Annotated in this window: 104 protein-coding genes, 6 tRNA genes and 2 pseudogenes (2 of these 112 cut by a window edge); 40 read left to right on the plus strand and 72 right to left on the minus strand. The window is 42.0% G+C overall.

Annotation, left to right across the window (positions count from 1 at the left end; genetic code table 11):
- The 4 genes from MN200_RS10380 to MN200_RS10395 all read right to left on the minus strand — a co-directional run.
- A protein-coding gene (locus MN200_RS10380; RefSeq protein ID WP_242759350.1) for a nitrate reductase crosses the window boundary here: on the minus strand, positions 1-1,466 show its 5' portion. The gene continues 1,327 nt to the left of window position 1, outside the view; only the first 1,466 of its 2,793 coding nucleotides appear in the window; it begins with the start codon at positions 1,464-1,466; the stop codon falls past the left edge of the window.
- A 290-nt stretch (positions 1,467-1,756) separates the two neighbouring features.
- Positions 1,757-3,367 (minus strand): nitrite reductase small subunit NirD, encoded by a 1,611-nt coding sequence (gene nirD, locus MN200_RS10385; protein WP_058869913.1) that lies wholly within the window; start codon positions 3,365-3,367, stop codon positions 1,757-1,759.
- Between the two features lie 95 nt (positions 3,368-3,462).
- Positions 3,463-6,009, minus strand: coding sequence for a nitrite reductase large subunit NirB (gene nirB / locus MN200_RS10390; RefSeq protein ID WP_058869914.1), 2,547 nt, complete (start codon positions 6,007-6,009; stop codon positions 3,463-3,465).
- Positions 6,010-6,074: 65 nt separating this feature from the next.
- Positions 6,075-7,424 carry an MFS transporter gene (locus MN200_RS10395; RefSeq protein ID WP_058869915.1) on the minus strand — a complete coding sequence of 450 codons (1,350 nt, stop codon included), beginning with the start codon at positions 7,422-7,424 and terminating at the stop codon, positions 6,075-6,077.
- Positions 7,425-8,036: 612 nt separating this feature from the next.
- On the opposite strand from MN200_RS10395, the gene MN200_RS10400 reads away from it, so the two are divergent.
- The 3 genes from MN200_RS10400 to MN200_RS10410 all read left to right on the plus strand — a co-directional run bounded on the left by MN200_RS10400 (position 8,037) and on the right by MN200_RS10410 (position 10,172).
- A complete protein-coding gene (locus MN200_RS10400; RefSeq protein WP_004696311.1) occupies positions 8,037-8,624 on the plus strand; it encodes an ANTAR domain-containing protein in 588 nt (195 codons plus the stop codon).
- Between the two features lie 3 nt (positions 8,625-8,627).
- Positions 8,628-9,623, plus strand: a complete 996-nt coding sequence (locus tag MN200_RS10405; RefSeq protein ID WP_242759352.1) for an ABC transporter substrate-binding protein — start codon at positions 8,628-8,630, stop codon at positions 9,621-9,623.
- A gap of 270 nt (positions 9,624-9,893) precedes the next feature.
- The gene (locus MN200_RS10410; RefSeq protein ID WP_242759353.1) at positions 9,894-10,172 is read left to right on the plus strand and encodes a hypothetical protein; all 279 of its coding nucleotides are present in this window, start codon (positions 9,894-9,896) and stop codon (positions 10,170-10,172) included.
- Between the two features lie 23 nt (positions 10,173-10,195).
- Here MN200_RS10410 and MN200_RS10415 read toward each other — a convergent pair whose 3' ends face one another.
- Genes MN200_RS10415 through hrpA form a run of 3 tightly spaced genes read right to left on the minus strand, consistent with a single transcriptional unit; the run spans position 10,196 to position 16,057 of the window.
- A complete protein-coding gene (locus MN200_RS10415; protein ID WP_242759354.1) occupies positions 10,196-10,969 on the minus strand; it encodes a 1-acyl-sn-glycerol-3-phosphate acyltransferase in 774 nt (257 codons plus the stop codon).
- Between the two features lie 6 nt (positions 10,970-10,975).
- Positions 10,976-12,088 carry a beta-ketoacyl-ACP synthase III gene (locus tag MN200_RS10420; RefSeq protein WP_004696303.1) on the minus strand — a complete coding sequence of 371 codons (1,113 nt, stop codon included), beginning with the start codon at positions 12,086-12,088 and terminating at the stop codon, positions 10,976-10,978.
- A gap of 30 nt (positions 12,089-12,118) precedes the next feature.
- Positions 12,119-16,057, minus strand: a complete 3,939-nt coding sequence (gene hrpA / locus MN200_RS10425; RefSeq protein ID WP_242759356.1) for an ATP-dependent RNA helicase HrpA — start codon at positions 16,055-16,057, stop codon at positions 12,119-12,121.
- A gap of 344 nt (positions 16,058-16,401) precedes the next feature.
- On the opposite strand from hrpA, the gene ahpC reads away from it, so the two are divergent.
- From ahpC to MN200_RS10440, 3 genes are all read left to right on the plus strand, one after another.
- Positions 16,402-16,965 carry an alkyl hydroperoxide reductase subunit C gene (gene ahpC / locus MN200_RS10430; RefSeq protein WP_242759358.1) on the plus strand — a complete coding sequence of 188 codons (564 nt, stop codon included), beginning with the start codon at positions 16,402-16,404 and terminating at the stop codon, positions 16,963-16,965.
- A 205-nt stretch (positions 16,966-17,170) separates the two neighbouring features.
- On the plus strand, positions 17,171-17,902 hold the full coding sequence (gloB, locus tag MN200_RS10435) for a hydroxyacylglutathione hydrolase (protein WP_242759360.1): 732 nt from the start codon (positions 17,171-17,173) through the stop codon (positions 17,900-17,902).
- Positions 17,903-18,391: 489 nt separating this feature from the next.
- Positions 18,392-18,595 carry a hypothetical protein gene (locus MN200_RS10440; protein ID WP_004696295.1) on the plus strand — a complete coding sequence of 68 codons (204 nt, stop codon included), beginning with the start codon at positions 18,392-18,394 and terminating at the stop codon, positions 18,593-18,595.
- 130 nt (positions 18,596-18,725) lie between these two features.
- Here the strand turns inward: MN200_RS10440 and MN200_RS10445 are convergent.
- The 8 genes from MN200_RS10445 to MN200_RS10480 form a co-directional block, all read right to left on the minus strand.
- Positions 18,726-18,810 (minus strand) — tRNA-Leu (locus tag MN200_RS10445).
- Between the two features lie 33 nt (positions 18,811-18,843).
- A tRNA-Trp gene (locus MN200_RS10450) sits at positions 18,844-18,917 on the minus strand.
- Between the two features lie 35 nt (positions 18,918-18,952).
- Positions 18,953-19,037, minus strand: a tRNA-Leu gene (locus MN200_RS10455).
- 189 nt (positions 19,038-19,226) lie between these two features.
- Positions 19,227-19,311: transfer RNA gene (locus tag MN200_RS10460), tRNA-Leu, on the minus strand.
- Between the two features lie 33 nt (positions 19,312-19,344).
- Positions 19,345-19,418 (minus strand) — tRNA-Trp (locus MN200_RS10465).
- 35 nt (positions 19,419-19,453) lie between these two features.
- Positions 19,454-19,538, minus strand: a tRNA-Leu gene (locus MN200_RS10470).
- Positions 19,539-19,645: 107 nt separating this feature from the next.
- The gene (locus tag MN200_RS10475; RefSeq protein WP_242759362.1) at positions 19,646-20,470 is read right to left on the minus strand and encodes a protein kinase; all 825 of its coding nucleotides are present in this window, start codon (positions 20,468-20,470) and stop codon (positions 19,646-19,648) included.
- Positions 20,445-21,956 (minus strand): DUF3336 domain-containing protein, encoded by a 1,512-nt coding sequence (locus MN200_RS10480; RefSeq protein WP_242760524.1) that lies wholly within the window; start codon positions 21,954-21,956, stop codon positions 20,445-20,447. Before MN200_RS10480 ends, MN200_RS10475 begins: the two co-directional genes overlap by 26 nt.
- 204 nt (positions 21,957-22,160) lie before the next feature.
- On the opposite strand from MN200_RS10480, the gene MN200_RS10485 reads away from it, so the two are divergent.
- Positions 22,161-23,033, plus strand: a complete 873-nt coding sequence (locus MN200_RS10485) for an ATP-binding protein (protein ID WP_058869921.1) — start codon at positions 22,161-22,163, stop codon at positions 23,031-23,033.
- Positions 23,034-23,194: 161 nt separating this feature from the next.
- Here the strand turns inward: MN200_RS10485 and MN200_RS10490 are convergent.
- Both MN200_RS10490 and tsaD read right to left on the minus strand, forming a co-directional pair.
- Positions 23,195-23,862: pseudogene (locus tag MN200_RS10490) on the minus strand (isochorismatase family protein).
- A gap of 546 nt (positions 23,863-24,408) precedes the next feature.
- On the minus strand, positions 24,409-25,425 hold the full coding sequence (tsaD, locus tag MN200_RS10495; protein WP_005400624.1) for a tRNA (adenosine(37)-N6)-threonylcarbamoyltransferase complex transferase subunit TsaD: 1,017 nt from the start codon (positions 25,423-25,425) through the stop codon (positions 24,409-24,411).
- Positions 25,426-25,570: 145 nt separating this feature from the next.
- Here tsaD and rpsU point away from each other — a divergent pair, with 145 nt between their 5' ends.
- Positions 25,571-25,786 carry a 30S ribosomal protein S21 gene (gene rpsU / locus MN200_RS10500; protein ID WP_001136722.1) on the plus strand — a complete coding sequence of 72 codons (216 nt, stop codon included), beginning with the start codon at positions 25,571-25,573 and terminating at the stop codon, positions 25,784-25,786.
- Between the two features lie 33 nt (positions 25,787-25,819).
- Entirely contained in the window at positions 25,820-26,266 is a 447-nt protein-coding gene (locus MN200_RS10505; protein ID WP_058869922.1) for a GatB/YqeY domain-containing protein, read from the plus strand.
- A gap of 170 nt (positions 26,267-26,436) precedes the next feature.
- Here the strand turns inward: MN200_RS10505 and MN200_RS10510 are convergent, their stop codons facing one another.
- From MN200_RS10510 to MN200_RS10565, 12 genes are all read right to left on the minus strand, one after another.
- Complete coding sequence (locus MN200_RS10510; protein ID WP_058869923.1) at positions 26,437-27,876, minus strand: M48 family metalloprotease; 1,440 nt, start codon at positions 27,874-27,876, stop codon at positions 26,437-26,439.
- A gap of 84 nt (positions 27,877-27,960) precedes the next feature.
- Entirely contained in the window at positions 27,961-28,929 is a 969-nt protein-coding gene (locus MN200_RS10515) for a D-glycerate dehydrogenase (protein WP_114392854.1), read from the minus strand.
- Between the two features lie 2 nt (positions 28,930-28,931).
- The gene (locus tag MN200_RS10520) at positions 28,932-29,597 is read right to left on the minus strand and encodes a hypothetical protein (RefSeq protein WP_058869925.1); all 666 of its coding nucleotides are present in this window, start codon (positions 29,595-29,597) and stop codon (positions 28,932-28,934) included.
- Between the two features lie 132 nt (positions 29,598-29,729).
- Positions 29,730-31,616 carry a M48 family metalloprotease gene (locus MN200_RS10525; protein WP_201784306.1) on the minus strand — a complete coding sequence of 629 codons (1,887 nt, stop codon included), beginning with the start codon at positions 31,614-31,616 and terminating at the stop codon, positions 29,730-29,732.
- A gap of 87 nt (positions 31,617-31,703) precedes the next feature.
- A complete protein-coding gene (gene purF / locus MN200_RS10530; RefSeq protein WP_058869927.1) occupies positions 31,704-33,239 on the minus strand; it encodes an amidophosphoribosyltransferase in 1,536 nt (511 codons plus the stop codon).
- 24 nt (positions 33,240-33,263) lie between these two features.
- The gene (locus MN200_RS10535; protein WP_004696270.1) at positions 33,264-33,848 is read right to left on the minus strand and encodes a CvpA family protein; all 585 of its coding nucleotides are present in this window, start codon (positions 33,846-33,848) and stop codon (positions 33,264-33,266) included.
- Positions 33,845-34,855, minus strand: coding sequence for a quinone-dependent dihydroorotate dehydrogenase (locus MN200_RS10540; RefSeq protein ID WP_058869928.1), 1,011 nt, complete (start codon positions 34,853-34,855; stop codon positions 33,845-33,847). Before MN200_RS10540 ends, MN200_RS10535 begins: the two co-directional genes overlap by 4 nt.
- Before the next feature lie 90 nt (positions 34,856-34,945).
- Positions 34,946-35,425 (minus strand): type II secretion system protein GspM, encoded by a 480-nt coding sequence (gene gspM, locus MN200_RS10545; protein ID WP_058869929.1) that lies wholly within the window; start codon positions 35,423-35,425, stop codon positions 34,946-34,948.
- The gene (gene gspL / locus MN200_RS10550; RefSeq protein ID WP_058869930.1) at positions 35,425-36,564 is read right to left on the minus strand and encodes a type II secretion system protein GspL; all 1,140 of its coding nucleotides are present in this window, start codon (positions 36,562-36,564) and stop codon (positions 35,425-35,427) included. Before gspL ends, gspM begins: the two co-directional genes overlap by 1 nt.
- 30 nt (positions 36,565-36,594) lie before the next feature.
- Positions 36,595-37,050, minus strand: coding sequence for a phosphoglycerate mutase family protein (locus MN200_RS10555; protein ID WP_005400615.1), 456 nt, complete (start codon positions 37,048-37,050; stop codon positions 36,595-36,597).
- A gap of 102 nt (positions 37,051-37,152) precedes the next feature.
- Positions 37,153-38,226 carry an NAD(P)H-dependent glycerol-3-phosphate dehydrogenase gene (locus MN200_RS10560; protein ID WP_004696260.1) on the minus strand — a complete coding sequence of 358 codons (1,074 nt, stop codon included), beginning with the start codon at positions 38,224-38,226 and terminating at the stop codon, positions 37,153-37,155.
- Between the two features lie 23 nt (positions 38,227-38,249).
- Entirely contained in the window at positions 38,250-38,825 is a 576-nt protein-coding gene (locus MN200_RS10565; protein WP_242759366.1) for a nitroreductase, read from the minus strand.
- Positions 38,826-39,057: 232 nt separating this feature from the next.
- Between MN200_RS10565 and MN200_RS10570 the strand changes: the two genes are divergently transcribed.
- Entirely contained in the window at positions 39,058-39,438 is a 381-nt protein-coding gene (locus MN200_RS10570) for a hypothetical protein (protein WP_004982234.1), read from the plus strand.
- 60 nt (positions 39,439-39,498) lie between these two features.
- On the opposite strand, the gene rhlB is transcribed toward MN200_RS10570, so the two are convergent.
- On the minus strand, positions 39,499-40,650 hold the full coding sequence (rhlB, locus tag MN200_RS10575) for an ATP-dependent RNA helicase RhlB (protein ID WP_005400612.1): 1,152 nt from the start codon (positions 40,648-40,650) through the stop codon (positions 39,499-39,501).
- A gap of 97 nt (positions 40,651-40,747) precedes the next feature.
- Positions 40,748-40,960 (minus strand): cold-shock protein, encoded by a 213-nt coding sequence (locus MN200_RS10580; RefSeq protein ID WP_004648643.1) that lies wholly within the window; start codon positions 40,958-40,960, stop codon positions 40,748-40,750.
- Positions 40,961-41,351: 391 nt separating this feature from the next.
- Between MN200_RS10580 and MN200_RS10585 the strand changes: the two genes are divergently transcribed.
- The 6 genes from MN200_RS10585 (at position 41,352) to MN200_RS10610 (ending at position 45,009) form a co-directional block, all read left to right on the plus strand.
- A complete protein-coding gene (locus MN200_RS10585) occupies positions 41,352-41,585 on the plus strand; it encodes a sulfurtransferase TusA family protein (RefSeq protein ID WP_004696251.1) in 234 nt (77 codons plus the stop codon).
- A 138-nt stretch (positions 41,586-41,723) separates the two neighbouring features.
- Positions 41,724-42,593 (plus strand): RNA polymerase sigma factor RpoH, encoded by an 870-nt coding sequence (gene rpoH / locus MN200_RS10590; protein WP_058869932.1) that lies wholly within the window; start codon positions 41,724-41,726, stop codon positions 42,591-42,593.
- A gap of 129 nt (positions 42,594-42,722) precedes the next feature.
- Positions 42,723-43,088: a DUF423 domain-containing protein gene (locus MN200_RS10595; RefSeq protein ID WP_010327098.1), complete on the plus strand. Its 366-nt coding sequence runs from the start codon at positions 42,723-42,725 to the stop codon at positions 43,086-43,088.
- Positions 43,089-43,107: 19 nt separating this feature from the next.
- A complete protein-coding gene (gene thiS, locus MN200_RS10600; protein ID WP_005400611.1) occupies positions 43,108-43,305 on the plus strand; it encodes a sulfur carrier protein ThiS in 198 nt (65 codons plus the stop codon).
- A gap of 12 nt (positions 43,306-43,317) precedes the next feature.
- Positions 43,318-44,103 (plus strand): thiazole synthase, encoded by a 786-nt coding sequence (locus MN200_RS10605; protein WP_005400610.1) that lies wholly within the window; start codon positions 43,318-43,320, stop codon positions 44,101-44,103.
- A gap of 180 nt (positions 44,104-44,283) precedes the next feature.
- Positions 44,284-45,009 (plus strand): hypothetical protein, encoded by a 726-nt coding sequence (locus MN200_RS10610; RefSeq protein WP_058869984.1) that lies wholly within the window; start codon positions 44,284-44,286, stop codon positions 45,007-45,009.
- 40 nt (positions 45,010-45,049) lie between these two features.
- Here MN200_RS10610 and MN200_RS10615 read toward each other — a convergent pair whose 3' ends face one another.
- The 3 genes from MN200_RS10615 to MN200_RS10625 form a co-directional block, all read right to left on the minus strand.
- Positions 45,050-45,361, minus strand: a complete 312-nt coding sequence (locus MN200_RS10615) for an antibiotic biosynthesis monooxygenase (RefSeq protein WP_058869933.1) — start codon at positions 45,359-45,361, stop codon at positions 45,050-45,052.
- A 15-nt stretch (positions 45,362-45,376) separates the two neighbouring features.
- Positions 45,377-45,958: an NAD(P)H-dependent oxidoreductase gene (locus MN200_RS10620; RefSeq protein WP_168158918.1), complete on the minus strand. Its 582-nt coding sequence runs from the start codon at positions 45,956-45,958 to the stop codon at positions 45,377-45,379.
- Positions 45,959-46,114: 156 nt separating this feature from the next.
- Positions 46,115-46,726 carry a glutathione binding-like protein gene (locus MN200_RS10625; RefSeq protein ID WP_078388936.1) on the minus strand — a complete coding sequence of 204 codons (612 nt, stop codon included), beginning with the start codon at positions 46,724-46,726 and terminating at the stop codon, positions 46,115-46,117.
- Between the two features lie 219 nt (positions 46,727-46,945).
- Between MN200_RS10625 and MN200_RS10630 the strand changes: the two genes are divergently transcribed.
- Positions 46,946-48,388, plus strand: a complete 1,443-nt coding sequence (locus tag MN200_RS10630; protein WP_242759368.1) for a SulP family inorganic anion transporter — start codon at positions 46,946-46,948, stop codon at positions 48,386-48,388.
- Positions 48,389-48,448: 60 nt separating this feature from the next.
- Here the strand turns inward: MN200_RS10630 and MN200_RS10635 are convergent, their stop codons facing one another.
- A complete protein-coding gene (locus tag MN200_RS10635; RefSeq protein ID WP_242760526.1) occupies positions 48,449-50,902 on the minus strand; it encodes an ExeM/NucH family extracellular endonuclease in 2,454 nt (817 codons plus the stop codon).
- Positions 50,903-51,094: 192 nt separating this feature from the next.
- On the opposite strand from MN200_RS10635, the gene trmB reads away from it, so the two are divergent.
- Positions 51,095-51,811 carry a tRNA (guanosine(46)-N7)-methyltransferase TrmB gene (trmB, locus tag MN200_RS10640; RefSeq protein ID WP_005400603.1) on the plus strand — a complete coding sequence of 239 codons (717 nt, stop codon included), beginning with the start codon at positions 51,095-51,097 and terminating at the stop codon, positions 51,809-51,811.
- Between the two features lie 55 nt (positions 51,812-51,866).
- On the opposite strand, the gene MN200_RS10645 is transcribed toward trmB, so the two are convergent.
- The 7 genes from MN200_RS10645 to MN200_RS10675 all read right to left on the minus strand — a co-directional run bounded on the left by MN200_RS10645 (position 51,867) and on the right by MN200_RS10675 (position 58,722).
- The gene (locus MN200_RS10645) at positions 51,867-52,652 is read right to left on the minus strand and encodes a fatty acid desaturase (RefSeq protein ID WP_242759372.1); all 786 of its coding nucleotides are present in this window, start codon (positions 52,650-52,652) and stop codon (positions 51,867-51,869) included.
- Between the two features lie 127 nt (positions 52,653-52,779).
- A complete protein-coding gene (locus MN200_RS10650; protein ID WP_058869938.1) occupies positions 52,780-53,553 on the minus strand; it encodes a Rossmann-like and DUF2520 domain-containing protein in 774 nt (257 codons plus the stop codon).
- Between the two features lie 90 nt (positions 53,554-53,643).
- Positions 53,644-54,441 (minus strand): thioesterase family protein, encoded by a 798-nt coding sequence (locus tag MN200_RS10655; RefSeq protein WP_004696223.1) that lies wholly within the window; start codon positions 54,439-54,441, stop codon positions 53,644-53,646.
- A 53-nt stretch (positions 54,442-54,494) separates the two neighbouring features.
- Positions 54,495-55,169 carry a class I SAM-dependent methyltransferase gene (locus tag MN200_RS10660; protein ID WP_114392848.1) on the minus strand — a complete coding sequence of 225 codons (675 nt, stop codon included), beginning with the start codon at positions 55,167-55,169 and terminating at the stop codon, positions 54,495-54,497.
- A 70-nt stretch (positions 55,170-55,239) separates the two neighbouring features.
- Positions 55,240-56,232, minus strand: coding sequence for a biotin synthase BioB (gene bioB, locus MN200_RS10665; RefSeq protein ID WP_058869939.1), 993 nt, complete (start codon positions 56,230-56,232; stop codon positions 55,240-55,242).
- A 74-nt stretch (positions 56,233-56,306) separates the two neighbouring features.
- Positions 56,307-57,995 (minus strand): AMP-binding protein, encoded by a 1,689-nt coding sequence (locus tag MN200_RS10670; RefSeq protein ID WP_058869940.1) that lies wholly within the window; start codon positions 57,993-57,995, stop codon positions 56,307-56,309.
- A 100-nt stretch (positions 57,996-58,095) separates the two neighbouring features.
- Entirely contained in the window at positions 58,096-58,722 is a 627-nt protein-coding gene (locus tag MN200_RS10675) for a TetR/AcrR family transcriptional regulator (protein WP_058869941.1), read from the minus strand.
- A 148-nt stretch (positions 58,723-58,870) separates the two neighbouring features.
- Here MN200_RS10675 and MN200_RS10680 point away from each other — a divergent pair, with 148 nt between their 5' ends.
- The 8 genes from MN200_RS10680 to MN200_RS10715 all read left to right on the plus strand — a co-directional run bounded on the left by MN200_RS10680 (position 58,871) and on the right by MN200_RS10715 (position 68,304).
- Entirely contained in the window at positions 58,871-60,043 is a 1,173-nt protein-coding gene (locus MN200_RS10680; protein ID WP_058869942.1) for an isovaleryl-CoA dehydrogenase, read from the plus strand.
- A 36-nt stretch (positions 60,044-60,079) separates the two neighbouring features.
- Positions 60,080-61,681 carry a carboxyl transferase domain-containing protein gene (locus MN200_RS10685; protein ID WP_058869943.1) on the plus strand — a complete coding sequence of 534 codons (1,602 nt, stop codon included), beginning with the start codon at positions 60,080-60,082 and terminating at the stop codon, positions 61,679-61,681.
- A gap of 10 nt (positions 61,682-61,691) precedes the next feature.
- Positions 61,692-62,486, plus strand: a complete 795-nt coding sequence (locus tag MN200_RS10690; RefSeq protein ID WP_058869944.1) for an enoyl-CoA hydratase/isomerase family protein — start codon at positions 61,692-61,694, stop codon at positions 62,484-62,486.
- A gap of 20 nt (positions 62,487-62,506) precedes the next feature.
- Positions 62,507-64,498, plus strand: a complete 1,992-nt coding sequence (locus MN200_RS10695; RefSeq protein ID WP_242759374.1) for an acetyl/propionyl/methylcrotonyl-CoA carboxylase subunit alpha — start codon at positions 62,507-62,509, stop codon at positions 64,496-64,498.
- Positions 64,495-65,397 (plus strand): hydroxymethylglutaryl-CoA lyase, encoded by a 903-nt coding sequence (locus MN200_RS10700; protein WP_242759375.1) that lies wholly within the window; start codon positions 64,495-64,497, stop codon positions 65,395-65,397. Before MN200_RS10695 ends, MN200_RS10700 begins: the two co-directional genes overlap by 4 nt.
- A gap of 26 nt (positions 65,398-65,423) precedes the next feature.
- Positions 65,424-66,128, plus strand: a complete 705-nt coding sequence (locus MN200_RS10705; RefSeq protein ID WP_242759376.1) for a CoA transferase subunit A — start codon at positions 65,424-65,426, stop codon at positions 66,126-66,128.
- A 3-nt stretch (positions 66,129-66,131) separates the two neighbouring features.
- Entirely contained in the window at positions 66,132-66,761 is a 630-nt protein-coding gene (locus MN200_RS10710; protein ID WP_010327116.1) for a CoA transferase subunit B, read from the plus strand.
- 133 nt (positions 66,762-66,894) lie between these two features.
- Entirely contained in the window at positions 66,895-68,304 is a 1,410-nt protein-coding gene (locus tag MN200_RS10715; RefSeq protein ID WP_242759377.1) for a TIGR00366 family protein, read from the plus strand.
- 91 nt (positions 68,305-68,395) lie between these two features.
- Here MN200_RS10715 and MN200_RS10720 read toward each other — a convergent pair whose 3' ends face one another.
- The 5 genes from MN200_RS10720 to MN200_RS10740 form a co-directional block, all read right to left on the minus strand.
- A complete protein-coding gene (locus MN200_RS10720) occupies positions 68,396-69,418 on the minus strand; it encodes a hypothetical protein (protein ID WP_058869986.1) in 1,023 nt (340 codons plus the stop codon).
- A gap of 114 nt (positions 69,419-69,532) precedes the next feature.
- Entirely contained in the window at positions 69,533-70,990 is a 1,458-nt protein-coding gene (locus tag MN200_RS10725) for an OmpA family protein (protein WP_058869950.1), read from the minus strand.
- 160 nt (positions 70,991-71,150) lie between these two features.
- The gene (locus MN200_RS10730) at positions 71,151-72,386 is read right to left on the minus strand and encodes a dihydroorotase (RefSeq protein ID WP_058869951.1); all 1,236 of its coding nucleotides are present in this window, start codon (positions 72,384-72,386) and stop codon (positions 71,151-71,153) included.
- Between the two features lie 10 nt (positions 72,387-72,396).
- The gene (locus tag MN200_RS10735) at positions 72,397-73,413 is read right to left on the minus strand and encodes an aspartate carbamoyltransferase catalytic subunit (protein WP_058869952.1); all 1,017 of its coding nucleotides are present in this window, start codon (positions 73,411-73,413) and stop codon (positions 72,397-72,399) included.
- 286 nt (positions 73,414-73,699) lie between these two features.
- A complete protein-coding gene (locus MN200_RS10740; RefSeq protein ID WP_004696191.1) occupies positions 73,700-74,053 on the minus strand; it encodes a hypothetical protein in 354 nt (117 codons plus the stop codon).
- Positions 74,054-74,284: 231 nt separating this feature from the next.
- Between MN200_RS10740 and rlmKL the strand changes: the two genes are divergently transcribed.
- The gene (rlmKL, locus tag MN200_RS10745) at positions 74,285-76,489 is read left to right on the plus strand and encodes a bifunctional 23S rRNA (guanine(2069)-N(7))-methyltransferase RlmK/23S rRNA (guanine(2445)-N(2))-methyltransferase RlmL (RefSeq protein WP_058869953.1); all 2,205 of its coding nucleotides are present in this window, start codon (positions 74,285-74,287) and stop codon (positions 76,487-76,489) included.
- A gap of 123 nt (positions 76,490-76,612) precedes the next feature.
- Here rlmKL and MN200_RS10750 read toward each other — a convergent pair whose 3' ends face one another.
- The 3 genes from MN200_RS10750 to MN200_RS10760 form a co-directional block, all read right to left on the minus strand.
- Positions 76,613-77,899: a DUF945 family protein gene (locus tag MN200_RS10750; protein WP_058869954.1), complete on the minus strand. Its 1,287-nt coding sequence runs from the start codon at positions 77,897-77,899 to the stop codon at positions 76,613-76,615.
- A 228-nt stretch (positions 77,900-78,127) separates the two neighbouring features.
- Positions 78,128-80,707 (minus strand): ATP-dependent chaperone ClpB, encoded by a 2,580-nt coding sequence (gene clpB, locus MN200_RS10755; protein ID WP_058869955.1) that lies wholly within the window; start codon positions 80,705-80,707, stop codon positions 78,128-78,130.
- Between the two features lie 390 nt (positions 80,708-81,097).
- A complete protein-coding gene (locus MN200_RS10760; RefSeq protein ID WP_058869956.1) occupies positions 81,098-81,520 on the minus strand; it encodes an OsmC family protein in 423 nt (140 codons plus the stop codon).
- Between the two features lie 151 nt (positions 81,521-81,671).
- Between MN200_RS10760 and crp the strand changes: the two genes are divergently transcribed.
- Both crp and MN200_RS10770 read left to right on the plus strand, forming a co-directional pair.
- Positions 81,672-82,379 carry a cAMP-activated global transcriptional regulator CRP gene (crp, locus tag MN200_RS10765; protein WP_004696183.1) on the plus strand — a complete coding sequence of 236 codons (708 nt, stop codon included), beginning with the start codon at positions 81,672-81,674 and terminating at the stop codon, positions 82,377-82,379.
- A 186-nt stretch (positions 82,380-82,565) separates the two neighbouring features.
- Positions 82,566-83,615 (plus strand): NADP(H)-dependent aldo-keto reductase, encoded by a 1,050-nt coding sequence (locus tag MN200_RS10770; RefSeq protein WP_058869957.1) that lies wholly within the window; start codon positions 82,566-82,568, stop codon positions 83,613-83,615.
- 125 nt (positions 83,616-83,740) lie between these two features.
- Here MN200_RS10770 and MN200_RS10775 read toward each other — a convergent pair whose 3' ends face one another.
- The 4 genes from MN200_RS10775 to MN200_RS10790 all read right to left on the minus strand — a co-directional run bounded on the left by MN200_RS10775 (position 83,741) and on the right by MN200_RS10790 (position 87,762).
- The gene (locus MN200_RS10775) at positions 83,741-84,514 is read right to left on the minus strand and encodes a M48 family metallopeptidase (protein ID WP_004982314.1); all 774 of its coding nucleotides are present in this window, start codon (positions 84,512-84,514) and stop codon (positions 83,741-83,743) included.
- A gap of 186 nt (positions 84,515-84,700) precedes the next feature.
- Positions 84,701-85,006, minus strand: coding sequence for a hypothetical protein (locus tag MN200_RS10780; RefSeq protein WP_004696180.1), 306 nt, complete (start codon positions 85,004-85,006; stop codon positions 84,701-84,703).
- Positions 85,007-85,206: 200 nt separating this feature from the next.
- Complete coding sequence (locus MN200_RS10785) at positions 85,207-86,526, minus strand: adenylosuccinate synthase (protein ID WP_004696178.1); 1,320 nt, start codon at positions 86,524-86,526, stop codon at positions 85,207-85,209.
- A gap of 69 nt (positions 86,527-86,595) precedes the next feature.
- A complete protein-coding gene (locus MN200_RS10790; RefSeq protein ID WP_058869958.1) occupies positions 86,596-87,762 on the minus strand; it encodes an ATP phosphoribosyltransferase regulatory subunit in 1,167 nt (388 codons plus the stop codon).
- A gap of 429 nt (positions 87,763-88,191) precedes the next feature.
- Here MN200_RS10790 and MN200_RS10795 point away from each other — a divergent pair, with 429 nt between their 5' ends.
- A complete protein-coding gene (locus MN200_RS10795; protein ID WP_058869959.1) occupies positions 88,192-88,704 on the plus strand; it encodes a hypothetical protein in 513 nt (170 codons plus the stop codon).
- Positions 88,705-88,791: 87 nt separating this feature from the next.
- Here MN200_RS10795 and MN200_RS10800 read toward each other — a convergent pair whose 3' ends face one another.
- Positions 88,792-89,247, minus strand: a complete 456-nt coding sequence (locus MN200_RS10800) for an Lrp/AsnC family transcriptional regulator (RefSeq protein WP_005400579.1) — start codon at positions 89,245-89,247, stop codon at positions 88,792-88,794.
- 163 nt (positions 89,248-89,410) lie between these two features.
- Here MN200_RS10800 and MN200_RS10805 point away from each other — a divergent pair, with 163 nt between their 5' ends.
- Together MN200_RS10805 and MN200_RS10810 are read left to right on the plus strand one after the other, a co-directional pair.
- Complete coding sequence (locus MN200_RS10805) at positions 89,411-90,157, plus strand: AzlC family ABC transporter permease (RefSeq protein ID WP_029575069.1); 747 nt, start codon at positions 89,411-89,413, stop codon at positions 90,155-90,157.
- Entirely contained in the window at positions 90,154-90,453 is a 300-nt protein-coding gene (locus MN200_RS10810) for an AzlD family protein (protein ID WP_151836042.1), read from the plus strand. The genes MN200_RS10805 and MN200_RS10810 overlap by 4 nt, the downstream gene beginning before the upstream one ends.
- A 9-nt stretch (positions 90,454-90,462) precedes the next feature.
- On the opposite strand, the gene MN200_RS10815 is transcribed toward MN200_RS10810, so the two are convergent.
- Both MN200_RS10815 and MN200_RS10820 read right to left on the minus strand, forming a co-directional pair.
- A complete protein-coding gene (locus tag MN200_RS10815; protein ID WP_004696167.1) occupies positions 90,463-90,768 on the minus strand; it encodes a hypothetical protein in 306 nt (101 codons plus the stop codon).
- A 113-nt stretch (positions 90,769-90,881) separates the two neighbouring features.
- Complete coding sequence (locus MN200_RS10820) at positions 90,882-91,916, minus strand: type I glyceraldehyde-3-phosphate dehydrogenase (RefSeq protein ID WP_010327132.1); 1,035 nt, start codon at positions 91,914-91,916, stop codon at positions 90,882-90,884.
- A gap of 392 nt (positions 91,917-92,308) precedes the next feature.
- On the opposite strand from MN200_RS10820, the gene alaS reads away from it, so the two are divergent.
- The 3 genes from alaS (at position 92,309) to csrA (ending at position 96,877) form a co-directional block, all read left to right on the plus strand.
- Positions 92,309-95,002 (plus strand): alanine--tRNA ligase, encoded by a 2,694-nt coding sequence (gene alaS, locus MN200_RS10825; RefSeq protein WP_242759378.1) that lies wholly within the window; start codon positions 92,309-92,311, stop codon positions 95,000-95,002.
- Positions 95,003-95,068: 66 nt separating this feature from the next.
- Complete coding sequence (locus tag MN200_RS10830) at positions 95,069-96,349, plus strand: aspartate kinase (RefSeq protein WP_010327134.1); 1,281 nt, start codon at positions 95,069-95,071, stop codon at positions 96,347-96,349.
- Between the two features lie 273 nt (positions 96,350-96,622).
- Positions 96,623-96,877 carry a carbon storage regulator CsrA gene (gene csrA / locus MN200_RS10835; RefSeq protein ID WP_004982340.1) on the plus strand — a complete coding sequence of 85 codons (255 nt, stop codon included), beginning with the start codon at positions 96,623-96,625 and terminating at the stop codon, positions 96,875-96,877.
- A 48-nt stretch (positions 96,878-96,925) separates the two neighbouring features.
- On the opposite strand, the gene rnhB is transcribed toward csrA, so the two are convergent.
- The 3 genes from rnhB to MN200_RS10850 form a co-directional block, all read right to left on the minus strand.
- Positions 96,926-97,513 carry a ribonuclease HII gene (rnhB, locus tag MN200_RS10840; RefSeq protein WP_058869962.1) on the minus strand — a complete coding sequence of 196 codons (588 nt, stop codon included), beginning with the start codon at positions 97,511-97,513 and terminating at the stop codon, positions 96,926-96,928.
- Positions 97,514-97,576: 63 nt separating this feature from the next.
- Positions 97,577-97,939, minus strand: coding sequence for a hypothetical protein (locus MN200_RS10845; RefSeq protein WP_058869963.1), 363 nt, complete (start codon positions 97,937-97,939; stop codon positions 97,577-97,579).
- Between the two features lie 137 nt (positions 97,940-98,076).
- On the minus strand, positions 98,077-98,454 hold the full coding sequence (locus MN200_RS10850) for a hypothetical protein (protein WP_017396847.1): 378 nt from the start codon (positions 98,452-98,454) through the stop codon (positions 98,077-98,079).
- Between the two features lie 221 nt (positions 98,455-98,675).
- Between MN200_RS10850 and MN200_RS10855 the strand changes: the two are divergent.
- A pseudogene (locus tag MN200_RS10855) lies at positions 98,676-99,245 on the plus strand (cytochrome b).
- Positions 99,246-99,271: 26 nt separating this feature from the next.
- Here the strand turns inward: MN200_RS10855 and MN200_RS10860 are convergent.
- The 4 genes from MN200_RS10860 to MN200_RS10875 form a co-directional block, all read right to left on the minus strand.
- Positions 99,272-99,634, minus strand: a complete 363-nt coding sequence (locus MN200_RS10860) for a hypothetical protein (RefSeq protein ID WP_242759379.1) — start codon at positions 99,632-99,634, stop codon at positions 99,272-99,274.
- A gap of 54 nt (positions 99,635-99,688) precedes the next feature.
- Complete coding sequence (locus MN200_RS10865; RefSeq protein ID WP_242759380.1) at positions 99,689-100,690, minus strand: adenosine deaminase; 1,002 nt, start codon at positions 100,688-100,690, stop codon at positions 99,689-99,691.
- Positions 100,691-100,757: 67 nt separating this feature from the next.
- Positions 100,758-102,080, minus strand: coding sequence for an NCS2 family permease (locus tag MN200_RS10870; protein WP_004696144.1), 1,323 nt, complete (start codon positions 102,078-102,080; stop codon positions 100,758-100,760).
- Positions 102,081-102,449: 369 nt separating this feature from the next.
- Complete coding sequence (locus MN200_RS10875; RefSeq protein WP_228256428.1) at positions 102,450-102,689, minus strand: hypothetical protein; 240 nt, start codon at positions 102,687-102,689, stop codon at positions 102,450-102,452.
- Positions 102,690-102,917: 228 nt separating this feature from the next.
- Here MN200_RS10875 and MN200_RS10880 point away from each other — a divergent pair, with 228 nt between their 5' ends.
- Positions 102,918-104,345 carry a deoxyribodipyrimidine photo-lyase gene (locus tag MN200_RS10880; protein WP_242759382.1) on the plus strand — a complete coding sequence of 476 codons (1,428 nt, stop codon included), beginning with the start codon at positions 102,918-102,920 and terminating at the stop codon, positions 104,343-104,345.
- Here the strand turns inward: MN200_RS10880 and MN200_RS10885 are convergent.
- Both MN200_RS10885 and yaaA read right to left on the minus strand, forming a co-directional pair.
- Positions 104,342-104,968 (minus strand): metal-dependent hydrolase, encoded by a 627-nt coding sequence (locus MN200_RS10885; RefSeq protein ID WP_242759384.1) that lies wholly within the window; start codon positions 104,966-104,968, stop codon positions 104,342-104,344. The two genes, MN200_RS10880 and MN200_RS10885, sit on opposite strands and share 4 nt — an antisense overlap.
- Before the next feature lie 15 nt (positions 104,969-104,983).
- The gene (gene yaaA / locus MN200_RS10890; RefSeq protein WP_005400565.1) at positions 104,984-105,763 is read right to left on the minus strand and encodes a peroxide stress protein YaaA; all 780 of its coding nucleotides are present in this window, start codon (positions 105,761-105,763) and stop codon (positions 104,984-104,986) included.
- 126 nt (positions 105,764-105,889) lie between these two features.
- Between yaaA and MN200_RS10895 the strand changes: the two genes are divergently transcribed.
- A complete protein-coding gene (locus tag MN200_RS10895; protein ID WP_125273532.1) occupies positions 105,890-106,519 on the plus strand; it encodes a hydrolase in 630 nt (209 codons plus the stop codon).
- 394 nt (positions 106,520-106,913) lie between these two features.
- Positions 106,914-107,354: a DUF2147 domain-containing protein gene (locus tag MN200_RS10900; RefSeq protein ID WP_010327146.1), complete on the plus strand. Its 441-nt coding sequence runs from the start codon at positions 106,914-106,916 to the stop codon at positions 107,352-107,354.
- A gap of 113 nt (positions 107,355-107,467) precedes the next feature.
- Here the strand turns inward: MN200_RS10900 and MN200_RS10905 are convergent, their stop codons facing one another.
- The 4 genes from MN200_RS10905 to pheA form a co-directional block, all read right to left on the minus strand.
- A complete protein-coding gene (locus tag MN200_RS10905) occupies positions 107,468-107,833 on the minus strand; it encodes a hypothetical protein (RefSeq protein ID WP_058869966.1) in 366 nt (121 codons plus the stop codon).
- A gap of 108 nt (positions 107,834-107,941) precedes the next feature.
- On the minus strand, positions 107,942-110,191 hold the full coding sequence (locus MN200_RS10910) for a bifunctional prephenate dehydrogenase/3-phosphoshikimate 1-carboxyvinyltransferase (protein WP_058869967.1): 2,250 nt from the start codon (positions 110,189-110,191) through the stop codon (positions 107,942-107,944).
- A gap of 3 nt (positions 110,192-110,194) precedes the next feature.
- Entirely contained in the window at positions 110,195-111,286 is a 1,092-nt protein-coding gene (gene hisC, locus MN200_RS10915) for a histidinol-phosphate transaminase (protein ID WP_058869968.1), read from the minus strand.
- A gap of 67 nt (positions 111,287-111,353) precedes the next feature.
- A complete protein-coding gene (gene pheA, locus MN200_RS10920; RefSeq protein WP_004696123.1) occupies positions 111,354-112,463 on the minus strand; it encodes a prephenate dehydratase in 1,110 nt (369 codons plus the stop codon).
- Between the two features lie 450 nt (positions 112,464-112,913).
- Between pheA and MN200_RS10925 the strand changes: the two genes are divergently transcribed.
- Positions 112,914-113,432: a DJ-1/PfpI family protein gene (locus MN200_RS10925; RefSeq protein WP_058869969.1), complete on the plus strand. Its 519-nt coding sequence runs from the start codon at positions 112,914-112,916 to the stop codon at positions 113,430-113,432.
- Between the two features lie 52 nt (positions 113,433-113,484).
- Here the strand turns inward: MN200_RS10925 and MN200_RS10930 are convergent, their stop codons facing one another.
- Both MN200_RS10930 and MN200_RS10935 read right to left on the minus strand, forming a co-directional pair.
- A complete protein-coding gene (locus tag MN200_RS10930; RefSeq protein WP_058869970.1) occupies positions 113,485-114,627 on the minus strand; it encodes an acyl-CoA dehydrogenase family protein in 1,143 nt (380 codons plus the stop codon).
- A gap of 143 nt (positions 114,628-114,770) precedes the next feature.
- On the minus strand, positions 114,771-115,343 hold the 3' portion of the coding sequence (locus tag MN200_RS10935) for a dicarboxylate/amino acid:cation symporter (protein WP_058869971.1). The gene runs 771 nt beyond the window's last position; the window shows 573 of its 1,344 coding nt (coding positions 772-1,344); its start codon lies beyond the right edge, outside the window — the gene reads right to left on this strand; its stop codon occupies positions 114,771-114,773.

Here is a 115,343-nt window from a genome sequence, read left to right on the forward strand (position 1 = left end):
TCTGGAATGTCTAAAAAAGCACGCTGTCTGGAAATACGGCGTTCAGAATTGGTCACCGTGCCGTCTTTTTCACCCCAACCCAATGCAGGCAATAACACATCGGCATATTGCGTGGTATCTGTATCTAGACAAATGTCTGACACCACCACAAACTCACATTTTTCTAGCGCACGTTTTACCTGATCTGCATTTGGTAAACTCACGACAGGGTTGGTCGCCATAATCCAAATGGCTTTAATTTTCCCTGCCTCAACCGCTTCGAAAAGGTCGACAGCCTTTAAACCCACTTGCTTGGCAATCGTTGGACTGTGCCAAAACTGCTGTACGAGTTGCTGATGCTTGGGATTATCCAAATCCATATGGGCAGCCAACATATTGGCAAGGCCACCCACTTCACGCCCGCCCATTGCATTCGGTTGGCCCGTCATGGAAAAAGGCGCTGCGCCCAATTGCCCAATTTTGCCCGTTAACAAATGACAGTTGGTAATGCTATTGGCTTTGTCTACCCCACGTGAAGACTGATTCACACCCATTGAAAATAAACTCATCACTTTTTCTGTTTGTGCAAATTTTTCAAAAAAGAGTGCTAATTTTTCAACAGAAATCCCCGTCCGTTCGCTCACACTCACTATTGATGCTTCAGAAGCACTGCTTGCCAGCGCTTGTTCTAAGCCTTGAGTATGCTTTGCAATAAAATCGGTATCGGTATAATGATTGGTTGCTAAATACTGTAATAAACCATTGAACAGTGCGACATCCTGCCCCGGTAAAATTGGTAAGTGTAAATCAGCCGCCTCACAGGTTGCAGTAAAACGCGGGTCAATCACGACGACAAAAAGATCTCGCTCCTCTTTGGCTTTCATGATGCGTTGATACAGCACAGGATGACACCATGCAGTATTTGAACCCACCAAAACCACCATATCGGTATGTTCAAAATCACTATAACTGGCTGGGACTAAATCTTCCCCAAAAGCGCGTTTATGCGCAGCAACGGCCGAAGACATACACAACCGTGAATTGGTGTCGATATTGGCCGTACCCAAGTAGCCTTTAACAAATTTATTGACCACATAATAATCTTCAGTCAGCAGCTGACCTGAGACATAAAAAGCAATACTTTCAGGCCCATATTGATCGATATAATGTTGAAATTTGTTGGCGATTAAATCTGTTGCGGTATCCCATGAACTTACCTCACGTTGCGGTTTACGCCCTAACATGGGATGTAAGACACGTGTTTCTAAACCTACCGTGTCGGCTAAATTACTGCCTTTAATGCACAACTTTCCGAAATTAGATGGATGCTGAGCATCACCCACCACAGAGACTTTTTGCCCTAAAGCCGTTTCTTCAACAGTTGCTGTTACCCCACAACCCACCCCACAATATGGGCAGGTGGTTTGTGTAGTTGTAATCATTTTTTCTGTGGAGCTATGCAGTTCCATTACAGGGATACTATTCATTTCTGCTTCGCTCCTATTTGCCTTTCATTTATTTTGAATCACTCACAACGGCGTCTTTTCTTTTGTGTTTAGATTTAGGATTAACCTTCGGTTCGACCTACTTTTCTTTTGGGAAAAGTAGGCAAAACCATTGTCATTCACAAAACTCGTCCCATACCACCTTCATCCCAACTTACTCGCAGAAACATTAATTTTCATAAGTAACCCTGCCTCAAACAAGTTGTGAATGACGTTTCCGCGTATCAAATTAACTATTAGAAAATCTATCCCCCTCCTTTCAAGAGGAGGTTTTACCCTGCTTTTTTTAATGCAAAATCTTTACCAAATAACAGTTTATTTCGAATTGAGGAAATTGGGGTTTGATCTGAAATAAGTTCTGCATACCAAACACCATCTTCGGTATCCCCAAACAACACCGCACCAACGACCTTATCCTTTTGAATAATAATGCGTTTATAAATCTGACGTTTTTCATCATTTAAAATGATGTCTTCAAAGTCATCCTTCGGTTCAAAATTACCCGCTGAGAACACATCACAGCCACTTACCTTTAACTGTGTCGGAACAGTTGGTGCTTTGAACGTTAAGCTGCCATGCTCCGCCAAATGTGAGGCACAAATGAACGCCTGCCCCCAAAGTGGCTCAACCAAGCCAAAAGTCTGGCTACGATGTTCAATACACTCCCCCACGGCGTAAATACTTGGGTCAAAAGTCTGCATGGTGTCATTCACCAACACACCACGGTTACAGCGTAGTCCTGCACTTTGTGCAAGTGCCATGTTCGGACGAATACCAACTGCAAATACCACAAGATCCGCCTCTAAGACTGTACCGTCTTTCAAGCGAATTTGAGTGACATGACCATCCACACCCACCAATGCTTCAGTATTGGCCTCAGTGATAATGGAGATGCCCTTTTGTTCAATACTATGGCGTAACATTTGGCTAGCTTTACTGTCTAATTGGCGCTCCATAATGCGATCCATTAGATGTAAAACTGTGACATTCATGCCACGTTGTTTGAGGCCATATGCAGCTTCAAGTCCCAACAGTCCACCACCGATTACCACCGCGTTTTTCTTGGTCTTGCAGTAATCCAACATGGTGTTGATGTCATAGATATCTCGGAAACTAATGACACCTTTCAAATCCGCTCCAGCAATTGGAGGAATAAATGGTTTCGAACCTGTCGCTAAAATTAAACGATCATAATCAACCACTTCACCTTTTTCGGTATAGACCTGCTTACGAGGACGGTCTATACGTACCGCAGGGTCACCCGCAATGAAACGAATCCCTTTGTCGCTATACCATGCATGTGGATGCAACATGATGTCGTCAATGGTTTTATCTCCTGATAATACAGGCGATAACATAATACGGTTGTAGTTCCCCCAAGGCTCTTCACCAATCACTGTCACGTCATAACGTTCTGGTGCCATGTCGAGTAAATCTTCCAGACAACGCATCCCCGCTAGGCCATTGCCAACCAGCACCAACTTCATTTTTTCCTGAGATGTACCTGTGTTGGTGATGTAGGTTTTTTGTGGTGTCGGACTAATCCACACTCGCCCATTTTCAATTTTGCTTGGAAAAACCAACAGTTTCTGATCTTTATCTTCCAAACAACGTCCTGTCGCCAAGCTAAAATGCTGTTTGTAAATCGGGGATGCCACCACACGCTCACCTTGTAAATCACCAATAATGCCGCGCGACATCACAAAAGCTTGGCTAAATGGGTCTTGATTGCTCAAGGCATATACCCGCTTTTCAGCACCAACACGAAAAATAGCAATTTGCTGATGTTCAATAAGTGCTCCTACGCCAGTGTTTGGCGTTACATCATCTAGCGCACAGACATCAACCCAATCTAACTCATTCATTTCTTTTAAAATTGTCATCATCTCGATCCTTTTTAAACTTATTCATTCATTTATTCCCTCTATCTTTGCTTTTGAGGGAGTGCTGAAGAAAGAAGTTTGAATATCCTAATTTGTTAAGCTTCAACCACTGGAATACGGCTACGATCTCGTTCAGCCTCAGTTTTAGGACGAATCTGGCCACGAACTTCTGCAAACTGAATATGCGGATCTTGTTGTTGCTCAGCTTTGGCATTGATGAAAGTCACGAAGCGTTTACGTACTTCTGGGTCTTCAACAGCCGTACGCCATTCATCTTGATAAGTCCCCACCACATGGCTCATACGACGTTCTAGTTCAGCAGCTAGACCTAAAGAATCATGCACAACCACATCTTTGAGATAATCTAAACCACCTTCCATGTTGTCGCGCCATACTGAAGTTCGTTGTAAACGGTCTGCGGTTTGCACATAGAACATAAAGAATCGGTCGATGTATTTAATTAAAGTTTGGGTATCAAGATCCGAAGCCAATAACTCGGCATGGCGAGGCTTCATCCCTCCATTACCGCAGACATACAGGTTCCAGCCTTTTTCAGTGGCAATCACACCGACATCTTTACTTTGTGCTTCGGCACATTCACGGGTACAGCCTGAAACAGCCATTTTTAATTTGTGTGGTGAACGTAAGCCTTTGTAGCGGTTCTCTAAGAAAATAGCTAAACCAACCGAGTCATCCACACCGTAGCGACACCATGTACTGCCGACACAAGACTTCACTGTACGCAACGATTTCCCATAAGCATGGCCTGACTCAAAGCCCGCAGCGATGAGCTTTTCCCAGATTTCAGGAAGTTGGTGAATTTGCGCGCCAAACATATCGACACGTTGTCCACCAGTGAGTTTGGTATATAAGCCATATTCTTTAGCAATTTGCCCCACAGCAATTAAGCCATCAGGCGTCACTTCACCACCGGCCATGCGTGGGACTACAGAATAAGAACCATCTTTTTGAATATTTCCTAGGTAGTAATCATTACTGTCTTGTAGGCCTGCATGGCTTGGTTTCAAAACAAAGTCATTCCAACACGATGCTAAAATATTGGCTGCAGTTGGCTTACAAATATCGCAGCCTAAACCATGACCATGTTGTTGAATCAGGTCATCAAAAGTTTTGATTTCATTAACCCGTACCAAGTGATACAGCTCTTGACGTGAGTAAGCAAAGTGTTCACAAATATGGTTATTCACGGTTACGCCTTGGCGTTGTAATTCAGACTTCAGTACTTGAGTGACCAGCGGTGCACATCCACCACATGCTGTAGCTGCTTTGGTACATTTTTTTAGGGCACCTAGAGACGTTGAACCCTCGGCAATTGCACTACAAATATCGGCTTTAGAGACGTTATTACATGAGCAAATGGTTGCACTGTCTGGCAGTAAATCAACTCCACTACCGCCAGATTTACTTGAGGATTGTGCATAACCCGGCATGATTAAACTTTCAGGATTTTCTGGAAGCACTAAACCATTCAGCATCATTTGTAGTAAGTCGTTGTACTCTTTTGCACAGCCCACTAAAACTGCGCCAAGTAACTTGGTCTTTTCGCCGTTCACCACGATTTTTTTATAAACTTGTGTATCTTCATCAGCATAGAAATAACTGAGTGCATTCGGTGTCATCGCATGTGCATCACCTACCGAAGCAACATCAACGCCCATCAGTTTCAACTTGGTGCTCATGTCTGCACCCGCAAATTCAGCACAAGCTTGTTCAGTGACATGTTTTGCTGCAATACGTGCCATGTCATAGCCCGGTGCCACCAGACCATAAATTTTGTTTTGCCACAGTGCACATTCACCAATAGCATAAATATCTGGATTTGACGTTTGGCAATAATCATTAATCATGATCCCGCCACGCTCCCCGAGGGCTAAACCGCTTTGACGTGCCAACTCATCACGTGGGCGAATACCCGCTGAGAACAAAATGATGTCTGTTTCAAGCTCAGAACCATCACCAAATTTCATCACATGCTTAGTCGTAGCACCTTCCTCAATTGATGAAGTTGCTTTTTGGGTATGGACTTTTACGCCTAAGTTTTCAATTTTTGCACGTAGAACCTTTCCGCCCAAGTCATCAATTTGAACCGCCATGAGACGCGGAGCAAACTCAACCACATGGGTTTCCAAGTTTAGATCCCGTAGCGCCTTAGCGGCTTCTAGGCCCAATAAACCACCACCAATCACCACACCCGATTTAGCATTGAGACTTGCAGCACGAATCGCATCTAAGTCTTCAATGGTTCGGTAAACAAAGCAGTTTTCACGGTCATTACCCGAAATAGGCGGAACAAAAGCATATGAACCTGTTGCCAAGATTAATTTGTCAAAACTAAGAACATCACCATGATTCGTCGTCACTGTTTTATGGCTTTGATCAATTGCAACTGCTTTGGTATTCAAACGTAAATCTATGCCATAAGCATCAGCAAAATCTGCACGACAAAGGGTTAAATCCTTTGCTGATTTACCACTGAAATATTCAGTCAAATGTACACGGTCATAAGCCAAGCGCGGTTCTTCGGCCAAGATGGTAATTTCAACATCATCACCCACATGTTCGAGTACTGATTCGATAAATTTGTGGCCAACCATGCCATGACCAATCATGATGATTTTCATATTCTTTCTCCGCAATATTTCATTTGTTCTGCCTGAGCCTTGAGGCTTGGGTTTAATCTCTTTATTTAGTTTTGCGCTTCAGCAATGCTACGATCATGTACCGCTTGTTCGAATAAGCGCTGTTCCTTTTCTTTATGCTCAACAGAGAAGCGAATCATGAGAACAAAACTTGCAGCGATGACCACCAAGCCACCTAAAATCATTAGTGTGGTTTGAATATCCAACATCCCTTTGAGTAGGAAACCTGCTGCCACTGCACCCACGTTCCCCCCTGCGCCAATAATGCCTGCCACACCGCCTAAGGCATCACGATCAATAAAAGGCACCAACGCATAAGTTGCACCACATGCCATGTGCGTAAACAATGCAAAGACTGTCATTGCGAGAATCGCGAAGATGGGGGTATTCATTTGAGAGAATAGGACGAGGAAGAGACCTTCCAGCAGTATCATGCCAAACAATACTTTGGTACGACCATCAAGCCCTTTTTTGGTTGCAACTTTGTCTGACACAATGCCGCCCAGAGCACGAGCAAACAGTGCCAGTAAACCGAAAATACCTGCCGCCATTCCCGCTTCTTTTAAACCAAAGCTAAAATGGTCGACGTAGTACATCGCGACAATGTTGTGAATAAATATTTCAATCCCGAAACACGCGGCATAAGCGCCAAATAGAATCCAAACACGGTAGTTTTTCGCAGCATGCATCAGAATCGCTACACCACCTTTTTTATCTGAACCAACACTGACACCCTCTGCACGAAGTTCTTTGAAGTTGCCTTGTGGACAATCTTGAGTAAATTTCCAGTACATCAAACCCACGATCAGCATCAGGACACCCGGAACAATCAGTGCAATTCTCCAGCCCATCGCTTGCTCTACACCAAACATCACCAAGGCACCGAGCATCAATGGCATGAGTACTTGTGTTGCACCACCGCCTGCATTACCCCAGCCTGCTGTCGCTGCGTTTGCAGTCCCGACTACGTTTGGCGCAAACATAATGCTGGTGTGGTACTGAGTGATGACAAAGCTTGCCCCAATCGCACCAATCAATAGACGGAAGAACAAGAAGGATTCATAGCTATTTGCAGACGCGACTCCAAAGACTGGAATGCTGCCGAGTACAAGAAGCGCAGTATAGGTTTTACGTGGCCCGTATTTATCACACAGCGGCCCCACAATAAGACGAACTAAAATGGTGATGGCTACAGCAGCAATATTAATATTGGCAATTTGATCTTTGGTTAAGTGAAATTCACCCGCAATCACTGGCATCAGCGGAGCACAAGCGAACCAAGCAAAGAAGCAGACAAAAAAGGCGAGCCAACTCATGTGGAAGGCTCTCATTGCTGCGCCGTTAAAACTGAAAAGACTTATTTTTGTTGCTTTTTTAGCATGTAAATTTGAAGACATAACCTTCTCCAGACTGAACTGAGCGTATAGTTTTTCTACAGCACAAACACTTGGGATGTAGAAGCGATCAGAACGGACGTCGTTGGCCGTCTTACAAATTTGATTTAGAGTCGTCTTTGACTCATTAGGGATAATGCAACGAGTGTGCCAATATTTATAATTAAATCTTAATATGTTGTATTTTAATATTTTATTTAAAATAAAATCTTATAATTCGATATAATCAGCTCTTTTTATTTTTAAAGCACAACAGCTAATTTTTCCGACTTTTTAAAACCCTGCTACCTCTTGGTGCATTTTGCATTATCGATGAGCATCTTTTTTCTCAAATAAACGACATTGCTTTGTTCTAAGCACGACATCTAGAAATTCTCCCTTAGATGTACAAATCGACTGTGAACATCAACACTTCAATTTACTGAATCCATATCCGTAAACTCTTTCATGAAAACTCCGATCACAACATATGCAACATGCATACTTTGTCTGTAATCGCGACCATAAAGATTGACTGCCTAATCCGAGATAAAGCTGGCATTTGTTAAGTTTGGCATTTAAATTGCTTGTACACTTTTAGATCTCATTTTCAGGTTTTCCTGAGCACTGTACAGTATGCCTAAACTGAAAATTGCATTGATTGATGACAATCAAGAACGCGCACAATATATTCGAAGTTCCCTCATCGAACATGATTTCGATGTAGTTGCCTGCCTGATTATCGATCACATCAATATTAGTCGTCTTGAACAATTAAGTGCGGATGTCATTTTGTTAGATATGGACCATCCGCAACGTGACATTATTGAAAGCTGTGTCAGCCAATTTAATCTACCCACTGTTTTATTTACTAAAAATAGCCATAAAGACACCATTAAAAGTGCCATAGATGCTGGAGTGACAGCTTATATTGTGGATGGGATCGATCCTTCAAAGTTAGAAAATATTTTAGAAATCTCAATCGAGCAGTTTCGTAAACACAAAAAGTTGCTCACAGACTTACAAGACACCAAAAATAAACTCGCCGATCGTAAAGATGTGGAGCGTGCGAAAGTCTTGCTGATGCAATTACATGGGCTATCTGAAGACGATGCCTTTCAATTGCTACGTAAAAATGCCATGAGCCACCGTATGACCATCGGTGAAATGGCAAGACGTCTGTTGGATGCTCAACAGCTTTTACAATCTCAACTCAAGGACTAAGTCATGGCTCAACTCGAAAAGTCACAACTTCATCTGGGCTATATCCCACTTTTAGACTGTGTCTCTTTACTATGGGCTAAAGAACGTGGTTTTTTTGAGGAAGTAGGCTTAGACGTAAGCTTAGTCAAAGAAGCGTCTTGGGCAAGCTTAAGAGATCGTTTGGCTTTTGGTTTTCTAGACGCCGCGCATTGTTTATCTGCCATGTTGCCTGCTGCTGCACTCGCTCAAGATCAACTCGGTATTCCGCTACAAACCCCTCTCGTATTAAGCTACAACAGTGCTTTTATCAGCTTAAGCCAAAAACTATGCTATGCGCTCGATATCAAAAAAACTGACGATGCAGCCACCACTGCACAGAAATTTTTTAGCGCCATGCAGTATGAACAGTATCTTCCGATTGCCCATGTGTTTAAGCAGTCTATTCATCATTATTGTTTACGTGAGTGGTTGGCGTTGGCCAATCCTGAATTTGCCAAACGCGTACATCTCCGCACTTTACCGCCGCCCTATATGGTGGAAGCCATTTCAAACCAATTGATCGATGGTTTTTGTGTTGGGGAACCTTGGAACACACAAGCGGAAATTCAAGGTTATAGCCAAATCATTGCGACTGGCTCAGACATTATTCCTCGCGTCGCAGACAAAGTACTGGCTGTGACTCAAGAATGGGCTATCTCCAATCCCAATACACTTTCAGCCCTCGTCCAAGCCATCCAAAAAGCACAAGTTGAACTTAAACAGATGCCGGATCTTGAACCTGTTTGGCAAGTCTTGGTCGATTACAACATCATTCGCTTTGCGTGTTCAGCAAGTGTTCACGTCGAAAAATATCACCTGATTCAGAACATCATTCGTGGTTTTATTCCAGAACAAGCCCAGCCGCAAGTTTCGGATTTTGTTTGGCTCACACAGCAAATGCAAAAATGGGATGATATAAATTTAGATAGTGATGAAATTCGCGGTATTAGTGAAAATTGCGTCCTTCAAACAAATTCTTGATTTTTAAATTATTACTATATGTTACTTGATACGTAATTACGCACCATTTTAAAACATTTATTCTGAAAAATATTTTGAAGTAAATCTGTGATCTAACTTTACTACCACTTTATCAGACATTTTTCTTTAGCTTCCATTTATCTGAGCGTGCTATTTACTCATGCGAAAAACACGCTAATATCTTTTAACACATGAAAACAATAGATAAATAATCTTCATCACAACTTCTTTTTTAAACGTCAAACTAACCCAAGGACAGCGGGGTGTATTATGTTTACCGAGGAAAATCGACATATTTCTTTATTACATGCGATTAACAAAATACTGATTAAAGACTGGGATCCCCTGCGGATCTATCGTAATCCTGCACTACAAGATGAATATGAGGAATACTTACCCAGTTTATTTCGATTCATTTGCGAACAAGCCAGTGAAACTGAAATTTTTGAATATTTATGGTGGGTGGAAAATAAGGTTATGGAAGTCAAAGGGAATAAGACCCATACTTTAAAAATTGCACATTTGTTGAAAGATTTACAGGAAGACTAAGCAGATTTTACGCCTGCAAATGCTCAATCAAATCGGTCACCATGTTGCTGTTGACGCAATACTCTTAAGTCTGCAAGCCCAGTATAAATTTCTGCTGCAATCAAGTCGCGGAACTGCTGTAACTGTTCTAAGTTTTCAATATGCATCAAACTTTGTCTGGGCATAAACTTAAAATAAAAAGGCAAGCGTTTCGGAATCAAATGTTTCGGTAAAGATGGAATCACCTCCCCTTTACGCAGCAGGCGACTTAACTGCTGCACTTGTAGCAACTTTTGAAAATATTGGTGCTGAACAACTTTATTAGCATCAAAACCAATATCAAAGACTTCATCTCCGCCTAACGCGGCAAAGGGTACAATGTCATAGCCAAATTCTTGAGCGAGCTTTAAAAAGCCGTAGCGCTGTTTCCAAATCAGTTGATACTGTTCACCCTCACGTTTTAGAACTTCGCGTCCGCCACCAGGAAAAACCAAAATAGAATAGCCTTGTTGCATGGCTTCACGCACATAGGCTGGGACACCATCGACTGCACCAAATTTTTTCACCACACTACGCCACAGTGGCAAATAAAAATGGCTATGATCAGCAATACTGACCACAGCCACCTGATGCTCATTGTAGAGATAATCAATCAACATAGGTGAATCGAGCACACCATATAAGGAATGATTTCCTACATACATTGCAGGTTGTGATGCATCTAACTGTTCAGCACCGATAAATGTCGGTGTGAAATAAACTTTGGATAAAGCACTCAGGCGTTTAATCCATTTTGCATCATGCTCAACCTGCAACATACGGGCTTATGCGACGTGTTTTTTCACAAGCACAGCACCAACAGAGTAACCTGCGCCGAATGAACACAAGACACCGTATTCACCGTCATTGACTTGGTCTGCTGTGCGATGCAACGCAATGATGACACCTGCTGAAGAGGTATTTGCAAATTCATCTAAAATGATCGGCACTAAATCAGGCTGAGCATTTTCTTTGCCTACGACTAATTTCAAAATCAGCTCATTCATGCTGGCATTGGCTTGGTGTAACCAGAAACGCTTCACATCAGTCGGTGCAATGTTATTTTTCTCAAGTTGCGCTGTAATCATTTTGGCAACCAGTGGACAAACTTCTTTGAACACTTTACGACCGTCTTGAGCAAAACGATTATTTTCAATGTCTGCATCGACTTCACTTAAGTTTAGGAAACCAAAGTTATTGCGGATGTTGTTTGAGAACTGGGTGAATAAGTTAATGTCTTCAATTTCAAAACCAGTTTTGCTGTCGGTTTCTTCAATGATTGAAGCCGTTGCAACATCACCAAAGATAAAGTGGCAATCACGTGAACGGTAGTCGGTATGACCAGAGGTGATTTCTACATTCACCAATAATACACGGCGTCCGCCCGCTTTAATCGCATCATACGCTTGTTTAATGCCAAAGGTTGCGGCCGAACATGCCACGTTCATGTCGTAGGCATAGCCTTGAATACCCAATGCTGTTTGGATTTCAATTGCAACAGCAGGATAAGCACGCTGTAAATTAGAGCACGATAAAATTACCACATCGATATCTTCTGCAGTCACGCCTGCATTTTCCATCGCTTGTTTTGCAGCGATCACGCCCCATTCGGCTTGAATCGAGAGTTCATCATTTGAACGTTCATGTAACAATGGACGTAAACGCTTTGGATCTAAGATCCCTGTTTTCTCAACCACATAACGACGTTTTACACCAGATGCTTTTTCAATAAACTCTGCACTTGACCCACGACGGGCTTCCAACTCGCCCGAAGCAATTTTGTCAGCATTGTCTAAGTTATACTGTTCCACATAAGCATTTAAACTTTCAACTAACTCTTCATTGGTAATGATGTCTTCAGGATGATAAAGACCCGTACCTGTAATGCGGATGCCCATGTAAAACTCCTTCTTTAAATTACCTATATCTTAACTGATTCCAAGTTTTTCCCATACTTTTTGCAAGCGAGTCGGAGAAATGGGCATCTTTGTCTTCATCGGTTGAGAGAATAAAGAAATCCGAAACTCCTCAACCATGAAATACAATTCTTTAAGGCGAGTGTCATTTTTAAACTTAAATAATTTTTCCATCCACGGGTCAACTTGATCAATGGCAGAATTATCCCTCTGTAGGTTATTGGGCAGGCGCTCCAAACGCAAGACCAATGCTTTCAAATATCGAGGAAATTCAAGCCAAATATCGGAAGATTTCACATAAACAAAATTTGATAAGCACATCAAATCTAGCTGATCTTCAACATCATCAATATTTTTCCCAAACACAGCATCATCTAAAACCAACAGTTTTCGACGTATATCCTGCCATTGAATATAGATCTCTGTCACATCTGCCAGTGCTTTTTGCCCATGGGTCAGAAAAGTTTTTTTGACATTTGCAACCAAGTTTTCAAACTCTTGTGCGTTGACAGGCAGTTCATTGATCGACATTTGCAGTGTGGCATAAACTAACATTTGTTCCAGCTGCACCTTATCGCCCAAAGGTGAATACGCCAATGCCAACGGTTTGGAAATTTGCTTTTTCAACTGACGAACCAAATCCCCCAGTTGTATATGCACCAAACGGAGTACACCCTCACGGTGCTGTTTAGTTGCCTCAGCTTGATCATTAAAGGTCTGAATCACCACACTAGACTCATCCTTTTGTTCCAGTGCCGCAAAGGCCTTGGTCGGGACTAAAGCTTGATACTGCTTCACCACCACACCCGTCACTTTTTGTGATGCTTCAAACACAAAATTTTCAGGAAAAGTTTGGAACTCACCTTTGAGCTGTTTGACTGGACTATGAGTTTCTGTTCGACAGCGCGCTTTTAACTCAGACAAGTCACGACCTTGTTCAATCACACGGCCTTTGTCGTCAATGACTTTAATCAACGGCAATAAATATTGTTCAACCCGCTCAAAGCTAAAGTCTTTTTCAGAGATTTGTTCGCCACGCAACTGGAAGGCTAAAAAGCTAAAAATATGCTGCTGCAAATGCATCGCATCTACTTTCGCCATTAGCTTTGCAGCCGTATCAGGGATAGGCACCAAATGACGTCGTTTATCTTTAGGCAGCGCCTTGAGTAACGCCTCCATTAAATCCTGACGCCAACCGGGAATACCCCAAGACCACAAGTTTTCATCCACCTGAGGCAAAGCTTGCAACGGAATTTTTACTGTTGCACCATCTTCGTCATGGCTTGGATCAAAACGGTAACTGGCCGCAAGGCGCAGTTCACCATTGCGTAAAAAATCGGGAAATTGCTGCGTGGTTGGACGGTCGTTCAGCCATAGCGCATCATCATCGATAAATAAATAACGTGGGTTTTGCGGTTCAACCGTTGCGCGCCAGTCTTCAAAACTACGACGACTTGCGACCTCTTCAGGAACTTTAGCCGCATAAAACTGGTAAATAGTCTCTTCATCCACCACCAAATCACGGCGGCGTAGCTTATCCTCGACCCGCTCTACTTCTTCAAGTTTAAGCAGGTTGTGTTTTAAAAATGGTGGCGTAATGCCCAAATGCCCTGTCGTCAGTGCATCTCGAAGGAAAATTTCATGTGCTGCAACATGGTCGACTTTTTCATAGTTGATTTGACGTTTCGGCTCAATAATTAAGCCAAATAGTGAAATTTGGTCATAGGCATTGACCACACCTGCTTTTTTCGACCAGTGCGGCTCAAAATAGTGGTGCTTCAGCAAATCACCTGCTGCAAGCAAAATCCACTCAGGTTCAATTTTTGCTAGTGTACGAATGTAGACCTGTGAGGTTTCTACCATCTCAAAAGCCATGACCCAAGGCGTATTGGTCTTATGTAAGGTAGATGCTGGAAAAATGCGGGCCTTTTGCTGACGCACCGCCATAAACACATTGCGTTCATCGGTTTTATTGGCAATAAAAGACAACAAACCTGTTAAAAGTGCACGGTGTAAATTTTCATAACTGGCTTTTTTCTCATTAAAAGACAGCTTTAAGCCTTTTGCCAAATCAACCAATTGCTCATGAGTTTTCTTCCACTCACGTAGACGCAACCAACTTAAAAAGTGATTACGCGCAAAAGTACGGCGTTTGTTTTCACTCATGTCTCGGTTGGCAACCAGCGCTTCCCAAAGTTTGATATAAAATAAAAAGTCAGAATCGGCTTCACGGAACAACGCATGTTTTTGATCTGCCTGCATTTGTTTATCTGCAGGGCGTTCACGTGGGTCTTGTACGGCCAAAGCGGCAACGATTACCAAGACTTCATTCAACACACCAAAATGTGCCCCACCCAAAATCATACGGGCCAGACGTGGGTCAATTGGCATTTTGGCCATCTGTTGACCAATTTTGGTTAAATCTCCTTTACCCCTCCCTTTGAAAAAGGGGGATTGAGCGGGATTGTCTTCAGATGAATCTCCCCCGCCTCCTCTTTGCAAAACAGGGGGTTTACTTTTCTCCGTCATTGCCCCAAGTTCAACCAACAACTTACGACCATCGTTAACTAAACGATGATCTGGCGGCTCAATGAAATCAAAATCTTCTAAAGCCCCCAGCCCTAAACTTTGCATCTGCAAAATCACTGAAGCTAAGTTCGTTCGCTTAATTTCGGGTTCGGTAAACTCTGGGCGGCTTTGAAAGTCTTCCTCAGAATACAAACGAATACATACACCTGGGGCAATACGACCACAACGACCTTTACGCTGATTTGCTGCGGCCTGAGAAACTGCTTCAATCGGTAAACGCTGTACGCGTGAACGATAGTTATAGCGAGAAATACGCGCAAAACCACTGTCAATCACATAACGAATATTGGGTACAGTCAACGCTGTTTCTGCAACGTTGGTGGCGATAATAATGCGTCGCCCACCACCCGATGGATTAAAGATTTTTTGTTGTTCAGCCAAGGCCAAGCGCGCATATAAGGGTAAAATTTCTGTATGCCGCGGCCCATGCTTTTGCAAAGTTTCTTGTAATTCACGAATCTCTTGTTCAGTGCTGGCAAAAATTAAAGTATCGGCATATTCAGGATGGCCTTTTTCTTGTGCATCCCTAAAACATTCCTCCACAGCTTGCACGACAGCACGAGGTAGATTTTCTTCAAAGTCATCAAACTCATCATCATCACTACCGACAATGCTCATCTCAGATACAGGGCGATAACGTAGTTCAACAGGAAAGCTACGACCTTCTACTTCAAAAATAGGTGCATTGTTAAAGTACTGACTAAAACGGTTTACATCTAAAGTTGCCGAAGTGATGATGACTTTTAAATCTTTACGGCGAGGCAAAAGTTGTTTGAGATACCCCATGATAAAGTCGATATTAAGCGAACGCTCATGCGCTTCATCGATAATAATGGTGTCGTATTTATTGAGATAACGGTCATTGGCCAACTCTGCCAGCAAAATACCATCTGTCATTAAACGAATGATCGAATCCTGCGACCCTTGTTCATTAAAACGAACTTTAAAGGAAATCGACTCACCAAGTTTCTCACCAACTTCTTCCGCAATACGCTGGGACACACTACGTGCAGCCAAACGACGTGGCTGTGTGTGACCAATCAGACCAGTTAAACCACGCCCTGCTAGCATCGCAATTTGCGGTAGCTGTGTGGTTTTACCTGAACCTGTTTCCCCTGCAACGATAATCACTTGATGCTCTTGAATGGCATCAATTAACTTATCTGCATACTGCGTAACAGGCAGGTCTTGATTCAGTTTAATATTCGGAATGCGTTCAATACGCTCTAGAACTTTTAAATGCGACTGTTCAAATAATGCTTGATATTGCTTTTCGTTGGCATCTTTTCCTTTTTTGAGTCGGTTTAAACGATGACGGTCTTTGACCATCACCAATTGCTCTATATTTAAAGGACGCTGCACAGAAAAAATACCTACATCAAAAACATCAATCGCTTAGTTTACGTGGTAATACAGCGAAGCGAAAGTACAGCATAATTTTTTAATTTTAACTTTTTTTCAAATATCCCCTTGAATTTTAAGCCTAGGGACATCATGTCTGTAAACGAGTTGCGGAATAGACGATTTTGTCATTTAGTCATCATATTTATCATGCTAAATGAACAGAATGATCACATTCGCTGAAATAGTCTGGAGTCAGATTCGGTTTTTCCGATTCTTGTAATGTAAAAATACTGTTTCAGCAATAACAAAAATTTCGATACCCTATTCAACATTAAATACAAACCCCAATCATGGAGACAATGATGAGCTTGATTAATACTGAAGTAAAACCATTCGCAGCTACTGCATATCACAACGGCCAATTTGTTGACGTAACTGAAGCAGATCTTAAAGGCAAATGGTCTGTAGTATTCTTCTACCCTGCTGACTTCACTTTCGTTTGCCCAACTGAACTTGGTGACCTTGCTGACAACTACGCTGAATTCCAAAAATTAGGCGTGGAAATCTACGGTGTTTCTACTGACACTCACTTCACTCACAAAGCTTGGCACGACACTTCTGAAGTTATTGGTAAAATCCAATACCCATTAATTGGCGACCCAACTTGGACTCTTTCTAAAAACTTCCACGTTCTAATCGAAGCTGCTGGTCTTGCTGACCGTGGTACTTTCGTAATCGACCCAGAAGGTAAAATCCAAATCGTTGAAATCAACGCTGGTGGTATTGGTCGTGATGCTCAAGAATTACTTCGTAAAGTTAAAGCAGCTCAATACGTTCACGCTCACCCAGGTGAAGTTTGCCCAGCTAAATGGAAAGAAGGCGAAGCAACTCTTGCTCCTTCAATCGACCTAGTAGGTAAAATCTAATCTAAATTAGATTGAACACATAAAAAACCACGCTTTTTAGCGTGGTTTTTTTATGGCCAAGATAACAGTACAATATGACAAGAAAGAGAAAAATACAGAACAATAAACACCTATCCTCTATGCTCTGTAAATGATTCATGACTGGAATTCAGTGCGTGTACCCGCTACAGTAGAGTGAATATATGCAGCTCTTTGAAGAAGAAAAATGACTTATCAAGTTCATATGATTGATGTGAAAAACCAACTCCAAAACTATATTTGGCTGCTGGAACACAGCTCATCAAAGCAAGTCGTGGTGGTTGATCCAACTGAGGCTGGATTAGTTGAAGATTATTGCACTGAACATGGCTTAAACATTGCTCAAATTTGGCTGACTCATTGGCATAAAGACCATATTGGCGGTGTCGCTGACCTGATTGCGAGTCGCAATATTCCTGTGTATGGACCACGTGAGGAATTATCTAAAATTCCATTCATCACCCATGCATTGATGGATGATGACTATTTCTCGTTTCATGATTTACATGTCGACGTTTTAGCAGTTCCTGGCCACACACTGGGCCATATTGTGTACTTTATTGAATCTATCCAGACTTTATTTTGCGGTGACACCCTGTTTGCTATGGGCTGTGGGCGAGTGTTTGAAGGTACACATGAGCAGATGTACCATTCGCTTAATCGTTTAGCGGCTTTGCCTGCCGAAACCAAAGTCTATTGTACGCACGAATACACGCTCTCTAACGCGAAGTTTGCCAACCATGTCGAACCAGACAATATCGCTATTCAAGAGCGTTTAGACCGTGTCGAAACCATGCGCTATTTGGGTCAATGTAGCCTTCCTAGCAGTATTGAGATCGAACTCGAAACCAATCCTTTTTTACGTACAGAAAATGTTGAAGAGTTTAAACGACTGCGTGATCTGAAGGATCAATTTTAATTGGTTCCCCCCCTTATAGAGACTGCTAACGAACGCAGTCTCCTATTATGTATGTATGCTTCTATTGAGTTAAAATGATCAGTTGGAACTCCCCCCTTAAACTTTAAGCTCTCAAAATTTCAACCAATGCAGTTTCAAGCCACACGATGCCAGAATCGAATGATCACGAGCAAGGCTGTTTGAGAATACTGTCTCAAAGTACCCAGCCTTTGAAAAAAATCATTACATTTCTATTTACGATAAAATATTTCTCTACTACGAACGCACATAATTCTAAAGTCTTGAGATTCATATCAAAATATTATTATTTTTCATCATGATAAAATTATTTTAAACAATAAAATACTCTCATTTATGCTTTCTACATACTTTCACCTTAGTTTAGATTGCTTTAAAAAGAGACAAAAACAAAAATATATAAAAAAATCCCCTTTAAAAAAGCGTGAAATATCCCTATTAATAATTTATCAGTGAAAAAGGAATATCCTCGTGAAAAAAGTAGTGAAAGCAAAAAACCTCATCGCCTTTCGTATTTGGCTAGAGAAATTAGGTTATTCAGTTAAAACTTTAGCAGACAACCGTGGCTTTACTTTTAGCTTTAAAAAAGAATATGGACTGGTGACTTGCGACCTAGCGGGCAATAACTTAGCCATGCAGCTCGGTGAAGAATTCGAAGACCATTTGAAAGCCTAAAATTGCTCCATACTTACTTCGCGTGATGAATCAAAATTTAGCCCCTTAAAGGGGCTTTTTTTATATATGAATCATCTATTAAATTTTAGGCAATAAAAAAGCAAGGCTTTATACCTTGCTTCATTACTGATGGTGGGGACGGAGAGACTCGAACTCTCACACCTTGCGGCGCTGGAACCTAAATCCAGTGCGTCTACCAATTTCGCCACGTCCCCATCAGGGTGCTAACTTTGCGTTAGACTTTAAGTTGGCAGAGGATCAAGGATTCGAACCTTGACGAACGGTTTTGGAGACCGTCATGCTACCATTACACCAATCCTCTATTGCCTTATAAACCATCTTAATTCAAATGATTTATGGTGGGGACGGAGAGACTCGAACTCTCACACCTTGCGGCGCTGGAACCTAAATCCAGTGCGTCTACCAATTTCGCCACGTCCCCAATGGCTGTGTATATTATAGCGATAGAAACTATATGACAAGCGCTTTTATAAGCAATCACCCGCTTTTCTGTCATAAAATCGGCAGTTGAATCTATTTTTATGCTTTATCTATATAAAAAGGCTATTCAGTTCTTCACTAAATTTTAGGCAATAAAAAAGCAAGGTTTAATACCTTGCTTCATTACTGATGGTGGGGACGGAGAGACTCGAACTCTCACACCTTGCGGCGCTGGAACCTAAATCCAGTGCGTCTACCAATTTCGCCACGTCCCCATCAGGGTGCTAACTTTGCGTTAGACTTTAAGTTGGCAGAGGATCAAGGATTCGAACCTTGACGAACGGTTTTGGAGACCGTCATGCTACCATTACACCAATCCTCTATTGCCTTATAAACCATCTTAATTCAAATGATTTATGGTGGGGACGGAGAGACTCGAACTCTCACACCTTGCGGCGCTGGAACCTAAATCCAGTGCGTCTACCAATTTCGCCACGTCCCCAATGGCTGTGTATACTATAGGGATCATTTTCGCATGACAAGCAATTTTTAAGAAAAACACACTCATTTGATTAAATAAGAAACAAAAATCATATACTTGGCTTTTTCTCATTCAATTTCAGTCATTAAGCATCGTTTTGCAGCCATGGTGTTTTGCCATCTTTGGCTTTTTTGCTTAGCTAAAAGTCCATGTAATAGTGGACTAAAACCCTGAAAAGGTTCTGGAAGCGCTATCTTCAAAAACTGACAGTGTAAATACGCCCAATCTTGGTAGCTTGATGCCTGCAAACGTTGATCAGTCAACCACTCAAGTAGAATGATCCCGAGTGCATACAGGTCTGTTTGTACGGTCTTTGCTTCACCATGAAATAATTCAGGTGCCATATAGCGCGGTGTCGCCGTTAGAGCCTTTTGACAGCTTATTTCACCAATTCTTTGGCTCTGCTCAAAATCAATTAACTTACATATAGAACCATCTAGCAAAAAATGCGAAGCTTTCAAATCAGCATGAATCCACCCCATCTGATGTAATTCTTCAACAGCATTCAGCATTTTAAAGATGATATGAATGACATGATCTCGACTTAAGTGACGGGGATTCGCCATAAGTAATGATGGAACATTTTTTAAGATGAGTGCGACTTTCACCTGCTCTGAGTGAAGCTCAAAATTTTCAAGGATTTGCACTTCAGGCAAGAACTTCGGCAGTTGCAGCATCGCAAGTGCATGTTGATAAAAACTAAGTTCAGTGTCAAAGCCGTTAATTAGCACCACATGCTCTGATAGCGACTGATACTTTAACCAATACCCCTGCCCTGCAACTTCAAAGCGATAAAGCCTTCGCCCCCAGCCCAAACGCTGAGTCGGAGTATGAAGCAACATCGCGAGAGCATTTAATTCTTGACGATTAAACTGCCAAGAATTCGGATTCATTCATCTCTGCCATATCCAATGCAGTTAAGACCTCTAAACAATGTTGTATAGTTTTCCCGACACGAGCATGTGTTTCAATCATTGAGATTTTTGGCCAAGTTGCACGTTCGCCTTCACGTTGTAAGAGTTTAAATAAGTGTGGTCTTGGATTTTGCAGCATATAGCTATAATGGCGCAGGCCATATTTCCCTACAATGTTTACATCGCCATAATAACGCTGATCGACCACGCCATAGCCATGATCCAGTAAACGACGAATCGGTGGAATCATACCCACACGCTCACGCGCAAAGTCCATCACCCCTTTACTAATCACTTTACCCTGTCTGCGTACAATCCGTTCAGGCCAGCTCAACATGTCTTTCCGAAACCGCGCTTCATCTGACTGCATAAACGGCACCACATGCGGGTTCACTTGACTGGCAATGGTGTAGTTTAAATTGTATAAACGCGCCATTTTTTCCTGCGGAAAATCGCTACGCACGCTGCCATCAACCCAGCGAGTAGAAGACATATAGGGGGTATATAAGCCATCATGTCGTTTACTGGTGAGCTTGACTGGCGGAAATAGAATCGGCACTGCACAAGACGCGAGTACCGCACTCCATACCAATAAGTCAGGTGAAGTAAAGGTATTCATAATGCGTGGATTTTGTGAGGCATCATAAGGTGCAACCGCGACATTGTTATACAAGCCTGACTGCTTAAATGCCTCTTCAAAGGTAACGTCACCCAAATTTGCAATTAAAAAGTTTTTTAAATGCTTTACATCCGCTAAACCACCATTGCCCTTTAAGACCTCACGAAAGCCTCGAAATTGAAAAGCATCGGTGAAAAAGTTTTCACCATTTAAGATGCTTAGCATTTCTGCAGGCGTTGCTCGCCCCAGCATCGCTGTCATAATCGCACCTGCACTTGAACCAGACAGCACTTTCGGCATCAGGTCTTGCTCAAGCAAAGCCTTGCACACCCCTGTATGAAACAGTCCTAATGTTGCACCGCCTGAAAACATCATGGCTGGTTGCCCAAAAGCTTTTTGACAGTGCTGAAAAAATTCAATTTTTTGCTGTTTATCTAAATACTGGCAATCCGTAGATGCTACAAATGCTAAACCTCGACTAACTTCTTCAATATAGTCTTCAATAATTTTCTTGGTGCCGACATAGGTTGCAGTAAACAGCATGGGGTGAGCAATATTGGCAATGTCATAACTCAGACCTTCACGTAGTAGGTACATTAAATCGGTCGTACGCTTTTGTTGGCGATAACGCTTCAACAAACCCAAACGATGGGTAATCACTTCTGCATCGAAATAAGGTGAACAGTTGTCATACTTCCACTCTTGCGCCCCTGACTCTTCATCAATTCTAAGTGCAATGCTTTTCCACTCAGTATAGTTCTCTGCCTGAGCCAATTGGTTTTTCAGTTTTTTGATTCGATAGGCTTGGTGCGGGTTGATTTCCCGTGTGAAATCTTTAAACAACATATTCATACTCACCCACTTTTTTTGTTTTCCTAAAATTTCACTGACATGTTCAACCGTCAGTCTAACTGACTATGTGCAAATTATGTGAGCATTACAATTGCCATTTCAAGCCTAAAATTGGCAAATCTGCACCACGTTAAGGGTTTGATACGACTAGATCGGATGTTAAGATCGACGACAAGTGTAATTATAAGCTGATTAATCATGGCGACCATTGACCTACCGAACAATATCTTAGAAGCACTATCGACTGTACTCCAACAACTACAGCAAAGCCTACCAGAAGTTAAACAAGCACCTGATTTTTCAGCGATTGCCTTTAAATGGGAAAATGGCGAGTTAAAAGCCATTCATCAGCTCAAACGAATCGAATTAAATGATTTAAAAGGCATTGAGCGTCAAAAAGAAAAAGTACTGCAAAATACAGAACAGTTTCTTAATGGTTTACCTGCCAATGACGTTCTGCTGACGGGCTCTCGCGGGACAGGCAAGTCCTCTATTGTGCGTGCTTTATTAACGGAATACGCAGAGCAAGGCTTAAGGCTGATTGAAATTGAACGTGATGATTTATCCGAACTGCCTGAAATTCAAAATCTAATTGCAGAGCGCCCTGAAAAGTTTATTGTGTATTGTGATGACTTGGCTTTTAACGCCGAAGATGAAAACTATCGCAGTTTAAAAAGTGTGCTGGATGGGTCTTTGCAGTCAGGTTCAAGTAATTTTATTATCTATGCCACCAGTAACCGTCGTCATTTGCTGCCTGAGTTTATGCATGAAAACACGCCTGTGACTCGAGTCGACGTACCGCAGTACACTGAACTACATCCACAAGAAGCGATTGAAGAAAAAATTTCACTCTCCGATCGTTTTGGATTATGGCTGTCTTTTTATCCAATGGATCAAAACTTATATTTGGACATTGTGCAGCACTACTTAGCAAAAGCTCAAATCTCCATGGACGATATGGTACGAGCCGAAGCGCTTCGTTGGTGTCAAGCGCGTGGACAACGCTCTGGACGTGCCGCGTATCAATTTTCTAAACACTGGGTCGGTTCACAACAATTAAAACAGCTTTAGGATAAAAATACTGATCGGCGCTTAAGCATCTATTTTATTTCAATTATTTTTATATTTAATAGTTCATTCTGATCAAAGAAATAACCTAAATTTCGCATTAGAATTTGGGTTATTTCTTTGAAAATTAGGGATAAATATCAGTTCAAATCGGTTTGATCTGATTATTGATATTTATCTAAGTTTGTTACTGGCCCATCTTTAACCACAGCTTGTGCTTTTGCATAACTCTCCATTAAGCATTTATATTCTGGGCAGACATGATCTGAAAGAATTTCAGCAAAACGGGAGCCTTCTGGACGGTTCCAAGTACGCATTAACTCGGCCACAATCGCAAAAGTATCAGTTGGAATTGCGCCCGCTTGGGTCACACGAGCAATTGATGTATCTGTGGCTAACTTGCTCCAGTTGCCTGATGCATCCACAACACAATAGACGTTATAACCTTCTTTACGAGCGCTTACAGCAGGGAAGTCATACATACACTGGTCAGCGTTCCAGCAATAATCAGTGTCTTCCTACCCGTTTTTTTAACTTCATCTACAAATAAGGGATTGTCCCAAGTATTAATTTGTCCAGTACGTGGTACATAAACTGCATGCGGAGCAAAGTGGTGAATTTCAGGAATTAAAGGGCCATTGGGGCCGTCAGGTACAGAAACCGTGGTAATTACAGGTATATTTAATAAAGTTGCTGCTTTTGCAATTGCAATCACATAATTGCGTAAGTCGGGTACAGGTACATCGCGTACGGTATTAAAAAGTCCACTTTGATGGTCAATCAGTAGAATTATCGAATCATCAGGGTCTAGCATTCCATTAGTAGCCACCATGGGTAACACCTCTAAAATTTTCTTCTAATTATGTACTTCCATTGTTGTAATGAAAGTTCCTAAGACAGACCGTCATAGCTTTGTGATTTATACGACCAAGATATTTTTAATTAAATCTACATCTGCCTTTCATATAAACTAAAGAATATCCTTAAGCTCAGGAAGCTAAATCATCTTACGTGTTGTAATTGGCCTTCGTGGCTTTGAGTTTTATCCTCGTATAGAAATAAAAACTTAAGAAAAATACAAACTCTTAATATTAATCAATACCTTAAAACCATATAAAATAGAATTTCAATTGAAGTCAAAATACTCAAAGTTTTAATCTTTTGAGATCAATCAAAAACTACGCTAGGCATACTTATCCCCAATTTCTATGGATAAACCTATGGGTAAATACTTTTAACTTGATGCTAAGCTACATTTAAGTAAGTCAAAAAATATTTTTAAAGTCTAAGCAGCGTTTTTTGAAAAGCCTTGTGATAAAGACCTAAATGTAAAAAAGCCCAACATTCAGTCAGGCTTTAAGCTTATCAAATGAAAGTCTTAGACTTCACTGGGATTAGTCAACTCAGTCATTGGCCAGCGTGGTGTTGTCGTTACTGCCAAACCGTCATGCTGCCCTGCTTTTAAGCGCTGATAACCAGCAAAAGCAATCATGGCACCATTGTCCGTACAAAGTGCAGGTTCGGCATAGTAAACCTGAGCACGAATCTTGGTTAAATCTGCTTCCAAACGCTCTCGTAAACGTTTATTGGCACTGACACCACCTGCAATCACTAAACGTTTTAAACCTGTTTGCTTCAGCGCTTTCACAGATTTTTTAACTAAGGTATCCACGATGGCTTCTTGAAAACTCGCTGCAATATCCGCATCACGGTTTTCATCACCTAATTTTTTCATTTGCACAGATACGGCTGTTTTTAAACCACTAAATGAAAACTCCAAACCTTGATGCAGCATTGGGCGTGGGAAAGCAAAGGCATTCGGATCACCTTGCTCAGCTAGTTTTGAAATATTTGGGCCACCTGGATACGGTAACCCCATCATTTTCGCAACCTTATCAAAGGCTTCACCTGCAGCATCATCAATCGACTCCCCCAACAATTCATACTGCCCAATACCATAGGCAGCCATCAGTTGAGAATGTCCACCTGAGACCAAAAGTGCTACAAAAGGAAATTCTGGCGGCGTTTCCGATAAAAGTGGTGCCAACATATGCCCTTCCATATGATGCACACCAATTGCAGGTTTATTTAAAGCAAAGGCCAAAGTTCGACCAAACAGCGCGCCTGTCATCAACGCACCCATCAAACCTGGGCCACGCGTATATGCCACGGCATCAATTTCAGATTTTTTTACACCACTTTCTTCAAGCAGTTGATTCATCAATGGAATCAGCTTACGCACATGGTCACGCGATGCCAACTCTGGTACCACACCACCATACTCTGCATGCAGTTTAATTTGGCTGTACAGCACTTGCCCACGCAAACCCGACTCGCTGTCATAAAGGGCAAGTCCTGTTTCATCACAAGATGTTTCTAAGCCTAAAACGATCATTAAACTGCCTATAACCTGTATCAAATCTATTGCGTGAACCATTATAGACTTGTGGTATGAGATGTAAATGAGTAAAATACTGACCTTCACTTGTGATCAGGGCAATGTCGCCCAGATCTTATCCATAACTTAATGAGGATTCTTCATGCCACAAGTTAAATTGAAAGAAGGCGAACCAGTAGACGTAGCTATCCGTCGTTTCAAACGTTCATGCGAAAAAGCGGGCGTTTTAGCTGACGTTCGTAAGCGCGAATTCTACGAGAAACCAACTCAAGAACGTAAGCGCAAAAAAGCTGCTGCTGTTAAACGCTACCAAAAGAAATTGGCGCGTGAATCAGTACGTACTACTCGCCTTTACTAAGATTAATTTGTGATTGACTGCCTGGACTAAATAATGACTACTTTAAAAAGCCAAATAACTGAAGTTTTGAAAGCCACTATGCGTGCTAAAGAAATGGATAAGTTAACGGTAATTCGTGGTCTACAGGCAGCAATTAAGCAAATCGAAGTCGATGAGCGCAAAGAACTTGACGACGCTCAAGTTCTTGCGGCCATTGAAAAACAAATTAAACAACGTAAAGAATCGATCAAAGCCTTTGAAAGTGCTGGTCGAGAAGATTTAGCTAGTAAGGAACAAGCCGAACTTGAGGTTTTATCTCAATTTCTACCAGAAGCTATGACTGAGGAAGAACTTGATTCCATGATTGCGCAAACGATTGCAGCGCAAGAAGCTACTAGCATGAAAGATATGGGTAAGGTGATGAATTCTCTGCGTCCGCTCATAGCCGGGCGCGCCGATCCTTCTCAAGTTTCAGCAAAAATTAAAGCAAAACTGGCTTAATTTAAAAAATTTTTAAATCGATTACGTTGAACTGACCTTAAAAAAGGCAGTTCAAAGTTCTACTTTGTATAAAAATTATTATTCTTCTTTTTATTTTATCTCTTCATTCTCAGCCTTAAAACAACTTCCGACTTGTCTCCGCTTACCCCTCTATTTGCAATGCCACTTTTCTAAGCTCTAAATTGTCGATCCTTTTGCATTTGGGTTAAACGCGTTTTAATGGTCGCTGACATTGATTCATTATCTTTCACTAAACGCTGAGCATGCAATAAAGATTTAATCGCCTCTTCTTCAAAGCCCGACCAAAACTGCACTTCAGCCCGATAGCGCAAAACATTAATGGTATGCATTGGCGATTTTTTATCTAAACTCGCGGCTTGCTGCATCAGTCTCCACGCATTCACATCACGCGGATTATTTTTCAAAAACTGATTGAGTACAGGCTGCGCAAGCTCAGGTCGATTTTGACGAATATAAACTTCAGCCAATTTATAATTTAAAGCCCGATTTTCAGGCATGATGCTCGCAGGTGATTGAATCACCGCTAAAGCCTCATTCACTCGATTTTGTCCAAGCAAAATATCAGTTTGAATTAAGGTTTGTAGATTATGTAATTTCTGATGTGACTTGGCCTGATCTAACACTTGTTGAGCAAGCTTATAGTCACCTTGTTTAAGGTAAAAACTAGCCAAAGCCAGTTGTGCTGCATAGCTGTTACGACTCACCAACATCTGTAGTTGCTGTTCTGTCGCCTGATTCGAGATCACCATGGTATACAGCTTCAATATTTCAAAGTCTTCATCACGCCAAGTAGATTTCACTTTAGGCAACTGATTCGCTCTAAGTCTCGCTTCACTCATTCGCTCAGTCGTGAGTGGGTGTGTGAACCAAAAGTCTGGTAAAAAACTCACGCGACTAGTTGCACGGTGCATCACTTCAAAAAAATCAGCCATACTTTGCGGGTTATAACCAGCGCTATACATGTACTGCATCCCTATACGGTCAGCTTCACGCTCTTGGTTACGACTATAAGACAGCTGCTTGTCCATGAGTGCGGCTTGCGTACCCACCATTACCGCTGAACCGACATCACCATCGGCTTGAGATGCAACCAAAGCACCAACCAAAATTCCTGCTAGCGCGAGTAATCCCTGCCCCTTAAACGCCTCTTGCGAACGACTGTAGTGGCGCTGTGTGACGTGCGCAATTTCGTGCGCCATTACGCCAGCAACTTCATCCATATTATTGGCATTGGTAATCAAACCAGCATTTAATGCAAACAAACCACCCGGGACTGCAAAGGCATTAATTTGCGGGTCATTAATGACCACCAGACCAATTGGTTGGCCAAGCTGGGTTTGACTCAAAATGCTTGAAAAAGCATTCATCAGTTGATCTTCTAGCCACGGATTTTGCGTAACAGGTAGCTGACGCTGTACTTCACGATAAACTTTTTCACCAATATAGCGCTCGTTATATTGATCAATAAAACCTATACCCGAACCAATCTCAGGCACATTAAACTGTGGGGCATTCGTAAGAAATTGACCTTCTGCAAAACCAACAGTCGAAATAAGACTTAAACTGCACGCACACAGAAAACGCTTCAACCCTCACCCCGACTTTATTTAAAGGAATCGAATGACTATAACATTGATAATTGAATGAAAATGCAATGAAGTGTTATCAAATTTTTATCTAAATTCAGGATTCACCACATATTGAGGTTGGCCAGCCTCCAACGCTTTCACCAAGTTTTGGTAAGCCAACTCTGCCATTTTTTTACGTGTTACAGACGTTGCTGAACCGACATGCGGTAACGTCACTACGTTGTGAAGCTGGAACAGTGCCGAATCTTGCAAGGGTTCTTTCTCATAAACATCCAAACCTGCTGCAAAAATTTGCTTTTGCTCCAAGGCCCGAATAAGTGCCTGCTCATCCACCACGGCACCACGCGAAATATTTACAAAAACAGAATGAGATTGCATTTTCTTAAAAGCTTCTGCATCAATCAAATGCTGCGTATTCGCGTTTAGATCAACCGCTACGACAATGAAGTCCGATTGCTCTAACAGCTCATCTAATTCGCAAAAACGTGCATTTAAGGGTTGTGCCAATTCTAATTTTTCTCGGCGTCCGTGATACAAAATATTCATATTGAACCCATGAAAACCACGTCGTGCAATTGCTGCACCAATATTCCCTAAACCAATAATACCCAATGTTTGACCAAAAATTTCCTGACCAAATTGTGCCTGCCCGACAGTACGCGACCACTGACCTGTTTTGGTCCATTGATCCAAATAAGGCACTTGACGCGCCGCACTCATCAACAAAGTGAAGGCCAAATCGGCAGTCGTTTCAGTTAGCACATGAGGGGTGTGGCTGAGCCAAATTTTTGCTTGGTTTAAGTAGTTTAGATCATAGTTGTCATAGCCAACACTAACACTAGATATAATTTTAAGCTGTTTCGCCGTTTCTAGGTTGTTTTGATTCAGTAAACGCCCTGCACCAATCATGGCATCCGCATCCGCAACTTGCTCACGGATTTGCGTATTTACATCACCTACTTTCGGGTTGATAACCACCACGTGATAACGCTGCTCTAGGCGCTGTAATACTTCTGCATCTATTTGACTAAAAACAACGACTTTCTGCTTCATACCTATTCCATATTTTGTTGTTTTGCTCGCATCATGTCCCACAGGGATTTTTTAAGTAATGGCTGATCAAGCATTTCTTGTAAGCTTGCTGCTTGTGTGACTTTTATACCATTAGTATTTGGTATAGAGCCCAATGCAATAACAGTTTTACCCTGACTTAAACCATCAAAGAAACCTTGAATATAACTCTGGACACCGCGCCCATCTTGTAAGTTCAACAAAGGAAAAGGCCAATTCAGTACATACTTTTGCGCTGGTAAGGCTTGCACAATATTTTGCCACAGCTGTTGCTGCTCCAAGCTCAATTGTGTCGCTTCAATGACCAAGGCGCAGTGCTCCAAGGCAACAGCTTGCATCTGAAAAGCCTCAACATGGATGACCTCTCGAACAATTTCTTCTTTTAATGCTGTATCAACTTTTTGTTCAACTGGCTGCGTTGCAATTTCAGCAGGAGGCGCAGGATGTGGAAGCTTATGCTGTGCAGGTGGATGTTCAGGAATACTTTTGGCTTCGGGCTGAGATCGAGGTCGCACAATTTCAGAAATAATCTCAATCGCGCTTTGATCTCGCCAGATCGATGTGGCTACATTTTGTTGAGACGGCAAAAAGTCAGGAACCCACCAATCAATTCCTAAACTCGCCAAAACCTCACGCTGATGCCCGATCATCTTTTACCTTCACACTTCATTCAGTGCATATTCTATCGAGAAATGCTTAGAGATGCTGTTCTTTTCATACTTTATTCGCATAGACAGTATGCAAACATCAAGAGCATGCTAAAGGAAAAATTCACCACTCAATTAAATAATCATCAAGCGATTCTTCTTTTGCATTTGTTCAACGATCTCTTCACTGTCAAAACCGAGACGCCAATAAAGCAACTCCAAAACATCCTGCTCATCTTGGGTAATAATGCGGTCATTCCATAAACAAATTTCAGCCACCCCCAAAATACTCAAACGATCTCGCAGCAGCAGCCCTGCCATATCATTTAAAATTTCGGCCAAATCAATCGGCTCATCTGAAATTTCCGCATACTGCTCTAACTCTTGCACAGTTAAAACTCGACGCAAGATTTTCTCTCGTACCTCCAACTGTGTTTCACTATTGATTTGTTGCACATGTAACAAAGCATCAATTAAACGCACAATCTGCGGTTTAACTTCATCTAGGGCCGCAGGTGTATGTACGGGCAACAAATTCAGCTCAAACTTGACCCGTTCAAGTAGCAGTGCATCTAACAGTCCAATTTCACCGTCTTCTTGAATAATCCTCGCCAACTTTAATAAAAACTGGCGTGCAATTGTCGCTGGCATACCACCAATATTTCGGCATGCTTCATGGAAAATTGAAATATGAACACGACCATCTAGGTTTAACAATGAATCAACAATGGCACGGCTGACTTCAGCCTCAGCAGGAATGAACTCACGAAATTGGCGAATCATCAAAATCGCGACCATCAGCTCGCGTGAACCTGTTGCGGTCTGTAAAGCACGCTGAATTAACTCTGGACGTTCAATATGCGCACGCACTTCAGGGTTCAGCGGTTTAATCGCATCTTTAATGGCAAAACTAATCGGTGACAATCGCAATAAGGGCAAAGGCTGTGGTGAAGTCCAAGGGGCTTGAAAATCCGCATACTGCTCTTCTAAGGAACGAAACAGGCCAAATAGCGGACGGTTGCGCAGTTTTTCTAGGTTTTCCAACTGTATGTCTTGAACCAAATTCGGATTCATTTCATAAATACGCTCTTCAATGCTTGGATGAATATTCATCCAACTTTGCGCACTTAATGAGTTGGCAAAACACATGTGTGCAATCGACTCAGAATATTCACTGTGAATTTGCGAACCTGCGTGATGCACATAGATACGCATCAAGGTTTGAATATTGGCATCATTTTGCATCAGGCGACGTGTTTTCATATCATTTTTTAAAGTACGCCCTCCCAACGTCAGAAACTTAATACAGCGGGTAACCAGCACCCCCAAACTACCAATCAGCCAAATCACACCACCTATTGCGACAAAAGTGGTTTCAAAACTTTGCGACTTTTTATGATGAGTTGAAAATCCCAATTTAGCAATTTTACTGCCCCACTGACTAAAGGTCGTGAGAGCACTATATAAAATTTTTAGCCGTGTATTTTCAGCGGTCTCACCAGATAAAATTTGATTAAACTCATGATTCAATAACCCCGTCAGCTCAAGTTCATCGAGGTTTTGCAGGGCGCCCCACGTTAAAATAATCGCAATATCTTTGGGATAAAAACCAGCGGTTAAGGCATTTACCCCCACTTCATCGGGCAAAACATACACAGCAGGTGTTTCAATTAAAAAAGTATCAGCTAGTTTTTCTGTAATTTTCAGCGCAATACTTTCTTCTGGTGTACTTTCAATCAAACTTAAACGTCGTGCACGCAGTTGCTTGGCCAGACTGTGTCCGCCTGAACGGAACACATACAGCTCATATACCACGGAATAACTCATCACCAAGAGCAATAAACCAATGATATAAATACTCAAGCTATGCCAAAAAATGCTTTGACTCGAATCAAAATAAAAAACCAGCAGTCCAGCCACAGTATTTAAAATAAATAGCGACAAAAGTACCGCAAGCAAGCAGATACTGGCAGACCACAACATATTTTTATTCTTTATGATTGAATAACTTACACCCTTCAATGTAAATCCCTTTTCTTACATTGTTTGAATCAATCCATCATAAATGAAAAAAGCGGGAAACTCCCGCTTTTCTCAAATCTAAATCAATTACACTTCTTTCACACCTGTCAAATCAACGGAAGCTGCATCAACATTGACATCAATATAGCCGTCTTTCTTTTTCGATGTTTCACGACGTTTCGCCTGTAATTCATCTAAATAAGCTTCATCGATACCACCAGCAACATATTTACCATCAAATACCGAGCAATCAAACTCTTGTAAATCTGGCACTTTGCTGGTGCGCACAGCGGCTTTTAAGTCTTCCAAATCTTGGAAAATTAGACGATCTGCACCAATAATTTCACGAATTTCTTCAACGGTACGCTCAGATGCAATCAACTCTTCTTTTGCTGGCATATCAATGCCATACACGTTTGGATATTTCACCATCGGCGCAGCAGAAGCAAAGAAGACTTTTTTCGCACCCGCATCACGTGCCATTTGGATAATTTCGTTACACGTCGTACCACGTACAATCGAGTCATCCACCAAAAGTACATTTTTGCCTTGGAACTCAAGTTCAACAGGGTTCAACTTTTGACGCACTGATTTCTTACGTAATTGCTGACCCGGCATAATGAAGGTACGCCCGATGTAGCGGTTCTTCATAAAGCCTTCACGAAACTTCACGCCCAGCATATTTGCAAGTTCAAGAGCAGAAGTACGCGAGGTATCTGGAATTGGGATCACGACATCGATATCATGCTCTTCACTCCACTCCGTCAGAATTTTTTGAGCAAGCTTTTCGCCCATTTTTAAACGTGCTTTGTAGACTGAAATGCCATCAATAATCGCATCTGGACGCGCAAAGTAAACATATTCAAAAATACATGGGCGGTATTCAGGCGCTTCAGCACACTGCTTGGTAAACATCTGCCCTTGTGAGTCGATAAAGATCGCTTCACCCGGCGCAATATCACGCTCAACTTTAAAGCCAAGTGCCGTAATAGCGACAGACTCAGATGCAATGATATATTCCATACCAGCATCAGTTTCACGCGAACCGTAAATCAGTGGACGAATACCATTTGGATCACGGAAACCCACTAAGCCATGCCCAGTAAGCATTGCAACCACGGCATAACCACCTTTACAGCGTTCATGTACTTTACTAACTACATGAAAAATGTCGTCTGCTGTAGGCATCAATTTGCCGCGTTTTTGCAACTCATGCGCAAATACGTTTAACAATACTTCTGAGTCTGAATCCGTATTCATATGACGTAAGTCTGTTTTAAACAGGTCGTCATGAATTTCTTCAGCATTGGTTAAGTTACCATTATGCGCCAACGTGATCCCGTAAGGTGAGTTCACATAGAAGGGCTGCGCTTCAGCGCTGCTCGACGAACCCGCTGTAGGATAACGCACATGACCAATACCATAATTACCTTGTAATGCACGCATATGGCGAGTGTGGAACACATCACGAACCATGCCATTGTCTTTACGTAAAAATAAACGACCTTCGTGGCAGGTTACTATCCCAGCTGCATCTTGCCCACGATGTTGTAACATCGTTAATGCATCAAACAACATTTGGTTAACAGCTGATTTACCAGCTATACCAACTACTCCACACATAGCAACCTCGCAGACAAGCTAGGATTAATAAAAAGGATTATTTGTTGACTCACCCTGTCCCTCAGCATTTTTCGAGGAAATTTTCGGTGAAGAATCTGAAGATACATGTGTATCTTTAGACTTGATATGTGACATCGCCTCGCTTGCAGCCTCTTTAGAAAGCTCCATCGCCCAAGGCGCGTAAGGCAAAAGTGTTTGGACAAATTTGGATTGTCTCCAGTATGGAGAACTTTCAACCCAAGAACCCACACCTTGCATCGTAATCAGAACAATTAACAACCCTTTTAATGAACCAAAAGCACCGCCGGCTAATCGATTCAAAGGCCCGAGTTTTAAACTCTTCAATATGTTATTCAGTAATGCCGTGACAATCCACGTCAAAACCACAATAACCAATACAATAAATGCAAAAGCTGCAATTTTTTGAACCACTGGATCTTCACTGAGTGAGACCATCGAAGGTGCTAGGACACTTGCAAATTTAGCACCAACAATCAGCGCTAAAATCCATCCTATCAAGTTCGCAAAGGCTTTAACAAATCCTTGACGCAAACCGTTGAGCCCTCCAATGAGCAATACAATCAATATGAAGATATCAATGGCATTCATGTTGTTTTCATTGCAGAGACGCAGTCTTGAATTAAGGTTGGTCCTGTATAGATGAGGCCACTATAAACTTGTACAAGGTTTGCCCCTGCATTTTGTTTTGCAAGCGCCTGCTCACCCGACAAAATCCCACCCACACCAATCAAAGGAATCTGACCTTTTACAACCTCAGCAAAGGCTTTTAAACACGCTGTACTTTTCTCAAACACAGGCGCACCAGATAAACCACCCGCTTCATCACCAAAAGGTAAGTTTTCCACCCCTTCACGAGACAAAGTCGTATTGGTTACAATCAACCCATCAATTTTAAACTGAAGCAGTTGTTTCGCAATAAATTGAATATCTTCCGCTTCCAAATCCGGCGCAACTTTCAACACCAAGGGTACATAGTGCTGCTGCTCTTCAGCCAACTCTAACTGACGTTTTTTCAGCGTCTCTAGCAGCTCGGTTAAAGCATCACCACTTTGCAAACTACGCAGGTTTTTAGTATTTGGAGAAGAAATGTTAACAGTAATATAAGACGCATAGTTATAGACTTTTTCTAAACAAATGAGATAGTCATCTACTGCATTTTCGACTGGGGTATCCGCATTTTTGCCGATATTAATCCCCAAAACACCTTTAAATTTTGCCGCTTTGACATTTTCAATCAATTGATCCACACCAGCGTTGTTAAAACCCATACGGTTAATAATGGCTTTAGCTTGTGGGATACGGAATAAACGCGGTAAAGGATTACCCTGCTGTGGACGTGGAGTAATGGTTCCAATTTCAATAAAACCAAACCCTAGACCTGCCAGTGCATCAATATAAGCACCATTTTTATCTAGACCAGCAGCCAAACCTACAGGATTGGGAAACTCGATGCCCATACATGTCACCGGTTTAGCCGCTATATTTTGACGCATTAAGCCTAGCTTATGCGTTGATTTCAATAGCGATAGTGTTAGCTCATGTGCACGCTCTGGTGCTAAAGTAAACAACAAAGGGCGGGCAAGAGAATACAACATATCTGTAAAAGTCTACTGCTTTTTAAGTCGCCATATTATAGGCATAGCCTAGCTAAAACACCATGCTTCGTCTGGCTTTATTTTTAGCGATTATTTAACGCTAGCCGATAATTTAATCTGCCCTGCATCTGAGACCAACTCCATTTTTTCAATACTCAAACCATTTTGCGTTAGTTGGGTCAAAAAGTTGGCCAACACCACATAGTTTGCATGGCTTACCACCAACTGAATTTGTTCAGCATTCTGCTGCGAAGCAACCGACAAACCTTGCTGCTGTGCAATACGTTGAATCTGCTCCATCGGAGTCAGTTGCCCATCTGAGCTCGATTTCATGGTGACTGCATTGCTCTGCATCCATGTCATGGTTTCTTTGAGCTGGTTCACGCGTTTTTGCTGTTTATCTGCCGCAGCATGGGTATACCAAAGTGCAGCCCCTATCGAGTTCACCAATACGAAAATGACCAAGAAGATGGCTAATACACGGTCGCGCGGTGTAAGGCGATCAAAATAAGTACTGATCAGCTCTAAACGCTGATCCAAAACAGTTTGTAAATTTTGCATGGCTTTCATTATTGTATTTTCACCATTCCAATTGCCCCACCCGTGGTCGGCTGAATATTACCTAACTCAACCTGAAAACCCTGTTGATTAAGCTGCTGAGTGAGTGTTTGTAAAGCCTCTGCCGAGTTAGCTTTAAGTTGCATATTTAAGCTATTTGCTTCATACATCACCTGATTTGCCACAATTTGCTGTTGCATGAGCACAGGGCCAACACGACTCAATAAAGACAAAGCTTGAGCATCAGCTTGTTTATTCATATTCAGTTGATATTCAAACTGGCTTCGCAGGGTTTGCTCAGTCACAGGATAATTCGCACCAAACCAATATTTAAATTGATCGACTGCTTGCACAGCCACTTGCTCTGCAAGCTTTTTATTTTGATACCAACGCGTCGCATCGTAGGTCAGTTGGGTCACAATCAACGCAACCAATACCGCTGCACAGGCTTTCCAATAGCCCGTTGAAACATGTTGCTCTTTCACCTTCGGCAAAAGATTCCATGGATATTGTTTTGCTCTTGGCAATGCCGTCCATTCATAATGGAACGACTCAAGCTGCTCCTGCGTCACACTGGCGTTTAAGCTATGCATGTGCGAAGCACTAAAGTTACAAATTTTATATTTTTGATTGGCTGCTTGATAATCTAAAAATACAGCAAGATCATCAATTGATCCGCCCAACCAAGTATTAGAGCGAAACAGAAGTCGCTCTTCAACATAGCCCAAGATTACCTGTTCTGCATCAGGTACAGGCAAAATCAGAAAATCAGGCAATAGACTGACCAGCTTCACAGGAATCAAACTCAAGGCATGCTGCAAAGTCTCTAAACGATGCTTTGAAATACCCAAAACAGTGAGTTGCTCAGGTGCTTGAAAGTGATGTAATACTTTCATCTGTTCGATTGAGCTCAATGTATATTCTTCGAGCAAATACTTCACACCTTCAGCCCCCAACTGCTTGTATTGGGCCTTAGGCATATTTTGCTGAATAATTTGCACATCACGGCTTGGAAAGAAAACAGTTGCTTCCTCACCATGATGCGCTTGTATATCTTGGATCAATTGCTCAAGTGTATGAGCAGATTGCCATCTTTCCCCTATAGACCAGTGCCATGTTCCATCGGCTTCGGGCATCCAAATTTGCAACATGTATTATATTCTGCCGTTTTAATTGGTTTTTTATATGCTAGGTATAAATGCTTTTGTTTGTGTCGACAAGCCTTCCGCGATAACTGCTTGCTCATAAATCCGCGCTTCAGCCAAAGCATAAGGATTGAAAGATTCTGTCACCAAAATCGAGGCCATATGTGCCACCACATTCATATGACACACCACTACAATAGACTCATACGGCAAATGTGATAACCATTCCACAGCCGCTTTTGCATCATCATCCGGCTTAATGGTATTACAGATTACAACAGGTACATCAGCAAAGTGCTGTTTAATGTGTGCCAATGTTTCCTGCGCACGCAGCAATGGGCTAACCACAAAGACATCAGGTTGGATCCGTGACTTTAAAAAGTCAGCAGTTTGCTCTGCCTGTGCATGCCCACGTTCGGTGAGTGGGCGCTTAGTGTCATTCCCCATGATTGGTGGTGCAGCTTCGCCATGACGTACCAAAGTCAGTTGCATAAAAAATCCTTATTCAAATCCTGATTATTTTAATTAATTTTTATGACAATTCAGTCATTCTACCCACTTAAACGCTCATTTTATTTCGTTTTTTAAGTGACTTTAAACCTCATGATGCGGCAAAACAAACTCCACATCACTGCGGTGTCCATTTTTCATTAAGGATAATGCAATTGTCATTGGTGGTGCATTTTCAAAAATAACACTGTATAACGCACTGGTAATCGGCATATACACGTCTAGCTCTTCAGAACGTGCTTTAACTTGTACAATGGTGTTAATGCCTTCTGCTGTTTGTCCCAATTCAGTGGTCGCCTGTTCCAAACTCTTGCCTTGCCCCAGTGCAAAACCGACTTGATAGTTGCGACTGAGTGGGCTGCTACACGTTGCAAATAAATCACCGACACCAGACAGCCCTAAGAAGGTCAGTGGATTTGCCCCTAACTTCACAGCAAAACGACTCATTTCCGCCAAAGCACGAGTCAAAATCATACTCTTGGTATTTTCACCGACTTTGTATGCAGCAGCCATTCCCATCGCAACCGCATAAATGTTTTTAAGTGCACCGCCGAGTTCTACACCATGCACATCATCACTGGCGAAAACACGGAACAAGGCACTATGCAAAGCTTGTTGTACCGCATAACGCACCAAGTCAGACTGGCTTGCAATCACTGTTCCGGCTGGTTGTCCTGCCACAATTTCCTTAGCCAAGTTGGGCCCAGATAACACGCCATAAGGTACTTCTGGTAGCTCTGAGCGAATAATGTCACTCATAAAACTAAAAGTCTTCGCTTCAATACCCTTGGTCAAAGACACCACTGCTTGCGAAGTAATAAACGGTTTAATTTGTTTAAGGACATCACGGAAAGAATGACTCGGAATCGCCACCAAAATAATGTCGCGATCACGAACAGCCTCTTCTATATTTGAAACTGCACGTAAACCATCTTCAAGTTTAAAATCGGGCAAATAGCGTTTATTTACGTGCGTCGCATTGATATCAGCTGCAACGGCTTCATCACGAATCCAAATCATGGTATCGCAGCCATTACGAACGGCAGTATTCGCCATCGCAGTCCCAAAACTACCACCACCCAAAACAGTAATACGTAGTGCCGTTTTTTGATCTACTGCTACAGGTTCAACCAAATCTGAAAACTTTAACTCTGACATTATTTTTATATCCTAAAATGGAACTATTGATTCCAATAACTTACATAATCTTCGGTTTGAATTTCGGCACGTGGTGGAATCGCTTTAACTGCCGTACCAATATATAAAATACCTGAGATCAAATCATCTGCACTGAGGCCTAAAGCCTGTTTGAAATGCACCGATTCCACCACTGCCCCACTACGCCACATACTCGAAAAACCTTGAGCTTGTAAGGACAAAATAAAATTCTGAATAGCAGCCCCACTACTTAAAGTCTGCTCAAAATTAGGGACTTTCGGATGCGATTGAAATTTAGTCAGTGCCAAAACCAGTAATGGGGCACGAAAAGGATGATTTTTAACACGCTCTAACTGTGCTGATTCCGTTTCGCCCAAATCAGCCAAGGCTTGTGACAATAACTCACCAAATGCCTCACGTTGATCTTCAGCAATTACGATAAAACGTGTCGGCTTTAAACGATGATGATCTGGTGCAGTCAATGCGGCTTGAAATGCCCGCTCTAATTGTTCTGCATTGGGAGCAGGCTCGACCAAATGGCCAATCGATTGACGTTGATGCATATTCTGGTGAACGATATCTACCGCGAGTTCCGTCATTAGGCTCTTAATCTTTCAAATTAAACAATACGTTTTAGAGTAGCACACTCTGAAAAGTTTGCTCTAGCGCTTCAGTATGAAATACCCAGTTTCAGCAAAACTAATTTTAAAATCCTGAGCACTTTTTAAACTGTTCGATAAGACTGCATTTTTCATACATTTCTTACATGATTCATCCGACAAGCTATGTTCCAATAAACAATGATTTAATAAAACATGACTGGGGTATGAAATGAAAAAGAATATCGCTATTGCTGGAGCAGCAGCACTAACACTACTTCTAAGCGCTTGCGCATCGACACCAAGCAACTCTTTAGCGATCCAAAAAGCTGACAATCAATACGAAGTTACGGGTATTGGTAAAACTGCATTGATTGCAAAAAACAACGCCATTGAAGCAGCAGCTAAAACGTGTGGCTCTAAAGCAACGGCGATTGTGAGTGATGAAAAAACCGAATATCAAGGCGCTTTAAAAGGCGTGGTGAGCGATGAAACTGGAAAAATGATCCAAGCAGCCGCTTCAGTACTGGGTTCTATTTCGGGTACAAACTCAGGCATTAACCAAGACAGTGACTATCAAACAATCCTGACTTTTTCGTGTAAAGCAAAATAAAGATACCATCAAAAAAACCGCTCATCTGAGCGGTTTTTTTACACCAATCACGTCAAACGATTAGCAATAACCTTCTAAACGTGTCAGTGGTAGTTTTTGCCCAATGGCTTTTTCAATTTCTGGTAGATAGAATGCATCATCTTCAGATAAGAAACTAATACTCACACCACGCGTACCTGCACGACCTGTACGACCAATACGGTGTACATAGTCATCCGACTGTTCAGGTAAGGTGAAATTCACCACATGCGATACACCATCCACATGGATACCACGACCTGCAACATCGGTTGCAATCATGATGTTATGTTGACCATTTTTAAATTGATCCAGCATTTTCAAACGTTTGTCTTGTGCGATTTCACCTGACAACATCACCACTTTATAGCCATCACGCTTTAAGTTGTCATAGAGTTTACGCACTTGATCGCGACGATTTGCGAAAATCATCACTTTTTCAATGGGCTCATCACGCAGAATGTCTTGTAGCAATTTATATTTATCAGACTTTGCGACCATGTAGACACGTTGTTCAACGTCCGCATTGGTCTTCTTCTCTGGCTCAATTTCAACAGTTACAGGTTCAAACAACCACTGCTGCGCAAGGTTTAAAACATCGTAACTAAACGTTGCAGAGAACATCAGAGTTTGACGCTGTTCCTTACGCGGTGAGAAACGAACAATGCGTTTGACTGAAGGAATAAAGCCCATATCCAATAAGCGATCGGCTTCATCAATCACTAAAAACTCAATCTGGTCGAGCCAAACTTCTTTTTGCTCAACAAAGTCAATCAGACGACCTGGCGTCGCCACCATAATATCGACAGGTTTTTTATCGAGTTGTGCTTTTTGTTTATCAAAGTCAACGCCGCCTAAAAGCGTCACGACATGTAAATCTGAGAATTTTGTGAGTTCTTTCGCATCGCTTTCAATTTGCAGTGCAAGTTCTCGAGTCGGTGCTAAAATCAAGGCGCGAGGTTCACCGCGGTAGCGCTGCTCTTGAATTGGGTTGTTCAGCAAGTCGTTAATCACGCTCACCAAAAATGCCGCTGTTTTACCAGTCCCTGTTTGCGCACGACCAATTGCATCGTGTCCCGCCAAAGTGAATTTTAAAACCTTTTGCTGAATAGGCGTCATATCCTTAAAACCTAAAGCATCAATAGCTCGTTTAAGTTGAGGATGTAAATTTAAGGTTTCAAAACCTGATGACATATAAGTGCGCTCTGACGAAAAATCACGAAAATTGATCTGTAGTATAAACAAAAACGCCCCAATTTACATTGGGGCGTTTTAAAGTACGTTCAGACAATTAGTCTAAAGGTTGTACTTCTTCAGCTTGGAAGCCTTTTTGACCTTTTACAACGCTGAATTCAACGCGTTGGCCGTCACGTAGTGAACGGTGGCCGTCGCCTTGGATTGCACGGAAGTGAACGAATACATCGTCGCCGCCATTGCGTTGGATAAAGCCGAAGCCTTTAGTGTCGTTGAACCATTTAACTACGCCTTGTTCACGAGCTGTCATAAGTTAATCCTCATTGTATCTAAAAGAAGGACCACCCGGTGTTGCAAACAGCAGACCAAACAAGGTTTAAAAATATTTATTATTTCTAAGCTTGTAATCATTCTGTATAACTATTAACAAAATCCCGGTTACATCCATTTGTAAAATAGGATTTAAAACAATTTATGGTTGTGTTAAATCCCAGTACGCGACGAGCTTAACATGGGTTAAAAACAATTCATACCCTTTTTTTTGATTAATCGTCTTTTTAATTCAGCATATTTTTTAACTAGTTATTTGTAATTTTGGATATAGCGACTATAGGCCTATAACACATGAAATATTTGGGTTTTGGCACTGAATTTGCTAATATTTCTACCCACCTAAATGTTGTGAAGCCTTACTAAGCTATATGAGTGATATCGAACAAAATACCAACATTATTGATGCAATGGGGCAACCATGTCCTATGCCTCTGTTGTTGCTTAAACGCGCACTTAAGAAGAGTCCGGCGCAGCATTTTCTATTAAAATCGTCTGATCCGCACAGTCAGATCGATATCACGCGTTATTGCGAAATCCATCATTTAACTTGTGTTTTGAAACAAATTAATGAACATGAATTTCACTACTTCATTGAATCTTAATTCTTTTCAATTACACTAAGTCTATTCACATTTGCATAAAAGTTTACATTTCTATACCCAATTTTCCATTATTCAGTGGAAGATTGGATTAAGATAAATTCAATTGTTGGGTAAAAATGAAATCCCTAAGGAGAACACATGAGTGACAGCAGCAATCAATTGATGCCCCTGTCATTATCGGCACCAGGTGTAAACTTGGGCGCTTATATTAGTACTGTCAACCAAATCCCGATTTTGACAGCGGAACAAGAAAAAGAGCTAGCTGAACGCTACTATTATGACCAAGACCTCGATGCCGCTAAACTTCTAGTCATGTCGCATCTACGTTTTGTGGTTCATATTGCCCGCAGTTATGCAGGCTACGGCTTACCTCAAGGTGACCTCATTCAAGAAGGTAACTTGGGCTTAATGAAAGCCGTTAAACGCTTCGACCCAAACATGGGCGTACGCTTGGTCTCTTTTGCGGTACACTGGATTAAAGCCGAAATTCACGAATATGTGATTCGTAACTGGCGTATTGTCAAAATTGCGACGACTAAAGCACAGCGTAAACTGTTCTTTAATTTACGTAGTCTAAAAAAATCGTCTAAAAAGCTCACTCTAAAAGAAGCTCAATCGATTGCAAATGACCTCAATGTGACACCTGAACAGGTGTTAGAAATGGAAGGTCGTTTAACTGCTTATGATGCAGCGTTTGAAGCTCAGGGCGATGATGACGATGAAGGTTCAACCCATGTTGCACCTGCGCTTTACCTTGAAGATAACCGCTACGACCCAGCGCGTTTGGCTGAAGAAGAAGATTACGAAGAACAGAGCACCAATGCTTTGCATGATGCGATGGAACAGCTTGATTACCGTTCGCGTAATATTTTACAGCGCCGTTGGTTAGATGATGAAAAATCGACGCTGCACGAACTGGCTGCTGAATATAATGTTTCGGCCGAACGTATTCGTCAGCTTGAAAAAAATGCCATGGAAAAAATTAAAGTGGCGATGTCATCGAACTAAGATGATACCAATACAGAAAAGGGCGAAATGCCCTTTTCTTTTTACCAATAAATGAGGCTTTTTGTCTTTTAACCTTTCTTCAAAATATGCTACTTTGTTGCGCACAGTGATATAAGTAAAGCATTGCATATGTGGATTGCGATTTCAGCTCTGAATTTAGCGTTTGCCGTTATATTAGGTGCCTTTGGTGCACATGGTCTCAAAGCACGTGCTACTGAAGCCCAATTGGCTTGGTGGCAAACTGCAACTGATTACTTTTTTTATCATGCGCTTGGTTTACTGGCGCTTGGTATTTTGGCCAAAGTCATCCCGCAACTTCCCATCAAAACCAGCTTTTTAGTGATTCAAGTCGGCATCTTCTTTTTCTGTGGTTCCCTCTATGTTATGGCATTGGGCTTACCGCGTGGCCTAGGTGCGATTACCCCGATTGGTGGGGCATTGATGATTGCAGGTTGGTTGATTCTGGCATGGAATGCCATGAAATATGCCAAGTAAACAACTAGGGATGAGCACGATGCAGATTTATTTAAACGGCGAACTACAGCACACCGAATGTAAAAACCTGCTTGAACTGGTGCAAACCTTTGCACTTGAAGGCAAACGTTTTGCTGTTGAGCAAAATGAAAACATTATTAGTAAAAGTAAATTGGAATACACCCCAATTTGTGCAATGGATCGAATTGAAATTATTCATGCCGTCGGTGGCGGTTAATACGGAGTTCACATGCAAGACAGCCCTCTCATCATTGGTTCTAGATCATTTCAATCTCGTCTACTGGTGGGCACAGGTAAATATAAAGACCTGCAAGAAACCGATTTAGCCATCCAAGCCAGTGGCGCAGAAATCGTGACGGTTGCGATTCGTCGCGTCAATATTGGTCAACACCCCGACCAACCAAACTTATTGTCCGTGGTCCCACCTGAAAAATACACGATTCTCCCGAATACAGCAGGCTGCTTTGATGCCAATAGTGCCGTGCGTACCTGTATGTTAGCGCGTGAATTATTAGACGGTCATAACTTGGTCAAGCTTGAAGTATTGGGCGATGAAAAAACGTTATATCCAAACATTACTGAAACATTGAAAGCGGCACGCACCTTGATTGACGATGGTTTTGAAATCATGGTCTATACCTCCGATGACCCAATTGTGGCGCAAGAACTTGAAAGTATGGGTTGTGTTGCCATCATGCCTTTAGGTAGTTTGATTGGTTCGGGTCTAGGGATTTTGAATCCACACACGATTTCTATTATTAAAGAAAATGCCAAAGTGCCTGTGTTGGTAGATGCTGGTGTGGGAACTGCAAGCGATGCAGCCATTGCCATGGAACTCGGCTGTGATGGCGTGTTGATGAATACCGCGATTGCTGCCGCTCAACATCCCATTTTAATGGCTTCTGCAATGAAAAAAGCCGTTGAAGCAGGTCGAGAAGCCTTCCTCGCAGGTCGTATGCCTCGCAAACGTATGGCCAACGCAAGCTCACCAGAAACAGGTTATTTCTTTAAATAATCTCTTAATCTGTTTTAAGCGATAAAAAGGATTCTTCTGAGTCCTTTTTTATTTATTTCAACACAAGGGCAGCTCTTTATGATGACCTAGGTTGTTGGGACATTTCGCCACACGCTTTGATACACTCAATGACACTTTCAAACATCTATAACCATATAAAAATGAGAGGAAGCGATGCCCATGCAAAAATGGATCAGACCAACACTCATAGTTAATGCCCTATTTTTCCTAACACTCACAAGCAATGCTTGGGCCAAAGTAGAGGAAAAACCGACTCTCAAAACAAGCTACCAATCTTTTGTGCCAAAAAACTGGAAGATTTTAGAAAAAGTCCAAGGCGATTTAAACCAAGATGGTCAAGCGGATATTGCCCTGATTATTGAAGACACCAATCCTGAACATTTTGTTAAAAATGATCGCTTAGGGAGTGATGTCCTCAATATCAATGAACGAAAGCTTTTGGTTTTATTGAAGCAAACGCATGGTTATCAACTTGCGGCAACTAATACTACTTTGCCGACAAAAGGCGATATAGAGTCCCCTTGCCTCGCTGATCCACTCGGTGAGACTGAAGCGTTAAGCATTCAAAAAGGTGTGCTCAAAATTCATCTGCACTACTGGTTAAGCTGTGGTTCGTGGTATGTGACCAATCACGCGTATACCTTCCGATACCAAGACCGTGCATTTAAACTGATTGGTTATGATGTCGATGATTTCCACCGTGCATCAGGCGACATCACGGCGCGAAGTATTAATTTTATGACAGGCAAAGTAAAAAGTACGACAGGCCAAAATGAGTTTGCTGAAAGCACTCAACCTGTCAAAGTTCAATGGACAACACTCAAACAGCGCTACACATTGAAACTCGAACAGGTTCAGTTCAATGAGCCACTGGAGTTTAAATAAACAGAGCGAAGAAAAGCGCTGTCAAACTTATATACATCACTTATTGCGCTTCTAAAATACGAATTTGTACATGAGCAACTGCACCTTCGGTTGCTTGAGCATGTTGCTGCATATTGACACTGTGCATATGTGTTTCTAAATGCTTCATGCTTTCCCATTTTTCATACATCATGATTGAAAACGGTACTTTGGTTTGTAATGCACTCTCAACAGCAGGATGGTCGATATACACATTATAGAGATGGCAACCGGGCTCTTGTAATACTTGCTCACGGATGTTGTTGAATGAATCAAGAACCGTTGTAAAATCTTGCTCTGAATGACAAATAATTTCAGCAATGACAGTTAACATGGTCACTTCTCCCGATTAAGCAAAAACTTGCGTCAAATGGTCACGGTACTGTGCCATATAGGCTTCAACTTCAGGGGCTTTAATCACATCATTGACAATAAACGTCGGTAAGGTTTGCATCCCTAAAAATTGATTGGCTTTGTGAAAAGGTAAATAAACCCCGTCGACCCCAACCCCATGGAAAAATTGTTCAGCGTCGTTAAATGCATCCATCGGTGCATTCCATGTCAACGACAGCATATAGTTTTTATCGTGAATCAGACCGCCTGAACCATACTTTTTTGAAGCATCCGAACGTGAGCGACCATCATTGGCATACAGACTACCGTGCCCTTCGGTAAAGACATCATCGATATATTTTTTCACAGTCCATGGTGCACCCATCCACCAACCCGGCATTTGGTAAATCACGCTGTCTGCCCACAGAAATTTCTCCACTTCAGCTTTTGTATCATATTCACTGTCGGCACGGGTCACTTGAACCTGATGTCCTAGACCTGACAAGACCTCTTGTGCAAGTTGAGTTAAGGTATCGTTTAACTGACCATTCGAGTGTGCAAAAGTTTTTGCACCGTTAATTAATAAAATATTTTTCATGGGAATAACCTAAAAGCCAAAATCTATGCAGGCACTATAAAGATTCTGTTCAACACTAAAAAGGAGTGAATCTGCAAAATATTATTGACTAAATATCAACAATAAACTTTAGAGTAATAAAAAAGCGCCTCTCGGCGCTTCTTCAATGCATCAAAATTAAGGAATTAGACCTTCATCTCGCATTGCAATTTGTACAGACTGACGTTCAGCCACTTTATTACGGATAAAGATAATATTTTTATACGGTGATAAATCATGTTCGATGCCATTTGACCAATTGGTGAGGACAAATAAATATGCATCCGCAGGGCCAAAATTATCATCGACCAAATAGTCATGATCCGACTCACCAATTTGTTTATCGATGTAACTGAGTAAACGATCAATCTCTGCGTAGGCTTTTTCTTTGGCAGCAGCATCTAATGGCGCACCGAAGAAAACGGCATAAGCATCATGTAATTCAGAATTTAAATAACCTAACCATTCTAAAACTTTGGCACGCCCCAAACCCGATGGCGGAATAAGATCTTGTTTTGGATCATGTTGTGCTAAAAATGGCAAAATGGCTACATTTTCAGTCAGAATCAAACCTGGATTAATCTCTAAAGCGGGTACATATCCTTTTGGATTAATTTCGTAATAATCAGCACCTTTTTCTGTTTTATGTGTTTTTAAATCTACTCGGACTAAATCAAAGTCAACATTAATTTCATTGAGGATAATGTGCGCCGCAAGCGAGCACGCACCCGGTGCATAATAAAGCTTCATATCTGATCCTTGTTATAACTCTATTCTCTGTTTTAAATGGCTTCTAACAAACTTTCAAGTGATCAAAACCTGTAAATTGCAAAAAAGCGTAAACGAAAAATCATTCGTTCGCCTATTGAATATTGTCTAATTCACATTTTTTTTCAAGTACAACAACACTGCAATTTGCAACAGAGTTGTTTTAACATAGCCCCCTTGACCCTAAAATGAATTTGATCTGTGATTAGCCTTAAAAAAGATGAATGGTTTTCTAACATTCGTACCGATGTTCTAGCAGGTTTAGTGGTAGGACTTGCCCTGATTCCCGAATCTATTGCTTTTTCAGCAATTGCAGGTGTAGACCCTCAAGTCGGACTGTATGCCTCCTTTTGTATCGCAGTGAGCATTGCTTTTTTTGGCGGTCGTCCAGCCATGATTTCAGCAGCAACAGGCGCGATGGCACTACTCATGATCACACTGGTCAAAGAGCATGGCCTACAGTATTTACTGGCGGCAACCATTCTCACTGGGGTCATTCAGATCGTTGCGGGTTATTTTAAAGTTGCCAAACTGATGCGTTTTGTGTCGCAGTCAGTAGTGTATGGTTTTTTAAATGCGCTAGCGATTTTAATCTTCGTGGCACAACTTCCAGAGCTCAGCCAAATGAATCACTGGGGCTATGCATTTGTCGCTCTTGGCCTCGCTGTCATTTATCTGTTTCCCTATCTACCTAAAGTGGGAAAAAACATTCCCTCACCACTTATTTGTATTCTTATCCTGACCGCTTTGGCACTGTTTTTAGGCACGGATATGCGTATGGTCAGTGATTTAGGTCATTTCCCTGATACTTTACCTATTTTTCTACTACCTGATATTCCACTGACCTTTGAAACGCTGCAAATTGTCTTCCCTTATGCCATCACATTAGCGACTGTCGGTTTGCTTGAAAGCATGATGACCACCACAGTAGTGAATGAAGTCACAGGCACTGAAGGTGACCGTCATCAAGAATGTCGCGGACAAGGTATGGCAAATATTGTGAGCGGTTTTATGGGCGGTATGGCAGGCTGTGCCATGATTGGACAGTCTGTGATTAATGTCAGCTCAGGTGCACGTACTCGACTTTCAACCTTAGTGGCTGGTGTATTTTTACTGTGTTTGGTGGTGTTTTTTAAAGACTGGCTGTCCTATATTCCAATGGCGGCGCTGGTTGCCATTATGATCATGGTGGCATTTACAACCTTCCAATGGGACTCGGTTAAAAACATCGCTAAACACCCGCTACAAAGTAATGTAGTGATGTTGAGTGTCGTGATGATTGTCTTAGCCACACACAATCTTGCCTTGGGTGTCTTTGTCGGAGTTTTACTGTCCGCATTATTTTTCATTAACAAGCTGGAAAGTACGGTTCATGTTCAGTCTGAACTGCTTAACTATACTCGTCGCTATGTTGTGAGTGGTCAAATTTTCTTTAGCAGCTCAGAGAAATTCTTTCAGTTTTTTGACTTTAACGAACATATTCAGAAGGTTGAAATTGAACTCAGCCATGCTCATATTTGGGATATGACTTCAGTTCAAATGTTAAATGCGGTAGTTGAAAAGTTTGAAGCCCACGGTGTAGTGGTCGAGGTGTTAGGCTTAAATGAAGCCAGCAGCACCCTCATTGACCGTATCAGCTCATAAAGTTGAAACCATAGGCAAAATAAAAGGGCGATGACGCCCTTTTATTGTCAATAAAGCGGATTAAGACTGATTCTTGCGACGTCTTAGGCTGCCATACAAGGCCAAACTGATTAATCCTAATGCAGACCACAGTCCTGTACTTCCCGCACTGGTTTTATCATCATCGTTAACCACTGCATCGTTTAAGTCTAAATCCACAATCACAGGGTCATGGTCAGAAGAGCGGTAAGCATCGTCCGCATAGAATGCAGCAATTTGCTCCTCCGTTTTATATTCTTCGTTATAGTCTAGTACCGTCGGCTCATCCGCATTGATATGCCATGCAAATGCTTTTTTCACCAAAGGGTAAAGTGCTGCATCGGCAATCGCATGGTCTAAATTGCCTGCACCACCATAACCTTGAGCATTACTGGCTACGCCGAAAACATAGCTATACGCTGTTTTCCCTTGACCAATTTTTTCATCGTTTAAAAGCACTTTATAGTTGGCTTGTTCAAGCGCCACAATGGGATCTTCTTTGGCATAACTGTTCAGATCACCTAACAGTAAGACATTTGGTTTACTCACCTGCGTTGGATTTTTTGCAACCCATTGCATTAACGCTTGCACCGCTTTAACGCGGGTTGGATTCCAGCAACCTTGACCGTCGCCCTGATCTGCCTCTATCGAGGTTTTATCATCTGGACAGCTACCTTTAGATTTCAAATGGTTCGGAATAACCGTAAAAGTCTTCCCACCTGATAGAGCTTGAAAGGTTTGCGCCATCGTGACTCGGTTTTTCTGACTCTGGTCATCAAAGACCGCTGCTTCATTGATTGGTTTGACGCGCTTAGCATTATAAATAATGGCAACAGCAATCGCATCGGTTCCAAGTTTGTCAGCATTCGGAGGCGTTACATATTTCCAGTCGCTTCCAAGCGCCTGAGCTAAATAAGCAACTGCGCTACGCTCGCCATAACCATTGTTGGCAATTTCCATCAGACCATAAACATCTGCATCAATCGCTTTTAATGCACTGACAATTTTCAGATGTTGCTTTTTAAACTCAGCCTCAGAACTTGCACCACGTTCCGTAGGAAAACCTTGCGCCAAACCATTGTCATAATTCAGTACGTTAAATGCTGCAACACGAACTTGCTGTGTAGCCTTTGCTGGAACGCTTGCACGAGGGTTTGTCGTGTCTAAGACTTGCGGCGCTGTTGCACCAAGCACAGGTTGAATTCGCCATTGGTTATAGCGGTATTCTAAAATGCCTTGTACATTTTGCAGTTGTGCGCCTGTACGTAGGGTGTTTTTAGCACTAAAGATCGTTGGCAACCACGGCGTTCTGTTCTGATTGTTATAACCATCATCCAAAATGAGTTTAGACCGTAAATTTTGTTGTGCCAGTGCTTTGGCTTCCGTTGAATGGGCCGGATATAAATTGGTTGGGATATATAAACGCGCAGGGCTTAAAGCCAACTGACCATAACGCCCATAATCATAGTTTTCACTGACAGTTAAAGTTTGAGGAATATTAACCAACATGCCTTGATAGCGTTTTGGTGCATGGCCTGACATTTCAGTCAAATTATCAAAGGGCAAATTGATCGCCATTGGCTTAACCAAGTCACTCGCCGAAGGATTACAGACGTTAATATCGCTGCTTAAATCTTGAAGCTGTAATTGGTTTTGATAGGTTTTCAATTTGCCTTTGAAAATGACTTCCTGCCCCACTTGACCACCGGTCACACTACTTGAAGAAGGAACATAGACAAACACCGCATTACTGCTATTGGCTTTGGCTTGAGCATCTGGGGTTTGGACAAAGAAACCTGAGAAACCATTGTTATAACGATAATCTGCCGTAATTACGCCTTTCACCACATATTCCTCCTCTTGCGCTGCACTTTGCAATGTCGCAATTGGGGTCGCTGTCGTACTACAGCTCACGGAGCTTAGAGGGGGTGCCGTATTTCCAGCAAGATAACTGGAAAATGCATTTCGGTCTGACCATTTTTCCCATGCCGATGCCAAATCAAACGGTGCGGTAACGTCAATCCCTGCACTGGATACATTATTACTTAATAGTGTGCGTTTAAAACTATTCGCTGTTGCAACACTACCCCATCCAGTGCTTGGTCTTTCACCCACTGTGCCAAAGCGGTCAATCGCAACGCCATTATGATAAAGCACCAAAGCATCGTCACCATTGAAAGCTAAGTTCGCCTGCTGTTGCACCGCATCGCCCAGAGCTTCTTTTAAAGCAGAATGCCCGACCAAATAATGCCCCCTTGCCGCCAATTGACCTGTCAAACTCACTGTCAAATTTGCATTGGTCTCACCATTTGCGTATTGCTTGATCTGATATTCTGCCAAATTGACCGTCGTCGGATCTGGATTATAAATTTCCAATCCTTTCTTATTTTTGCTTCCATCTACATACTGACTAAACAAGAGTTGCGAATACGCAGGAAAGGAACAACCCGCCAAAATCAGGCTCAGGCTTAATATCTGTGGCTTAAAATTCTTCATCATTTTTTATCAGTTGGTTAAATCAGCTGGCAGGTTAATTTTTATTCGTTACATCATGATTAATAAATGATGACAGTTTCTAGGCTGAGCAAACTCAATGGTGCTGAATTTAATAAATTCTGAGTAAAAAATTTGACTTGTCCTGCTCAGGACTTACAATACCGCTTTCGAATTTCTACATCTGCCAAAATTATGACGAATGATCAATTAGACCAGCAAGTCGTCGAGCTAGACAACTTAAATGAACACCGCGAAATTGTGACATTTATGCGTCGTTCATCTCCGCTGAACACCTCGCAACGTACTGCGCTTGAACAATATGGTCACATGATTTTGGAATATCCTGTAGGTGACTTACGTCAGCAGTTTGAACATCCAGAGCGTCCGCTCACGGTTGAAATCGGCTTTGGTATGGGACGTTCATTGGTCTTGATGGCGCAGGCCAACCCTGAACGTAACTATGTCGGGATTGAAGTGCATGTTCCGGGGATTGCGCAATGTGTGTATGAAGCTGGAATTGCAGGTTTAACCAATCTTCGTCTTTTAGATGCAGATGCCATTCAAGTATTACGTGAAATGCCAGATAACAGCATCAACGCTGTGCAACTATACTTCCCAGACCCATGGCAGAAAAAACGTCACTTCAAACGTCGTTTTGTGTCACATGACCGTATGCCGCTGGTTGAGCAAAAGCTAGAAATGGGTGGCACATTCCACGCAGCGACAGACTGGGAACCGTATGCAGAGTGGATGATTGATGTACTCGATAACCGTCCAAATCTTGAAAATATGGCAGGTAAAGGTAACAGTTACCCACGTCCAGACTGGCGTCCACAAACTAAATTTGAACGTCGTGGACTCGAAGAAGGTCATAAGATTAACGACTTCTTATTTAAGAAAATTAAATAAATTTTAGATCTTCAAAAAATAGGGCCTAGAGCCCTATTTTTTATGCTTAAAAATGTTAAAACACATGCCTAATTTCAACCGTTGGATCATGTTCATCCAAACGTTTTGCCAAAATATGTAAACGTCGTGTCGGCACTGCGGGAAACAAATGATGTTCCACATGATAAAACATGTTGTAGGTTACGACCCGTTTAAACTCATTACGCACAGTACGCGCCATATACACATGATCTTCCGTATCATGATGCACCGTCCATACCGCAAAAAATGCCGTCATGCATTGCCCAATCAACATGGCACTGACATGGTATTTTAAAATACTGATATCCAAGACCACAAAAACCAAAAACAATACAATGACGTTGGCAACCAGCTCAGCAGACATCCATTTTTTCTGGTTTTTAGTCCCAACCTCAAAGGCTTTTTTATGCAACATCCATGGAAAAACAGGGCCAAAAAGTAAGGCTTGCCACCACTTCATGGTTGCACTTTTCGCTTCAATATCCTCATCCTGCATACAGTGCTGATGGTGTCGGAGGTGATTAATTTGTACTGCATGCATCGAACCGAGCATGACGATGCTCAAAACAAACATCACCCAATGGGTCGCAGGTCGGCTAATCCCTAAGGCAAAATGAAAAGCGTTATGCACCTGTCTGAGCCCTGTTAAGAAAAACATAAACGAGCAAAACAGCGCCAAGACATACCACTGTAAACTTGCAAAAATAAAAGAAACGATCAACCACGGTAAAGAGATAAATAACTCACTGATCACATCGGCACGGCCTAACTGAACGAGATCTTTCCACTGCACTTGTTCTAATAATGAATGTGAACGCATACGCCCTCTATTTGTTTGTATTTATTTTAAGCAACACTGTACCGAATCTTAGGGCATAAAAAAAGCCACGTTTTCAGTGGCTTTGCTTGTTCTTTGTGACTCGCTTTTTTGTTTATTATTTTAAATGTCAACTGTGACGTTGACTGATCTGCTGACTCATTAAGGCATACACTTCAGCAAGATCCGCTCGTTGAGCTTGCGCAAGCATCTGTTGATGCATCTGTAAAATATTCTGATCCTGACGCATCGCAGGGCCAGTTTGCATCTGCTTCGGATTATTCTGTGTGGCTTTCTGCGCGGTTTCTAAAATCAAGGGGTATAGCAGACTAAAATCGACCTGCTCTGCATCCACCACTTGTTTCGCCATGTCATAACAATAATTACTAAAATTACAGGCAAAGACAGCCGCTAAATGCAAACTTAGACGCTGCGCAGAGCTGTAGCTATACACGCGTTGGCTCAGGCTTTCTGCCAGTGTATGTAATCGTTGAAGATCCATATTTTCAGTGGCTTCTACAAACAACGGCGTATTTGACCAATCAATTTCACGTTCTAAGCTAAAGGTCTGTAAGGGATAAAAAACTCCTGCACGTGCATGTTGCGTCGACAAAACTGAAAGCGCTGTACTCCCCGAAGTATGTACAATCAACACATTCGGCAGATATTCAGTCAAGGCCGAAATCACACTCGGAATAGACTGATCACTTACTGCAATCATCACCAAATCCACATCAGCATTTAACTGCTGAAAATGACTGACCGCCTTTGCATGTACGACTTGTGCCAAATCTGTAGCTTTGTCAAAGCTTCGGCTATAAATATTGACGATTTCATGCTGAGACATCAGGGCTTTGGCCAAATGATGAGCCACCCGCCCGGCTCCAATTAAACTGATCCGCATCTTCATTTCACTATTTTAAAATGCCTACAGCATGCCAATAAAAAAAGGATGAAGCAATTCATCCTTTTTTATTAAATTGACACTGACCAACTAAAACTTACGCAGGGTCAAAATCTGTTCACTACGACCAAATGGCCCTTGCTCATCGTGCAAAACCGCACTGGTTAAACCGATACCATCATCACCATATTGCTGCGTCGCTTCCAAACCTAACCATTTCCCTTGGGGTAAACGGTATAAATGCAGTTGTAGGTCTAAATTGGGAAAGCCCCATCCAGATGCAGGATTTTGACGTGGCACAATACCGTTGGCTGTGTCGACCATGCCCAATAAGCGCACAAAACTTGATGTGTCCTGAGCTTCCACCATGTCCAAATCATTATGTAACCAGACAATGCCTTTACCCGCACGGTGCCCTTCTGCCGCACGTGTCTCAATACTTTGGATATAACCACCCGGCCAACATTTCATCCCATCCCATACTGGCAAAGTTTCAGGATGTACAATCGATTGATCTTCTAGCCCTGCAATTGCACTGGTATCTTGCTTCATCATTTTCCAAGCACGGGCCACAATACAGGTCTTCCCGTTTGCCTGCATTTCCGCCTCGATCAGTTCAATGGTTTTTCCAGCACGAATGACACGGGTATGCACCGTAAACTCACCAAAAGCGATCAGTCCAAAAATATCTAAACTCACGCGTCCAATGCGCATCTCATCACGTGGTTGAAACTGCTCTAACTCTGCACACAAAACCCCTGTTGCAGGTGCCATGTGCTGTTCATGCGGGTTCCATGCGCCTTGTGCATGAATATTGGAAAGATAAGACGCCGTACAGCTCCCATCACTGTGCTGTTCACGATTTAAAAGTTGATAATAGGCTGCCATGTATATTCCTTCACTCTTATCTTTAAAATGTATCTTTTTACTGCAATTGGTTTTTACTTTTGTACAAAAAAACCATAATAATTCAACAATTGACTATAAGTTCGTACTTCATTAAATCCAACTTTAGTCAGAAGCTCTCGCATCTGGCTGACCGAGACCAAATAAAAATCTTGTTGTAGCCGCTCAATCATTTTTTCACTCTGTATCACTGTCAAACCATTGCTCTGACATAAGGTTTGTAGAACCTTGAGTTCAGTGTCATCACTAGAGCTCATCAGGTCATAGCTCAGTAAAATAGCTTGTGTTTTAAGACAGCGTAAAATGTCGGCAAAGAAGAATGACTTTGCTTCAAGTGGAATAAAATGTGCCACCAATATGGCTAAAGCGGCATCAAACTGTGCACTTTCTTGTAATGCCGTCGTATCACCATGAACAAAGTGAACCCGCGTTAAATCACTATGGGTCTCGCTCAATAACTGCTGCGCTTTTTCAATCATGGTCAAAGATGGGTCGACAGCGGTAAAACTCCACGTCGGATGCTGCGCCAACAAATATGAAAGCTCATAACCTGTACCACATCCCACAATCAATACGTTCGCATGTTCTGGTAAATGTGTTTTTAAAATGGCTTGAATTTGCAGATGAACCAACTCATAACCTGGAATGAGCTTACGAATATGTTGATCATAACCATCCACTACAGTTTGACTCTGAAAGTCTTTCGCCATTTTATTGTTCACTCATCTACTTTTATTCGTCGCCCTAAATCTACACGTTCATCACCGCATGTTCTAGCACTTAAGCCACAGCCATAGCATCGACCGTTAACTCAGCAAGTTGGGGTTTGGCTTTTTCTGCATGTAAACCCAGTTTTTGAAAGAGTTGTTGATCCTTGCCTTGTGCTGTATTTGGCGTAGTCAGCAATTTCTCACCAGAAAACAATGAGTTTGCACCGGCCATAAAAGCCAAAGCTTGATCTGCATCGGACAACGATTCACGTCCCGCAGATAGACGAATATAACTTTTCGGCATAATAATGCGCGCTACGGCAATTGTGCGAATCCACTCTGTCACATCTAACTTTTCAACTTCTGCCAAAGGCGTACCCTGCATTGGGACCAGCATGTTGATTGGCACAGATTCGGGATGTATCGGTAAAGTCGCCAATTCAAACAATAAGCCAATTCGATCTTTGGTCTCTTCACCTAGGCCAACAATCCCGCCACTACACACTTTTAAGCCTGCCTCTCGAACATGACTTAAGGTATCCAAACGGTCATCAAAACTACGGGTACTAATCACATTAGGATAGTACTCACGCGACGTGTCTAAGTTATGGTTGTAATAATCGAGTCCTGCACCTTTTAATCGTTCGGCTTGGGAGGCATTCAGCATGCCTAGGGTCATACAGGTTTCTAAACCCAATGCTTTGACTTCACGTACCATATCCAAGACATAAGGCATGTCGCGCTCATGTGGATTTCGCCATGCTGCACCCATACAAAACCGTGTAGAACCCGAGGCCTTCGCCTGCTGTGCTTCGCTAATGACCTTTTCAACCGCAATTCTTTTTTCAGCTTCAAGCTTTGAGTCATAACGCGCAGACTGTGAACAATATTTGCAGTCTTCAGGGCATTTTCCTGTTTTGATCGACAGTAAAGTACTGACTTGAATGGCATTCGCTTCAAAGAACTGACGATGAATTTGCTGTGCTTGAAAGACCAAATCTAAAAAAGGCTGTTGGTAGAGTGCTTGTATTTCAGCGCGAGTCCAATCATTTCTCAGGTGCATATTCTATTCCTTTTGCTTTTCACTTCGGACTTTCCTTTGGCTTTAACCCAACAAAGGAAAGTCCGTCTTCAACCTTATGCGATTTCTTTCAAGTCCAGTTCATTACGCATAAATTCCTGCAATTTAAACTTCTGTGCTTTGCCCGAAGCCGTCATTGGGAACTCATTAAAAAACCGGACATAACGTGGAACTTTATTGTGTGAAATGTGTTCCGCACAGTACTGACGGATCGACTCTTCAGTAATTTCATGATGCTCATGTAAAATAATACAAGCACACAACTCTTCACCATAACGTGCATCTGGCAGACCAATGACTTGGACATCACTGACATCAGGATGGGTATATAAAAAGTCCTCGATTTCTTTCGGGAATAAGTTTTCTCCGCCACGAATGACCACATCCTTAATTCGGCCTTTAATTTTCACAAAGCCTGCTTCGTCCATTTCTGCGATGTCACCTGTATGCATCCAACGTGCTGAATCAATCACTTCTTGTGACTTCTCATGGTCTTCCCAATACCCCAACATTACCGAATAGCCACGAACACACAGTTCACCCAACTGACCGCGCGGCACAACTTTGCCTTGTTCATCAACAATTTTAATTTCAAGATGTGGATGGACACGCCCTACGGTTCCGACCCGTTGTTCAACTGAATCTGAAGTTGAACTTTGTGCACTAACCGGTGCCGTTTCAGTCATACCATAGCAAATGGTAATTTCAGACATATGCATCCGATCAATAACACGTTGCATAATTTCACGTGGACACGGACTACCCGCCATAATGCCTGTACGTAAACTAGAAAGATCAAAGTCATCAAACTGTTCATGCTCTAAAATGGCAATGAACATGGTCGGTACACCGTATGCAGCAGTACATTTTTCTTGTTGAATGGCTTTTAACGTTTCTAAAGGATTGAACACCGCCGATGGATAGACCATGGTTGAACCATGCGTAATACAGGCCAAATTACCCATCACCATACCGAAACAGTGAAAGAGCGGTACAGAAATACAGACTCGATCGGCAGGGCTTAAGTGAATGGCTTCACCAACAAAATAACCATTATTGAGAATATTATTATGTGTCAGCATTGTGCCCTTCGGGTTACCCGTGGTGCCCGAAGTGAACTGGATATTGATGGTTTCATCAAACTGTGACTCGCTAGCAACGAGCTCTAATTGATTGAGCTGTCGCTTACTGGGGGGAGAGAGTAAGTCGCTAAAACGATGCAAACCCGTATGTTCTTCTTCATCAATTTTAATAATATATTTTAAATGTGGCAGTCGTTCTGCCTTTAACACTTTATTTTCAGCACCTTTAATTTCAGGGGCAATTTTCATTAGAATATCTTGATAATTGGTGCTTTTAAATTGCGATGCAATGACCAAGCCCTTACAAGAGACTTTATTCATCACATATTCGAGCTCATTACTTTTATAGGCAGGGTTCAAGTTGACTAAAATGATACCCGCTTTAAACGCAGCAAACTGGGTAATCGTCCATTCCACACAGTTCGGTGACCAAATCGCAAGTCGATCGCCTTTCTTCAAGCCCAGTTTTAGTAAACTACAGGCAAACGCATTGACCTGAGTTTGCAATTCCTTATACGTGAGTCTGACATTTTGATGCAGGCTGACAACAGCATCTTGTTCCGCATACTGCTGACAAGCCTGATCAAATTTCTCACCAATCGTCATGCCTAATAGGGGCTGACTGCTCGTTCCATAGGCATAACTTAACCGTTCTTGTGTCATCGAATCGATCTCCTTGATTCATTGTAATCTTGTTATTCAACTTTAATTGTTCTATGACTACTTCCCTTCAAACACCAAGCCTTTGTGTTCACACCTGCTACTATTTTTCCTCCTGAACCTGAACTGCATTGACACAAAATTCGGCAATTTGTTTCACAAAGTAGTCTTTATAGTTTTGATCAAACATCACATTTCGAGACGGATTTAAAGGCTCAATCACCACAAAAGTCATGGCGCCGACCACACAAAGTGCTGCGGTATTTAAGTCTTCAAAACCGAACTCGCCGTTAATTTTCCCTGCGGCCAGTATCTCTTTCATGCTCTGTTTAATCAGTTGTTTACTGCGAAAACGCTCATGTTCTAATTCAGCATCAACTGGTTCAAACATGAGTGAATACGCAAGTTGGGGGCTATTCATGGCACGCTTCACAAACGTGGTCACCGCTTTGTCTAATTTCTGTTTTGACGAGAGCTCACTTTCAGCAATGTGATTTAAAATTTTCACCTCATGCTGAATGGCCTCCGAAAGAACCTCAATTAACACTTGGCTTTTGTTATCGAAGTAACGATATACCAAACCACTGGAAACACCTGCACGTTCAGCAATCGCTTGAATTTGTGCGTCCTTAATCCCCCCTTGAGCAATAAGTTCACGAGCGGATTGCAAAATCGCTTGGCGATTTTGTTCCATTCGTTCTTGCATCAACGATGATCTTTTATAACTCATAATTCTATTCTCAACCAGATAAAATGAATTGTAAATCAATTTGTGAATTTTAGTTCACTTTTTTAAAAATTCGATGTATTGTAAAAATCAAGCACAACAAAAATGCTTTATCAGGAACAATAAATACACTCATAGGACGAATGAAGAAATGACCTTCCAAAGCTTAAATTTCGGTTTAGATGAAACACTCATTGCACTGCGTGATTCCGTTGCGGCTTTTTGTGCCAAGGAAATTACTCCTATTGCGCAACAAGTCGATCAGAACAACGAATTTCCAGCTCAGTTGTGGAAAAAATTTGGCGATATGGGCTTACTCGGTCTGACCGTCAGTGAAGAATATGGCGGTACAGGCCTAGGTTATTTGGCACATATCATTGCCATGCAAGAAATCTCACGTGCTTCAGCTTCGATTGGTCTTTCTTATGGTGCACATTCTAACCTATGTGTGAATCAAATTAACCGAAATGGCAGCGAGGAACAAAAGCAGCGCTATTTACCTAAGCTAATTTCAGGTGAATACGTCGGTGCACTCGCAATGTCTGAACCAAACGCAGGCTCAGATGTAGTCAGCATGAAACTCAAAGCTGAAGATTGTGACGATCACTTTCTGTTAAATGGTTCAAAAATGTGGATCACCAATGGTGGTGATGCTGATGTGCTTGTAGTGTATGCCAAAACGGATCTGCATGCAGGTGCTAAAGGCATGACAGCCTTCCTTGTAGAAAAAGGCATGGAAGGTTTTAGTCATGGAACACATTTAGACAAATTGGGTATGCGTGGTTCGAATACTTACCCGCTGTTCTTTGACAACGTGAAAGTGCCAAAAGAAAACGTAATGGGCGGTGTTGGAAACGGCACCAAAGTGCTCATGAGTGGTTTGGATTATGAGCGTGCGGTTTTAAGTGCAGGTCCTTTAGGCATTATGGATGCCTGCATGGACACCGTGATTCCCTATATCCATGACCGTAAACAATTCGGCCAAGCGCTCGGTGAGTTCCAGTTGATGCAAGGAAAAATTGCCGATATGTATTCGACTTGGTTGGCATGTAAAGCGCTAGTCTATGCCGTGGGTGCTGAGTGCGATAAGGCCGACCATAGCCGTAGCCTACGTAAAGATGCAGCCAGTGCAATTTTATATGCTGCTGAAAAAGCCACATGGATGGCAGGTGAAACCATTCAGACCTTAGGTGGAAATGGGTATATCAATGAATTTTCTGCAGGCCGTCTATGGCGCGATGCAAAACTCTATGAAATTGGCGCGGGAACTTCTGAAATTCGCCGTATGTTGATTGGCCGTGAACTGTTTAATGAAACAGCTTAATCCTCCACAACAATAAAAATGACAAGGATGTTCGTGATGAATCAATTACATAGCAAGATCAATATTCGAAGTGAAGACTTCAAAACCAACCAAACCGCGATGCAAAGCTTGGTCGATGACTTAAAGCAAAAAGCAGAACAAATTGCTTTAGGCGGCGGCGAAGCGGCGCGACAAAAACATTTGGCACGCGGAAAACTGTTAGCACGTGATCGTATTGATCAGTTAATTGATGCAGGCACGGCATTCCTTGAAATTGGTCAGTTGGCAGCACAAAACGTCTATGCAGACGATGTACCTGCGGCTGGTGTCGTTGCTGGTGTAGGTCAGGTCAATGGTGTGACCTGTATGATCGTCGCCAACGATGCGACAGTGAAAGGCGGCACGTACTACCCATTGACGGTGAAAAAACACTTACGTGCTCAAGAAATTGCGGAGCAAAACCATTTACCATGTATTTATTTGGTGGACTCAGGCGGTGCTTATTTACCCATGCAGGACGAAGTTTTCCCTGATCGTGATCACTTTGGACGTATTTTCTATAATCAAGCCCGCATGTCGAGCATGGGAATTGCCCAAATTGCGGTGGTAATGGGCAGTTGTACAGCTGGGGGGGCATACGTACCTGCCATGTCTGATGAAACCATTATTGTGCGTAACCAAGGGACTATTTTCTTAGGTGGCCCACCGCTGGTGAAAGCAGCAACAGGTGAAGTGGTCAGCAGTGAAGACTTAGGCGGTGGTGATGTGCATACTCGCCTGTCTGGTGTAGCGGATCATTTAGCTGAGAACGACGAACATGCAATTGCCATTGCTCGTAACATCGTGGCGAACCTGAATAAAACACCACAAACGCGTGCAACAGAGATTGAAGAACCGTTATTTGATGCAACAGAACTGTATGGCATTGTGCCAAGTGATGCACGTAAACCATTCGATATTCGTGAAGTGATTGCGCGTATTGTTGATGGTTCACGTTTTGATGAATTCAAAGCTCGCTTTGGCACCACCTTAGTCACAGGTTTTGCCAAAATCTATGGCATGCCCATTGGCATTATTGCAAACAACGGTATTTTATTTTCAGAGTCTGCTCAAAAAGGGGCTCATTTTATTGAGCTCTGTACGCAGCGCAATATTCCCCTACTGTTCCTTCAAAACATTACTGGCTTTATGGTCGGTCGCCAATACGAAAATGAAGGCATTGCCAAAAATGGCGCCAAACTGGTCATGGCTGTTGCAACCGCAAATGTCCCGAAACTTACCCTTGTGATTGGTGGTTCATTTGGTGCAGGCAACTACGGTATGTGTGGTCGTGCCTATTCTCCACGCTTCATGTGGACATGGCCGAACTCGCGTATTTCAGTCATGGGTGGTGAACAAGCGGCAAGTGTATTGTCGACCTTAAAGCGTGATCAAATCGAAAAACGTGGCGAGTCTTGGTCTGCGGCAGAAGAAGATGATTTTAAACAACCTTTCCGTGACCAATTTGAACGTCAAGGCCATCCATATTATGCATCGGCGCGTTTGTGGGATGACGGTGTGATTGACCCTGCACAAAGCCGTCAGGTGCTCGGTTTAAGTTTAGCCGCAGCCTTAAATGCACCCATTCAACCGACCAAATTCGGCGTGTTCCGCATGTAGGAGATGAGCAATGAGCTTTCAATATTTACAACTCGAACAACGCGACCAAGTGGCAACGGTATGGATTAATCGTGCAGAAATGCATAATGCCTTCAATACTCAAGTGATTGAAGAACTGCACCGCTGCTTTAGCGAACTCAACACGCGTGATGATGTTCGTGTCGTGATTTTAGCAGGACGTGGCAAAAGCTTCTCAGCAGGTGCTGACCTGAACTGGATGAAAGAAGCAGGACAAGCCTCACAGGCTGAAAATGAAGCCGATGCACTGAAACTAGCGAAAATGCTACAAAGTTTAGCGACTTTAAAACAACCAACCATCGCCCGTGTGCAAGGCATTGCTTTTGGTGGTGGGATGGGACTGGCTTCTGCCTGTGATATTTGTGTGGCAAGCAGCGATGCTAAGTTTGCGACCTCTGAAGTTCGCTTAGGTTTAGCCCCTTCAACCATTAGCCCTTATGTGATTCGTGCGATTGGTGCACGTCAGGCTTCACGCTACTTTTTAACCGCAGAGCGTATTTCTGCGGAGCAAGCCCTACACATTGGTCTAGCGCATGTGGTGGCCGATGCTGAACAGTTAGATGAAAAAGTCACAGAAATGGTCGATGCCTTACTTTTGGGTGGGCCAGCAGCACAAACGGCTTCAAAACAACTTATCCAAATGGTCGATCAGCAAGTGTTAACCGAAGCATTGTTGTTGCAAACAGCACAACATATTGCCCATGTACGCCAAGGATCAGAGGCGAAAAATGGCTTAAATGCTTTTTTAAATAAACATAGTCCAGTCTGGATCAAGACGACGGCATAACAACAAGAAAGGATATCGATATGTTTAATAAAATCTTAATTGCAAACCGTGGTGAAATTGCTTGTCGTGTGATCCGAACTGCAAAAAAAATGGGCATTGCCACCGTTGCAGTCTATTCAGATGCTGACGCTCAAGCACAGCACGTGCAACAAGCCGATGAAGCCATTTATATTGGCGAATCTCCTGCTGCACAAAGCTACCTACAAATTGAACGTATTATCCAAGCTGCCTTAGATACAGGCGCAGAAGCAATTCATCCAGGTTATGGCTTTTTGTCTGAAAATGACCAATTTGCCAATGCCTGCCAAGAAAACAACATTGTCTTTATTGGCCCACCTGTAGATGCCATTTTAGCCATGGGCCTCAAAGCCACTTCTAAATCCTTAATGGAGAAAGCAGGTGTACCGCTGACACCGGGCTACCATGGCACCAACCAAGATCCTGATTTTTTAAAACAACAAGCCGATGCCATTGGCTACCCTGTACTGATTAAAGCCAGTGCTGGCGGTGGTGGTAAAGGCATGCGTTTGGTTGATCGAGGCGAAGACTTTTTAAGCCATTTGGCTTCATGTAAAAGTGAGGCGCGTTCAAGCTTTGGCAATGACGATGTACTGGTTGAACGCTATGTAGTACAACCGCGCCATATTGAAGTGCAAGTTTTTGGTGATACACATGGTAACTATGTGCACCTCTTTGAACGCGATTGTTCGGTACAACGTCGCCATCAAAAAGTACTAGAAGAAGCGCCTGCACCCAAAATGGCAGAGCCAAAACTCGAAGCCATGCGCCAAGCCGCTATTGATGCAGCACGTGCAGTGGATTATGTCGGTGCAGGGACAGTTGAGTTTATTGTGGAACAAGACGGCACGGCGTATTTCATGGAAATGAATACTCGCCTGCAAGTTGAGCATCCTGTAACAGAGATGATTACAGGGCAAGATTTGGTGGAATGGCAACTACGTGTCGCTTTTGGTGAACCGCTGCCTAAACAACAACACGAGCTCAGTATTCATGGTCATGCATTAGAAGCGCGTGTCTATGCTGAAGAACCTGAAAAAGGTTTCTTACCTGCAATTGGTAAAATCCACTACCTGCACTACCCTCAGCAAAATGAGCATGTCCGCGTAGACAGTGGCATTGTTGAAGGGGATGAAATCACGACCTTTTACGACCCAATGATTGCCAAATTAATTGTTTGGGCAAAGAATCGTGAAGCCGCACTCACCCAAATGCACCATGCACTGAGTCAATTCCATGTCGATGGCTTGGGCAATAACATTGCATTCTTAGACCGTTTGGTCCGTTCAGAATCGTTTAAAACTGCCAACCTAGACACCAACTTAATTCAACGTGAAGAAGCGTTTTTACTGCAGCACAATGAAACAGCCTCTTCAGAGCTCATCATTACGGCAGCATTGATTGAACTCTTGTCCCGTTTTGCCAGTAATAAAACAGCTGCAAATCCTGTATGGCAAGCCGAGTCTCTATGGCGTTTAAATATTAATGCTAGCTATGCCATTAAACTGGCACTAAACGATGAAGAACATAAAGTCTATTTCAGTCCAACGGCAAAAGGATTTACAGCGCAGTACAATGGACATAGCGTTTTCATTCAGGGTGAATTGTTAGAAGCACATTTAGCTAAAATTGAATGTAAAACAAGCAAAAAGACCTATGCTTATAGTTCAAATTCACACGGCCTAACCCTGTATGCAGATGGTCAAAGCTATAAATTTGCACATATTCAGCCTAACTTTAATACGGAAGATGATGCTTCTGATGCCAACAACTTAAAAGCACCAATGCCAGGTGTGATCACGCAAGTCTTGGTACAAAACAACAGCGCAGTGAAAAAAGATGATGTCCTCCTCACGCTGGAAGCGATGAAAATTGAATATTCAATTCGTGCTCCACATGATGGCATTGTCTCTGCGGCTTACTTCCAAGTCGGTGATCAGGTCAAAGCGGGTGATGAATTGGTTGAGTTTTCAAGCTTGGAAGGTGCCGCATGAGTGAATTTGTCAAAATTGTCGAAGTCGGGCCGCGAGATGGTTTGCAAAATGAAAAGACACCACTCACTTCGGATGACCGTCGTAAACTGATTTTAGATTTAATGCAGACAGGACTCAGTGCCATTGAAGTGGGCTCTTGTGTCTCTGCAAAGTGGGTTCCACAAATGGCACAGAGTGATGAACTCTTTGCCAGCTTACCTAAAGATCCGAATATCAGTTTTAGTTTATTGACTCCGAACTTAAAAGGGTTTGAGTCTGCATTGGCTGTCGGCTGTCAGGAGGTTGCTGTTTTTACCGCAGCCTCCGAAAGCTTCACTCAAAGAAACATCAATTGCTCCATTGATGAAAGCTTTGAAAAATTTGCAGACATCATGACTGCAGCGAAAGCTCATCACCTCAAAGTGCGTGGTTATGTGTCTTGTATTGTTGACTGTCCCTATGAAGGTGCAATTGCGCCGAGCAAAGTTGCACACGTCAGTCAACGTTTGCTGGACATGGGCTGCTATGAAGTGTCCTTAGGTGAAACGATTGGCGCGGCGACACCAGACCGCGTGAAAAAAGTCTGGCAGGCATGTTTAGCTGAAATGGATGCCGCGAGTTTAGCAGGACATTTTCATAATACCTATGGCATGGCGATTGCCAACATTTACCAGTCTTTAGAACAAGGCATTCGTGTATTTGATTCGTCCATTGCAGGTCTAGGTGGCTGCCCTTATGCCAAAGGTGCATCGGGCAATGTCTCCACAGAAGACCTTTACTACCTACTCTCCAACATGGGCTATGACACAGGGATTGATCTTGATGCACTGATGATTGCCAGCCAAAACATCAGCCAAGTACTACAACGTACCAATCCATCTAACTATGCCAATGCCTACTGGCAAAAGCGCTGTGCCTAAGCCATTCAATTGATAACGAGAACACTATGGTCAATAAAGTTTATTCAAGTGCAAAGGATGCACTGCAAGATGTGGTTCAAGATGGTCAAACCCTAGCGGTTGGTGGCTTTGGTTTATGCGGTATTCCAGAAAGTCTAATTACGGCCTTGAAACAAACGGGCGTGAAAAACCTCACCTGTATTTCGAACAATGCAGGCGTCGATGGTTTCGGCTTAGGACTCTTATTAGAAAGCAAACAAATCAAAAAAATGATTGCTTCCTATGTAGGTGAAAACAAAGAATTTGAACGTCAGTTCTTAAGTGGGGAGCTTGAAGTGGAGCTCACCCCTCAAGGTACACTGGCAGAAAAACTCCGTGCTGGAGGTGCAGGTATTCCCGCTTTCTTTACCGCAACAGGCGTCGGTACGCTTATTGCCGAAGGCAAAGAAGAGCGTATGTTTAATGGCAAACCTTATATTCTAGAAAACTCACTCACCGCAGACATTGCACTCGTGAAGGCATACAAGGCCGATACTGCAGGTAACTTAATTTTCCGTAAAACCGCACAAAACTTTAACCCTGTATGTGCGATGGCTGGAAAAGTCTGCATTGTCGAAGTTGAGGAAATTGTTGAAATTGGCGCTTTAGATCCAGACCAAATTCACCTGCCGGGTATTTATGTCAATCGCATTGTGCTGAATGCAAACCCTGAAAAACGTATCGAACAATTCACATTAAAAGAGGAGGCTTAACCCATGGCTTGGTCTCGTAATGAAATGGCACAACGTGCAGCGCTTGAGCTGGAAGATGGTTTTTATGTCAATTTAGGCATTGGCTTACCCACACTGGTGGCCAACTATATTCCTGAAAACGTCAACGTCTGGTTGCAGTCTGAAAATGGATTGTTAGGTATTGGCGAGTTTCCAACAGCCGAAACAGTCGATGCCGATTTAATCAATGCTGGAAAACAAACTGTTACTGCACGTCAGGGCGCCGCATTTTTCTCTAGTGCAGATTCTTTTGCCATGATCCGTGGAGGTCATGTCAATATCGCCATTTTAGGGGCAATGGAAGTCTCACAAAATGGCGATTTGGCCAACTGGATGATTCCGGGTAAAAAAGTCAAAGGCATGGGTGGCGCCATGGATTTGGTTGCTGGAGTACAAAAAGTGGTGGTGCTCATGGAACACTCTGCAAAAGATGGTACGCCGAAAATTGTCGAGCAGTGTAGCCTGCCCCTGACAGGCAAAAATGTCGTACATCGCGTGATTACTGACCTCGGTGTCATGGACATTACGCAGGAAGGTGTGAAATTAGTTGAACTGGCGAAAGATGTCAGTTTTGAAGATATTCAAAAAGTGACAGGTGTTCCCCTCATCCGCTAATTCGACATCATTTATACAATAGAAAAATAATCCAATGCCTTTAAAGCAGCGATCCTGTTTTAAAGGCATTTCTATCAGCACGGATAGGCTGAATCAAAAATTCATACCTTATAGATAAAAATGGAATCAATGCATGGAAAACTCTCAAAATATTTTGCAACGTTTTGCACTAAGTGTCAGTGATTGGTCGGAGAAATGGTTTCCAGACTCTTATATTTTTGCCCTATTGGGTGTCGTGATCGTCGCAATTGCTTCGATCAGCATTGGCGCACCTGCCAAAGATGTCGCAGTGTCCTTTGGTGATGGTTTTTGGAGTCTGATCCCTTTTACCTTACAAATGTGTATGCTGATTGTGGTTGGTTATGTGGTTTCTGTTTCAAAGCCTGTAGAGCTGCTGATTCAAAAAATGGCCCGAATTCCCCATAGTGGTCGCGGTGCAATTGTTCTTGTTGCCACGGTCAGTTTATTAATTTCGCTGATTAACTGGGCAATGAGTACGGTACTGACTGCCCTGCTGGTGATTGCGTTAGCTAAACGCAAAGAACTGAATATGGACTATCGTGCTGCCGCTGCCGCCGCGATTATTGGTATGGGAGCAACGTGGGCCTTAGGTATTAGTTCTTCTGCGGCACAACTGCAAGCCAACAAATCCAGCCTGCCCGAATCGATTTACAATCTAACCGGTGTGATTCCCTTTACCGAAACCATTTTCTTGCCTCAGTCGATGATCATGACGGCTGTATTGATTATTGCCTCGATTGCTATTTCATTTTGGTCTGCACCCAAAGGGCAAGACATTAAAACCATTGATCAATTCCCCATCCAGTTTGAGGAAGAAACTAAGCCGACAGCAACCACAAAACGCCCAGGAGACTGGTTAGAGAACTCGCCTTTATTGAGTATCTTGATTGTGCTCTTGGGTCTAGTTTGGATGTTCAATGAGTTCAGCAAAAGTAATCCGATCTTGGCCATTTCAAGCCTAAATACCTACAACTTTATTTTCCTGATGCTGGGTATTGCACTACATGGTACGCCACGAAATTTCCTCAATGCTGTCACCAAAGCCGTGCCAGCAGTCTCAGGGGTCCTGATTCAGTTTCCGCTGTATGGCAGTATCGCCTTTATGATGACGCAAGCCTTGAACAGTCATGATTTGTCGCTATCACATTATATTGCTGAGTTTTTTGTTTCGATTGCCTCCAAAGAGACCTTTGCCATTGTGATGGGCTTATATTCTGCCATTTTAGGCTTTTTCATTCCTTCTGGCGGCGGTAAATGGATTATTGAAGCACCCTATGTCATGCAAGCAGCACATGATTTAAAAGTGCATTTGGGCTGGTCGGTGCAAATCTATAATGCTGCTGAAGCCTTGCCGAATTTAATCAACCCATTTTTTATGCTGCCCATGCTTGGCATTCTCAAATTAAAAGCCAAAGATGTGATTGGCTTTACCGTCACTCAATTGGTTTTCCATCTGCCTTTGGTGCTGTTCCTACTTTGGATTTTAGGTCGTAGCCTGACCTATATGCCACCTACCTTCTAAACGAGGGACAAAAAACACAATCTAAATAAAAAAGGACGAATCATATTCGTCCTTTTCTCATTCTATAAAGCGTATTTTTAATGTAGTCCAATTAATTAAACACATTATTTAAATACACAATGCGCTCATTAGTTTTTTGGTTAAAGCACTTGGTATATTGCAATTGTTGATCTTGGGCACGTAAAGCATCATCCCAATATTGCGACTGCTTTTGATAAGTTTCTTTTTCACTATCCGTCATTTGGTAGACACTTTTTTGGGAAATCACTTTACAGTCCACATCACGCTTTTCAAACCACTCCGTTTGGTCTTGTTGTAGCTGCTGTTTTTGTTCCTCAGTGAAATTGTCCCAAGTTTGGTTCAGACGTTCCACCACTTTGACTTGGTCAGCGTCCAGTTCTTTCTTACGAATATTCATGGCTTTCTGTGCCAGTTCCATCTGCGCAACTTCTTGCTCATTATATTGTTTTATATTCTTTTGTATTTCTGCATTTTCTTTTTCATATGCCGCAAACTGAACCGCATGCTGAGTCACCAACACTACACCATCAATCACGCCATTTTGATTGGGTACATTCAGGCTAATGCCTTCTTTATCTGTTTTAATGATGTTATAGCTGAATGCACCTTGTAGCTGATCATTGTCTAAGTTGAGTGAATATTCCCCCTCTTCTAAGACATCACGCAAAGTACTTTGATAACCGTCCTCACACTCTTCGCATGGACGCGCTAAAAACGCATTTTCAGCACGTTTCTGTAACCCTTTCGGGAAAATCACCACCAACTGGCTTTCGCAGTCCAATTGCTTCGCTGTATCAGGCTTTTCTGTAGTTGTTGAAATCCCTTTAATTTCAAAGCGAATGCCGTTATTAATCTGCGTTAATAATTTTTCATCGGCCTCATATTCACGGCTATCACGCAAACGGCGGTCTAAGGCTTTTAAGTATTCAGCTTTTAAATGCGCTTGAATTTGTTCGACATTGGCAGGAGCCGTACAACTCCAATCTGACATTTCTTGCGGTTCAGCAACCGTTTCTGTTTTATTCTCGGTTCGGTTACAAGCACTTAAAAATAAACTGCTCAAGATTAGACTGGCAAAAATTGTTTTCTTCATCATTGTTATAAAACCATAAGGCTGTTGTTTTTCGCAGCGTATTTAACCAAAAAATAAGCTTTTATGCGAGTAGCTATATAAAAGAACCCTGCCGTAGCAGGGTTAAAACATCGCTTAGTTGACCTTTTCAACACCACGATCATCCACTTCACGCACCACACCCGAGTCTGTATTTAAAACCTCAAACTCGATACGGCGGTTTTTAAACTTGCCTTCATCGGTTTGATTGTCTGCAATTGGCTTTTCTTGCCCATAACCAATGGCTCTCAACTGCGCAGGATCGACACCTTTAAAAATTAAATAATCCACCACCGCTTGTGCCCGATTTTGCGACAAAGTTTTATTGACTGCCGCATCTCCCGTTGCATCTGTATGCCCCATCACGGTAAGTTTGACTTGCGGTGCTTTTTGCATCAGCGCTGCGGCCTGATCCAAGATCGACTTATTGGCATCAGGTATCGTCGATGAAGCTGTATCAAAGTTAATAATTTGCAAATTCAATGCCGTGGCAACATCTAATGCTCGAACTTGCTCAGGATTAATTTCTGCCAGCGCACGCTCAGCATCACTAATACTGGTATCCACGGCACGGTTTACATCCAGTGGTTGCTGCGTCACAACTGTCATATTACGCAGTAAAGGTTTAATTTGATCTGCCACTTTAAGTGCATTGGCTGGATCTTGTGATTGAATCGATAACTGATTGCCAAACCATGTTAAATTTATATTTGGCACACCTTTCAATGCACTGATTACACTGGGTATCGCATCTTGGTCAATAAATTCAGTGTGATACATACTCTGCATATCTGCACCACAGCCGATGCTATTATTAAAAATTTGCTTTACTTCTTTTTGCAAAATTTCAACATAAGCTGCATTGGCTGAGAAAATTTGGCAAGTGACCAAGTCTCCTGTTGCCCCTGTGGTGATTTGAAATTTAGCAGGTTGGCTGGCATTCACATTTGCAACTGGTGCTGTTTCAGTCGTGGCTTTTTCGGTACAGGCCCTAAAAATAAAAGCAAACAATGCCGCAAAAATAATTAAAGCCAAAATTGGCAGTAAAAATGACCGTTTCTCATCTACTTTTGTGGCATGTACACTTGCAGGTGCGACATGTGTAGCCTGTCCTTGTAAGGTATTTACCCCTAATCCAGCCAGTAACGCGCTTGCCCACTCAGGTAATGCACGACTAATGGAATCTGTGTTGACCTCTAGTAAATGGGAAATCGCTTCAGGTTCTGAAGAGCCTGCCTCAGTGGCTAAAAATGCTAATGTAGGTGTAATCGAACGGCTCAAGGTACTTTCAATTTCATCTGCGGGTGCTGGCCCGCGGACATGCTCCAAAAACTGTTGCTTTAGACTGACATTCGATGCAAAAGCATCATTGAGACGTGGATTCAACTGCTGTTGAAATGCAGGAATCAATTCAGATTTTGACTTTAATATAGACAGTAAAATTGGTAAAAAGGATTGAATTGCTTGATTTTTTTCAAGTAAATGTTGTGTATCACCCTCTAAAACAATTGCAGAGACATTTTGTTTTAGTAAATCCATAAAATCGACATTCATGAAGTCTTACCCCACTTTTTCTCATTGTTTTCATCGTCATTTTTCAGTTTATCTGTTCATTTTTTATACTTTGTAAAATATTGTATTTACATCAGTTTTATCTAGGTCCAATAAAAAAGCCAGCCGAAGCTGACTTTTTAATCCACGTGTAATGCAATGTTTAAGCTGCAAAAGTTTTTAGAACTTTTCCTTTCACCACTTGATTGATCAAAGGTGTATTTTTACCTTGCGACAAAATATTGTCTTTATTCACAATCCAGTCTAACTCAGGATCAACCAATACCCAGCCTGCTTCAGCAGTCCAACGTTCAAGCATATTGGCTACCGTGGCAGGTGCAATCGTGACTTTTTCGACCCATTCCAAAGGACTAAATAAACCTTCACGTACCAATTGCACACCAAAAGCTACATAGGTATCAAAAGCAGTGATGCCCGGTTGCGTTTCAGCAAATGGTGCTAGCTTTGCAGAACTGCTTAACGGTTCATGATGTGTACAAATCGCATCGATCACTCCACTTTTCACACCTTGGCGAAGGAGCTCTTTATCCGACTCAGCACGTAACGGCGGACGGACATGTGCAAGTGAGTTAAAGCCATCAATCAACTGATCTGTTAAATGCAGCTGATGCATTGCCACATCACAAGTGACTGGCAGGCCTTTATCTTTAGCGATTTTGATCAAATCGACAGAAGTGCCTGTAGACAATAAGCCAAAGTGAGCACGAACACCCGTCGCTTCAATCATTAGCAAATACTTGGCAATCGCAATGGTTTCGGCAATCGCAGGGATGGTCGGTAAGCCCTGACGCGATGCCACAAAGCCCTCATGGACACAGCCATCTTTGGCAATTTGCGGTTCTTCGGCATAAAACACCACAGTCATACCAAGGCCAGCTGCGTATTCTAAAGTGCGCAGCACCACATCGTCATCTGCAAAAGGCGCATTGGCATTTGAAACGGCTGTACAACCACCCTTTTTGAGACCCGCCATATTTGCAGGTTGATTACCTTGTAGACCTTGGGTTTGAGCACCAATCACTTCAAGATAAATGCCGCCATCCAACATGGCTTTTTCCATCAAACCATGAATCAAAGCACCATTGTCTTGCACAATCGGTTTTGAGTCTGGCGGTGTAAACACATGCAAAATACCATTTTCACGCGCAGCACGACCTTCTGATTTTAATGTCCCGTGCTGTTGCTGACCTGGTTCACGTAGGCGTGCACATAAGTCCACCATGGTTGGCATTAACCACTTGCCTTGACCATCAATTGTTTCAGTGACATTGGCTGTTTCAGCAACCAGCTTGCCATTTTCGATATACACCGTTTGAACCGCATCTGTTTGATGAATTGGGTCAAGAACACGTACATTTTCAATTTTTACAACAGTCATGACTTATTCCTTATACCGCAATCGCGTCTAACAAACCTTGCTCTTGCAGTTGACCTTGCATTGCAAGCGCCAAAACTGCCATACGTACAGCAATCCCGTTGGTCACCTGATTTAAAATCACAGACTGTGGACCATCAGCAATACTGGAATCAATTTCGACACCACGGTTCATAGGCCCCGGATGCATCACGATGCAATCAGGTTTTGCCATTGCAAGACGTTCTTTGTTTAAACCGTACATTTTGTAGAATTCAGCTTGAGATGACAGCGCAGGCGAATCAATACGTTCATTTTGAATACGTAAGGTAATAATCACGTCGCAGTCTTGAATCCCTGCTTCCATGTTATTAAATAAACGTACACCTTCACCATATTCATCAAAACCATATGGCAGCAGCGTGTTCGGTGCAATTACGCGAATGTCTTTACACCCCAGTGTTTGTAATGCAGCAACATCTGAACGCGCTACGCGTGAATGTTTAATATCACCAATGATGGCAATTGAAATATCTTCAAATTTCTTTTTAGTTTCACGGCGAATGGTCAGCATGTCCAGCATGGCTTGTGTTGGATGTGCATGACGGCCATCACCTGCATTGATAATTGCAACGTGTGGACAAACGGTTTGGGCAATGAAATGTGCCGCACCCGATGAAGAATGGCGTACCACAAAAATATCCGCAGCCATCGCTTCTAAGTTCCACAAAGTGTCTCTAAGCGTCTCCCCTTTGGAAGTACTTGAACGTGCGATATCAATATTTAATACATTTGCAGAAAGGCGTTTTGCCGCTGCTTCAAAAGTAGTACGAGTACGGGTTGAGTTTTCAAAGAAAAGGTTCATTACCGTTCGACCTTCTAAGAGGTTGTTGGTAATCAGCTGATTTTGGTCATTAAAAAAGGACTGCGCGGTGTCCAATATTTTTGTAAGAGTTTCTTTAGAAAGACCTTCGATGGTGACGAAGTGTTTGAGATGACCATCTTGGTTGAGTTGAATCTGACTCGGAGTATGCAATGCTGCCAAGTGCATGAGAGATTCCTTGTACGTTAAGTTAACGCATTATACAGATTTTCTTTTTGATTTGGACCTCAGTTTAAAACAATTGCCTTAATTATCATCGTCTTCAAAACTAAGATTATGAAATTCTTATCTATTATTTCAACCAGTTAAATTAAACCATCAAAGGCTAAATTAGCCAAATTTAGAGCTCATCAAATTGCTATAAATATCAATTCTATAGAGTTTCTTATCTCATTTATCCCAAGCGGACATTTAAAAAAGCTCTCTTGCGAGAGCGATCCAACTTCAGCGATTCTTATCGTAAAGCACCAATATAGTGATGTGACACTTGGGCACGGTAGATTTCTTCTTCAGTGGCTTCCAACTCATGTCGTGTCGTGTCTACCTGTTTAGGTTTTTCGATCACGGCGGTTTCTTCATAGTTAAAAACATCCATGACACTGTCTAAACGACTCACCAATCGAATCAGTTCAGCATCTTCTGTACTTAAAGCAAGCTCTGCCATTTGACGTGCATAACTTGGGTTTTCCACCAAATACATCACATCAATTACACGCCCCGATACACGGCGCAGACGTGCATAAAGTAAAGTTGCAATTGAAAAAGCATCAGCATGACTTACAACACCGCGATCTAACTTGGTCGACATATTCATCCCCTTTCAAGTGAAAAATATTTACTGACGATCTATCAGAAATCAGTCAGTAAATTAAACTTGCAAGGATTTAGCAAAATACGTACCAAAAACGTTATTGTTCACATGGTGATTCATTTATTTTGATATTTCCGCTGAGTAGAAGCATATTTAAAAAACCATTCAGAGGCAAAATACGTTAAACTTTAGCGAGTTTATTTTGTTTTATTTTGGTCTCTCAAATTTATGAAAACCGCTTCGCGTTTAAGCAGCTATTGGGTTACGTGTGCCGATGGCTTAGAAACCTTACTCCAAGAAGAATTAGAAGGTTTAGGTGTTCAAAACATTGAACGTTTTCCTGGGCGTTTAGTTTTCAAAGGTACACTGGAACATGCCTATCGCATTTGTATGTGGTCGCGTCTTGCTTCGCGTGTACTCACACCAATTCATGTCCATGAGCTGGAATTTAGCCATGACGCACGTGATGTCGCTGAAGAGCTCTACGAAGGTGCAATGAACTTTGATTGGTCGCTAATTTTTGCACCACAAAGCACCTTCGCCGTTCGTTTACATATTGAACGTGAAATTAAGGTGAACAGCCAGTTTGCAACTCTACGCGTAAAAGACGGTATCGTCGATTCATTCATGGAAGCTGTCGGTAAACGTCCAAGTATTGATATTAAGCAACCTGAAATTACCATTTATGCACTCGCAGGAAAAACTGAACACACATACTGTTTAGACTTATCTGGTGATTCATTGCATAAACGTGGCTACCGTCGTTATATGACCGATGCCCCAATTAAAGAAAATTTAGCTGCTGCGATTTTACACAAAGCCAAGCTCCTTACAAAAAGACCCGATATTTTCCTTGACCCAATGTGTGGTTCTGGGACGTTCATTATTGAAGCATTAATGATGCTGACTGACCGCGCACCTGGTTTAGTTCGTCGTTTCGGTTTCAATGGATGGAATGGCCATGACCATGATCTGTGGATGAGCATTAAAGCGGAAGCTGCTGAACGTCATCAAACAGCCTTGGAACAACCGCTCCCTAAGTTCTACGCATTTGATGCAGACTGGGAAGCGGTAAAAGCCACCAAGCAAAATATTATTGCTGCTGGTTTTGAACGTGTACTTGACCAGATCCAAATCGAAGAACGGACTTTAGCCGACTGGCCAAACTTTGAAGCCGAAGGAAAAACCGCCTTTATTGTGACCAACCCACCTTATGGTGAGCGTTTGGGTGATAAAGCCTCAAACCGTGCTTTATATTTAGGCTTATCTGCTTTACTGCAAAAGAACTTCCCAAATCAAACCGCAGCAGTTATCGCTGCAGCCGTCGAGCAAGCAGATGTATTGGCGCTGAATGACCCACAAACCATGCGTTTGATGAATGGTAAACTGCCAATTTACGTGCGTTCAGGTTCAGTTAAACCTGTTGCAGTGATCAAGCCGTTCTTGGAAACATGGCAACCGCAACAGTTTGAAGCAATTGAAGGCGCTGAAGACTTTGCTAACCGTTTACAAAAGAACATGCAGACCTTAAAGAAATGGGCAGTGAAAGAAAACATTCACTGTTTACGTTTATATGATGCCGATCTTCCAGACTTTAACGTTGCAGTCGATTTGTATGGCGAACGCTTACATGTCCAAGAATATGCGCCGCCGAAAAAAATCGATCCTGAAAAAGCCAAGAAACGCTTCAATCTTGCTTTACAGGCCATTCGTGCGGTGACAGGTTTAGGCCGTGATGCGATCTTTATCAAAACACGTGCTCGCCAAGAAGGTAAAACTCAATATACCAAGCAAAGTACTGCTTCTAAGCGTTTTATCGTGCAAGAAGGCAAAGCAAAAATCTTAGTCAACTTAACTGATTACTTAGATACTGGCTTGTTCCTCGACCACCGTCAAATCCGTCTACGCATCGCACAAGAAGCGCGTGGTAAGCACTTCTTGAACTTGTATAGCTATACCTCTACAGCCAGCTTACATGCAGCTTTAGGCGGTGCAGCAAGTACCACCAGCGTCGATCTTTCAAATACTTATTTGAACTGGTCTAAAGAGAACTTCGTCTTAAACGGCTTAACGGTCGATCATGCCGATGAACAACATCAGTTCTTTGCTAGTGATTGTTTTGAGTGGTTAAAAGAAGGTCATGAACAGTATGAGCTGATCTTTATTGACCCACCAACCTTCTCAAACTCGAAGAAATTCTACGGTACCTTTGACGTACAACGCGACCATTTATCATTGCTTAAACGTGCGATGAACCGTTTAACCACGGATGGTACTTTGTACTTCTCAAACAACTACCGTGGTTTTGAAATGGACGAAGAAATTTTGGCGTTCTTTGATGTCGAAGAAATTACCAGTGAAACCATTGGGCCTGATTTCAAGCGCAATCAAAAAATCCACCGTGCGTGGAAAATTACCCATCCAAAAAACTAATGCACTGAAGATGAAATATCAGTAGGTCTTTCATCTTCGCTAAATTTTGCATTAGACAATTTTCAGATATAAAAAAGGGACGAAATACGTCCCTTTTATTATGTTAGATCATCATATTTTGCATTATTCAGTCAGGAAATTGGTTTGCCCATATTTGTAATCAACTGACATTTTCATGACATTCCCTTCACGTTTCACCTGCCCTGAACTCTGCATCGTCGAAAGCATGGTTTCGATCTCTTGATCAGACATGCTGACGCCACCTTTTTGCAGATAATTATTCATGATGCGCGAGATCATATTTTTATCAAACTGAACATCTGCTTTATATTCCATTAAACTTGGCATCATTTTTACCATACCCATCACCGTCGATTGATGACTCGGCATAATACGCCCCGTCACACTTGCTTGTGCAACCCCTTCCCCGATAGCAAATTGGTTCTCTTTGGATTCAAAACGGAAACCCTCATTGATCACTGCCAATAAAGCTGGCTCCATATCTTTTTCCATTGCCTCTTTTGCCAAACAACTGTTTTCACTTTTCGCCAAAATATCAAACAGCGTCTGTAATTTCTGTCGGTTTACATCGAGTACATTAAAATTAAACTGTACGTTTTGGACTGCGGGTGCTGAAGGCATTTTCATTTCATCTAGACGCAACAACATTTCAGTGTTTACAACTCGGTCTGTCAGCTCACTTTGTGTTTCTATGCTAAAATTCTTCAGTTCGGCATTGGTAGGTTTATTGATATCTCGATCTGACATTTTCAGCAGATCCATCTTAATTTTGGTTTCACCCGCCTCAAGATATTCACCATTCAGCCCTTGGTTACTTTCTAGCTTTAGCCCCACCATTTGCAAATGTATATTTGGATCGGTGACTGTTAAATTCGGAATTTCAAGCTGTAAATCCAGTATCTTTAACTGTTGTTCGATCGGTTTTGCACGAAACTTTAATGTCATCGGGTCTAATCTAGACTGGAGTTGAGCTTCATTGCGGGTAATCACTGGCGTAGTCAGGGTACTACTCAAAGTACCCAACCAATTCACTTTGCTTTGTACTTTCAGCGGTTCCTTCAACAAGGACTGAAGTGCACCGGGTGCCTGAGTAATGTTAATATCTGAACGAATCGCATATCCATTCCAACTCCGTTGAATATGATCCTGCCCCTTCAATTGGATCACTTCTTTCGGTTTACATGGGTCTAGTACTAATTCAGCGGTCCAGTTTGCACTGCCATTTAAAGCCCCCATTTGAAATTGTTGATATTGCAACTTTAAATCATTCGACTGTTTGGTGCTGTGTTGATAATAAGCCTTCAAACTTTTATCCGCATAAAGATTCCCCCCTACTGCGACCACAGCAAGCGTAAGTACGCCTCCAATACCCCACTTCAATTGAGTCATTTCTTCTATCTCAAGTTGTTTGTTTTTTATTAAAATAAATTATAAAGAGAATCTTTAAATAAAGATAATTGTTTTGCAAATAAATCACTTAGATGCAATATCCATCACATAAATGTGAAAACTTACGTCACATTTTTGCTTAAAAGTGTCATCTTTTAACATTTCTATCACGCAATAAAAAACCCAGCCGAAGCTGGGTTTTTTAGTTTCAATGCACCGTTTAAATGATTAACTCATTTTCACTTTGTCAAAGCTCAACTGACCATCTTGTGCAGTGATCATAATATTGTCTCCGGCCACATAGTAACCCGACAATATTTTTTGAGCTAAGTTGTTTTCAACCTGTTGCTGGATGGCACGTTTCAATGGGCGTGCACCGTAAACAGGGTCAAAACCAGCGTCAATCAATAAGTCAAAGGCTTGATCATCCACCGTTAAGCGCATATCTTTTTCAACCAAACGATCACGTAAACGAGCCAATTGGATATCGGCAATACCACGAATTTGCGCTTTTTTGAGTGAATGGAAGACCACTAACTCATCAATACGGTTGATAAACTCTGGACGGAAATGTTGCGTCACAGCATTCATCACCACTGCTCGAACTTCTTCATCCAAAGGATTATCACCCAACTCACGCACATCACTCGAACCTAAATTCGATGTCATGACGATCACGGTATTTTTAAAGTCAACCACGCGACCTTGCGAATCCGTTAAGCGTCCATCATCCAACACTTGGAGCAAGATGTTAAACACATCGGGATGTGCTTTTTCCACTTCATCGAACAGCACGACACTATACGGTTTACGGCGTACAGCTTCGGTTAACACACCACCTTCTTCGTAGCCGACATAACCAGGAGGCGCACCCACCAAACGGCTGACAGAGTGTTTTTCCATAAACTCGGACATGTCTATACGAATCATGGCATCGTCACTATCAAACAAGAAGTTTGCCAGTGCTTTAGTCAACTCTGTTTTACCAACACCAGTTGGGCCCAAGAATAAGAACGAGCCGCTTGGTCTGTTCGGATCGGACAAGCCAGCACGCGAACGACGAACCGCATTGGATACTGCAACCACAGCATCATCCTGCCCGACGACACGGTTATGTAGGAACTCTTCCATATGGAGAAGTTTCTCACGTTCACCTTGCATCATTTTAGCCACTGGAATGCCCGTAGCAGCACTAACGACTTCTGCAATTTCATTGTCAGTGACTTTGTTACGCAGTAGTTTTGGCTCTTCTTTTTCCTCAACGACTTCTTCTTCATTGAGACGTTTTTCCAACTCTGGAATCACACCATACTGAAGACGCGACATTTCACCCAAGTCGTTTTCACGCTGCGCTTTTTGAAGCGCAATACGCGCCTGATCTAATTCAGCTTGAACTTGTTTGGTACCTTCAACTAAGGTTTTTTCAGCTTTCCAAACTTCTTCTAAATCATTGTATTCGCGCTGAACTTCGCTAATTTGCTTTTCAAGATGAGCGACTTCCGCACGACTACCGGCATCTTCATCCTTTTTCACTGCTTCAAGTTGCAGTTTCAATTGAATCAAACGACGTTCAAGTTTATCCAAAGCTTCTGGCTTAGAGTCAAGCTCCATTTTGATACGAGAAGCCGCTTCATCAATCAAATCAATTGCTTTATCAGGCAATTGACGGTCAGTGATGTAACGATGTGACATTTTCGCTGCTGCAATGATGGCAGAGTCTAAAATTTTCACACCATGGTGTACTTCATAGCGCTCTTTCAAACCACGTAAAATCGCAATGGTGTCTTCCACACTTGGCTCATCAACCAACACTTTTTGGAAACGACGCTCTAGCGCAGCATCTTTTTCAATGAATTGGCGATATTCATCTAATGTGGTTGCACCGACACAGCGTAACTCACCACGTGCCAGAGCAGGTTTGAGCATATTGCCTGCATCCATTGCACCATCGCCTTTACCTGCGCCTACCAGCGTGTGTAATTCGTCGATGAACAAAATGACTTCACCATCCTGTTTAGACAAATCTTTCAGTACTGCTTTTAAGCGCTCTTCAAACTCGCCACGGTATTTAGCACCCGCAAGCAAAGAACCCAAATCTAAAGATAAAACACGTTTACCTTGTAAGCTTTCAGGCACCTCACGATTAATAATCCGCTGTGCCAAGCCTTCAACAATGGCTGTTTTACCCACCCCCGGTTCACCAATCAACACTGGGTTATTTTTGGTACGACGCGACAAAACTTGAATGGTACGACGAATTTCGTCATCACGCCCAATCACAGGATCTAACTTACCTGCAAGTGCGCGTTCAGTTAAATCAATGGTGTATTTATTTAGAGAATCACGTTGATCTTCATGATTGTTGCTCATGACTTTCTCATCACCTCGAATTTTTAAAATGACTTGGCGTAAGCTGTCTGCTTGTACGCCCACGCTGTTGAGTAGCGTTTTAGTTGCCCCCACTTCGGCCAAGGCTTGCATCACCCAATCGGTAGACAAAAACTCATCGCCTGCTTTTTGAGCAAAACTATCTGCCAAATTCAGCGCTTTGACTGCCTCTGAACTTAAGTTGACGTCTCCTGTAGGATTTGTCAGTGTTGGTGCATCAGCTAGTGCTTGTTTTAATTTGCTTTGTAAAGCAGGTAAATTGGCACCCGCTTGTTGCAACAAACTCAGATTGGAGGTTTCATCTAACAATGTTGATAAAATATGAATACCTTCAATTGCGGTATGGTCTTTCCCCACTGCAAGTGATTGAGCATCTGAGAGAGCTTGCTGTAAGCGGTTTGTGAATTTTTCAAATCGCATTCTTGTTTTCCTCACAACAAATTTCGAACTTGATAGATATATGGGAACAATTGCTAAAAATTCAATTCAAATTTAATTAATTTTTCTACATTTTAACTTATTTTTCATTAGTTTATCTTAAAAATAAACTCATAAGACTCGGTTATAAGATGGGTCTTCTCCGCCTTATTTTCAAGCGCCAACCTAGATTATTTATGTATTAAAGACCACGACGACCTATCAATCCGTGACAACCAAAATCATTTGATCAATTATTAATCAAAAAAGCAACGCATTTTTCTATTTATTCGTGTGATGAATTGTGTCCCAGTTTACGGAATCAAAACAAAAGCGTGAAGCATGAAAAAGGCCGATCACTAGATCAGCCTCAAATGACTTAAAAGTCAGCGTTTAATTTGCTGCAATAATCTCAAAATCATGGGTGATTTCAACCCCACCATCCATCAACATTTTGCTCGCAGAACAGTACTTTTCTGCCGATAATTCCACGGCTTTTGCGACTTGTTTTTCCTTCACCGCATGACCCGTAATCACGAAATGTAAGTGGATTTTTGTGAACACTGCAGGGATGCTATCTGCCCGCTCTGCCTTGATTTCACAGCGTACATCGGTAATTTCTTGGCGTGATTTTTTAAGTATGGTCACGATGTCAAAAGAGGCACAACCACCCAGTCCTGTCAGGATTAATTCCATTGGTCTTGGACCACGGTTTTCACCCCCATATTCTGGCGATCCATCCATGATAACACTGTGACCACTTTGAGTTTTTGCTTCGAAAGCAACATTCTCTAACCAATGAACAGTTGTTTGCATTGCAAGTACCTAAAAAAAGCTATAGATTGACGAAGTGACTGTACACTAACATAAATTGAGTTGATAAGGAATTTCAGCTCTGTCTGACTGTGTGACAAGTTCACCCTAGGTCTGTGCGATCTATATTTTATCCATTTTCGGAACCGTTAGCATGACTTCAAGCTTTTCACAATTAAGCACTGATGCGCTGTCTCCAGGTCAACTCCCCGAGTCAGTCAAAGCATTATTAAAACGCGCATATATTAATCGTTATCCTAAGCGTACCACCATCGTAGATGCAGGCTCAGAATCTAAATCTTTATATTTGATTTTAAAAGGTTCGGTCTCCATTATTCTGCGTGAAGACGATGAACGTGAAATCGTGGTCGCTTATTTAAATGCGGGTGATTTTTTTGGAGAAATGGGTCTATTCGAAGCAAACTCACAACGTACTGCAGAAGTGCGTACCCGTGATGTCTGCGAAATTGCTGAAGTGACTTATGAAAACTTCCATGAACTCAGTAAACAATACCCTGACCTGAGCTATGCCGTATTTGCACAGCTGGTACGCCGTCTAAAAAATACCACTCGTAAAGTGACTGACCTTGCCTTTATCGATGTTTCAGGTCGTATTGCACGTTGCCTCATCGACCTATCTTCGCAGCCTGAAGCGATGATTTTACCAAATGGCCGCCAAATTCGTATTACGCGTCAAGAGATTGGACGTATTGTCGGTTGTTCACGTGAAATGGTTGGTCGTGTTTTGAAAACACTCGAAGAGCAAGGCATGATCGAAACTGATGGTAAAGCCATCTTAATTTTTGATGCCTCTTTAGAAGAGTCAAAAGCGAATGCTGATGACTATGAAGACGAAGAATAAGACTTTCCTCCATAGCTGATACAGCCAAAAGCAAATCTTAGGATTTGCTTTTTTTTATGTCTTTAAATCTGCTTCTGCTTTGACAAAATCATGACAAACTTTGTAAAAATAGTGATTTAACCTACTGGGCATAACTGTGTAACCTAATTCGACCGAAAAAACGCAGTCCATAAAAGGAAATGTTGAATGCAATTTAAACCCTTAGCGAATACAGGCATTTTGGTTCCTGAAATTTGTCTCGGCACCATGACCTTTGGTGAGCAAAACACTCAAGCTGAAGCCTTTGAACAACTTGATTATGCTTTAGCGCAAGGCATTAACTTTTGGGACACTGCGGAAATGTACCCTGTTCCTCCAAAAACTGAAACCCAAGGTGCAACCGAAAGTATTATTGGCCAATGGATTGCCCAGCGCGGCGGTCGAGACAAGCTATTTTTAGCCTCTAAAATTGCGGGGCCGTCGCAAGGTGGTAGTCATATTCGTGATGGACAGACTCGTTTTAATGCAAGCGACATTTCTTCTGCCCTAGATGGCAACCTAAAGCGTTTACAGACCGATTATATCGATTTATATCAACTACACTGGCCACAGCGCCCAACCAACTTTTTCGGCAAATTAGGCTATGAAAACAGTGAAGCCCAGAACACGCAAACCGTGACCTCTTTGCAAGAAACACTACAAGCATTAGAAGCAGAGATTCAAAAAGGGCGTATTCGTTATATTGGCTTATCTAATGAAACACCATGGGGCACCATGAAGTTTCTGCAGATTGCAGAACAGCTTGGTCTATCTAAATTTGTCAGTGTGCAAAACCCATATAGCCTACTGAACCGTACTTATGAAATTGGTATGTCGGAAATTGCGAAATATGAAGACGTTGGTTTACTCGCCTACTCCCCACTCGCTTTTGGCTATCTCACTGGTAAATTCCGTAATGGTGCACGCCCAGCGAATGCTCGCGTGACGCTTTTCAGCCGCTTTAGTCGTTATAGCAACCCAGAGAGTGAATGGGCAACAGAACAGTATGCACAGCTGGCTGAACATCACGGTTTAACGCCGACGCAACTGGCTTTAGCCTTCATCAAGCAGCAGTTTTTTGTGACCAGTACGATTATTGGGGCAACCAACTTAGACCAATTGAAAGAAAATATCCAAGCCTTTGAGATAGATTTATCGGAAGAAGTTTTACAGGGTATTCAAGCTATCCATCAGCAACAACCTAATCCTGCGCCATAGATATTTCTTAGTTAGCTGTTCAGGTGAAACGCGACTTCACCTGTCACAAATAATTTATACTTTTCAAAATCATCAACTGACATTAAAAAAGGACGCCTTAGCGTCCTTTTTTACTCAAAGATAAATTAACGTCTTTGATTATAAACCGCTTGAGCAGCAGCTAAATTCTTACGCATTGCTTCAATACGTTGACTATTTGATGGGTGTGTCGACAGGAATGAAGAACCGCCTGCTCCATCAAGCTTATTCATTTTTTCCCACAGACTAATTGCGGCTTGAGGGTTATAGCCTGCTTTAGCCATCAACATTAGACCACCTTGGTCCGCACGACTTTCTAAGCTACGTGAGTAAGGCAAACCAATACCAATTTGACTACCTAGCTGCGCTGCTGCTGAACCTGTTTGACCTACACCTGCCGCACTTAAACCAATTCCCAAGGCCAAATCCGTTAATGCCTGCGCACCCACTTTACTCTTCGAGTGCTCTTCTAAAGCATGCACCATCTCATGTCCCATCACCGCTGCAATTTCAGCATCAGTTAGGTTCAATTTATCTACAATACCTGTGTAGAACACCACCTTACCACCAGGTGCAACATAGGCGTTGACCTGATTTGACTTAAGTACCGCCAACTGCCAGTCAAATTTCGTTCCAGTTTGGTTCATTTGATCGGCATATGGCTTCAAGCGATTGAATACACCATAAATACGCTTATAGGTCGTAGATGAGGTATCTAAGGTCTTTGTGCTTCGCGCTTCATTCACTGTTTTGTTGAAGCCTTGGGTTGCTGCTGCATTTAATGTTGCAGTGTCTGCACCTGCCACTTCCGCAAAAGTTGCACAACCTGAAATGGTAACCACACTTGCTGCACACAAACTCATTAATATTTTATTTTTCATTATTGCTTAACTCCATCCATCTCAAAGCATTTTACATAATGTGCTGAATTATATTGAATAGATTTAAAGTGTTAAATATCATCACCGCGTTTTATCATAGCAATTATGTAAAAATATCTTCACAATTAAGTACAATACGCCAAATTTCAGCGGTAAAGCCTTATCTACACGCCACCTTAAACCTACTTACATAAACTGAATTAAAAGCCAATAAACCAAACACAGGATATTTAAACCCAAATACAGGTGGCTTAAAGGTTCAATTTTTTCCTCAAGGGTCGCACTTTTACGCTTTGCAAACAGAAATGCATTTTGGAGCAGAATGATCGGCACCAAGATACAAGCAATAATCACAGACAATCCAATGAGCGCACTATAAATCACGTCTGGATCGGTGGTTTGCCCTTGAATAATCATCATCGCGATTGTTGGCGCACCCCCCATAGCAAAAAGTAGTGAGTAAAAAATAGTTCCCGCGATATTCTTTTGCATCCTGCCTGCTCATCTGTTTATTGTGCATTTTATTCTAACAAGCACTTATACACTATGTCGTGCTTATTCATGCAACTTTAGTCGGGAAAATCATTCCATCTCAGCAGCTTAAATCAATATCTGTAACGCTCATGTACAGATGTACCGCACAAATAAAAAAACCCTGTACGAGACAGGGTTTTTATTCAATGCCTTATCGCTTAAGCGTCAAATGGATGACGTAAAACAATCGTTTCTTCACGGTCTGGACCTGTAGAAATGATATCGATTGGGCATTCGATTAATTGTTCAATGCGTTTTACATAGTTGATCGCTGCTTGTGGCAATTGATCCATTGATTTCGCACCAAAGGTAGACTCAGACCAACCTGGCATTGTTTCGTAAATTGGTTTTAAAGTTTCAAATGCAAGCGCATCAGAAGAACCAACACAACCAGAATCCGCTGCTTCATAACCTACGCAGATTTTCACTTCTTCTAAACCATCAAGAACGTCAAGTTTAGTTAAGCAAATACCTGAAAGTGAGTTTACGTCTACAGAACGACGAAGGATTTCAGCATCGAACCAACCACAACGACGTTGACGACCTGTAGAGGCACCAAATTCAGAACCTACAGTCCCTAAGTGCTTACCAATCGCATCACCTACGTCATTTGCAGCGTCATAAACCAACTCAGTTGGGAACGGACCTGCACCTACACGTGTTGTGTATGCTTTGGTAATACCCAATACATAGTCAAGATGTAATGGACCCAAACCAGAACCTGAGCTTACTCCACCAGCAGTCGTGTTTGAAGACGTTACATACGGATATGTACCATGGTCAACATCTAGAAGGGAGCCTTGAGCACCTTCAAACATGATGTTGTCACCGTTTTTACGGTAATTATGCAGCTCTGTAGTGACATCAATCACAAGTGGTGCAACCACTTCACGCCATTGATCACACAGCGCAAGTACATCTTCTAATTTAACTGCTTCTACGCCGTAGAATTGCGTTAATTGGAAGTTATGGTACTCAAGAAGTTCAGTTAACTGAGCTTTAAGATGCTCGCCACCACGAACCAAGTCTGCAACACGAATTGCACGGCGTGCAACTTTGTCTTCATAGGCAGGCCCAATACCACGACCAGTGGTACCAATTTTCGCATTACCACGCTTGATTTCACGCGCTTGGTCAAGTGCAATATGGTTTGGCAAAATCAGTGGACAGTTCGGAGAAATACGTAGACGTTCTTTAACTGGCACGCCTTCTTTTTCAAGAATGTCCATCTCTTTGATGAGCGCTTCAGGAGAAAGTACCACACCATTACCAATTAAGCACAGTACGTTTTCACGTAAAATACCAGATGGAATGAGGTGTAATACAGTTTTCTTACCACCAACGACAAGTGTATGACCTGCGTTATGTCCGCCTTGATAACGAACGACCGCAGCCGCTTGATCTGTGAGCAGGTCGACGATTTTACCTTTACCTTCGTCGCCCCATTGGGTACCGAGTACCACAACATTCTTGCCCATAATAGCCTCATTGCATCATGCTGTTAAAATTGAAGAACTTCTCAGGTTTTAGCTTACCTGAAGAAGTGATTAAATCTGTTCTACAGTCCATTGACCTGCAACATTCACCAACTGGTGCGTTGCATATGGAAGCGTAGTTAAATCATCCTGCCCCAAAAGTTGAATCACGCTCATGCCTTGAGCACGCGTGTGTTCAATCGCTTGGATCAAATCTGTTTGGGTACCTTTGGGTGCAACCACAAGACTGTTTTGCTGAAAACGACCTGCACTAAGTGCATATAAGTCACAACTAAAGCCAGTTGCTGGACGTGCACGCCCAAAGTGCTCACCAATCCCGTCATAGCGTCCACCTTGTGCCAATGGCGCAGCACGGTTTGGTGCATAAACGGCATACATTAAGCCAGTATGGTAGTGATACGAACGTAGCTCAACCACATCAATACCCATCTGAAGATTTGGCCAACGTGCTTGAATCTCAGATTGTGTAGTTTTTAATGCATCAAAAGCGTGCTTAAATTCTGCATCGGCAATGACTTCTGAACTTAAATGCGTTTGCAAGGCATTTAAGTCACTTGCATAACGACCTAAAGTATAAAAGTCAGCACCAAAGTTTAAATCTTGGGTAAATTCAGCCAATTCTGGCAGAGCTTTACGTTGGTATAAATCAGAGAGTTGGCGTTCAGTCGCTTTGTTTAAACCCGCAACCTTCACCATACTACGGAATAAGCCCACGTGGCCTAAATCCAAATGGATACCGTCTGCAAAACCTGTTTTTTCAAGCAGGCTGATCATCACATCAATCAGTTCAACATCGGCATCGATGCTGTCTGAACCGAATAGCTCAGCACCTAACTGCAAAGGTGTACGCGTGGTATTAAAGCCTTGTGGTTTGGTATGTAGGACTGTTCCTGCATAGCAATAACGAGCAACGCCTTCAACTGGATGTACATGCGCATCAATACGAGCCACTTGTGGTGTCATATCGGCACGCACACCAAGCAAACGACCAGAAAGCTGATCAATCACTTTAAAAGTGGCTAAGTCTAAATCTTGATTCGATTCTGAAAGAGAAGATAACGATTCGATGTATTCAATGAATGGCGTGTACACCAACTGATAACCTCGAGTTGCGAGGAAATCTAATGCTTGACGACGCAAAGTTTCAATCACTTGCGCCTGTTCTGGTAGTACATCAGCTACACCATCAGGTAATAACCATGTCTCTGAAATGGGCATGTTGTAAACCTAAAATCTTGTCTGCGCGGAACGAATCCGCATAAAAAAATCGGGGCACACCCGATTTCTCTTAGTCTATCACGATACAATGTGCTGTGCATTAGACAATTTCGGAAAATTTAATTTATCGTTTCGATGTCATCGTTAACAACTTTATACATTCTTACCGATTTTGAGTGAGCTATTCCAAACATGGCTTTAGACAATGCCCAAGTATCAGAATAAATAATATTAACTCATCCTAGTGCTCTGTACAGATTGGAAAAATTCATTTAAGACTTTGTTTTATATTTTATTTCCAATTATACCTATGCTTGCACAAAAGACACATTCTTTTATACTTCAGCTCAATTTAACAGCAACAATAAATACAACGGCGTTATACAAATAGCACTTTTAATCACATATTTTTTACTTGGGGAAAATTCGATGGAAATGCACAGCAACTTATATTACAAGCATCCAGATGCTCAAATCATGTCAAAGTTAGACCGATTATTTCAAGAACATCGCGGCGATGCGAGTCAATTTAGGGCTTTAGTCTGTGACATTAATCCAGACCATGGCGCTGAACTGGCCGAAGATATTTTAAATACCGTCGATAATATCGAGTTTGACTTGGGTCCTGAATCGCTATACTCCCTCGCGGGTTATTCCATCGCACACTTTGTCCATGGTTCATCAGGTGATGAGTTCATGGAAGCGATTTTATTCTTCCTGAAAGCCTTGCTTCCAGACATCCATGCGCAAGCATGGGGTTGCGGTGATGATGATCCTTGGGAGTTTTGGTTCAAATTTGAAGGTGATGAACTGGTTCGTGAAGATGATGAACCTCTAAATGACCCTGAAGAAGATGAAGAAATTAAAGCCAGTATTTATGCATGGTGGCACGCAGATCTGCCTAAAGAAATTAAAGAAGGCTTTTTAAACGAAGAACCATAACATCCTAAGTAGCATGACTAGAGTACAAGTCCTATCATTTTAGTCATGCTGTCACATTCACGGGCAATTTCGCTATCAACTTTTGAGCTACCAAATCGGCAATTCTGTGGTTTGTTTGATATTTTGCAATGGAATTTCTGTTTTAATACTTTGTATATTGGGGATTTTATTTAGACGATGGATTTGAAACTGTCGATAGGCGTCTAAGTCTGCAACCACAATACGTAAAAAGAAATCACAATCCCCTGCCATTAAATGACACTCGACCACTTCAGGAACTTCACGAATCGATTCAACAAATTGGTTCACCGTTTGCGGATCCTGACTTTTTAGCCAAATGCGTGCAAACACGGTCAAACGCAGATTCACCTTAGCAGGATCTACCAAAGCCACATAAGCCCGAATAATCCCGTCTTCTTCCAGCTGTTTTACTCGCCTTAAACACGGTGAGGCAGACAGTCCAATGCGCTGAGCCAACTCATTATTTTGAAGTTTTCCGTCGGTTTGTAGTACTTGCAATATCCGCTTATCTGTTTGATCCATAAATCCCACCCTTAAAGCATAATTTTGCTCATATTTAAGCAATCGCAGCATATTATTCCAAACAAGCTCTATATTAAGCTAAATAAAGCAAAAAATATCTTCGGAAAAAGCCTAAACTTATTCACCTACTGCACCAAAACCTAGCACGCATAGGCGATTTAAAATGTTCTCCCTTAGAAATACGACTCAAGAACTCAATGACTCTACAGATTACGTCGAGTTTAAACGCGGTATTAAAACATCTATCCCCATGCTGCTGGGCATTATTCCTTTTGCTTTGGTCTTAGGAACACAAGCCACTCAAAAAGGCTTTAGCCATTTAGAAGTTCCATTATTTACTGGTCTAAACTTTGCGGGCGGTTCCGAGTTTGCAGTGCTCGAGGTTTGGACCAATCCACCAAATTTTCTCGTTTTAATTTTCATTACTTTTCTAGTTAATAGCCGTCATTTACTCATGGGTGCAAGTCTCGTGCCCTATTTACGCCATTTGCCTAATCGACAGGTTTTCCCTGCCCTGTTTTTCATGTGTGATGAAAGTTGGGCCGCAGCTCTTGCCGATGCAGAACAAAAGAAAAGATTTGGGCTACAACAGGCCTTTAGCATGTCCTACTACGCAGGTATCTGTTTTGCCCTGTACTTGATGTGGGTCAGTTTTACCAGCTTAGGTGCCATTCTTGGTCCTTTGTTAGGCGATGTTCACCGTTATGGATTTGATATGGCCTTTGCTGCAGTATTTTTGGTTTTACTGCGTGGTATGTGGAAAGGATTCAGTGCAGCACGCCCTTGGCTTATCAGTCTAATCAGTGCGGCCATTGCTTATTTATATTTACCGACGGGTTGGTATGTGCCTATTGGGGCAATCTGTGGCATCGCCTCTGCTTTCTTATTTATTCAGGAGGATGAGCTATGATCCACAGCACTACACTTGTCGCAATTTTATTGGTCGCAGCCACCACTTACCTGACGCGTATATTGGGCTATGTTTTGCTGAAAAATAAAACTTTAAGCAACAAACAACGAAAGATTTTGGAAGTTGTTCCGGGCTGCGTACTTATTTCAGTAATTGCACCTTATTTTGTCAAAGACAATGTCGCAGATCTACTCGCCATTGCCATCACATTGATTGCAGCTTCACGCTTTTCACTTTTACCAACCGTTGTGATTAGTATGCTGAGCGCGGCATTATTACGTACCGCGCTCATCTAAACTTAATTTTTAGCGTTCAGGCTGTACGGCTTTAGCGAGAATATTCACCAATTCAGCGTTTTGTAACTCAACTTTTTGCAACTTAGACGTGGTCTGTTCGATCACTTCCTGTTGCACATGCATCTTTTTTGCAAGATCTTGCATAATTTCCAAGGTCTTTTTTAAGTTTTCTTCAAGATGATGTACTTTTTCTTGCAGTTGATTCTGCTCTACGCTTGGATCGGTTTTATCTGCCTGATTTTTAAATTGAAACCAAATTAAAAATACGACAGCAACCGCCAACAGCAAAATAAATCCCCAAATTAAGATCAACATAAGCACCGCTCTACATTATTTTCGTTTATAAATTCATGATAACCACAAGTCTGTATTCGGTCTATGCCTATCATCTTGTTTTCAGAGTAAAAGATGCTTAAAAATAAAGACCTTTAGGTGGTTGACGCACTAAAAGATTCACACAAATCTAATAAGCGGTTTGCATAGCCCCATTCATTGTCATACCACGCAAAGACTTTGGCTTGATGCCCGACCACCATGGTTTGCGTTAAATCAACAATGAGTGAATAGGGTGAATGGTTAAAATCTGAAGACACCAAAGGTTCATCCGTCACATCCATAATTTCACGGTAGTCTGACTTCGCCGCCTGAATCAGTACTTCATTAATTTTATGATCGGTAATTGGTGTCTGCGAAATAAAAGTTAAATCAATTGCAGCCACATTAATGGTTGGCACACGAATCGAATAACCATCGATACGATCGGCCATTTTTGGCATAACTTGTTTTAAAGCACCGAGGGCTGACGATGTGGTGGGAATAATATTTTGACCTGAAGCACGGGCACGTCTTAAATCACGATGCGCATGATCTAATACAGACTGATCGGCAGTCACTGCATGAATTTCGGTCATGAGCGCGGTATCAATCCCAAAAGCATCATCAATGATTTTAACCAAAGGCACTAAGGCCTGCGTGGTACATGACACACTGGAAATGATTTGGTCACTCACTTTGACCTCATGGTGATTCACCCCATACACAATTGCAGCATCAACCGAATCAAAAGGTGCTGCACCAATAATCACGCGCTTTGCACCTGCGCTGATATGCCCTGTTGCCGCTTCACGCGAGCGAAATAAACCTGTGCACTCTAGAACCACGTCGACATTGAGACTTGCCCAAGGTAAATCCTGCGGGTTTGCCTGACACAATACTTCAACTTTGAGCTGCGCTTGATCTTTAGAAAGATGTAAATAAATCCTTTCATTTTCATAACTTAAATCGACTTTGCCCGGAAATCGCCCATGCGTGGTGTCATATTTAAATAAATGCAATAAGGTTTCTACATCTGCTACATCATTTACTGCGACGATTTCAAACTGAAAGTTCTTTGGATTTTCAAACCAAGCGCGTAGTACATTACGTCCGATTCGACCAAATCCATTTATCGCCACTCGTTGCATGACTTGCCCTTATTTATAAAATGATGAAAGATAAAGCAGGCCTATATTAATGGATTTATATAGGTTTGGTTAAGCTTTCTTTTTCTATCCCCCATCAGTGAAGATGATGAATATGAACCCTTAAGTCATAAATTGACCAGCCTGACAACCTCGCACTAATCAACTCATTTCCATGAAATGATATAAATATCCAACAATAACAAGCAAAATCTTAGAACTATCGAATACATAGAAATGTCATCAATTCGCCTTAAAGTGATTGGTGCAACATCCTTTTTCCGTTATAATTTGGCGTTTTAAAATTTTTAAGCCAGTATCTGAAGTCAGCGTATTTAGAATAAGACTTTCTTCAGCTACTATTAGCCAAATCGAAATTATGGAGTGACTTGGTTGTGAGTACTCGTTTTATGACATCAGCTGAAATTCGCGAAGCTTTTTTAAGCTACTTTGAATCGCAAGGGCATACACGTGTCGCGTCGAGTTCTCTAGTTCCCGCCAACGACCCTACTTTGTTGTTTACCAACGCGGGTATGAACCAATTTAAAGATTGTTTCTTAGGCCTAGAAAAACGTGATTATGTACGTGCGGTGTCTTCACAAAAATGTGTCCGCGCAGGTGGTAAACACAACGACTTAGACAATGTCGGTTATACCGCACGTCACCATACCTTCTTTGAAATGTTAGGTAACTTCTCATTTGGCGGCTACTTCAAACGTGATGCGATCAAATTTGCATGGGATTTTCTAACAGGTGAAGCTTGGTTAGCGCTGCCTAAAGACAAACTCTATGCAACGGTTTACCACACTGACGACGAAGCATTTGACATCTGGAACAAAGAAATTGGTTTAGATGCATCACGTATTATCCGTATTGGCGACAACAAAGGTGGCCAATACGCATCAGATAACTTCTGGGCAATGGGTGATACTGGTCCATGTGGTCCATGTTCTGAAATCTTCTTTGACCATGGCGACCATATTTGGGGCGGCTTACCGGGTACACCTGAAGAAGACGGCGATCGTTTCATTGAAATCTGGAACAACGTTTTCATGCAGTTTAACCGTACTGCAGATGGCGTATTACACCCTCTTCCGGCGCCTTCTGTTGATACAGGTATGGGCTTAGAGCGTATTTCTGCAGTTTTACAACACGTCAACTCAAACTACGAAATCGATTTATTCCAGCATTTACTTAAAGCTGCGGCTGAAATTATTGGTCTAGACACCTCAGAACTTGAAGCGAAAGCACAATCTGAAGGCAAGCCCGTGGATTATCCTGCTTCATTGAAAGTCGTTGCTGACCATGCCCGTTCATGTTCATTCCTGATTGCTGATGGTGTAAACCCATCCAATGAAGGTCGTGGTTATGTACTACGCCGTATTATCCGTCGCGCAGTTCGTCATGGTAACAAGCTCGGTGCAACAGGCTCATTCTTCCATAAAATGTTGCAACCTTTAATTGAGGTGATGGGTCAAGCCTACCCAGAACTTGAAGCACAGAAAGTACGTATTGAAGCGCAATTGCTGAAAGAAGAAGAACAATTTGCTAAAACTCTAGAGCAAGGTTTGAAATTGCTTGAAGGTGAATTGGCTCAACTGAAAGGTTCTGTGATTCCAGGTGAAGTAGTGTTTAAACTGTATGATACTTACGGTTTCCCAACTGACCTGACTGCTGACATCGCACGTGAACGTGATTTAACCATTGATGAAGCTGGCTTTGAAGTCGAAATGGCTGCACAACGTCAACGCGCACGCGATGCAGGTAAATTCGCAATTGACTACAACTCTGTTGTTAAAGTTGACGGCGAAACTCAGTTTGACGGCTATGATGCCACAGTTGGCGAAGGTCAAATTATTGCGATCTATAAAGATGGCGAACAAGTTGATGAAGTGGTTGAAGGTGATGAAGCCCTGATCGTACTGAATCAAACACCTTTCTATGCAGAAAGCGGTGGTCAGATTGGTGACACGGGTATCTTCAAAAATGACACAGGTATTTTTGAAGTTCAAGACACCAAGAAATCGGGCGGCGCTTTTGTCCACCAAGGTATCGTGACTGTAGGTAGCATTAAGCTTGCTCAAAATGTTGAAGCAACAGTCAAAGCAGATATCCGCGCGGCAACTGCACGTAACCACTCTGCAACTCACCTTTTGCATGCTGCACTACGTCAAATTTTAGGCGAACACGTGCAACAAAAAGGCTCATTGGTTGCGTCAGACATTTTACGTTTTGACTTTGCCAACGATCAACCTGTTTCATTTGAACAACTTCAAGAAATTGAACGTTTAGTGAATGCCGAAGTGATTGCAAACAGCGCTGTGACCACTGAACTTCTTGACATCGAATCTGCGAAAGCAAAAGGTGCGATGATGCTGTTCGGTGAAAAATATGGCGATGAAGTTCGTGTCCTTTCAATGGGTTCAATCATTGAAGAGAAGAACTTTTCAATCGAGCTATGCGGTGGTATTCACGTTAAACGCACAGGCGACATTGGCTTGTTTAAAATCACTTCTGAAGGTGGTGTAGCTGCGGGTGTACGTCGTATTGAAGCGGTAACGGGTACCAAAGCCATTGAAGTTACTCAAAAAGCTGACCGTGATATCAATACCATCAATGGTTTATTGAAAGCTCAAAAAGACCAAACTTTAGAAAAAGTTGAAGCCTTAGTCGACACAGCATCAAGCTTGCAAAAACAGATTGAGCAACTCAATCAAAAACTTGCCAGCTTCCAAGCTGCTGAACTGCTTAGCCAAGTTCAAACGCTTGCGGGTCGTCAGACGCTGATCACTACTGTTCAAAACATGGATGCGAAATCACTTCGCAACCTACATGACGGTGTGAAATCAAAATTAGAAAATGCAGTCATCGTACTTGCTGGTGTTGAAGGTGACAAAGTTAGCCTGATCGCATCTGTAGCAAAAGACTTTACTGCTTCTATTAAAGCAGGTGACATCATCAAACATCTAGCAACTGAGCTTGGTGGTAAAGGTGGTGGCAAACCTGACTTAGCACAAGGTGGCGCGCCACTAAACGAGAAGTTTGCAACAGTGATGGCAGATTTAACTGCTTGGCTTGAAGCGAAATAAAACTTCACCTTTTGTGTAACTGACCCTGAATGATGCATTCAGGGTCATGGTTTATATGGAACAACTATGGCATTAATCGTTCAAAAATATGGCGGTACCTCTATGGGTACTCCAGAGCGCATTTTAAATGTTGCTCGTCGTGTAAAGCGTTGGCATGACCACGGCCACAAGGTTGTAGTGGTTGTATCAGCAATGAGTGGCGAAACCAATCGTCTACTTGCTTTAGCGAAAGCCATTACCGAAACCCCTGACCCACGAGAATTAGACCAAATGGTTTCTACGGGTGAACAGGTAACGATTTCAATGTTAGCGATGGCGCTCAATTCTATTGGCGTTGAAGCTAAGTCACTTACGGGTCGCCAAGTCGGTATCAAAACAGACAATGCGTTTACCAAAGCACGTATCGAGTCGATTGATACTGACACTATGACTGCGCATTTAGATGCTGGTCGTGTGATCGTGGTTGCTGGTTTCCAAGGCTTCGATGCCGATGGTAACACCACCACCCTCGGCCGTGGCGGTTCAGATACTTCTGGTGTAGCACTTGCTGCGGCATTAAAAGCAGATGAATGCCAAATCTATACCGATGTAGATGGCGTTTATACCACTGACCCACGCGTTGCACCAAAAGCGAAAAAAGTAGACCGTATTTCATTTGAAGAAATGCTGGAAATGGCATCACTTGGTTCTAAAGTTCTACAAATTCGTTCGGTTGAATTTGCAGGAAAATACCAAGTGCCTTTACGCGTATTATCAAGTTTTGATAATGACGATGATGGCGCATTCGACGAAGACTTTAAAAAGAATGTCGGAACACTAATCACCACTGAGGCGGAAGACAACATGGAACAACCAATTATCTCCGGTATCGCATTTAACCGTGACGAAGCTAAACTTACGATTCTAGGTGTTCCTGATGAACCAGGTATTGCATCTAAAATTTTATCGCCAATTGGTAATGCCAACATTGAAGTGGATATGATTATCCAAAATGTTGAAGAAGATGGTACGACTGACTTCACCTTCACGGTAAACCGCGGCGAACTTGCAAAAGCAACAAAAATTCTTCAAGAAACTGCTCAAGCTATTGGTGCACGCGAAGTTGCTACACGTGATGACATTGTGAAAGTGTCAATTGTAGGTGTGGGTATGCGTTCACACGCAGGTGTTGCAAGTAAAATGTTTACTGCTCTGGCTGATGAAGGCATCAACATTTTGATGATCTCAACTTCAGAAATCAAAATTTCTGTGATTATTGAAGAAAACTACCTAGAACTTGCTGTACGTTCTCTACACACTGCTTTCGGTTTAGACCGTGAACACGGTGAATCAAGCGCACGTGCTTAAGCAATCTTGCGAAAAACTTGTCATTGTCTGACAGTTTTTGCAAAAGACTACAAAAATCAGGGGCCACTATAGTTTTTTCTATAGTGGCTCTGTTATATTAAGCCCGAGGCTTTCTTAAATTTAGATGAATGTTATACCTAATGTCACTAGATATCTAAAAATTCAAGTGTCATGCGGTTGTATTAAACATTTGTTTAAATTTTTTTAAATACAAAAAATTATGTATTTTACTTTAGTACAACTGCAGGTTTAGCGTTTTGCAAGGAGATAAACATGCTGATTTTGACCCGACGCGTCGGTGAAACATTAATGATTGGGGATCAAGTAAGTGTTACTGTACTTGGTGTCAAAGGCAACCAAGTTCGTATTGGTGTCAATGCTCCCAAAGAAGTATCTGTACATCGTGAAGAGATTTATCAACGCATTCAGCATGAACGTGCAATGCATGAACATCTTCAACATCTTGATCAGGACTACCAGCCTGCATTTGAAGATGAAGGTGCACAGCAGAATAATTTCAATCGTTAAGATTGAAACATTCAGATATAAAGCGGCCCGATTGGCCGCTTTAAATTTTTATACAGTCTCTTTTTGCTCAAATGCCTCAATTACTTTCTTTACAGGCCCAAAACTACGACGATGCTCGTCAATGACCCCATGTTCAGCAATCGCCTCAAAATGCGCTTTGGTTGGATAACCTTTGTGTTTGGCAAAACCAAACTGAGGATATTTTCGATCCATCTCAATCATTTGATGGTCACGTGTCACTTTGGCCAAAATACTCGCCGCTGAGATTTCAGCATGTAAAGCATCCCCGCCCACAATTGCCTCACAGCTCATACTCAAGCCTTGTGGAATTTTATTACCATCAACCAAGACATGTTCGGGCTGTATCGTGAGCTGTTCAACTGCGCGGCGCATCGCAAGCAAAGATGCTTGTAAAATATTGATCTCATCAATTTCAGCAGCACTTGCCTCAGCAATCGCCCATGCCAATGCTTTTTCCTGAATTTCGACAAAAAGTTTTTCACGTTTTCTTTCGGTCAGTTTTTTGGAATCATTTAACCCTTGTATCGGGTTATTCGGGTCTAATATTACCGCAGCAGCGACCACTGAACCCACCAAAGGGCCGCGCCCTGCCTCATCTGCACCTGCAATTTGCATTTTCTACTCTCATAAAAAATGGCTGATCAACAGCCATTCTAAAAACTTAACAATTTATTCGGCTTAGTTTAGCATTTCAGAGGCACATGTGGCTGTTGTTTTTGTTGCTGCTAAAGCGCTATAGGTTGCTTTTGCTTTGGGATCAATTGCCGCCAAAGCCAATTGCTCTTTAGACAACACTTTTGGCGAATTATCACCCACACAGTTACATACTTCACGTTTTTTCTTTTGTTTTTGGTCTTCTGATAACAGCTTACTGCCCATGATCCATGTCGGATTAGTTTCTATTTCATCCATACATTTTGCATGTGAGGCCATTTTAATAGCCGAGATTCCATCATCATCTGAGCTAGATAAAGGATTCGACACACAAGCGGAAAGCATAAGCGAGCCAAACAAACAGAGAATTAACTTATCATTTTTCATACAGAGACACCCTTTGTTGTAAAAGAAATAAGGCTTCAATTGTTATTATTCACATCAATATAAAAGATAAACGCCAAAAAGTACAAAAAAACTGCAAAGAAGCCAGGCATGTCCCCGCTTCTTTGATATATCACAACTTAATTCACCGCTTCAGCCACACATGCATTGATGGTTTTGGTTACTGCATTGCTAATAATAGTTGTACGTGCCGCAGGGTCAATGGCCGCTGTTGCCACATCGACAGCGGTAATATTTTGTGGGGCTTTTTCACTTACGCAACCACAAATTTCAGCCTGAATATCGGTTTTTTGATCAGCCGTCATAAATTTGGTTGCTGTTTTCCATGCTGGTAGATTATTCAACTCAGTCGTACATTTTGCATTAATGGCAATTTTAAGCGCTGCTGTACCCAGTTGTTGCGTGGTGGTCGTCGTATTGGTCGTTGCCATATCAGTCGTTGTACAAGCCGAAAGGATCAAAGCCAAAGGAGCAAGCACTGCAATCATTTTTTTCACGGATATATCCATTTATAACAGTTAAAGTGCGCGTATTTTGCCAAATCTTTGCTAGTTACGGAAACACTATTTCCATGCCATTTTAATATCTTTCGCTTATTGCACAACTTTAGATCAGTCATGCGTCACTGGTCTGTACAGCGTTGCAGAATATCAACGCTATGTTGCATCTACTACATTTTTGACCTATCTATAGTTCTATAAAATAGCGCAACATAAAAATGGATGTGAATCTAATGAACTCGGCAAATACCCATTACACGCGTACCGCTCAAATTCTGCATTGGCTCATGGCAATTATCTTTATTGCTGCTTGGCTGATTGGTTTTTATAGCTGAAACTTCCTCAGCTATGATGCTGATGGTAGCTTTAAAGGGGATGTCATTACCTTACATAAGAACATTGCAACCACGATTATTTTTCTGGTGGTGATTCGTATCTTTTGGCGCTATACCCACCCTGCACCCAAACTTCCAGACAGTATGTCACCGTTCATGCAAAAAATGGCACACCTCGGTCATTTGGCTTTATATTTCATTTTGTTGGCTTTGCCAATTACTGGCTGTTTATTTAGCTGGAGTGCTGGGCACCCTGCGCCTGTATTGTACCTTTTTGAAATTCCCCGTTTAGTACAAGACAACCCTGAATTACTCGCAATCGTAAAACCTTTACATATCTGGATTTCATGGGCTGCAGGATTGCTGTTAGTGGGTCATATTGCAGCAGCACTGAAACACCACTTTATTGATAAAGATAATGTGTTAAATAGCATGACCAAACAAGCAAAGTAAGAGCAAGTTGAACCAGCCTAAAAGCATCAATCTGTTGCTTTTAGGACTTCATCCACCACACATCCTTTCAGCGTATTCAACACACCCTGTTGGACCACCTGTTTTTTGACTTGTTCATCAACCAATGCACGTAACAAAGTTGTTGCAGGAATATCCTTTAACGCATTTTCACCCACGCAACCACAGATTTGCGTTTGCAGCTGATTCTTTTTCTCTTCACCAAGCAATGCTGTACTGACTTTCCACAGCCTTGTCGCTTCAAGCTCAACACCGCACTGATACACCACCACTGGCTTTAATAGTTTTTGAGTTAACCCTGTATCTGTTTTGAGCAAATAAACGGCAAAGAGCACAAAAATAACTACTAGCAGTGCAATGATTTTTTTCATATTGATCTCACATAAAAAAGACAGAGCGAACTCTGTCTTTAAAAGGACATCAGATTAAGCAATGGCTGCAATTTCAGCCGCCCATTTTTGCTTCTCTTCTGCCGAAATAAACGACGCTTCAAAAGAGTTTAACGCCAATTGTTTTAGCTCAGCTGCTGTTAAGTCCAACGCATCTGTAATAGCAATAAAGTTATCATTCATATAACCACCAAAGTACGATGGATCATCTGAATTTACTGTCACTTGCACACCTTGTTGCAACAAACGGCGGATATTGTGCTGTGCCATATCTTCAACGACACATAACTTTAAGTTACTGAGTGGACAAACTGTTAGTGGCATTTTCTCTGCGATCAAACGCTGCATTAATACAGGGTCTTCTTCAGAACGCACGCCGTGGTCAATGCGATTCACTTGCAGCAAATCTAAAGCTTCCCACACATATTCTGCTGGACCTTCTTCACCCGCATGTGCCACCACTAAAAAGCCAGCTTCACGCGCTTTAGCAAAGACACGTTCAAACTTTGAAGGAGGATGCCCAACTTCGCTTGAGTCCAAGCCCACACCAATGATTTGATCTTTATAAGGCAATGCCTGTGCTAAAGTTTCAAGGGCTGCTTCTTCACTTAAATGACGCAAGAAACACATAATCAAATGCGAACTAATGCCAAATTTTGCCTTGGCATCATCACATGCGCGTTGCAGACCATTAATCACTGTTTCAAAAGCAATACCGCGGTCAGTATGCGTTTGTGGATCAAAGAACATTTCGGTATGCACTACACGATCTTCGGCACATTTTTCAAAGTATGCCCAAGCCAAGTCATAAAAGTCTTGCTCATGAATCAGTACATTTGCACCTGCATAATAAATGTCTAAAAATGATTGCAGATTGTGAAAATTATAAGCCTGTTTCACTTCTTCAACCGACTTATAAGGAATGTCTATTTGATTACGCTGTGCGATTGCAAACATGAGTTCTGGCTCAAATGTCCCTTCAATATGCACATGCAATTCAGCTTTTGGTAAAGCACGAATGAGCTCCAATTGACTCATATCTTTTCCTCTTTAAAAATAAAAAAGGGCGTAAACTGAGTTTACACCCTTATCACTATTTGATGAATTAGCCACCAAATAACGCGAATTTTAATGCCCAAAGCACAGCCACGATCCACACCATGTACGGTACAGTCGCCGCTTTACCGGTGAACAATTTAACCAATGCATAGCTAATAAAGCCCATCGCAATACCATCTGCAATTGAGTAGGTAAATGGCATAAATACAATGGTTAAGAACGCAGGTACAGCTTCAGTAATATCATCCCAATCAATATGGGTAATTCCCTGAATCATTAACACGCCAACAAATAACAATGCTGGAGCTGTTGCAAAACCGGGTACAGATTGAGCTAAGGGTGCTAAAAACAAACATAAGATAAATAACACACCGACCACAACTGCGGTTAAACCTGTACGGCCACCAGCAGCAACACCCGCAGACGACTCAATATATGGTGTCGTGGAAGATGTACCTAATGCTGCACCTGCAACAATTGCGGTTGAGTCTGCAAATAATGCTTTTTTCAAACGTGGAAGCTTGCCATCTTTCAGTAAGCCTGCACGGTGTGACACGCCAACCAATGTACCTGTTGAGTCAAATAAATCGACCAAAAAGAATACAAAAATAACACCCACTAAGCTTGCTGTAAATAGACCCTCAAAGTCCATTTGCATGAATGTTGGAGCAATTGATGGAATCTCACCAACAACACCTTTGAACTCGCTTAAGCCCATTGCTGTTGAAATTGCAGTTAAAGCCAAGATGCTGATAATAATGGCACCACGCACTTTAAAGTGATGCAGTACAACCACCATCAAGAAGCCAAATAAAGCCAAAAGAACTGTCGGTTGCTTTAAGTCGCCCAATCCAACCAAAGTCGCTGGATTGTCCACAATAACGCCTGCATTTTTTAAAGCAATCAATGCAAGGAATAAACCAATTCCGCCGCCAATCGCAAGCTTAAGCGACATTGGGATTGCATTCACAATGGCTTCACGGATCTTAAACATACTGATCGCAATGAACACCAAACCTGATACAAACACTGCAGCTAAAGCAGTCTGCCAAGGCACCCCCATACCCATACACACCGAATAGGTAAAGTAAGCGTTTAAGCCCATACCTGGTGCTAATGCAATTGGATAATTTGCAACAATACCCATAACCAAACAGCCAATTGCGGCTGCAAGACAAGTCGCTACAAAGACAGCACCATGATCCATCCCCGTTTCGGATAAAATCATTGGATTCACAATAATGATGTAACACATGGTTAAAAATGTGGTTACACCTGCAAGAAGCTCTGTACGAAAACTGGTTTTATTTTCACTCAGTTTGAACATACGCTCGAGCATATTTTCTGAAGATGGATTAGGAGTCGTCATGACCTAGCCCCTGTAAATAAACTTTTAAAACTGTATAACTGCCAAAAAATTTCGACACTCAGTACGATGAAAATCTGATTAAATTTCTGGAAGTTAAAGCAATGAATATGCCAAATTTCCTCAATTTAGGAAAAGTTTATTTAGCCATGAATGATTCAAACGTATGGTCGAACCATATATACCTAAACAAAAAAGCCGCATAAACCGTATGCAGCTTTCAACAAAAACGTCATTTTAGACTCAAAGTCTAAAATTCAATATATCTTGGCGCGAATTATAACACACTGATTTTTAATTGTTTTAAATTTATTTTTAATTAAAATTCAACACGATAAGTCATTTATACATGATTTTATTCTATCTTAAGCTTCAAATTACTTTAATGGAGACCTGATCGATTATTGCTTCAGCATCACTTTGAAACGAGCTATTGACTTTTTCAGGCACGACGTTTGCCTTGGAGAGAGGACTCAACTTTTGCACTTTAGGCTCAGTACTGTTCATGAGTTGATTCAACTGTTGCTGTTTTTTCGTTTCTGTATCCTGAAAAACAACAAACCCAAGCAAACAAACAGCAGCCACAAAAATAGGGATTAGAATTTTTTTCATGACATTCACAATATCCACAACTGCTTTAGCATGATTACAAATCATAACAAATAATACAAAGGGCCACACATTTATCAGATAAAAAGTATCTTCACACTTTATAGTTTTTTCTGATTTAATTATTTCAATAACATAAGATTAAATTAAATGAGTGAGAAAAAAATATGATCAAAGTGCTCAATTTTGTAATATTTTATATTTCAAAAAATTACAGTTGATTAACCTTTTATGAACATAATTTGGTTTAGACAAGATCTTCGCATACACGACCATGCCGCACTTTGGCATGCAAGCCAACATGGACCTATGCTGGCTTTAGTGATCCTATCCCCACAACAGTGGCTATTACATCATGATGCAGCTGTAAAAATTGATTTATATGTCAGACAATTGCACGATTTAAAACAGAGCCTTGCTCAGCTGAATATTCCTTTGCTCATTTTAAATATTCCGCTGTGGCAAGATATTCCACGTCAGCTTTCATCTTTATGTCATACACTGCAAGTACAACAAATCTTTGCAAATATCGAAATGGGCGTGAATGAGCTTAAGCGCGATGCCGAAGTTCAACAATGCTTAAATCAGCAACACATTGAATTTACACTCTTCCAAGATCGAACCCTCTTTCCCTTAAACAGTATTCGTAACCAATCTGGTAAGCCCTATCAAGTCTTTGGCGCTTTTAAAAAAACCTGTTATGAGCGCTTAAATATTGGCTTACCGCAGTGTTACCCTCTCCTTTCTGCACAGCAACCTATACAGCTTCCTGCCGATTTAAATACAGCCATTCCACTCATTGAATCACTGATTGATGTAAATACCAATGAGCTAAATCAAATTAAAGCCTATTGGCCTGAAACGGAAATATATGCGCTTTCTGTACTCGATGATTTTATTGATCATAAAGTTAGTGACTATCAAAAAGAAAGAGACTTTCCATTTTTAAATAGCACCAGTCAACTTTCAACTTATTTAAATCTCGGGATCGTGTCGATTCGCCAGTGTCTCAATGCCCTGTTTCGTGCTCAACACGGTCAATTTATGATTGATAACACAGGCCAGCAGACTTGGTTAGATGAATTACTTTGGCGAGAGTTTTATCAGCATATTTTATTTGATTTTCCACATGTCTCTAAACACCTGCCCTTTAAAGCCAGCACGCAGCGTATTGTATGGCGAGATTCGCCTGAAGATTTAAACGCGTGGCAACAAGGCCGTACTGGTATTCCAATTGTGGATGCAGGCATGCGACAACTCCTTGCGACAGGCTGGATGCATAATCGAGTTCGTATGATTGTCGCAATGTTCTTAACTAAAAACTTGTTGATTGATTGGCGCCTGGGCGAGCAATGGTTTATGCAACATTTGGCTGATGGTGACTTAGCTGCCAATAATGGCGGATGGCAGTGGTGTGCCTCCACGGGCACCGATGCTGTGCCTTACTTCCGAGTCTTTAACCCTGTGAGCCAATCCCAGAAATTTGATAGCAATGGTGATTATATTCGACAATGGCTGCCAGAGCTTGCACATTTAGATGCCAAAAGCATTCATGAGCCTTATGCGAAGCAGCCGAATATGGATTTGGACTACCCCCAACCAATCGTCGATTTAAAATCCAGTCGTATTCGTGCCATCGAAGCATTTAAAGGGCTTTAAACACCTAAAGTTTGGGTTAAGTTCTGCTTAGCCTGATGCTCATAGCGCTTTTGAAAAAATGGCGTCTGGTACAGTGGCTGCGTTTCCAAAAAGTGCCTTAACACTTGTTGACGCTTCTGCACATAAAGTGAGGGCTCAACCCAAGCATATTCTTGCCGAATTTGGCATTCATATTCAGCAAAACGCATAGGATCGCTGGCTAAAATAGCCAGATCAATATCCAATAGATAAGCCAAATCAGTATCAGCGGTCGGTGCATGTGCTTTAGTTGCCAAAATCCATGCATAGATCTTTGCAATTTGCTCAGCTCCAAGCACATTTTTAAGCATCTGTTGCATATAATCGGCGCTTTGCTGCTCATTGTCATGTGCTTGCGGGTTATAAATGACATCATGAAACCAAATGGCCAACTCAACAGACAAAGTATCATCCAGGTAGGTTTTGATCTGATGAAAATGCTCTAAACATTCAACAATATGTTGAATGCTATGATAATGCCGCTGCACTTCACTATAGGCGCCATAAAGCAATGTATAGAAATTTTGACTGGTATCGTCATCCAAACTCAGTTGCTTTGCGGTGAGCGCCCAATAGTCCTGAAACTGTTTTGTATACTGCACCATTGGAAGGCCCTTTCGTTATGCTGCCTGTTCATCTCGTTTAAAGACCAACTCACCTTTTAATGAGCTGTCGGCATCAAAGTAATAACCATCTGTTTGGAATGATTTTAACCCTTCAATTTGATCAATTTGGTTTTCAATCATATAACGCGCCATCAAACCACGTGCTTTTTTGGCATAGAAACTAATGACTTTATATTTGCCATTTTTCTGATCTAAAAACACAGGCTTAATAATTTCTGCTTGAATTTTGCTTTCTTTTACAGATTTATAGTATTCATCCGAAGCAATATTCAGCAAAATTTTAGAACCTGCCTGCTCTAAATCTTGGTTAATTAAATCGGTAATGTGATTGCCCCAAAACTCATACAGATTATGTCCGTGTGGGTTAGCCAGCTTGGTTCCCATCTCTAAACGATACGGCATCATCAAGTCCAATGGACGTAGCAAACCATATAGACCAGAGAGCATTCTTAAATGTTGCTGTGCATATTCAATGTTCGACTCCGACAAATGATAAGCATCTAAACCAGTATAGACATCGCCCTTAAAAGCAAACATAGCTTGTCGGGCATTGGCAAAGCTGAATTCTGGCTGCCAATCGCGAAAACGATCGACGTTTAAGGTGGCAATTTTTTCACTGACACTCATTAAGCTTGCAATTTCACTTGCTGACAGTTTGCGACTAACTTCGATCAATTCTTGGGAATGTTGCAGCAATCTGGGTTGTGTATACGCATCGGTTGGTAAAGCAGTTTGGTAATCTAAAGTTTTGGCAGGAGAAACAAGGGCAAGCATAGATAACCTGATTAAAAAACAATTAAACAGACTATATCAGTAGACTTATTTTATTGCCAATCTGTGTTTTTAATAAGCATAAACGGTTAAACTAGCCCATTCTCCTGTTATATGTATCGATTCTCTATGTCTGAGCAGATGTTCATTCAAGGTCCAGTTGGGCAAATTGAAGTTTTTGTAGATTATCCGCAGGGTGAAGTGAAAGGATTCGCGGTAGTTACTCACCCCCATCCACTCCAAGGTGGTACGCCTCAACACAAGGTTCCTGCATTGCTTGCGCAAATGTTCTTAGAACGTGGTTGTATTGTGTACCGTCCAAGTTTCCGTGGCTCAGGTCAAAGTGTTGGTCTACACGACGAAGGTCATGGCGAAACTGATGATGTTCTTGAAGTGATTAAGTATGCTCGTGCAGCACATACAACTTTACCCTTCTATGCAGGTGGTTTTAGTTTCGGTGCGCATGTCATGGCAAAATGCTATGATGCTTTACAAGAAGAAATTCGACCAAAACAAACCATTTTATGTGGTCTACCAACGGCAACGGTCGCTGGTGTACGCCACTATGTAACACCGCAGCTTAAAGGTGACATCTTATTCATCCATGGCGAAGCCGATGAAGTGACCTTACTGTCTGACATGATTACATGGGCTAAACCGCAGCGCCATTTAGTCACTGTATTACCTGGTGCAAACCATTTCTTTACAGGTTACTTAAAACAGTTACGTATTGCGATTACACGTTTCCTGTGGATTTAACACATCACTAAGTTAAAGAAAGAAATGGATGTCTAACATTAGCCCCTTTCTTTCTTGAACTTTTTATTTTTAATCTAGACGTATCTCTTTTTCTATCCCAACGCTTAATAAGTCATTTCAACTAGCTTCATTATTCGTGCGTTATATTAATTGTCTTCCCAAAAATAATTTTAAGCTTACTTTTGAGTGCTAAACTCAATCAGCACTATCTCCACCCTATGCCTGTTTTAAAAATAAGTGAGCATTTAATCCTGCTAATGGTACTTTATGCAACAATCTACTCTTGAACTTGATATATTCTGCACATCATTATTCAAATAATAAATTATACAATCAACATCTTAGCTCGTGAGAGCTATTCATTTAAATAATTTTTAAAATATTCAGGGATTTTATGAAAACAATTCTCGGGGCAGTTTTAGTCACTATAGCCACCACATCAGCCTGTGCTCAAGACATTATAGGAACTTGGCGTTATATCGATGATAAAACTGGAGAACCCAAAGGTCTGGTGAAAATTGAAAAGCAAGCCAACGGGACTTATGCTGGAACTGCACTGAAAGCAACACCTCGTCCAGGTTATACAGCAAAAGAGTTTTGCACCAACTGCCCTGCACCCTACACCGATAAGCCTATTATTGGTATGCAAGTGATTACCGGTTTAAAAACTGAAAATAATATTAATTATACGCATGGCAAAATCATTGATCCCGTTTCAGGCAAGCTGTATAGCCTAAAAGGTAAAATTAGCCCAAATGGTAAAAAGCTATTCTTAAGAGGTTATTTAGGTGTTTCTGCTGTGGGACGTAGCCAAACTTGGTTACGTGTGGAATAAGTCTTATAGCACATCCAGTTATAAGCGCGTTGACCCATCAAAATATTAAACGTGTTCTGTTCTAAAAAATGCTGAATTAGGAAAAACCAATTCAGCATTTTTTATCTATTCAATTAGCCTTTCCACTCAAATTCAGTAAAACTTTTATCTGTTTTTAGTGTGGTTTCAACCGCTTGCGCCAATTGATTTAATAAGCTTCGTTCAGCAATTCGGTCTAACCAGTCTTGCTCCTCATCTGGATAAGAGGCAATTTCACACACCAGATTTCCTTCGCTGTCATGACCTTGGCACGTAATAGACAATGGCAAAGTATGATTATCGACACTCACAGCCACCTGATCACCACTTTGTGGCAAAGTTTCAAAACCAAATTGACCTAACTTTTGAACCAGTAGGTCTTGTACTTGCTTCTGTACTACACCGCTTTCATTTACATCCTGCTGCTGTCCATGCTGTGCTGTAAATTGTAATTTTCTCATTGATCATCCCAAAGGCTTTTTTGTTATATGGGTTTAGCATAATGACTTAACACAAAACAGCCAAGCAAAAGCTTGGCTGTTTTCATACAAAATATCTAAGCTTTAGTCTTATTCAGTGACTTGGATCGCTAAACCAGCTTGATTGCTCAATTGCGTAAAGGTCGGGAAACTTGTGGCAACCGTTTCAGTACCAATGATTTTAATTTCGCCAGAGGTGCGTAAGCCGGCCATTGAAAAACTCATCGCAATACGGTGATCGTGATGTGATTCAATTTCGCCACCAGTGAAAATCGCACCCCACTCGCCCGAATGACCTTTACCTTCAATGATGATGCCATCGTCAGTCGGCGTACAATCGATACCCATGGTTTTTAAACCATCCGCCATCACTTGAATACGGTCTGATTCTTTCACACGCAGCTCAGCAGCACCCGTTAATACGGTTTGCCCTTCAGCACATGCCGCTGCAATGAACAATGCAGGGAATTCATCAATCGCCAATGGCACTTGATCTTCAGGCATATGAATCCCTTTGAGTGTACGTGTGCCTTGAATACGAATGTCTGCAATCGGCTCACCACCTGCAATACGCTCATTCTCAACCGTAATGTCCGCACCCATTTGCTTCAAAATCTCGATCACACCTGTACGCGTTGGGTTAATGCCCACCGCTTCTAAAGTGACGTCTGAACCTTCAGTAATAGCAGCACCCACCATAAAGAAAGCAGCCGATGAAATATCTGATGGCACTTGAATCTCTGTACCAACTAACTTACCACCACCTTGCAGTGAAATACGGTTGCCTTCTGTTTTCACGTCATAACCAAATGCACGTAGCATACGTTCAGTATGGTCACGTGTAGGTTCAGGTTCTGTGACCGATGTTTCACCTGCTGCCCACAAGCCTGCCAATAAAATCCCAGATTTCACCTGCGCAGATGCCATTGGCAAATCATAGTGAATGCCTTGCAAAGCTTGGTTTCCAGTGATCGAAACAGGAGGTGTACCACGCTCACCTGTGGTTTGAATCTGTGCACCCATTTCACGTAATGGTTTAGCAATACGTTCCATTGGACGTTTTGACAGTGATGCATCACCCGTCATGACAGAGTCAAATTTTTGCGCAGAAAGCATGCCTGAAAGCAGACGCATCGAAGTACCTGAGTTACCCATGTAAAGCGCACTTGCTGGTGCTTTTAGGCCATTTACGCCCACACCATGAATCGTCACTTCACCATTTTTAGGACCTTCAATGCTCACGCCCATATCACGGAACGCTTGTAAGGTTGCTAACGCATCTTCACCTTCCAAGAAACCTGTCACATGCGTCGTTCCTTCCGCAATTGCACCAAACATGATTGAACGGTGTGACACAGATTTATCGCCTGGCACGCTAAACTTACCTTGGAAACTCTTTTTACCCGGTAATATGGTGAATTGCTGTGTCGTCACTTTATTGTTCTCCATGAAAGGTTTTTGAGCGAGCATATGGTTAAAATGCTGGCGTGCTGCTTGCGCATGTCCGAGCAAGCCCATTAAAGCATGTGAATCTTCATCTTCAATGAGTTTACGAATCGTTGCCAGTTGGTTTTCAAAACCATCTACGGCATTTAAAATGGCTTTTTTATTGGCAAAAAAGATGTCATGCCACATCTGTGGGTCACTTGCCGCAATTCGAGAAAAATCACGGAATCCCCCCGCAGCATAGCGGAAAATGTCTAAATTATCTTCACGGTTTGCAAGTTGTTCAACTAAGTTAAAAGCCATCAAATGCGGAAGATGACTGGTATGTGCCAAGACTTCATCATGCTTGGCCACATCCATACAAATCACCTCTGCTTTCGCAGCTTGCCACAGTTGGATCAGTTTCTCTACGGCCCAATCAGCACTGGTTGGTAACGGTGTCAAAATCACTTTATGATTTGCAAATAAATCGACCTTACCTGCATGCACACCTGTATGTTCTGCCCCCGCAATTGGATGCCCCGGTACAAAGCCAACAGGTAATGCTTCGCCATACACGGCTTTGGCCGCGTCGACCACATTGCCTTTGGTACTGCCCACATCGGTAATAATCGTATGTTCTTGCAAATATGGTTTGATGGTTTCCAATACTTTTTGCGTTGCACGAACAGGCAAGGCCAAAACCACCAAGTCCGCACCTTGAACCGCCTGCACAGGATCACTATACCCCTGTTGGATTAAGCCCAAAGCTTGGGCATCCTGTAAGGTTTTTTCCGAACGTGTAGAGGCTACAATATTTTGGGTTAAACCTTCAGCAATCATCACCCGTGCAAGACTTGAACCAATCAGTCCAAGACCAATAAATGCAACTTTTTCAAATAGTGGCACAGACATAATTTAAGCGTTCGCCTCTAAACCTAGTACGTTGGCCAAAGCCGTTAGAAATTTCGTATTTTCAGCTTCAGTTCCAATCGATACTCGTAAATGATTGGCGATGCCCACAGGACGAACAATCACCCCTTCTTTTAATAAAGCATTAAAAGTTTGTGCAGGATCGGCTTGTATATCGACCAAAATAAAGTTGGCACGAGAAGGCTCATAGTTTAGGCCTAGCGCTTTAAAACCTGTTTCAAGTTGCACCATGCCCGCTTTATTGACCACACGTGATTTCTCAATGAAATCTTCATCTTTTAGTGCAGCAACTGCTGCCACCATGGCTAAATGGTTGACGTTAAACGGCTGACGAATACGATTTAAGAAATCTGTCACTTCTGCCGATGCTAAAGCAAAGCCAACACGTAATGCCGCTAAACCAAAGCACTTTGACATGGTACGGCTAACAATCAGGTTTGAATACTGTGCTAAAAACTTTAAGCTATTAAAGTTTTCTGGGAAATATTCCACATAAGCTTCATCTAAAACCACGATCACATGGCTCGGTACTTTTTGCATGAAGCGCTCAAATTCGGCCTCTTCAAACCAAGTTCCTGTCGGATTATTGGGATTTGCAATAAACACCAATTTGGTATTGTCTTTAATTGCCGCCACCATCGCGTCAAGGTCATGCGAAAAACCTTGAGCAGGTACCTCAATCGCTTCAGCATTGATGGCTTGCGTGACCAAAGCATAAACTGCAAATGCGTGTTGGCTATACACTACCGAGTCTTTATCTGAAACAAATGCACGGGCAAAAATTTCAAGTAGATCGTTTGAGCCATTGCCTAAAGTAATACAATCATGTGCTACACCAAACTGCGTATGAACTTGATCCTTCAAGATAAAACCACCACCGTCTGGATATCGTCCAATTTCCGCCAATTCAGCAGCAACTGCTTCTTTGACTTTGTCCGAACAACCCAAAGGGTTTTCATTTGAAGCAAGCTTAACAATATCGGTCATTCCCAATTCACGCTCTAATTCGCTGATTGGCTTACCCGGTTGATATGGTTTTAACTTCGCAATACCTTCATTGGCTGGAGCAAACGACATGTGACCTTTCCATTCTTACAAGTGGTGTACATGGTTGAGTTTGGAGTAAACCCAACCACCTTAGAGATTACAATACTGCAATCGGGTATGAGCCCAATACTCGAACTTCTTTCACCAGTGGACGAATCTCTTCAATCGCCGCTTTAACATTGTCTTGTTCCACATGACCTTCCAAGTCGATGAAGAAGACATAAGCCCATTTTTCAGGCAATGCTGGACGCGTTTCGATGCTGGTCAAACTAATGTTGTGCTTTGCAAATGGTGCAAGGATTTCTAATAATGCACCTGCACGATCATGTGCAGAAATCAGCAATGAGGTTTTATCATTACCACTTTGCGGTATTCTTTCACGACCAATTACCAAGAAACGCGTGGTGTTCTCAGGATTATCTTCAATATTACTGTGCAAAATTTCTAAATCATAAATACTTGCTGCAACATCAGATGCAATAGCAGCCGAATGCCATTCAGTACGAATACGACGTGCCGCTTCAGCATTCGAACTTAAAGCTACACGTTCCACACCTGGATAGTGTGCGTCCAACCATGCACGGCACTGCGCCAAAGTTTGCTGATGCGCATAAATTTGTTTAATGCTGTCTTTACGCGTGTTTTCAGACACAAGAAACTGGTGATGAATACGCAATTCAACTTCACCAATCACATTTAAGTGTGAGGCTTTAAAACAATCCAAAGTATGATTGACCACACCTTCTGATGAATTTTCTACCGGCACCAAACCATAGTGTGCACTGCCTGCTTCCACTTCACGGAACACTTCATCAATAGTCGGTAAAGGACGAACCACAGCATCATGTCCAAAGTGCTTTAACACCGCAGAGTGCGTATACGTACCGACAGGACCTAAAAATGCAATACTTTGCGGTGCTTCTAGAGCCAAACATGCAGACATGATTTCACGGAACAAACGTGCCATGGTCACATCAGACAAAGGGCCTTCATTACGCTCCATAACATTCCGTAAAACTTGCGCTTCACGTTCTGGACGGTAAAACATTGGATTCTCTTCAGAAGCAAATTTTGCTTTTGCAACAGCTTCCGCCAGTTTCGCTCGACGGTTAATAAGCTGTTGAATCTGTTGATCAACAGAGTCGATATCCTGACGGATTTGATTAAGGTCAAGAGAAGTCGTTGTGTTTTGATCGTCTTGGATCATTGTTATGTCGCCCTTCATATACATTGTGCAAACAGTATAACAATAGTTAGCTTTGAAATCTTGCGCAATAAGACTTTGCATGTTTCAGTGCTAAAAACATACAGTTGATTTAATCATCAAGTTTATCAATAAACTGCCCCAATAATAGACATCAATAAAACCACTGAACCCTGCCTATTTTCTTCTTGCTGTTATGCATAAACATCGCTCAAGCAAAACACTAAGACGGTGGTATTTGGGTCTTAACTCAACGCTTTTAAAGCTGCGTCTAGGCTTTGAAAAATTTTGCTACACCTTCACAAAAATCACCATTCATCCGTATTTCAGTGCGTTAGAATATCTTTTAAAATACGATTTACTTAAGTTGACGTATACATAACAAAGAGAGTATGCAGCAGTAGCGATTGCTCTATAGTCTCAATAAAACAATAATGAACTGTAGGTACTGTCATGCACAAAAAAATTGCAGTCTTGGTCACCTATGACTTTGAGGATGCCGAATATGCTGAACCAGTAGAAGCATTTCGAGCAGCTCGGCATAGTATTATTAACCTTGAAAGTCAGGCTGGCAAAATCATTTATGGCAAAAAGCGTAAAGCTTTTGTCACCATTGACCAAAGTATCGATGATGCCTCCGTGCATGACTTCGATGCATTACTCATTCCTGGCGCTTTTTCGCCAGATAAACTGTGCCAAGATGAACGCTATATCTTATTTGTCAGGCACTTTGCAAACATGCAAAAACCCATTTTATGCAGTGCTGATGCACCCAAAATTTTAATGCATGCTGGAGTTGTGAAAGGTAGACGCATGACGTGTATCCATCACCTTCATCAAGACTTAAAAGATGCAGGTGCGGTGCTTTATGACACAGGTGTTGTGAATGACAATAATTTATACATTTCATCGCAAACCCGATATGACCTACCCGCCTTTATACAAGAAAGTTTATTGGTACTGAACCGATAAAAAAGAGCCTACTTGAGGCTCTTTTACGCATGTTTATATCAACACTTAAGCCTTAGCTCCCAAGTAGACTACGTGCGACAATTTCTTTCATAATTTCATTGGTCCCGCCGTAAATGCGTTGAATACGCGCATCGACAAAGAAACGTGAAATTGGATATTCACTCATATAGCCATAACCACCAAAGAGCTGCAGTAAATTATCTGCCACCTTCATTTGCATGTCTGTTGAAAAACTTTTTAGCGCAGCTGCGGTTTCGACATCCAGCTTACCTTGCATGTAAAGCTCAACGTTTTGATTGTAAAAAGCAGCTGTGGCTTGTTCATCAATCTTGGCTTGAGCCAAAACAAAACGTGTATTTTGGAACTGCGAAATATGTTGACCAAAGGCTTGACGCTCTTTGACGTATTGGATAGTGACATCTATCGAACCGCGAATTGCCCCTATAGCCGTTGCTGCAATTGCTGTACGCTCTCGTGGTAGCTCTTGCATCAAATAAGCAAAACCTTGACCTGCTTGTCCCAATAATTGATCTTTCGGGACTTTCACATTGTCATAAAACAGCTCAGAAGTGTCTTGCGAATGTAACCCAATTTTGTCGAGGTTGGTGCCTTTTTTAAATCCGTCTAAGTGGGTATCGACTAACATCAGTGAAACACCCTTTGCGCGGGCTTGCGGATCAGTTTTTACTGCCAAGACCACAAGGTCGGCATGCTGCCCATTTGAAATAAAGGTTTTAGAGCCATTTAAATTATAATGCTCACCTTGCAAAATAGCATTACTTCGCATGGCTTGTAAGTCTGAACCCGCACCCGGTTCCGTCATCCCAATCGCACCGACCACTTCACCTGACACCATTTTCGGTAACCAGTACTGCTTCTGTGCTTCAGTTCCGATATGCAAAATATAAGGCGCAGCAATTTCAGAGTGACAAGAAATTCCTGTCGATAAAGCACTAAAACCTGCACGTGCCGACTCTTCCACTAACATGAGTGAATAATGCGTTGGAACACCGTAACCACCGTATTCCTCTGGAACATCGACACATAAGAAGCCATTTTCACCCAAGGCATTCCAGACTGAGCGCGGCATTAAGCCTTCTCGTTCCCACTGTTCATAGTGTGGCGCAATGTGTTCATTCATAAAACGGCGAAAGTTATCGCGAAATAGTTCTAGGTCTGCATCGTAATTCAACATGTTTCTTCCTTGTAGTGACGTTGTTTTATTATTCAGTCCACATGCTAGCCATTTTTAACGCAACTGTCATAACCGCATCAGGCCATTTTTTTATGCCAATAAAAAAGGAAGCCCTTAGGCTTCCTGTTTAAGATGAGCTGAAATTATGCGTGAGCATTTTCTTCAACAGCCATTTGGCGGTCTACTTCATCTGGATTTGCTAGTGCAAAATGTAATTTCTCTTGGTCTAACTGACCGACCCATTTCGCAACAACAATCGTTGCCAATGAGTTACCCACCAAGTTGGTTAAGGCACGTGCTTCAGACATGAAACGGTCAATACCTAAGATGAGTGCAAGACCCGCCACTGGAATATGACCAACGGCTGACAAAGTCGCTGCCATCACAATAAAACCCGAACCTGTTACACCTGCAGCACCTTTCGATGAAATCAATAACACACCCAATAAAGTCACTTGGTGCATAAGATCCAGCTGAGTATTGGTCGCTTGTGCAATGAAGATTGCTGCCATTGTCAGGTAGATTGAGGTACCGTCTAAGTTAAATGAATAACCTGTTGGAATAACCAAACCAACCACTGACTTTTCACAACCCGCAATTTCAAGCTTTTTCAGCATACGCGGTAAAACCGATTCTGAAGATGACGTACCCAGTACGATCAACAACTCTTCGCGAATCATACGAATCATTTTCAAAATACTAAAGCCACAAACACG

Source organism: Acinetobacter sp. LUNF3 (assembly GCF_022699605.1).
GTDB classification, from domain to species: domain Bacteria; phylum Pseudomonadota; class Gammaproteobacteria; order Pseudomonadales; family Moraxellaceae; genus Acinetobacter; species Acinetobacter johnsonii.

Bases quoted from the DNA above. Each gene is read 5' to 3' on its own strand.
- nirD (WP_058869913.1), bottom strand. From the start codon at position 3,367: ATGACAATTTTAAAAGAAATGAATGAGTTAGATTGGGTTGATGTCTGT.
- nirB (WP_058869914.1), bottom strand. From the start codon at position 6,009: ATGAAAATCATCATGATTGGTCATGGCATGGTTGGCCACAAATTTATC.
- MN200_RS10395 (WP_058869915.1), bottom strand. From the start codon at position 7,424: ATGTCTTCAAATTTACATGCTAAAAAAGCAACAAAAATAAGTCTTTTC.
- MN200_RS10400 (WP_004696311.1), top strand. From the start codon at position 8,037: ATGCCTAAACTGAAAATTGCATTGATTGATGACAATCAAGAACGCGCA.
- MN200_RS10405 (WP_242759352.1), top strand. From the start codon at position 8,628: ATGGCTCAACTCGAAAAGTCACAACTTCATCTGGGCTATATCCCACTT.
- MN200_RS10410 (WP_242759353.1), top strand. From the start codon at position 9,894: ATGTTTACCGAGGAAAATCGACATATTTCTTTATTACATGCGATTAAC.
- MN200_RS10415 (WP_242759354.1), bottom strand. From the start codon at position 10,969: ATGTTGCAGGTTGAGCATGATGCAAAATGGATTAAACGCCTGAGTGCT.
- MN200_RS10420 (WP_004696303.1), bottom strand. From the start codon at position 12,088: ATGGGCATCCGCATTACAGGTACGGGTCTTTATCATCCTGAAGACATC.
- ahpC (WP_242759358.1), top strand. From the start codon at position 16,402: ATGAGCTTGATTAATACTGAAGTAAAACCATTCGCAGCTACTGCATAT.
- gloB (WP_242759360.1), top strand. From the start codon at position 17,171: ATGACTTATCAAGTTCATATGATTGATGTGAAAAACCAACTCCAAAAC.
- MN200_RS10475 (WP_242759362.1), bottom strand. From the start codon at position 20,470: ATGAATCCGAATTCTTGGCAGTTTAATCGTCAAGAATTAAATGCTCTC.
- MN200_RS10480 (WP_242760524.1), bottom strand. From the start codon at position 21,956: ATGTTGTTTAAAGATTTCACACGGGAAATCAACCCGCACCAAGCCTAT.
- MN200_RS10485 (WP_058869921.1), top strand. From the start codon at position 22,161: ATGGCGACCATTGACCTACCGAACAATATCTTAGAAGCACTATCGACT.
- tsaD (WP_005400624.1), bottom strand. From the start codon at position 25,425: ATGATCGTTTTAGGCTTAGAAACATCTTGTGATGAAACAGGACTTGCC.
- rpsU (WP_001136722.1), top strand. From the start codon at position 25,571: ATGCCACAAGTTAAATTGAAAGAAGGCGAACCAGTAGACGTAGCTATC.
- MN200_RS10505 (WP_058869922.1), top strand. From the start codon at position 25,820: ATGACTACTTTAAAAAGCCAAATAACTGAAGTTTTGAAAGCCACTATG.
- MN200_RS10515 (WP_114392854.1), bottom strand. From the start codon at position 28,929: ATGAAGCAGAAAGTCGTTGTTTTTAGTCAAATAGATGCAGAAGTATTA.
- MN200_RS10520 (WP_058869925.1), bottom strand. From the start codon at position 29,597: ATGATCGGGCATCAGCGTGAGGTTTTGGCGAGTTTAGGAATTGATTGG.
- purF (WP_058869927.1), bottom strand. From the start codon at position 33,239: ATGTGTGGAGTAGTTGGTATAGCTGGTAAATCAGCTGTTAACCAAATG.
- MN200_RS10535 (WP_004696270.1), bottom strand. From the start codon at position 33,848: ATGAATGCCATTGATATCTTCATATTGATTGTATTGCTCATTGGAGGG.
- MN200_RS10540 (WP_058869928.1), bottom strand. From the start codon at position 34,855: ATGTTGTATTCTCTTGCCCGCCCTTTGTTGTTTACTTTAGCACCAGAG.
- gspM (WP_058869929.1), bottom strand. From the start codon at position 35,425: ATGAAAGCCATGCAAAATTTACAAACTGTTTTGGATCAGCGTTTAGAG.
- gspL (WP_058869930.1), bottom strand. From the start codon at position 36,564: ATGTTGCAAATTTGGATGCCCGAAGCCGATGGAACATGGCACTGGTCT.
- MN200_RS10555 (WP_005400615.1), bottom strand. From the start codon at position 37,050: ATGCAACTGACTTTGGTACGTCATGGCGAAGCTGCACCACCAATCATG.
- MN200_RS10560 (WP_004696260.1), bottom strand. From the start codon at position 38,226: ATGTCAGAGTTAAAGTTTTCAGATTTGGTTGAACCTGTAGCAGTAGAT.
- MN200_RS10565 (WP_242759366.1), bottom strand. From the start codon at position 38,825: ATGACGGAACTCGCGGTAGATATCGTTCACCAGAATATGCATCAACGT.
- MN200_RS10570 (WP_004982234.1), top strand. From the start codon at position 39,058: ATGAAAAAGAATATCGCTATTGCTGGAGCAGCAGCACTAACACTACTT.
- rhlB (WP_005400612.1), bottom strand. From the start codon at position 40,650: ATGTCATCAGGTTTTGAAACCTTAAATTTACATCCTCAACTTAAACGA.
- MN200_RS10580 (WP_004648643.1), bottom strand. From the start codon at position 40,960: ATGACAGCTCGTGAACAAGGCGTAGTTAAATGGTTCAACGACACTAAA.
- MN200_RS10585 (WP_004696251.1), top strand. From the start codon at position 41,352: ATGAGTGATATCGAACAAAATACCAACATTATTGATGCAATGGGGCAA.
- rpoH (WP_058869932.1), top strand. From the start codon at position 41,724: ATGAGTGACAGCAGCAATCAATTGATGCCCCTGTCATTATCGGCACCA.
- MN200_RS10595 (WP_010327098.1), top strand. From the start codon at position 42,723: ATGTGGATTGCGATTTCAGCTCTGAATTTAGCGTTTGCCGTTATATTA.
- thiS (WP_005400611.1), top strand. From the start codon at position 43,108: ATGCAGATTTATTTAAACGGCGAACTACAGCACACCGAATGTAAAAAC.
- MN200_RS10605 (WP_005400610.1), top strand. From the start codon at position 43,318: ATGCAAGACAGCCCTCTCATCATTGGTTCTAGATCATTTCAATCTCGT.
- MN200_RS10610 (WP_058869984.1), top strand. From the start codon at position 44,284: ATGCAAAAATGGATCAGACCAACACTCATAGTTAATGCCCTATTTTTC.
- MN200_RS10615 (WP_058869933.1), bottom strand. From the start codon at position 45,361: ATGTTAACTGTCATTGCTGAAATTATTTGTCATTCAGAGCAAGATTTT.
- MN200_RS10620 (WP_168158918.1), bottom strand. From the start codon at position 45,958: ATGAAAAATATTTTATTAATTAACGGTGCAAAAACTTTTGCACACTCG.
- MN200_RS10625 (WP_078388936.1), bottom strand. From the start codon at position 46,726: ATGAAGCTTTATTATGCACCGGGTGCGTGCTCGCTTGCGGCGCACATT.
- MN200_RS10635 (WP_242760526.1), bottom strand. From the start codon at position 50,902: ATGAAGAATTTTAAGCCACAGATATTAAGCCTGAGCCTGATTTTGGCG.
- trmB (WP_005400603.1), top strand. From the start codon at position 51,095: ATGACGAATGATCAATTAGACCAGCAAGTCGTCGAGCTAGACAACTTA.
- MN200_RS10645 (WP_242759372.1), bottom strand. From the start codon at position 52,652: ATGCGTTCACATTCATTATTAGAACAAGTGCAGTGGAAAGATCTCGTT.
- MN200_RS10650 (WP_058869938.1), bottom strand. From the start codon at position 53,553: ATGCGGATCAGTTTAATTGGAGCCGGGCGGGTGGCTCATCATTTGGCC.
- MN200_RS10655 (WP_004696223.1), bottom strand. From the start codon at position 54,441: ATGGCAGCCTATTATCAACTTTTAAATCGTGAACAGCACAGTGATGGG.
- MN200_RS10660 (WP_114392848.1), bottom strand. From the start codon at position 55,169: ATGGCGAAAGACTTTCAGAGTCAAACTGTAGTGGATGGTTATGATCAA.
- bioB (WP_058869939.1), bottom strand. From the start codon at position 56,232: ATGCACCTGAGAAATGATTGGACTCGCGCTGAAATACAAGCACTCTAC.
- MN200_RS10670 (WP_058869940.1), bottom strand. From the start codon at position 57,995: ATGACACAAGAACGGTTAAGTTATGCCTATGGAACGAGCAGTCAGCCC.
- MN200_RS10675 (WP_058869941.1), bottom strand. From the start codon at position 58,722: ATGAGTTATAAAAGATCATCGTTGATGCAAGAACGAATGGAACAAAAT.
- MN200_RS10680 (WP_058869942.1), top strand. From the start codon at position 58,871: ATGACCTTCCAAAGCTTAAATTTCGGTTTAGATGAAACACTCATTGCA.
- MN200_RS10685 (WP_058869943.1), top strand. From the start codon at position 60,080: ATGAATCAATTACATAGCAAGATCAATATTCGAAGTGAAGACTTCAAA.
- MN200_RS10690 (WP_058869944.1), top strand. From the start codon at position 61,692: ATGAGCTTTCAATATTTACAACTCGAACAACGCGACCAAGTGGCAACG.
- MN200_RS10695 (WP_242759374.1), top strand. From the start codon at position 62,507: ATGTTTAATAAAATCTTAATTGCAAACCGTGGTGAAATTGCTTGTCGT.
- MN200_RS10700 (WP_242759375.1), top strand. From the start codon at position 64,495: ATGAGTGAATTTGTCAAAATTGTCGAAGTCGGGCCGCGAGATGGTTTG.
- MN200_RS10705 (WP_242759376.1), top strand. From the start codon at position 65,424: ATGGTCAATAAAGTTTATTCAAGTGCAAAGGATGCACTGCAAGATGTG.
- MN200_RS10710 (WP_010327116.1), top strand. From the start codon at position 66,132: ATGGCTTGGTCTCGTAATGAAATGGCACAACGTGCAGCGCTTGAGCTG.
- MN200_RS10715 (WP_242759377.1), top strand. From the start codon at position 66,895: ATGGAAAACTCTCAAAATATTTTGCAACGTTTTGCACTAAGTGTCAGT.
- MN200_RS10720 (WP_058869986.1), bottom strand. From the start codon at position 69,418: ATGAAGAAAACAATTTTTGCCAGTCTAATCTTGAGCAGTTTATTTTTA.
- MN200_RS10725 (WP_058869950.1), bottom strand. From the start codon at position 70,990: ATGAATGTCGATTTTATGGATTTACTAAAACAAAATGTCTCTGCAATT.
- MN200_RS10730 (WP_058869951.1), bottom strand. From the start codon at position 72,386: ATGACTGTTGTAAAAATTGAAAATGTACGTGTTCTTGACCCAATTCAT.
- MN200_RS10735 (WP_058869952.1), bottom strand. From the start codon at position 73,413: ATGCACTTGGCAGCATTGCATACTCCGAGTCAGATTCAACTCAACCAA.
- MN200_RS10740 (WP_004696191.1), bottom strand. From the start codon at position 74,053: ATGTCGACCAAGTTAGATCGCGGTGTTGTAAGTCATGCTGATGCTTTT.
- rlmKL (WP_058869953.1), top strand. From the start codon at position 74,285: ATGAAAACCGCTTCGCGTTTAAGCAGCTATTGGGTTACGTGTGCCGAT.
- MN200_RS10750 (WP_058869954.1), bottom strand. From the start codon at position 77,899: ATGACTCAATTGAAGTGGGGTATTGGAGGCGTACTTACGCTTGCTGTG.
- clpB (WP_058869955.1), bottom strand. From the start codon at position 80,707: ATGCGATTTGAAAAATTCACAAACCGCTTACAGCAAGCTCTCTCAGAT.
- MN200_RS10760 (WP_058869956.1), bottom strand. From the start codon at position 81,520: ATGCAAACAACTGTTCATTGGTTAGAGAATGTTGCTTTCGAAGCAAAA.
- crp (WP_004696183.1), top strand. From the start codon at position 81,672: ATGACTTCAAGCTTTTCACAATTAAGCACTGATGCGCTGTCTCCAGGT.
- MN200_RS10770 (WP_058869957.1), top strand. From the start codon at position 82,566: ATGCAATTTAAACCCTTAGCGAATACAGGCATTTTGGTTCCTGAAATT.
- MN200_RS10775 (WP_004982314.1), bottom strand. From the start codon at position 84,514: ATGAAAAATAAAATATTAATGAGTTTGTGTGCAGCAAGTGTGGTTACC.
- MN200_RS10780 (WP_004696180.1), bottom strand. From the start codon at position 85,006: ATGCAAAAGAATATCGCGGGAACTATTTTTTACTCACTACTTTTTGCT.
- MN200_RS10785 (WP_004696178.1), bottom strand. From the start codon at position 86,526: ATGGGCAAGAATGTTGTGGTACTCGGTACCCAATGGGGCGACGAAGGT.
- MN200_RS10790 (WP_058869958.1), bottom strand. From the start codon at position 87,762: ATGCCCATTTCAGAGACATGGTTATTACCTGATGGTGTAGCTGATGTA.
- MN200_RS10795 (WP_058869959.1), top strand. From the start codon at position 88,192: ATGGAAATGCACAGCAACTTATATTACAAGCATCCAGATGCTCAAATC.
- MN200_RS10800 (WP_005400579.1), bottom strand. From the start codon at position 89,247: ATGGATCAAACAGATAAGCGGATATTGCAAGTACTACAAACCGACGGA.
- MN200_RS10805 (WP_029575069.1), top strand. From the start codon at position 89,411: ATGTTCTCCCTTAGAAATACGACTCAAGAACTCAATGACTCTACAGAT.
- MN200_RS10810 (WP_151836042.1), top strand. From the start codon at position 90,154: ATGATCCACAGCACTACACTTGTCGCAATTTTATTGGTCGCAGCCACC.
- MN200_RS10815 (WP_004696167.1), bottom strand. From the start codon at position 90,768: ATGTTGATCTTAATTTGGGGATTTATTTTGCTGTTGGCGGTTGCTGTC.
- MN200_RS10820 (WP_010327132.1), bottom strand. From the start codon at position 91,916: ATGCAACGAGTGGCGATAAATGGATTTGGTCGAATCGGACGTAATGTA.
- MN200_RS10830 (WP_010327134.1), top strand. From the start codon at position 95,069: ATGGCATTAATCGTTCAAAAATATGGCGGTACCTCTATGGGTACTCCA.
- csrA (WP_004982340.1), top strand. From the start codon at position 96,623: ATGCTGATTTTGACCCGACGCGTCGGTGAAACATTAATGATTGGGGAT.
- rnhB (WP_058869962.1), bottom strand. From the start codon at position 97,513: ATGCAAATTGCAGGTGCAGATGAGGCAGGGCGCGGCCCTTTGGTGGGT.
- MN200_RS10845 (WP_058869963.1), bottom strand. From the start codon at position 97,939: ATGAAAAATGATAAGTTAATTCTCTGTTTGTTTGGCTCGCTTATGCTT.
- MN200_RS10860 (WP_242759379.1), bottom strand. From the start codon at position 99,634: ATGAAAAAAATCATTGCACTGCTAGTAGTTATTTTTGTGCTCTTTGCC.
- MN200_RS10865 (WP_242759380.1), bottom strand. From the start codon at position 100,690: ATGAGTCAATTGGAGCTCATTCGTGCTTTACCAAAAGCTGAATTGCAT.
- MN200_RS10870 (WP_004696144.1), bottom strand. From the start codon at position 102,080: ATGACGACTCCTAATCCATCTTCAGAAAATATGCTCGAGCGTATGTTC.
- MN200_RS10875 (WP_228256428.1), bottom strand. From the start codon at position 102,689: ATGAAAAAAATTCTAATCCCTATTTTTGTGGCTGCTGTTTGTTTGCTT.
- MN200_RS10880 (WP_242759382.1), top strand. From the start codon at position 102,918: ATGAACATAATTTGGTTTAGACAAGATCTTCGCATACACGACCATGCC.
- MN200_RS10885 (WP_242759384.1), bottom strand. From the start codon at position 104,968: ATGGTGCAGTATACAAAACAGTTTCAGGACTATTGGGCGCTCACCGCA.
- yaaA (WP_005400565.1), bottom strand. From the start codon at position 105,763: ATGCTTGCCCTTGTTTCTCCTGCCAAAACTTTAGATTACCAAACTGCT.
- MN200_RS10895 (WP_125273532.1), top strand. From the start codon at position 105,890: ATGTCTGAGCAGATGTTCATTCAAGGTCCAGTTGGGCAAATTGAAGTT.
- MN200_RS10900 (WP_010327146.1), top strand. From the start codon at position 106,914: ATGAAAACAATTCTCGGGGCAGTTTTAGTCACTATAGCCACCACATCA.
- MN200_RS10905 (WP_058869966.1), bottom strand. From the start codon at position 107,833: ATGAGAAAATTACAATTTACAGCACAGCATGGACAGCAGCAGGATGTA.
- MN200_RS10910 (WP_058869967.1), bottom strand. From the start codon at position 110,191: ATGTCTGTGCCACTATTTGAAAAAGTTGCATTTATTGGTCTTGGACTG.
- hisC (WP_058869968.1), bottom strand. From the start codon at position 111,286: ATGTCGTTTGCTCCAGCCAATGAAGGTATTGCGAAGTTAAAACCATAT.
- pheA (WP_004696123.1), bottom strand. From the start codon at position 112,463: ATGATCCAAGACGATCAAAACACAACGACTTCTCTTGACCTTAATCAA.
- MN200_RS10925 (WP_058869969.1), top strand. From the start codon at position 112,914: ATGCACAAAAAAATTGCAGTCTTGGTCACCTATGACTTTGAGGATGCC.
- MN200_RS10930 (WP_058869970.1), bottom strand. From the start codon at position 114,627: ATGTTGAATTACGATGCAGACCTAGAACTATTTCGCGATAACTTTCGC.